The sequence below is a fragment of the Amycolatopsis sp. NBC_01307 genome, from assembly GCF_035975215.1.
In the GTDB taxonomy this organism is placed as follows: domain Bacteria; phylum Actinomycetota; class Actinomycetes; order Mycobacteriales; family Pseudonocardiaceae; genus Amycolatopsis.
Genome location: NZ_CP108403.1, coordinates 10872149 through 10987491, shown reverse-complemented (window position 1 = coordinate 10987491; position 115343 = coordinate 10872149). Strand labels below are relative to the sequence as shown.

General features: G+C 71.8%; 105 protein-coding genes (2 of these 105 running past the window's edge). 39 read left to right on the top strand and 66 right to left on the bottom strand.

Features of this window, described 5'->3' with window-relative positions:
- Positions 1-301: the end of a peroxide stress protein YaaA gene (gene yaaA, locus OG439_RS49665; protein ID WP_326947244.1), read on the top strand. Its footprint begins 446 nt before the window's first position; 301 of the gene's 747 nt are visible here — the last part of the coding sequence; the start codon falls outside the window, past its left edge; the stop codon is at positions 299-301.
- A 453-nt stretch (positions 302-754) separates the two neighbouring features.
- On the opposite strand, the gene OG439_RS49660 is transcribed toward yaaA, so the two are convergent.
- Entirely contained in the window at positions 755-1837 is a 1083-nt protein-coding gene (locus OG439_RS49660; protein ID WP_326947243.1) for an NAD(P)/FAD-dependent oxidoreductase, read from the bottom strand.
- Between the two features lie 84 nt (positions 1838-1921).
- Between OG439_RS49660 and OG439_RS49655 the strand changes: the two genes are divergently transcribed.
- The gene (locus OG439_RS49655; RefSeq protein WP_326947242.1) at positions 1922-2476 is read left to right on the top strand and encodes a suppressor of fused domain protein; all 555 of its coding nucleotides are present in this window, start codon (positions 1922-1924) and stop codon (positions 2474-2476) included.
- Positions 2477-2506: 30 nt separating this feature from the next.
- Here the strand turns inward: OG439_RS49655 and OG439_RS49650 are convergent, their stop codons facing one another.
- Positions 2507-4042: a phytoene desaturase family protein gene (locus OG439_RS49650; RefSeq protein WP_326947241.1), complete on the bottom strand. Its 1536-nt coding sequence runs from the start codon at positions 4040-4042 to the stop codon at positions 2507-2509.
- A gap of 811 nt (positions 4043-4853) precedes the next feature.
- Here OG439_RS49650 and OG439_RS49645 point away from each other — a divergent pair.
- The 3 genes from OG439_RS49645 (at position 4854) to OG439_RS49635 (ending at position 8915) form a co-directional block, all read left to right on the top strand.
- Complete coding sequence (locus OG439_RS49645) at positions 4854-5699, top strand: serine protein kinase RIO (RefSeq protein ID WP_326951819.1); 846 nt, start codon at positions 4854-4856, stop codon at positions 5697-5699.
- Between the two features lie 327 nt (positions 5700-6026).
- Positions 6027-7637, top strand: coding sequence for a DEAD/DEAH box helicase (locus tag OG439_RS49640; RefSeq protein WP_326947240.1), 1611 nt, complete (start codon positions 6027-6029; stop codon positions 7635-7637).
- Between the two features lie 102 nt (positions 7638-7739).
- Positions 7740-8915 carry an 8-amino-7-oxononanoate synthase gene (locus OG439_RS49635; RefSeq protein WP_326947239.1) on the top strand — a complete coding sequence of 392 codons (1176 nt, stop codon included), beginning with the start codon at positions 7740-7742 and terminating at the stop codon, positions 8913-8915.
- A 238-nt stretch (positions 8916-9153) separates the two neighbouring features.
- Here OG439_RS49635 and OG439_RS49630 read toward each other — a convergent pair whose 3' ends face one another.
- Together OG439_RS49630 and OG439_RS49625 are read right to left on the bottom strand one after the other, a co-directional pair.
- Positions 9154-9585, bottom strand: a complete 432-nt coding sequence (locus tag OG439_RS49630; RefSeq protein ID WP_326947238.1) for a GNAT family N-acetyltransferase — start codon at positions 9583-9585, stop codon at positions 9154-9156.
- A gap of 17 nt (positions 9586-9602) precedes the next feature.
- On the bottom strand, positions 9603-10418 hold the full coding sequence (locus tag OG439_RS49625) for a S1 family peptidase (RefSeq protein WP_326947237.1): 816 nt from the start codon (positions 10416-10418) through the stop codon (positions 9603-9605).
- 168 nt (positions 10419-10586) lie between these two features.
- On the opposite strand from OG439_RS49625, the gene OG439_RS49620 reads away from it, so the two are divergent.
- A complete protein-coding gene (locus tag OG439_RS49620) occupies positions 10587-11459 on the top strand; it encodes a M15 family metallopeptidase (RefSeq protein ID WP_326947236.1) in 873 nt (290 codons plus the stop codon).
- Between the two features lie 95 nt (positions 11460-11554).
- Positions 11555-12949: a mycothione reductase gene (locus tag OG439_RS49615; protein WP_326947235.1), complete on the top strand. Its 1395-nt coding sequence runs from the start codon at positions 11555-11557 to the stop codon at positions 12947-12949.
- 45 nt (positions 12950-12994) lie between these two features.
- On the opposite strand, the gene OG439_RS49610 is transcribed toward OG439_RS49615, so the two are convergent.
- From OG439_RS49610 to OG439_RS49600, 3 genes are all read right to left on the bottom strand, one after another.
- Positions 12995-14818, bottom strand: a complete 1824-nt coding sequence (locus OG439_RS49610) for a proprotein convertase P-domain-containing protein (RefSeq protein ID WP_326947234.1) — start codon at positions 14816-14818, stop codon at positions 12995-12997.
- A gap of 83 nt (positions 14819-14901) precedes the next feature.
- Positions 14902-15810 (bottom strand): XRE family transcriptional regulator, encoded by a 909-nt coding sequence (locus tag OG439_RS49605; RefSeq protein ID WP_326947233.1) that lies wholly within the window; start codon positions 15808-15810, stop codon positions 14902-14904.
- Between the two features lie 51 nt (positions 15811-15861).
- On the bottom strand, positions 15862-17091 hold the full coding sequence (locus tag OG439_RS49600; protein WP_326947232.1) for a CynX/NimT family MFS transporter: 1230 nt from the start codon (positions 17089-17091) through the stop codon (positions 15862-15864).
- Between the two features lie 49 nt (positions 17092-17140).
- Between OG439_RS49600 and OG439_RS49595 the strand changes: the two genes are divergently transcribed.
- The 5 genes from OG439_RS49595 to OG439_RS49575 all read left to right on the top strand — a co-directional run bounded on the left by OG439_RS49595 (position 17141) and on the right by OG439_RS49575 (position 21111).
- Positions 17141-17824, top strand: coding sequence for a FadR/GntR family transcriptional regulator (locus tag OG439_RS49595; protein ID WP_326947231.1), 684 nt, complete (start codon positions 17141-17143; stop codon positions 17822-17824).
- A 91-nt stretch (positions 17825-17915) separates the two neighbouring features.
- Entirely contained in the window at positions 17916-18404 is a 489-nt protein-coding gene (locus tag OG439_RS49590; protein ID WP_326947230.1) for a hypothetical protein, read from the top strand.
- Positions 18405-18471: 67 nt separating this feature from the next.
- On the top strand, positions 18472-19314 hold the full coding sequence (locus tag OG439_RS49585; RefSeq protein WP_326947229.1) for a DUF4097 family beta strand repeat-containing protein: 843 nt from the start codon (positions 18472-18474) through the stop codon (positions 19312-19314).
- Between the two features lie 28 nt (positions 19315-19342).
- A complete protein-coding gene (locus tag OG439_RS49580) occupies positions 19343-20308 on the top strand; it encodes an ATP-binding cassette domain-containing protein (protein ID WP_326947228.1) in 966 nt (321 codons plus the stop codon).
- Positions 20308-21111, top strand: coding sequence for an ABC transporter permease (locus tag OG439_RS49575; protein WP_247062480.1), 804 nt, complete (start codon positions 20308-20310; stop codon positions 21109-21111). The genes OG439_RS49580 and OG439_RS49575 overlap by 1 nt, the downstream gene beginning before the upstream one ends.
- A 57-nt stretch (positions 21112-21168) precedes the next feature.
- On the opposite strand, the gene map is transcribed toward OG439_RS49575, so the two are convergent.
- From map to OG439_RS49560, 3 genes are all read right to left on the bottom strand, one after another.
- Complete coding sequence (gene map / locus OG439_RS49570) at positions 21169-22026, bottom strand: type I methionyl aminopeptidase (protein WP_247062477.1); 858 nt, start codon at positions 22024-22026, stop codon at positions 21169-21171.
- Positions 22027-22049: 23 nt separating this feature from the next.
- Positions 22050-23846, bottom strand: a complete 1797-nt coding sequence (locus OG439_RS49565) for a penicillin-binding transpeptidase domain-containing protein (protein WP_326947227.1) — start codon at positions 23844-23846, stop codon at positions 22050-22052.
- 61 nt (positions 23847-23907) lie between these two features.
- Positions 23908-24762, bottom strand: coding sequence for a GNAT family N-acetyltransferase (locus OG439_RS49560; RefSeq protein WP_247062473.1), 855 nt, complete (start codon positions 24760-24762; stop codon positions 23908-23910).
- Positions 24763-24862: 100 nt separating this feature from the next.
- Here OG439_RS49560 and OG439_RS49555 point away from each other — a divergent pair, with 100 nt between their 5' ends.
- Entirely contained in the window at positions 24863-25069 is a 207-nt protein-coding gene (locus OG439_RS49555) for a DUF4177 domain-containing protein (RefSeq protein ID WP_247062471.1), read from the top strand.
- A 528-nt stretch (positions 25070-25597) separates the two neighbouring features.
- Here OG439_RS49555 and OG439_RS49550 read toward each other — a convergent pair.
- Together OG439_RS49550 and OG439_RS49545 are read right to left on the bottom strand one after the other, a co-directional pair.
- On the bottom strand, positions 25598-25990 hold the full coding sequence (locus tag OG439_RS49550) for a VOC family protein (protein WP_326947226.1): 393 nt from the start codon (positions 25988-25990) through the stop codon (positions 25598-25600).
- A gap of 5 nt (positions 25991-25995) precedes the next feature.
- Positions 25996-26793 (bottom strand): helix-turn-helix domain-containing protein, encoded by a 798-nt coding sequence (locus OG439_RS49545; RefSeq protein ID WP_326947225.1) that lies wholly within the window; start codon positions 26791-26793, stop codon positions 25996-25998.
- 83 nt (positions 26794-26876) lie between these two features.
- Between OG439_RS49545 and OG439_RS49540 the strand changes: the two genes are divergently transcribed.
- Positions 26877-27131, top strand: a complete 255-nt coding sequence (locus OG439_RS49540; protein ID WP_247062465.1) for a hypothetical protein — start codon at positions 26877-26879, stop codon at positions 27129-27131.
- A gap of 6 nt (positions 27132-27137) precedes the next feature.
- On the opposite strand, the gene ispG is transcribed toward OG439_RS49540, so the two are convergent.
- The 3 genes from ispG to dxr all read right to left on the bottom strand — a co-directional run bounded on the left by ispG (position 27138) and on the right by dxr (position 30828).
- Positions 27138-28289, bottom strand: a complete 1152-nt coding sequence (gene ispG, locus OG439_RS49535) for a flavodoxin-dependent (E)-4-hydroxy-3-methylbut-2-enyl-diphosphate synthase (RefSeq protein WP_247062463.1) — start codon at positions 28287-28289, stop codon at positions 27138-27140.
- Between the two features lie 118 nt (positions 28290-28407).
- Positions 28408-29622: a M50 family metallopeptidase gene (locus OG439_RS49530; RefSeq protein ID WP_247062460.1), complete on the bottom strand. Its 1215-nt coding sequence runs from the start codon at positions 29620-29622 to the stop codon at positions 28408-28410.
- Between the two features lie 3 nt (positions 29623-29625).
- Entirely contained in the window at positions 29626-30828 is a 1203-nt protein-coding gene (dxr, locus tag OG439_RS49525; protein WP_326947224.1) for a 1-deoxy-D-xylulose-5-phosphate reductoisomerase, read from the bottom strand.
- 174 nt (positions 30829-31002) lie between these two features.
- On the opposite strand from dxr, the gene OG439_RS49520 reads away from it, so the two are divergent.
- Positions 31003-31257 (top strand): DUF2631 domain-containing protein, encoded by a 255-nt coding sequence (locus tag OG439_RS49520; RefSeq protein ID WP_247062457.1) that lies wholly within the window; start codon positions 31003-31005, stop codon positions 31255-31257.
- Positions 31258-31283: 26 nt separating this feature from the next.
- Positions 31284-31946, top strand: a complete 663-nt coding sequence (locus OG439_RS49515) for a peptidylprolyl isomerase (protein WP_326947223.1) — start codon at positions 31284-31286, stop codon at positions 31944-31946.
- A gap of 50 nt (positions 31947-31996) precedes the next feature.
- On the opposite strand, the gene OG439_RS49510 is transcribed toward OG439_RS49515, so the two are convergent.
- From OG439_RS49510 to pdxR, 5 genes are all read right to left on the bottom strand, one after another.
- Positions 31997-32296 (bottom strand): DUF6881 domain-containing protein, encoded by a 300-nt coding sequence (locus OG439_RS49510; protein WP_326947222.1) that lies wholly within the window; start codon positions 32294-32296, stop codon positions 31997-31999.
- Complete coding sequence (locus OG439_RS49505; protein WP_326947221.1) at positions 32278-41382, bottom strand: HYD1 signature containing ADP-ribosyltransferase family protein; 9105 nt, start codon at positions 41380-41382, stop codon at positions 32278-32280. The genes OG439_RS49510 and OG439_RS49505 overlap by 19 nt, the downstream gene beginning before the upstream one ends.
- A gap of 149 nt (positions 41383-41531) precedes the next feature.
- On the bottom strand, positions 41532-43472 hold the full coding sequence (locus OG439_RS49500; RefSeq protein ID WP_326947220.1) for a tachylectin-related carbohydrate-binding protein: 1941 nt from the start codon (positions 43470-43472) through the stop codon (positions 41532-41534).
- A gap of 316 nt (positions 43473-43788) precedes the next feature.
- Entirely contained in the window at positions 43789-45558 is a 1770-nt protein-coding gene (locus tag OG439_RS49495; protein ID WP_326947219.1) for an MFS transporter, read from the bottom strand.
- A gap of 167 nt (positions 45559-45725) precedes the next feature.
- Positions 45726-47186 carry a MocR-like pyridoxine biosynthesis transcription factor PdxR gene (gene pdxR, locus OG439_RS49490; protein ID WP_326947218.1) on the bottom strand — a complete coding sequence of 487 codons (1461 nt, stop codon included), beginning with the start codon at positions 47184-47186 and terminating at the stop codon, positions 45726-45728.
- A gap of 28 nt (positions 47187-47214) precedes the next feature.
- Between pdxR and OG439_RS49485 the strand changes: the two genes are divergently transcribed.
- Both OG439_RS49485 and OG439_RS49480 read left to right on the top strand, forming a co-directional pair.
- A complete protein-coding gene (locus OG439_RS49485; RefSeq protein ID WP_326947217.1) occupies positions 47215-48015 on the top strand; it encodes a methyltransferase in 801 nt (266 codons plus the stop codon).
- Positions 48012-48203 (top strand): hypothetical protein, encoded by a 192-nt coding sequence (locus OG439_RS49480; RefSeq protein ID WP_326947216.1) that lies wholly within the window; start codon positions 48012-48014, stop codon positions 48201-48203. The genes OG439_RS49485 and OG439_RS49480 overlap by 4 nt, the downstream gene beginning before the upstream one ends.
- On the opposite strand, the gene OG439_RS49475 is transcribed toward OG439_RS49480, so the two are convergent.
- Positions 48176-51442: a tetratricopeptide repeat protein gene (locus tag OG439_RS49475; protein ID WP_326947215.1), complete on the bottom strand. Its 3267-nt coding sequence runs from the start codon at positions 51440-51442 to the stop codon at positions 48176-48178. The genes OG439_RS49480 and OG439_RS49475 overlap by 28 nt on opposite strands.
- A 241-nt stretch (positions 51443-51683) precedes the next feature.
- A complete protein-coding gene (locus OG439_RS49470; RefSeq protein WP_326947214.1) occupies positions 51684-52412 on the bottom strand; it encodes an alpha/beta fold hydrolase in 729 nt (242 codons plus the stop codon).
- 46 nt (positions 52413-52458) lie between these two features.
- On the opposite strand from OG439_RS49470, the gene OG439_RS49465 reads away from it, so the two are divergent.
- From OG439_RS49465 to OG439_RS49455, 3 genes are all read left to right on the top strand, one after another.
- The gene (locus OG439_RS49465; RefSeq protein WP_326947213.1) at positions 52459-53721 is read left to right on the top strand and encodes a cytochrome P450; all 1263 of its coding nucleotides are present in this window, start codon (positions 52459-52461) and stop codon (positions 53719-53721) included.
- Positions 53721-54623 carry a LysR family transcriptional regulator gene (locus tag OG439_RS49460; protein WP_326947212.1) on the top strand — a complete coding sequence of 301 codons (903 nt, stop codon included), beginning with the start codon at positions 53721-53723 and terminating at the stop codon, positions 54621-54623. Before OG439_RS49465 ends, OG439_RS49460 begins: the two co-directional genes overlap by 1 nt.
- Before the next feature lie 96 nt (positions 54624-54719).
- Positions 54720-55466, top strand: coding sequence for an SDR family NAD(P)-dependent oxidoreductase (locus OG439_RS49455; RefSeq protein WP_442792273.1), 747 nt, complete (start codon positions 54720-54722; stop codon positions 55464-55466).
- Between the two features lie 16 nt (positions 55467-55482).
- Here the strand turns inward: OG439_RS49455 and OG439_RS49450 are convergent, their stop codons facing one another.
- The 3 genes from OG439_RS49450 to OG439_RS49440 are packed head-to-tail and all read right to left on the bottom strand — an operon-like array spanning position 55483 to position 57088.
- Positions 55483-55737 carry a nitrilase-related carbon-nitrogen hydrolase gene (locus OG439_RS49450; protein WP_326947211.1) on the bottom strand — a complete coding sequence of 85 codons (255 nt, stop codon included), beginning with the start codon at positions 55735-55737 and terminating at the stop codon, positions 55483-55485.
- Positions 55734-56297 carry a nitrilase-related carbon-nitrogen hydrolase gene (locus OG439_RS49445; RefSeq protein ID WP_326947210.1) on the bottom strand — a complete coding sequence of 188 codons (564 nt, stop codon included), beginning with the start codon at positions 56295-56297 and terminating at the stop codon, positions 55734-55736. Before OG439_RS49445 ends, OG439_RS49450 begins: the two co-directional genes overlap by 4 nt.
- Positions 56294-57088, bottom strand: a complete 795-nt coding sequence (locus OG439_RS49440; RefSeq protein WP_326947209.1) for a DUF1295 domain-containing protein — start codon at positions 57086-57088, stop codon at positions 56294-56296. The genes OG439_RS49445 and OG439_RS49440 overlap by 4 nt, the downstream gene beginning before the upstream one ends.
- 30 nt (positions 57089-57118) lie before the next feature.
- On the opposite strand from OG439_RS49440, the gene OG439_RS49435 reads away from it, so the two are divergent.
- Positions 57119-57610, top strand: coding sequence for an EXPERA domain-containing protein (locus OG439_RS49435; RefSeq protein ID WP_326947208.1), 492 nt, complete (start codon positions 57119-57121; stop codon positions 57608-57610).
- A 29-nt stretch (positions 57611-57639) separates the two neighbouring features.
- Positions 57640-58851: a threonine synthase gene (locus tag OG439_RS49430; RefSeq protein ID WP_326947207.1), complete on the top strand. Its 1212-nt coding sequence runs from the start codon at positions 57640-57642 to the stop codon at positions 58849-58851.
- Here OG439_RS49430 and OG439_RS49425 read toward each other — a convergent pair.
- Positions 58848-59201: an arsenate reductase family protein gene (locus OG439_RS49425; RefSeq protein ID WP_326947206.1), complete on the bottom strand. Its 354-nt coding sequence runs from the start codon at positions 59199-59201 to the stop codon at positions 58848-58850. The two genes, OG439_RS49430 and OG439_RS49425, sit on opposite strands and share 4 nt — an antisense overlap.
- 53 nt (positions 59202-59254) lie before the next feature.
- On the opposite strand from OG439_RS49425, the gene OG439_RS49420 reads away from it, so the two are divergent.
- Positions 59255-59854 (top strand): TetR/AcrR family transcriptional regulator, encoded by a 600-nt coding sequence (locus tag OG439_RS49420; RefSeq protein WP_326947205.1) that lies wholly within the window; start codon positions 59255-59257, stop codon positions 59852-59854.
- On the top strand, positions 59851-60480 hold the full coding sequence (locus OG439_RS49415) for an enoyl-CoA hydratase/isomerase family protein (protein WP_326947204.1): 630 nt from the start codon (positions 59851-59853) through the stop codon (positions 60478-60480). Before OG439_RS49420 ends, OG439_RS49415 begins: the two co-directional genes overlap by 4 nt.
- 233 nt (positions 60481-60713) lie before the next feature.
- Here OG439_RS49415 and OG439_RS49410 read toward each other — a convergent pair whose 3' ends face one another.
- The 5 genes from OG439_RS49410 to OG439_RS49390 all read right to left on the bottom strand — a co-directional run bounded on the left by OG439_RS49410 (position 60714) and on the right by OG439_RS49390 (position 65249).
- Positions 60714-61955: an RNA polymerase sigma factor gene (locus tag OG439_RS49410; RefSeq protein ID WP_326947203.1), complete on the bottom strand. Its 1242-nt coding sequence runs from the start codon at positions 61953-61955 to the stop codon at positions 60714-60716.
- Between the two features lie 5 nt (positions 61956-61960).
- Entirely contained in the window at positions 61961-62311 is a 351-nt protein-coding gene (locus OG439_RS49405; protein ID WP_326947202.1) for a YciI family protein, read from the bottom strand.
- A 100-nt stretch (positions 62312-62411) separates the two neighbouring features.
- Positions 62412-63299: a M48 family metalloprotease gene (locus tag OG439_RS49400; protein ID WP_326947201.1), complete on the bottom strand. Its 888-nt coding sequence runs from the start codon at positions 63297-63299 to the stop codon at positions 62412-62414.
- A 109-nt stretch (positions 63300-63408) separates the two neighbouring features.
- A complete protein-coding gene (locus OG439_RS49395) occupies positions 63409-63774 on the bottom strand; it encodes a YciI family protein (protein ID WP_326947200.1) in 366 nt (121 codons plus the stop codon).
- 122 nt (positions 63775-63896) lie between these two features.
- Entirely contained in the window at positions 63897-65249 is a 1353-nt protein-coding gene (locus tag OG439_RS49390; RefSeq protein ID WP_326947199.1) for an MFS transporter, read from the bottom strand.
- A gap of 25 nt (positions 65250-65274) precedes the next feature.
- Between OG439_RS49390 and OG439_RS49385 the strand changes: the two genes are divergently transcribed.
- A complete protein-coding gene (locus OG439_RS49385; protein ID WP_326947198.1) occupies positions 65275-65706 on the top strand; it encodes a MerR family transcriptional regulator in 432 nt (143 codons plus the stop codon).
- On the opposite strand, the gene OG439_RS49380 is transcribed toward OG439_RS49385, so the two are convergent.
- From OG439_RS49380 to OG439_RS49360, 5 genes are read right to left on the bottom strand one after another with little or no spacing between them, the layout of a single operon-like run.
- Complete coding sequence (locus OG439_RS49380; protein WP_326947197.1) at positions 65696-66430, bottom strand: BPL-N domain-containing protein; 735 nt, start codon at positions 66428-66430, stop codon at positions 65696-65698. The genes OG439_RS49385 and OG439_RS49380 overlap by 11 nt on opposite strands.
- On the bottom strand, positions 66427-67614 hold the full coding sequence (locus tag OG439_RS49375) for a heparan-alpha-glucosaminide N-acetyltransferase domain-containing protein (RefSeq protein ID WP_326947196.1): 1188 nt from the start codon (positions 67612-67614) through the stop codon (positions 66427-66429). Before OG439_RS49375 ends, OG439_RS49380 begins: the two co-directional genes overlap by 4 nt.
- Positions 67611-68276 (bottom strand): BPL-N domain-containing protein, encoded by a 666-nt coding sequence (locus tag OG439_RS49370; RefSeq protein WP_326947195.1) that lies wholly within the window; start codon positions 68274-68276, stop codon positions 67611-67613. Before OG439_RS49370 ends, OG439_RS49375 begins: the two co-directional genes overlap by 4 nt.
- The gene (locus OG439_RS49365; RefSeq protein ID WP_326947194.1) at positions 68273-69076 is read right to left on the bottom strand and encodes a dimethylarginine dimethylaminohydrolase family protein; all 804 of its coding nucleotides are present in this window, start codon (positions 69074-69076) and stop codon (positions 68273-68275) included. The genes OG439_RS49370 and OG439_RS49365 overlap by 4 nt, the downstream gene beginning before the upstream one ends.
- On the bottom strand, positions 69073-73065 hold the full coding sequence (locus tag OG439_RS49360) for a Pls/PosA family non-ribosomal peptide synthetase (protein ID WP_326947193.1): 3993 nt from the start codon (positions 73063-73065) through the stop codon (positions 69073-69075). Before OG439_RS49360 ends, OG439_RS49365 begins: the two co-directional genes overlap by 4 nt.
- Positions 73066-73414: 349 nt before the next feature.
- On the opposite strand from OG439_RS49360, the gene OG439_RS49355 reads away from it, so the two are divergent.
- Both OG439_RS49355 and OG439_RS49350 read left to right on the top strand, forming a co-directional pair.
- A complete protein-coding gene (locus tag OG439_RS49355) occupies positions 73415-75583 on the top strand; it encodes a hypothetical protein (protein ID WP_326947192.1) in 2169 nt (722 codons plus the stop codon).
- Positions 75584-75681: 98 nt separating this feature from the next.
- Positions 75682-76896, top strand: a complete 1215-nt coding sequence (locus OG439_RS49350; protein WP_326947191.1) for a GNAT family N-acetyltransferase — start codon at positions 75682-75684, stop codon at positions 76894-76896.
- Positions 76897-77193: 297 nt separating this feature from the next.
- Here OG439_RS49350 and OG439_RS49345 read toward each other — a convergent pair whose 3' ends face one another.
- On the bottom strand, positions 77194-77469 hold the full coding sequence (locus OG439_RS49345; protein WP_247062405.1) for a hypothetical protein: 276 nt from the start codon (positions 77467-77469) through the stop codon (positions 77194-77196).
- Positions 77470-77506: 37 nt separating this feature from the next.
- Positions 77507-78613 carry a 23S rRNA (adenine(2503)-C(2))-methyltransferase RlmN gene (rlmN, locus tag OG439_RS49340; RefSeq protein ID WP_326947190.1) on the bottom strand — a complete coding sequence of 369 codons (1107 nt, stop codon included), beginning with the start codon at positions 78611-78613 and terminating at the stop codon, positions 77507-77509.
- Positions 78614-78734: 121 nt separating this feature from the next.
- Here rlmN and OG439_RS49335 point away from each other — a divergent pair, with 121 nt between their 5' ends.
- Both OG439_RS49335 and OG439_RS49330 read left to right on the top strand, forming a co-directional pair.
- A complete protein-coding gene (locus OG439_RS49335; protein WP_326947189.1) occupies positions 78735-79928 on the top strand; it encodes a glycosyltransferase in 1194 nt (397 codons plus the stop codon).
- A 107-nt stretch (positions 79929-80035) separates the two neighbouring features.
- A complete protein-coding gene (locus OG439_RS49330; RefSeq protein WP_326947188.1) occupies positions 80036-80644 on the top strand; it encodes a hypothetical protein in 609 nt (202 codons plus the stop codon).
- Here the strand turns inward: OG439_RS49330 and OG439_RS49325 are convergent.
- On the bottom strand, positions 80641-82950 hold the full coding sequence (locus OG439_RS49325) for a transketolase-like TK C-terminal-containing protein (protein ID WP_326947187.1): 2310 nt from the start codon (positions 82948-82950) through the stop codon (positions 80641-80643). The two genes, OG439_RS49330 and OG439_RS49325, sit on opposite strands and share 4 nt — an antisense overlap.
- Positions 82951-83055: 105 nt before the next feature.
- Positions 83056-83541: an Lrp/AsnC family transcriptional regulator gene (locus tag OG439_RS49320; RefSeq protein ID WP_326947186.1), complete on the bottom strand. Its 486-nt coding sequence runs from the start codon at positions 83539-83541 to the stop codon at positions 83056-83058.
- Between the two features lie 111 nt (positions 83542-83652).
- Between OG439_RS49320 and OG439_RS49315 the strand changes: the two genes are divergently transcribed.
- Complete coding sequence (locus OG439_RS49315) at positions 83653-84297, top strand: PadR family transcriptional regulator (RefSeq protein ID WP_326947185.1); 645 nt, start codon at positions 83653-83655, stop codon at positions 84295-84297.
- Here the strand turns inward: OG439_RS49315 and OG439_RS49310 are convergent.
- Positions 84234-85046 (bottom strand): class I SAM-dependent methyltransferase, encoded by an 813-nt coding sequence (locus OG439_RS49310; protein ID WP_326947184.1) that lies wholly within the window; start codon positions 85044-85046, stop codon positions 84234-84236. The two genes, OG439_RS49315 and OG439_RS49310, sit on opposite strands and share 64 nt — an antisense overlap.
- Before the next feature lie 110 nt (positions 85047-85156).
- On the opposite strand from OG439_RS49310, the gene OG439_RS49305 reads away from it, so the two are divergent.
- A complete protein-coding gene (locus tag OG439_RS49305; RefSeq protein ID WP_326947183.1) occupies positions 85157-86002 on the top strand; it encodes a VOC family protein in 846 nt (281 codons plus the stop codon).
- Here the strand turns inward: OG439_RS49305 and OG439_RS49300 are convergent.
- Complete coding sequence (locus OG439_RS49300) at positions 85990-87315, bottom strand: MFS transporter (RefSeq protein ID WP_326947182.1); 1326 nt, start codon at positions 87313-87315, stop codon at positions 85990-85992. The two genes, OG439_RS49305 and OG439_RS49300, sit on opposite strands and share 13 nt — an antisense overlap.
- A gap of 94 nt (positions 87316-87409) precedes the next feature.
- On the opposite strand from OG439_RS49300, the gene OG439_RS49295 reads away from it, so the two are divergent.
- A complete protein-coding gene (locus OG439_RS49295) occupies positions 87410-88375 on the top strand; it encodes a LysR family transcriptional regulator (RefSeq protein ID WP_326947181.1) in 966 nt (321 codons plus the stop codon).
- Here the strand turns inward: OG439_RS49295 and OG439_RS49290 are convergent.
- From OG439_RS49290 to rpsB, 5 genes are all read right to left on the bottom strand, one after another.
- Positions 88325-89164 (bottom strand): phosphatidate cytidylyltransferase, encoded by an 840-nt coding sequence (locus OG439_RS49290; RefSeq protein ID WP_326951817.1) that lies wholly within the window; start codon positions 89162-89164, stop codon positions 88325-88327. The genes OG439_RS49295 and OG439_RS49290 overlap by 51 nt on opposite strands.
- Positions 89165-89493: 329 nt before the next feature.
- Positions 89494-90051 carry a ribosome recycling factor gene (gene frr, locus OG439_RS49285; protein WP_247062391.1) on the bottom strand — a complete coding sequence of 186 codons (558 nt, stop codon included), beginning with the start codon at positions 90049-90051 and terminating at the stop codon, positions 89494-89496.
- A 50-nt stretch (positions 90052-90101) separates the two neighbouring features.
- Complete coding sequence (gene pyrH / locus OG439_RS49280) at positions 90102-90845, bottom strand: UMP kinase (protein ID WP_247062389.1); 744 nt, start codon at positions 90843-90845, stop codon at positions 90102-90104.
- Positions 90846-90963: 118 nt separating this feature from the next.
- Entirely contained in the window at positions 90964-91779 is an 816-nt protein-coding gene (gene tsf, locus OG439_RS49275; protein WP_326947180.1) for a translation elongation factor Ts, read from the bottom strand.
- A 100-nt stretch (positions 91780-91879) separates the two neighbouring features.
- Positions 91880-92770, bottom strand: a complete 891-nt coding sequence (gene rpsB, locus OG439_RS49270; protein WP_326947179.1) for a 30S ribosomal protein S2 — start codon at positions 92768-92770, stop codon at positions 91880-91882.
- A gap of 893 nt (positions 92771-93663) precedes the next feature.
- On the opposite strand from rpsB, the gene OG439_RS49265 reads away from it, so the two are divergent.
- Entirely contained in the window at positions 93664-94137 is a 474-nt protein-coding gene (locus OG439_RS49265; protein WP_442792272.1) for a M23 family metallopeptidase, read from the top strand.
- On the opposite strand, the gene OG439_RS49260 is transcribed toward OG439_RS49265, so the two are convergent.
- The 17 genes from OG439_RS49260 to ffh form a co-directional block, all read right to left on the bottom strand.
- Positions 94138-94986 (bottom strand): FliA/WhiG family RNA polymerase sigma factor, encoded by an 849-nt coding sequence (locus tag OG439_RS49260; RefSeq protein ID WP_247062382.1) that lies wholly within the window; start codon positions 94984-94986, stop codon positions 94138-94140.
- 109 nt (positions 94987-95095) lie between these two features.
- Entirely contained in the window at positions 95096-96070 is a 975-nt protein-coding gene (locus OG439_RS49255; protein ID WP_326947177.1) for a tyrosine recombinase XerC, read from the bottom strand.
- A 103-nt stretch (positions 96071-96173) separates the two neighbouring features.
- Entirely contained in the window at positions 96174-97406 is a 1233-nt protein-coding gene (gene dprA / locus OG439_RS49250; RefSeq protein ID WP_326947176.1) for a DNA-processing protein DprA, read from the bottom strand.
- Entirely contained in the window at positions 97403-98914 is a 1512-nt protein-coding gene (locus OG439_RS49245) for a YifB family Mg chelatase-like AAA ATPase (RefSeq protein ID WP_326947175.1), read from the bottom strand. The genes dprA and OG439_RS49245 overlap by 4 nt, the downstream gene beginning before the upstream one ends.
- A complete protein-coding gene (locus OG439_RS49240; RefSeq protein WP_326947174.1) occupies positions 98914-99291 on the bottom strand; it encodes a YraN family protein in 378 nt (125 codons plus the stop codon). The genes OG439_RS49245 and OG439_RS49240 overlap by 1 nt, the downstream gene beginning before the upstream one ends.
- Positions 99292-99577: 286 nt before the next feature.
- Positions 99578-99901 (bottom strand): DUF2469 domain-containing protein, encoded by a 324-nt coding sequence (locus OG439_RS49235; RefSeq protein WP_003096226.1) that lies wholly within the window; start codon positions 99899-99901, stop codon positions 99578-99580.
- Entirely contained in the window at positions 99898-100740 is an 843-nt protein-coding gene (locus OG439_RS49230) for a ribonuclease HII (RefSeq protein ID WP_247064058.1), read from the bottom strand. Before OG439_RS49230 ends, OG439_RS49235 begins: the two co-directional genes overlap by 4 nt.
- Positions 100741-100830: 90 nt before the next feature.
- Positions 100831-101769, bottom strand: a complete 939-nt coding sequence (lepB, locus tag OG439_RS49225) for a signal peptidase I (RefSeq protein WP_326947173.1) — start codon at positions 101767-101769, stop codon at positions 100831-100833.
- 31 nt (positions 101770-101800) lie between these two features.
- Entirely contained in the window at positions 101801-102163 is a 363-nt protein-coding gene (rplS, locus tag OG439_RS49220) for a 50S ribosomal protein L19 (RefSeq protein ID WP_247062376.1), read from the bottom strand.
- Positions 102164-102339: 176 nt separating this feature from the next.
- Positions 102340-103095, bottom strand: a complete 756-nt coding sequence (gene trmD / locus OG439_RS49215; RefSeq protein ID WP_326947172.1) for a tRNA (guanosine(37)-N1)-methyltransferase TrmD — start codon at positions 103093-103095, stop codon at positions 102340-102342.
- A 1-nt stretch (position 103096) separates the two neighbouring features.
- A complete protein-coding gene (rimM, locus tag OG439_RS49210) occupies positions 103097-103609 on the bottom strand; it encodes a ribosome maturation factor RimM (RefSeq protein ID WP_247062374.1) in 513 nt (170 codons plus the stop codon).
- Between the two features lie 22 nt (positions 103610-103631).
- Positions 103632-103871, bottom strand: a complete 240-nt coding sequence (locus OG439_RS49205) for an RNA-binding protein (protein WP_003103110.1) — start codon at positions 103869-103871, stop codon at positions 103632-103634.
- Complete coding sequence (gene rpsP, locus OG439_RS49200; RefSeq protein WP_247062372.1) at positions 103868-104311, bottom strand: 30S ribosomal protein S16; 444 nt, start codon at positions 104309-104311, stop codon at positions 103868-103870. The genes OG439_RS49205 and rpsP overlap by 4 nt, the downstream gene beginning before the upstream one ends.
- 184 nt (positions 104312-104495) lie before the next feature.
- Complete coding sequence (locus OG439_RS49195; RefSeq protein ID WP_326947171.1) at positions 104496-105311, bottom strand: CPBP family intramembrane glutamic endopeptidase; 816 nt, start codon at positions 105309-105311, stop codon at positions 104496-104498.
- Positions 105312-105411: 100 nt separating this feature from the next.
- Entirely contained in the window at positions 105412-106137 is a 726-nt protein-coding gene (locus tag OG439_RS49190; protein ID WP_326947170.1) for a CPBP family intramembrane glutamic endopeptidase, read from the bottom strand.
- Between the two features lie 46 nt (positions 106138-106183).
- Positions 106184-107260 carry an amidohydrolase family protein gene (locus OG439_RS49185; RefSeq protein WP_326947169.1) on the bottom strand — a complete coding sequence of 359 codons (1077 nt, stop codon included), beginning with the start codon at positions 107258-107260 and terminating at the stop codon, positions 106184-106186.
- Positions 107257-108804, bottom strand: coding sequence for a signal recognition particle protein (ffh, locus tag OG439_RS49180; protein WP_326947168.1), 1548 nt, complete (start codon positions 108802-108804; stop codon positions 107257-107259). Before ffh ends, OG439_RS49185 begins: the two co-directional genes overlap by 4 nt.
- Positions 108805-109021: 217 nt before the next feature.
- Between ffh and OG439_RS49175 the strand changes: the two genes are divergently transcribed.
- Both OG439_RS49175 and OG439_RS49170 read left to right on the top strand, forming a co-directional pair.
- Entirely contained in the window at positions 109022-110812 is a 1791-nt protein-coding gene (locus OG439_RS49175) for an ABC transporter ATP-binding protein (RefSeq protein WP_326947167.1), read from the top strand.
- 10 nt (positions 110813-110822) lie between these two features.
- Positions 110823-111287, top strand: coding sequence for a MarR family winged helix-turn-helix transcriptional regulator (locus OG439_RS49170; protein ID WP_326947166.1), 465 nt, complete (start codon positions 110823-110825; stop codon positions 111285-111287).
- Between the two features lie 271 nt (positions 111288-111558).
- On the opposite strand, the gene ku is transcribed toward OG439_RS49170, so the two are convergent.
- The gene (gene ku, locus OG439_RS49165; protein WP_326947165.1) at positions 111559-112437 is read right to left on the bottom strand and encodes a non-homologous end joining protein Ku; all 879 of its coding nucleotides are present in this window, start codon (positions 112435-112437) and stop codon (positions 111559-111561) included.
- A 52-nt stretch (positions 112438-112489) separates the two neighbouring features.
- Positions 112490-112858, bottom strand: coding sequence for a hypothetical protein (locus tag OG439_RS49160; RefSeq protein ID WP_326951816.1), 369 nt, complete (start codon positions 112856-112858; stop codon positions 112490-112492).
- 121 nt (positions 112859-112979) lie between these two features.
- Between OG439_RS49160 and OG439_RS49155 the strand changes: the two genes are divergently transcribed.
- From OG439_RS49155 to OG439_RS49145, 3 genes are all read left to right on the top strand, one after another.
- Positions 112980-113567, top strand: a complete 588-nt coding sequence (locus OG439_RS49155) for a TetR/AcrR family transcriptional regulator (RefSeq protein WP_326947164.1) — start codon at positions 112980-112982, stop codon at positions 113565-113567.
- Between the two features lie 22 nt (positions 113568-113589).
- A complete protein-coding gene (locus tag OG439_RS49150; RefSeq protein ID WP_326947163.1) occupies positions 113590-114342 on the top strand; it encodes a glucose 1-dehydrogenase in 753 nt (250 codons plus the stop codon).
- A gap of 542 nt (positions 114343-114884) precedes the next feature.
- A protein-coding gene (locus OG439_RS49145; RefSeq protein WP_326947162.1) for a GGDEF domain-containing protein crosses the window boundary here: on the top strand, positions 114885-115343 show its 5' end (the start). It continues 846 nt past the right edge of the window; 459 of the gene's 1305 nt are visible here — the first part of the coding sequence; it begins with the start codon at positions 114885-114887; the stop codon falls past the right edge of the window.

Here is a 115343-nt window from a genome sequence, read left to right as displayed (position 1 = left end):
AGAGCCGGTGTTGCAGAACATCGACGACCTGGTGGTCGACCTCAGGTCGGGCACGTACTCGGCGTTCGCCAACCTCCGCCCGGACGCCGTGACGGTCCGCGTGGTCACCGAGAACGCCAACGGCGAGCGCGGAACGGTCAGCCACTTCAACAAGGCGTACAAGGGCCGCCTGGCCAACGTGCTGGCGGTCACCCGTGCCGAACCGTCCACTGTGGACCAGCTGGCCAAGGTGATCCGCAAGGCGGGCCTGGTGGTGGAACGCACCGGCGACCACGCACTGGACCTGATCACCGAAGGCTGACACTCCCCGCCGACACCTGGCCGCGCTCGTCGCCGATCACGGCACAACACGGTCGTGTCTCTGCCACGACGCCCGCTGGCTCATTCCAGACCTGCCCTCGACCCGGCGCCGCCCATCCGACCCACACCGGAACCGGCCGCGACTCGGCGCCGCCGACCCGATCCGCACCAGAACCCGGGCACGACTCAGCGCGGCCGTCCCGACCCACACCAGAACGGGCGCGACTCAGCGCGGCCGTCCCGACCCGCACAGAACCCGCGACTCGGCGCGGCCGATCGCGAGCCGGAACGGATCCGTCGAGAGCCGCCCGGTCGGGCACCGCTGGCCCACGGGCGAAGCGTTCAGGACCGCAAGCGGTCCGCGATCTGGCCGTGCATGGGCTGGGCTGGGGCCAGTCCGCAGACTGAACCAGCCCTTAAGAGAAAGCAGTCCGCAGGCGGACGCAGTCCAGGGCTAGAAGCGGTCCAAGGCGAACGTGCTCAGGTCGAAGCCCGGATCCTCGCCCAGCGCCACCGCCGCCACCAGCTTTCCGGCGTACGGGGCGTTCGTCAGGCCGCCTGCGCCGAAGCCCGTCGCGATCGTCAGGCCCGGGCGGATGCTGCCCAGCACCGGGAGACCGTCCGGGGTGCCCGGGCGGAAGCCCACCCGGGTCTCGGCCAGGGTGGCGTCTGCCAGGCCGGGTGCGATCGTCAGGGCGTGGTCCAGCACCTCACGCTGGCCGGCGGCGGTCACCCGGTAGTCGAAGCCGGACTCCGTCTCGCGTGTCGCGCCCGCGACCACCCGGCCGCCGCCGAAGGCCAGCAGGTAGTGGCTGGTGCGTGGCAGGACCACCGGCCACGCCGACGTGTCGGTACCGGGCAGGTCGAAGTGGCTGATCTGGCCGCGGTGGGGCGTCACCGGCACGTCGACGCCCAGTGGCGCCAGCAGCTCGCGGCTCCACGCGCCGGCCGCCACCACGACGCTGTCCGCTTCGAGCGGGCCCGCCTCACCCGCCACTGTGCCGTCGGCGCGGAAGGCGACCTCACCCTCGACGAACTTCGCGCCCTTCCGCTCGGCGGCGGCCAGCAGGGCCCGGCGCAGCTGGTGCCCGTCGACACGGCCGGCGCCGGACAGGTGCACCGCGCTCAGCCCGGGCGCCAGCGCCGGGAACAGCTCCCGGGCCTGGGCCGGGTCGAGCGAGCGGACCTCGCCGATCTCCGGCGCGTCCGCCGCCCGCGCGGCCAGCCGCTCCCGCGCCTCGGCGAGCTCGGACTCCTCGGCCGAGACGATCATCCCGCCGACGACCTCGAACGACGACTCCTCGCCCAGCTCGGCCAGTTCCGCCGTGAACTCGCGGTAGTACCGGCCCGCGGCCGCCGCGAGCGGGTACACCGCGTCCTCCCAGCGTGACGTCCAGGGACTGACGATCCCGGCGCCGGCCTCGGTGGCCGTGCCGGGACGGGCCGCGTCCGCCACGATCACTTCCGCACCCCGGCCCGCCAGGTGGTAGGCCGTGGCGGCACCGCCGATTCCGCTTCCGATCACGAGCACTCGCATGCTCCCCACCCTGCCCGACCATGCCGCGCCGGGGCGACCCGGATTCCCCCGCGCGGGCACCCGGACCGCCGTATGCTGCGCGCCATGCCGAGCCGTGCCGAGCGGTATGTCGCCCATCTCGACACCCTGACCGGGAGCACCGACCCCCGGCTGCAGCCGATCCCGTCCACCCATGCCGGGCTCGACGACGTCATCTCGCTCGTCTACGTCGGCGAACCCGAGCCGCGCTACCTGACGGGCGCGACCTACGGCCTCTCCCTCGCCGACCACGCCGAGTGGCACGGGGTGAAGCCGGAGCTGTGGATCAGCGTCCGCTCCGACGACCCGGTCTGGGCCCTGGCCATCGGCTACCTGGCCGAACACCTGCGCGGCACCTGCCCGTTCGTCTACGGCGACACCATCGACTTCGGCGAGCCGATCGCGCCGGAGTCCGACATGACCGCGTTCGCCGTCTCGGCGCCCGCAGGCCTCGACGCGGACCAGTACACCCTGCTCGACTGCGGTGGCGCGCCCATCAGCATCGCCGGTTGCTTCCCGGTGCACGACATCGAGCGGGAGTACATCCGCGAGCACGGCATCGACGCGTTCTGGCAGCTGGACTGGGACCTCTACGACGTGCGCCGCCCGCCGGTGGTCTAGCGCGAACCAACCGTCGGTGCGGGTCGCGGGTCAGGAACCCTTTCCCAGCACGGCCATCGCCGCATTGTGGCCGGGGATGCCGCTGACACCACCTCCTCGCACCGCTCCCGCGCCGCACAAGAGCACGCGCTCGTGCGGCGTCTCGACGCCCCAGCGGCCGGCCTGCGCCGAGTCCGCCGCGAACGGCCACGCCAGGTCCCGGTGGAAGATGTGCCCGGCCGGCAGCCCGAGCTCGGCCTCCAGGTCCAGCGGCGTTTTCGCCTCCACGCACGGTTTCCCGTCCGGCCCGGTCAGCAGGCAGTCCTCGATCGGCTCGGCGAGCACGGTGTTCAGCGACGCCATCGTCGCGCGCAACGCCTCTTCGCGCGCTTCGTCGTTGCGTCCCTCGAACAGCCGCGCGGGCATGTGCAGGCCGAACAACGTCAACGTCTGGACGCCGGCCGCCCGCTCGGCCGGACCCAGGATCGACGGGTCGGTCAGCGAGTGGCAGTAGATCTCGCACGGCGGCAGCGTGGGGATCTTCCCCGCCGCCGCCTCGCGATACGCCGTTTCCAGCTGGGTGAAGGTCTCGTTGACGTGGAACGTGCCGCCGAACGCCTCGGCCGGGTCGACGCCCGGGTCCCGCAGCTCCGGCAGCCGGGACAGCACCATGTTCACCTTCAGCTGCGCCCCCTCCGGCCGGTCGGCGCTCTCCTCCCCCAGCAACCGCGCCAGGGTGGGCGGCGCGACGTTCGCCAGGACGTGCCCGCCGCGCACGACGTGCTCGGCGTCGGCGTGCCGGTAGCGCACCTCGCCGCCGGGGTCGATCGCCAGCACCTCGGCACCGGTGACGAGCTTCGCGCCCGCCGCGGAAGCCACCGCGGCCAGCGAGCCGGTGACCGCGCCCATGCCGCCGACCGGCACGTCCCAGTCGCCCGTCCCGTTGCCGATCACGTGGTAGAGCAGGCAGCGGTTCTGCCGGAGGTCCTCGGCATCGGCGGCAGCGAACGTGCCGATCAGCGCGTCGGTCAGCACCACGCCGCGCACCGTGTCGTCACCGAACCACGAGGTGAGCGCCTCGCCGATCGGCCGCTCGAACAGCATCGACCACGCTTCGGCGTCACCGACCCGGGCCCGGAAGTCCACTTCGGACAGAAGTGGCTCGGTCAGCGTGCCGAAGGTGCGTTCGGCAACTTGCCCGGTCAGCTCGTAGAACCGGCGCCACGCCGCGAAGTCCGCGGCGGAGCCGGTGAGCGCCCGGAACGACTCGGCGGTCCGGCCGTCGTCGCCCGTGTCGACAAGGAGACCCGAGTCGCCGGAGGGCGTGTACGACGACATCCGGCGCCGCCGCAGCGCGACGTCCAGGCCGAGGTCCGAGATGATCTTCCTGGGCAGCAGGCTGACCAGGTACGAGTAGCGCGACAACCGGACGTCGACGCCGTCGAACGCGCGGAACGACACCGCGGCGCCACCGGTCTCGCCGCGCCGCTCCAGCACGAGGACCGACCGGCCGGCCCGCGCCAGGTAGGCCGCCGCGACCAGCCCGTTGTGCCCGCCACCGACGACCACGACGTCGTACGCATCCATCCCGCTCCTCCTCGTTCGGCCTGCCTGATCATCGTGACCACCGCGGCGGCCGGAATTCAAGGAAAGGGCACGAACGGACCGTTCGCGCAATTCGGTTGCGCGGCGCCGGGGCGGCCGGGCAAGCTGGGAGACGTCCGGCAGGGAGCCGGGGTGTGAGCGAGCGGGGAGGTGCCTGTGGTGATGACTGTGCGGGCCCGTCTGCGCCCAAGCCCACCCGCCCCCCGAGGCTGATCACGCGCCCGGTGGGGCATCCCTGAACCAGGAGAACCCACCAGTGCGCTTGCACGACTTCGAAGATCACGACCGATTCGACGAACGACCTCCGCGCCGCCGCGAGCGGTTCGGCGACGACGACCACCACCACACCCCGCTCCTCTCGCGGTTCGCCGACGAAGACGACCAACTGCCCTCGCGGCTCGACGAGGAGCCCGACTGGCAATCCTCGGACCGCCACACGCGGTTCGACGACGAAGACGACCGGCGCCGCTCGCTTCGCGGCGAGCACTTCGGCGACGACGAAGACGACCAACGATTGTCTCGCCGCCACGGACAGGTCAGCGACGATGACGACCCACAGCCCTCGGACGGCTACACGCCGTTCGAGGACGAAGACGACCTACGGCCCTCGCACCGTCACACGCCGTTCAGCGACGAGCCCGAGCAGCAGCCCTCGCACCGCCGCAGGCAACTCGACGACGAAGACGACCCACAACCCTCACGCCGCCGAGCGCGGGTCGGGGACGAAACGGACCAGCGGGTCTCCCGGCGTGCTCGGTTCGACGACGAGCCCGAGCCCACCCGGCGCGGGCGGCTGACCGAAGGCGAACGCGTCCGGCTCGCGAAACTGCGGGACGACGCCTACACCGAAAACCAGCTGCCCGACGGCGCCGATCGCTGGTCGACTTGGGACGACGCCGAGCACGGCCCGCTGCCCCGGCCGGACTGGGTCGTCACCGAGCTCGCCGCGGTCGACACCGACCTCGGCGTCCTCAAGACCGGCAAGGAGGCCGACGTCCACCTGCTGCGGCGCGGGCTGCCCGGCACTCCCGGCGGGCTGCTCGCCGCGAAGCGGTACCGCAGTGACGAGCACAAGCTGTTCCACCGTGACGCGGGCTACCTCGAAGGGCGGCGGATGCGCCGCTCCCGCGAGACCCGGGCCATGGCCCAGCGCACCGCGTTCGGCCGCAACCTGATCGCCGAACAGTGGGCCGTCGCGGAGTTCGCCGCGCTGGGTCGCTTGTGGACGATCGGGGCGCCGGTGCCGTATCCCGTCCAGCGCAACGGCACCGAACTGCTGCTCGAGTTCCTGGGCGAGGACGACGGGACCGCGGCTCCCCGACTGGCCCAGGTCCGTCCGGAACCGGACGAACTGAAGGACCTGTGGTTCCAGGCCACCGCGGCACTGGAGCTGCTCGCGTCCGAAGGGCTCGCGCACGGTGACCTCTCGGCGTACAACCTGCTCGTGCACCGGGGGCGGCTGGTGGTGATCGACCTGCCCCAGGTCGTCGACGTCGTCGCCAACCCGGGCGGGGTCGACTTCCTGGCGCGTGACGTGCGCAACCTGGCCGGCTGGTTCCACTCACGGGGCCTCGGCGAGCACGTCACCAGGCCCGATGAGCTGCTGGCGGAACTCGTGTCCGACGCCGGGATCGGGTGATCGCGGGGCGGCGTCGCGGATGTGGTGTGGAACACGTCTGCGACGCCGCCCACAACAGGTGACCTCAACGAGTAGTCCCGACCCCACCTCGGGTACAGTAAGCACAGACCGCAACCGGCGGCGTGGATGAGTTGGTGTCCGTCGCCTCCAGAGCCACCGAATGGCTCGCGGTGATCCGTAATCCCAAAGCGGCTCGCAGTGTCGTAAAGCGACAAGACACAGTGCGCCGGGGTCCGTCCCTGTGAACGCCCACCGCACACCATCTTGCCCTGCCTGCGCGCGGGGAGCCCGGGCCTCCTTGTGACGAACCATGTCCGAGAGGCATTTGTGACAGTCACGTTCAACTCTGGTACCACCTCGACGTCCGCGCACGCGGACCGTCCCGACCGCCGGCCGCGTCAGCGCCCCGCCGGTGGGGACACGCTGCGTGATGACGCAGTCGAGACCGTGGAGACCAGGACTTTCGCCGAGCTGGGCCTGCCGGAGCCGCTGCTCCGCGCGCTGGCCGAGGCCGGCATCAACAGCCCGTTCCCGATCCAGTCCGCGACCATCCCGGACGCCCTGGCCGGCCGCGACGTGCTGGGCCGCGCCCAGACCGGTTCCGGCAAGACCCTCGCCTTCGGCCTGGCCATGCTGGCCCGGCTCGCCGACGGCAAGGCCCGCCCGAAGCGCCCCCGCGCGCTGATCCTGGTGCCGACCCGCGAGCTGGCCATGCAGGTGGCCGACTCGCTGACCCCGCTGGCCAAGTCCCTCGGCCTGTGGTGCCGCACCGCCGTCGGCGGCATGGCCTTCGCCCGTCAGGCCGACGCGCTCGCCCGTGGCGTCGACCTGCTGATCGCCACCCCGGGGCGGCTGTCGGACCACGTCCGGCAGGGCACCGCGCACCTGGGCGACTGCAACTTCATCGCCCTCGACGAGGCCGACCAGATGGCCGACATGGGCTTCATGCCGCAGGTCCGCGAGATCATGGACCTCACCCCGCCGGGTGGGCAGCGGCTGCTGTTCTCGGCGACGCTCGACGGTGACGTCAACCGCCTCGTGCGGCAGTACCTGAGCGACCCGGTCACGCACTCGGTCGCGCCGTCGACCGCGAGCGTCACCACCATGGACCACCACGTGCTGCAGGTCTCGCACCAGGACAAGCAGGACGTCATCACCCACATCGGTGCCCGTGAGGGCCGCACGATCATGTTCGTGCGCACCAAGCACCACGTGGACCGCCTCGCCGAGCGCCTGCGTGAGCAGGGTGTCAACGCGGCGGCGCTGCACGGTGGCAAGACCCAGGGTCAGCGCAACCGGGTGCTCGCGGACTTCAAGGAAGGCCACACCCCGGTGCTGGTCGCCACGGACGTCGCCGCGCGCGGCATCCACGTCGACGACATCTCGCTGGTGCTGCACGTCGACCCGGCGGCCGACCACAAGGACTACCTCCACCGCGCGGGCCGCACGGCGCGCGCCGGGGCGTCCGGGGTCGTCGTCACGGTGGTCACCAACGACCAGCGCCGCATGGTCAAGCGGATGACCGACCGGGCCGGCGTCCGCGCCGAGTCCACGATGGTCCGTCCGGGTGACGACGCGCTGACCCGCATCACCGGTGCCCGCGAGCCCAGCGGCGAGCCGGTCATCGAGCGTCGGCGTGAGAGCCCGCGTCGCGGTGGCGGCGGCGGTGGCTTCCGCGGCGACCGCGGCAGCTTCGGCGGTTCGAGCCGTGGCGGTTACCGCGGCGGCAGTGGCGGCGGCAGCAGCAGCAGCCACGCGGGCAGCGGTGGCGGCTACGCCGGCGACCGTGACCGCGGTGGCGACCGTGGCGGCTACAGCCAGGGCTCGCACGAAGGCCGTTCCGGCGGCTTCAGCGGCCGCGGCCGTCAGCCGCGCTCGGGCGGCGGTGGCGGCTACGGCCGGCCGAGCCGTGGCCCGCGTCGCGGCTACGACAGCTGATTTCTCCCGGAAGCCCCGGGCCGGCACTCGCCGGTCCGGGGCTTCCGGCGTTTCCAGGCCCGCTTCACGGCCGCGCGAGGCCCGGGTGGGAGACTGCGGGATGTGACTACGCCGCCGACACTTCCGCCCGACCAGGTTTTCGACTGGCTCGACGTCGAGGCGGAAAAGCGTGCGGGCGCGGGTCTGGTGCGGCAGTTGCGGCCACGCCCCGCCAAGACCGACGAGCTGGATCTCGCCGGCAACGACTACCTCGGGCTGGCGCACGACAAGCGCGTCGCCGGGGCCGCCGCGGCCGCCGCGCTGCGGTGGGGCGCAGGCTCGACCGGCTCACGGCTGGTGACCGGCTCGACCGAGCTGCACACCGAGCTGGAGATGGAGCTCGCCCGGTTCTGCGGCGTGCAGGCCGCGCTCGTGTTCTCGTCGGGCTTCACGGCCAACCTCGGCGCGGTGACGGCGTTGTCCGGCAGCGAAGCCGCGATCGTCACCGACAAGTACATCCACGCGTCGCTCATCGAGGGCTGCCGGCTGTCGCGGGCGGACATCGCCGCCGTCGCGCACGCGTCGCCGTCCGCGATCAAGAACGCGCTGGCGACCCGGCGCAAGCCGCGGGCGCTGGTGGTGACCGACTCGGTGTTCTCGGTGGACGGTGACCTCGCCCCGCTCGACGAGCTGGCCGGGATCTGCCGCGAACACAGCGCCGGCCTGCTGGTCGACGACGCACACGGCTTCGGCGTCCTGGGTGAAGGCGGGCGCGGCGCGGTCCACGCCGCCGGGCTCGCGGGCGCCCCCGACGTCGTCACGACGTTGACGCTCTCGAAGGCCCTCGGCGCGCAAGGCGGGGCCGTGCTCGGGCCGCGTCGCGTGATCAAGCACCTCATCGACACCGCGCGCAGTTTCATCTTCGACACCGCGCTCGCGCCGGCCAGCGCCGCCGCCGCGCTCGCCGCGTTGCACGCGCTGAAAGAAGAGCCCGGGCTGGCGGAGAAGGTCCAGGAGAACGCCGGTAACCTCGCCATGCAGCTGAAGGCGGCGGGGCTGAAGGCGAGCGTGCCGGACGCCGCCGTGATCTCGGTGCAGGCGCCGTCCGCGGAGACGGCCGTCGCGTGGGCCGCGGCGTGCGCCGAGCAGGGCATCCGCGTCGGGTGCTTCCGGCCGCCTTCGGTACCGGACGGCATCTCACGGCTGCGGCTGACGGTGCGCGCCGACCTCACGGAGTCCGATGTGGACCGTGCCGTGAAGGTGATCACGGCGACCGCGCCGCGCGGTGCGACCGACTGAGCCGTACCGCAGCGGTCGGTTCGCGTACCCAGAGGGTCGGCTCGCGTACCTGGAGGGTCGGTTCGCGTGCTCCGGCGGGCATCACGCGTGATTGGAGAGGCATCACGCGTGATTGAAGGGTCGACTCGCGTGATTGAAGGGTCGACTCGCGTGATTGCGAAGACGGAACTCGCGTGATTCGGGACGTGAGTCGCGTGTCTGGGGACGTGACTCGCGTGATTGGGGGCGGGACTCGCCGTTAGGCGGGGCGGCGCATGCGGATGTGGGGGATTCCGTCGTCGTCTGTGTACTCGGGGCCTTCTGCGGCGAAGCCGTAGCGCGCGTAGAAACCCTGGACGTACGTCTGGGCGTCCAGGACGTACTCGGCGGGGATTGTGAGGGCCGCGTCCATCAGGCTGGCTGCCAGGCCTTGCCCCCGGGACTGGGCCGCGGTGACCACCCGGCCGATGCGGCGGATGCCGCCTGGGTCCAGCAGGACTCGCAGGTAGGACGTAACCCCGTTGTCGTCCGAGAACCAGAGGTGGCGGGTGTCCGGCAGCAGGTCGCGGCCGTCGAGTTCCGGGTACGCGGCCTTCTGCTCCACCACGAAGACGTCCACCCGCAGGCGCAGGATGTCGTGCAGCTGGGCGGCGGTCAGCTCCGGGCCGGTCGCGTCGTGCAGGGTCGGCATACCCCTGCTTACCACGCTCAGCCGAGCAGGCGCGGGTTGGCCTGTTGCTGGATGTCGTTGACGTACGCCGAAACCCGCGTGTAGACGCCCGGCTTGCCGGCCTTGCCGCAGCCGTCGCCGAAGGACACCAGGCCGATCAGGGTGTCGCCGACGACCAGCGGGCCGCCGGAGTCGCCCTGGCACGCGTCGACGCCGCCGTCGGCGTAACCCGCGCACACCATGGTCTTCGGGTCGTAGACGTCGTAGTCGGAGTTGCAGTCCTTGTCGCCGATCACCGGGACCTGGGCGCTGCGCAGGTAATCGGACCGGTCGCCGCCGTCGGCGACGCGGCCCCAGCCGAGCACCGTCGCCTGCGTGCCTTCGCGGTAGGACGCCGAATCGCCGCTGTCGGGCAGCTTGGCGGGCCGGTAGCCGAGCTGGCCGCGCACGGTCAGCACCGCGACGTCGTTGCCCGCGGTCGGGTCGCTGTACCCCTTGCTGATCCAGATCTTCGACACGCTCAGCACCTGGCCGTCACCGGTGCGCTTGTCCTCGCGCCCGGCCACCACGCGGACGTCCTGCTTCGCCACGGCTTTCGCGCAGTGCGCCGCCGTCGCGACCGCTGTGGAGCTGACGATCACCGCGCCGCAGTACTGGTTCCCGCCCGGGTCGGCGAGGTACACCGCGTACGGGTGGTCGTCGAGCGAAGCCTTGTTGCCGCCGACGATCCGGGGCTGGTTTGCGGACGCCGGGTCCGCGGAAGCCGTGTTCACCACGACCGGGACGGCGACCGCCGCGACCGCGAGGAGCGCGCCGCTCACGAGCAGCAGGGATCGGCGGGACTTCACGGACATGGGTCGTTCCCCTCTTCGAACACCAGGCAAAGGTACTGCGCACGGCACTCACGCGACTCCACAGCGTGAACAGGTGGCCCTGAATACCCTAATCGGAGTGAGCCCGAAGCGGTGTCACTGAAACGGGTGGACTCCGCGCTCACCGACCGTTTATGTCAAGCTTGCGGAATGCGACGGACAGCGACGGCGGCGCTCGGGACGGTCATGGCCGTCACGCTGGCCGCCTGCACGTCGGAGGTCCCCTCGGCGCCCCAGCCGGTCGCCGCGACGCCGGTCACGACGACCGTGTCCAAACCCCCCTCCCCGGTGAAACCGGCGCCGCCGAAGACGTCGAGCGCGCCCGTTGTCACCTGGCAGGTGGGTGCCCACCCGCTCCCCCTGCGTTCCGACGGCTTCGGCGAGATCGAACCGACGCCACCCGAACTGGTGAATCGGGCACTTCCGACAAAAGACGTTCTTCCCCCGCCGGCCGGGAGCGTCTACGCCTCGACGATCAGCGTGGTGCCCGCCGCCGTCCTCGCGCGCAGTACCTGGCAGGCCGCCTGCCCGGTCAAGGCCACCGACCTGCGCTACCTCACGATGGCGTTCTGGGGGTTCGACGGCCGCGCGCACACCGGCGAGATGCTCGTGAACGCCTCGGGCGCCGCCGGGATCACGACGGCGTTCGGGAAGCTCTTCGCCGCGCACTTCCCCCTGGAGGAAATGCGCGTGACCAGCCCGGCCGAGCTGACCTTGGCGCCCACCGGCGACGGCAACTCGACCAGCGCGTTCGTCTGCCGCCCGGCGCGCGGCCAGACGACCTGGTCAGCGCACGCCTACGGGCTGGCGGTGGACGTCAACCCGTTCTGCAACCCCTACACCCAGGGCGACCTGGTGCTGCCCGAGCTGGCCTCGGCCTACGTCGACCGCTCGCGGAAACGCCCCGGAATGGTCCTGGCCGGCGACGCCACCGTCCGCGCGTTCGCGGCGATCGGCTGGAGCTGGGGCGGGGCGTGGACCAGCCCGAAGGACCGGATGCACTTCACGGCCAATGGGCACTGAGTACGTAATACGACGTTAAGCACACGCGGGAACACCTGCTCCACGCGGCAGGTTGGCTAGGGTGAACCGACCGGAACGAGCCCGCGGAGGATGAAGTGCCCCACTACGACCTGGTGATCGTCGGGACGGGATCGGGGAACTCGATCCTCGGCCCCGGTTTTGCCGGCAAGAAGACGGCCATCGTGGAGAAGGGCACCTTCGGCGGGACCTGCCTGAACGTCGGTTGCATCCCGACGAAGATGTTCGTCTACGCCGCCGACGTCGCCTACACGCCGGCCGAGAGCGCGAAGTACGGCGTCGACGAAGAGCTGAAGGGCGTGCGCTGGCGCGACATCCGCGACCGCGTCTTCGGCCGCATCGACCCGATCGCCGCCGGCGGCGCGGAGTACCGCCGCAGCCACGAGGACAACAAGAACGTCGACGTCTACGAGGGCACCGGGCGCTTCACCGGGACCAAGGAACTGCGCGTCACGTTCCCCGACGGGCGCCAGGACGAGGTGCTGACCGCCGACCGGTTCGTGCTTGCGGCGGGTGGCCGTCCGGTGATCCCGGACATCCCCGGCATCGAGGACACCGGCTACTACACCTCCGACACGGTGATGCGGCTCGACGAGCTGCCCGAGCGCATCGTCATCCTCGGCGGCGGGTACATCGCGGCCGAGTTCGCGCACGTCTTCGCGTCGTTCGGCGTGCGGGTCACGCTGGTCAACCGGTCCGCACGGCTGCTGCGCTCGGAGGACGAGGACGTCAGCGCCCGCTTCACCGAGCTGGCGTCGGAACGCTTCGACGTCCGGCTGGAGCGCAAGACCGTGCGGGCGCGCAAGACGGCCGACGGCGTCGCGCTGGACCTCGAAGGGCCGCAGGGCGCCGAGACCGTCGAGGCCGACCTGCTGCTCGTCGCGACCGGCCGCAAGCCGAACTCCGACCTGCTCGACGTCGCCGCCACCGGCGTGACCACAATGGACAGTGGGCACGTCGTGGTCGACGACTACCAGGAGACCGCCGTCGAGGGCATCTACGCGCTCGGCGACCTCTCCTCGCCGCACGAGCTGAAGCACGTGGCGAACCACGAAGCCCGGGTGGTGCAGCACAACCTGCTGCACCCGGACGAGCGGATCGAGGCCGACCACCGGTTCGTGCCGCACGCCGTGTTCACCCACCCGCAGATCGCGTCCGTCGGGCTCACCGAGCAGAAGGCGCGCGAGCAGGGCGTGTCCTACGTGGTCTCGAAGCAGGACTACGCGGGGATCGCTTACGGCTGGGCCATGGAGGACACCACCGGCTTCGCGAAGCTGCTCGCCGACCCCGCCACCGGGCAGCTGCTCGGCGCGCACATCATCGGGCCGCAGGCGTCGAGCGTCATCCAGCCGCTGATCCAGGCGATGAGCTTCGGCCTGGACGCGCACGCGATGGCGCGCGGGCAGTACTGGATCCACCCGGCCATGCCGGAGCTGATCGAGAACGCCCTGCTCAACCTGCCCCTGGACTGAGTCACCACGGGCCGGGCGGGGTGACCGCCCGGCCCGCGGGAGCCCCTAGAGCGTGATCGACCAGGCGTCGAGGGTCCCGGTGTCGCCGGGGCCGTAGTCGGTCACGCGTAGCTGCCACTTGCCGGCCGCCGGGGACGACGCCGTCGCCGGGACGGTGAACGTCCGGGCGCCGCTCCACGGCGTGCAGGTGCTGCCGCCGCTGTACTTGAGCGCGTACGCCTTGCCCTTCGGGTCCAGCAGTGTGATGCCGAGGTCTTCGGCGCACGTGTGGCGGATGGTCAGCGAGACGCCGATCGAGGCGGCCGCGCTGCCGGTCAGCGTCGAGCTGATCGGGCTGAGCACCTGCTGGTAGTCACGGATCGCGTAGTCGGTGTCGTTGGTCAGCGTGCGGGAGCCGCCGCCACCCGCTTGGGTCCGCGCGCTGACGGCCGCGCTGGCCGCGGACGCGTTCCCGGCGGCGTCCTTCGCCTTGACCGTGAAGGAGTACGCCGTGTCCGGGTTGAGCCCGGAGACCGTGGCGCTGGTGCCGGCGACGCTCGTGGCGAGCGCGGAACCGTTGTAGACGTCGTAGCCGGTGACGCCGGTGTTGTCCGTCGACGCGTCCCAGGCGAGCGAGACGCTGCTCGACGTCGTGCCGGTGGACCGCGGGTTGCCCGGCGCGCTCGGCGCCGTCGTGTCGCCGGTGCCGCCGCTGGTGACCAGCGAGAGCTGCCACTTGTTCAGCGCCTCGATCACCGGCTGGAACAGCGACATGTCGCCGTCACTCGGGTTCTGGACGCACTGCGACGGGCCGCCGTCGTGCAGGCCGGTGGCCTTGCTGCCGAGCAGCCAGCCGCCGCCGGAGTCGCCGCCGAGCGAACACGCCGTCGTCCAGGTCAGGTCGCCGATGATGAGGCCGTTGCCGTAGTCGGCGGACTTGTGCGTGTACTTCACTTCGCCGCACTGCCAGTGCGAAGTGTTGCCGGAGTGGCAGACGCTGTCGCCGACCATGGCCTCGGCCGCGCCGGAGAGCGTCACCGCCGGCTGGCCCCAGGTGTTGACCGACGCCGAGAGGTTCCAGCCCGCCTCCGTCACCGCGACGAGGCCCATGTCGCCTTCCTGGCCGTTGACGCTGTGCGTGCCGCCGACGTTCGACGTGCCGACCTTGTTCTGCTGGCCCGAAGCGCCGTACGCGGCCTGGTTGCTGTCGTTCGTGCAGTGCCCGGCGGTCAGGAAGTGCTTGGCACCGCTGGAATCCGTGACCGGGAAGCCGACCGAGCAGTTCGATTCGCTGCCCGGCCACCACGGGTTGCCGGTCTGGATCGTGCCCGACTGCTGCTTCGGCGACGTCGTCGTCTCGGTGATCCGGACGCCGATTTCCTTGACGCTGGACAGGAAACTCTCCGTCACGGCCGTCTTCTTCGTGCGGTCGACGGAGACGCCGACCTCGTTGTTCCGGACGTCGACGCCCCAGCCGTAGACGCCGGGCACGCCCTTGCCGACCAGCGCGCGGACGGCCGCGTCGGTGCGGTCCAGTTCGGCCTGGCTGCGGGCCACGACCTGCGCCGCGGCCCCGGTGGCGCGGACCTGGTCCGCGGCGGCCGGCGTCGTGACGGCGACGGTCAGCTTCCCGGCCGCCGCGTCGAACCACTCCCCCGCCGACTGCTGCCGGACGGCGGCCGGCAGCGCGGCGGCCAGGCGGTGGGCGTCGTCCTGGGCGGCGAGGCGGGTCCGGGCCTGGTCCGCGGACAGCCCGAACGCGGCCGCGACGCCGTCGACCTCGGCCTGCGGATGGGCCGGCGGTGCCGGTGGCGCGGCTTGAGCGGGCTGGAAGCCCAGTCCCAATGCGGCGAGCGCGGCGACACCCGCGACGGAAATCAGTCTGCGCATGAGGTTCTCCTCGGATCGGGATTCGGTTCGCCGACGGTAGTTCCCGGAGAACACCGAATTGAAGATCCGCAGGGCCTTAACAGTTAACTGGCGTCCCATTCCCAATCGAAACCGTAACGGCCGGGGCCGAAGTTCAGCGCGACCCCGTGCACCGCACCGGATTCCGGGACGACGTCGGTGTATTCGGCCGGCTGGCCGTCGTGTTCCACGAACCGGCGGCACACCGCGGGTACCGCCGCCGGGTCGAAGCGGATTTCGAGCACGTATTCGCGGACCGGCAGCCGGAACTTGCGTTCGTAGTTCGTCGCCAGTGGATGCGGCGCGCGATTCACGAGCGTGTGCTCGGTGATCACCGTTTCGCCGCGGACGAGCGGCCGGCCGAAGAGCAGTTCGACGACGAGCAGGCCGTCCTCCGGCTTGTGCACGCTGCGCCCGGCCTGGCAGCCGCGCAGGGACCGCACTTCCGGCAGCGGCCGGTCGTGCTCGTCGAGGTGCAGGATGACCACCCAGCGGTCCGGGCCGTCCGCCTCGGCCCGCAGCACCTGCCGCGAATGGAACTCCAGCTCCTCGCGATCCGGGCCGACCGTCACGACGTCGTGCTGGCTGATCCGGGTCAGCCGCTCGTCCCAGCGGGTGTCCACATCGGACACCGCGGCGTCGATGCGCCCGCCGTCCGGCCAGAACCGGCCCATCTCCGCGGCCGTGGACCGGCGTGACCGCGGCGAGCCGAGCAGCGCGACGAGCGACCCCGGCGGCACGTCGAGGACGACTTCGAGCTGCCGCACCCCGCGCACCGAGTCCCGCCGCTGCGGGCGGCTGCGCCCGGACTGCCAGTAGCTCAACGTCGCCGTCGTGACCGAGACGCCGCGGGCGTGCAGGTGTTCACGCAGGCGGTCGAGGCTCAGGCCGCGGGCGCGGATCGCCGCGCGCAGGGCCGCGTCGAACGGGCCGGTGCGCAGCAACGTCCCGAGGGCCGGCGACGGAACCGCCATCGAACGATCTTAAGCCGCCGAACGGCCGAGAACGGTATTAACTGTTAAGAATCAGACGAACCGGTGGCGTCCCGCGAGAGCGCCGAACCCCATCTGCACCACGAGCAGGCCCAGCAGCATCGCCAGCGGCGCGGTCCAGCCGCCCGCGAGGTCGTGCAGCAGGCCGAACAGGAACGGCCCGAGCGCGGCGAACAGGTAGCCGAAGCCCTGGGCCATCCCGGACAGCCGGGCGGTGTCGCCGCCGGTCTTCGCGCGCAACGCGATCACGGTCAGGGCCAGCGAGAAGACGCTCATCCCGAGGCCGATCAGCACGCTCCACAGCAGCGGCGACCACGCCGGGGCGAGCATCAGCCCGGCCGTCCCGGCCAGGCCGAACACGCCGAACGTCACGATCCACGCGCCCTGGCCGCGCTGCCGGGCCGCCATCGGCGCCACGACCAGGCTGATCGGCACGGCGATCAGCGAAACCAGGCCGAACAACAGGCCCGCGTGGTCGCGCGAGACACCGGCGTCCATCAGCACCTGCGGGAACCAGCCCATCGCCGCGTAGGCGTAGAAGGCCTGCAGGCCGAAGAAGGCCGTGACGATCCAGGCCAGCCGGTTGCGCAGCAGCGAGCGGCCGCCCTCGGCGGCGTCGGCGTGACGCGGTGCCCGGCCGGTGCCGCGGGCTGCGAGAATCCACGCGGCGAGCGCGACGACGGCCACCACCGCCCAGCTGCCCAGCGCCGGGCGCCAGCCGCCGAAGGCGTCGCCCAGCTGCGGGGTCACGGCCGACCCGAGCGCGCCGCCGCCCTGCAGAGCGGCGGTGTAGACGCCGGTCATCAGGCCGATCCGAGCCGGGAAGGAGCCCTTGATGACCACCGGGATGAGCACGTTGATCAGGGCGATCCCGGCGGTCGCGACGAGCGTCCCGCCGAGCACGACGTACGGGCCGTCGAGCACGCGCAGCACGAGCCCGGCGGCGATCGCGGTCAGCGCGACCGCGATGGCGGCGCCGATCCCGGCGCGACGGGCCAGCAGCGGCGCGGCGAGCCCGGCGCCGGCGAAGCAGAGGGTCGGCAACGTCGTCAGCACGCCCGCCCAGAGCACGGACGCGCCCAGGCCGGCGCGCATTTCGGCGAGCATCGGGCCGACCCCGGTGATGGCCGGACGCAGGTTGAGCGCCGTGAGCACCACGGCGACCGCGAGCAGCGCGCCGCCGGCGACCACGCCGGGCGTGCGCGTCTCGATCGCGCCGTCCAGCTCGGGTTCGAGTGCTGATTCACGGGATTCGACGGGCATACGAGCTACTATCGCATACGTAGGATGATTGGATGAAGGGATAATTCCTGTGCCTCTGGCCACCACCCGGCGGACAGGCTTGGTCGACCAGGTCATCGAGCAGCTGCGGACCGCTGTCACGCAGGGCGAATGGCCGATCGGCGAGCGCATCCCCACCGAGGTCGAGCTGGGCGACCAGCTCGGCGTCGGCCGCAACACCATCCGCGAGGCCGTGCGCGCCCTCGCGCACACCGGCATCTTCGAGGTCCGCCAAGGCGACGGCACCTACGTGCGCGCGACCAGCGAGGTCTCCGGCGCGATCCGCCGGCTGTGCGGCGACGAGCTGCGCGAGGTGCTGCAGGTCCGGCGCACCCTCGAGGTCGAGGGCGCCCGGCTCGCCGCGGCCGAGCGGACCGACGAGGACGTCGCGGAGCTGCGCGCGCTGCTGGCCCGCCGCGAGGTCGAGCTGAGCGAAGGTCGCTGGCCGGACTTCGTGCGCACCGACGCCGAGTTCCACTGCGCGGTCGTCCGCAGCGGCCACAACCGGCTGCTCACCGAGCTGTACCGCGGGCTGACCGAGGTCATCACGGCGAGCGTCGCGGCGACGGCCGGCATCACGCCGGGCGCCGGACACATGCCCGAGATCGGCCACGAGGGCCTCGCGGACGCCATCGCCGAGCGCGACGCGGACCGTGCTGCCGCCGAAGCCTGCGGCTTCCTGGACGAGCTGCTGGAGCGCATCGAACCGGCCTGAGCTGGACTTTTACACCTTTGGCACCACTTCTGACCCCTAAGGGTGCCAATTCAGGGTTGTCGTGGTGCCACGATGGCGCCATAGTTGTGCCATGGACCTGACGCCCTTCGTAGACGAACTCCGGCGGGAGCTCGCGGTCGCCGCCGAGTCGGCGGGCGAGGAAGCCGTCGCCCTCGCCGAGCGGCTCACCGCGCCGCTCGAGTCGGCGATCCGGCTGACCCTGCTCGACGCCCTGTCGGCCGCGGCCGACGAGATCACCCGCGACCTCGCACCCGGCTCGGTCGAAGTCCGCCTTCGCCGCCGGGACGCCGAATTCGCCGTCTCGCTGCCCACCGCACCCGAGCCGGCGCCCCAGCAGACCCCGCCGCCGCCGTCCGAGCCGGACGACGGCACCGTCTCCCGGATCAACCTGCGCCTGCCCGAGCAGCTCAAGCAGCGCGTCGAGGAGGCGGCGAACCGGGACCGGCTCTCCACCAACGCCTGGCTGGTCCGGGCCGCGAACGCCGCGCTCGGTTCCGGGAGCGCCCAGCCCCGGCAGCGGTCGGTCTACGGCGACAAGTACACCGGCTGGGTTCAGTAACCCTTCTTCTTCCTTCACGGCTCCGACCTGCGGAGACGCCACCCGAACCGCCTAGGAGGGCACAGCCATGCCTGTTTTCGCCACCCCCGAACCGATCACCGCCACGATCGACGTCAGCGTCGCCGACGTCCGGATCGTCGCCGGCGAGCGCACCGAGACCACCGTCGAGGTCGAGCCGGCCGACCCGTCCGACAACGACGACATCAAGGCCGCCGGCCGCACCCGCGTCGAGTTCACCGACGGCGTGCTGCTGGTCAAGGGCCCGAAGTACACCACCAAGCTGTTCGGCAAGGGCGGCGCGCTGCACGTCACGGTCGAGCTGCCGGCCGGCTCCCGGGTCCGGGCGGTCTCCGCCATGGGCGACTACCACGTGTCCGGCCGCGTCGGCGACAGCCGCGTCAAGACGTCCGTGGGCAACATCCACGTCGACGAGGCCTCCCGGATCGAGGCGAACACGGCGACCGGCGACATCTTCGTCGGCCGCGCCACCGGGCACGCCGAGCTCGGCACCGGCACCGGCGAGCTGCGGATCCGCGAGATCGACGGCACCGCCGAGCTGAAGAACTCCAACGGCGAGACCCGCGTCGGCGAGGTCACCGGCGGCCTGCGGGTCTCCACCGCCAACGGCGACATCCTCGTCGACCTCGCCCACGCCGGGGTGCACGCGAAGACCGCGGCCGGCGACGTCCGGATCGGCGAGGTCATCCGCGACGCCGTCGTGCTCGACACCGCGGTCGGCGAGATCGAGGTCGGCATCCGCGAGGGCAGCGCCGCGTGGCTCGAGCTCAGCTCCCTGACCGGGGCCGTGCGCAACTCGCTCGCCGCGTCCGACGGGCCCAGCGGGACCGCCGAGACGGTCCAGATCAAGGCCCGCAGCTACACCGGCGACATCGTCATCCGGCGCGCCTGAACTTTCGCTGACACAGAAGGGGAATCCGATGCCAGACGCCATCGTGGCCGAAGGACTCGTCAAGAAGTACGGCGGCGTGACCGCGCTCGACGGCATGTCGCTGCGGGTGCCGGAAGGCACCGTGCTCGGGGTGCTGGGGCCGAACGGCGCCGGGAAGACCACCACCGTCCAGATCCTCACGACGCTGCAGAAGCCGGACGCCGGCCACGCCACGGTCGCCGGGTTCGACGTCGTGCGGGACGCGCACGCGCTGCGGTCGCACATCGGCGCGTCCGGGCAGTACGCCGCCGTCGACCTGGAGCTGACCGGGGCCGAGAACCTCGAGATGGTCGGGCGGCTCTACCACCTCGGCACCAAGCGCGCGAAGGCCCGCGGCCGGGAGCTGCTGGCCCGGTTCGACCTCGAAGCCGCCGCCGACCGCCCGGTGAAGGGCTACTCGGGCGGCATGCGGCGCCGGCTCGACCTGGCCGGCGCGCTCGTGGCCAACCCGCCGGTGCTGTTCCTCGACGAGCCCACGACCGGGCTCGACCCGCGGGCCCGCACGGACCTGTGGGACGTCATCACCGAGCTGGTCTCTGGCGGCACGACGCTGCTGCTCACCACGCAGTACCTCGAGGAGGCCGACCGGCTCGCCGACAGCATCGCCGTCGTCGACCACGGCCGCGTGATCGCCCGCGGCACCTCCGACGAGCTCAAGGACCTCGTCGGCGGCGAGCGGATCGAGCTGACCGTCGGCACCCACGACGAAGTCGCCCGCGCACGGGCGACGCTGGCCGGGCTGGGCGGCGGCGAGCCGCAGGCCGACGGGTTCCGGCTCACCGTGCCCGTGACCCACGGCGCGAAAGCGCTTACCGAAGCGCTGGCCCTGCTCTCCGCCGACGGCGTCGACGTCCGCGACGTCGGCCTCCGGCGTCCCACCCTCGACGACGTTTTCCTCACCCTCACCGGTCACGACGTGGCCGAGACCGCCGAACCCGCGAAGGAGGCCGTGTGATGAACGCGGTGCAACTGGCCGTGACCGACGGCGTCACCGTCGCCAAGCGGAACTCGATCAAGATCGTCCGGTCGCTGGACCTGCTCGGGTCCATCGTGTTCCTGCCGGTGATGTTCGTGCTGCTCTTCGGTTACGTGTTCGGCAGCGTGATCGACATCCCCGGCCTGTCCTACCGCGAGTTCATGCTGCCGGGGATCTTCACCCTCGCGGTGGCCATGGGCAGCATCGTCACCGGCTACGGCCTGACCGACGACCTGCAGAAGGGCATCATCGACCGGTTCCGCTCGCTGCCGATGTCCCCCGCCGCGGTGCTGATCGGGCGGACCACCGCCGACCTGATCCTCAACGTGACGAGCCTGCTGATCATGGGCCTGGTCGGGCTGCTGGTCGGCTGGCGCATCCACACCGGCGTCTTCGAGGCGCTGGGTGGCGTGCTCCTGCTGCTCGCCTTCGCCTACGCGCTGTCGTGGGTGATGGGGACGATCGGGCTGGCCGTGCGCAAACCCGAGGTGTTCAACAACGTCTCGAGCATCGCGATCTTCCCGCTGACGTTCCTGGCCAACACGTTCGTCGACAGCGGCCGGCTGCCCACCCCGCTGCGGGTGATCGCCGACTGGAACCCGATCTCGGCGATCACGCAGGCGTCGCGGGACCTGTTCGGCAACACGAGCCCGGCCCTGCCCCCGCACGACGTCTGGCCGATGCAGCACGCGGTGCTGGCGTCGGTGCTGTGGATCGTGGTGCTGCTGGCGGTCTTCGTGCCGCTTTCGGTGCGCTGCTACCAGAAGGCCACGAGCCACTGACCCCACGGCTCGTGAGTGGTTAGGGCGGTTCTAACCGCCCTAACCACTCACGAGGGGCTACGGCAGGGTCAGGATCTCGGCGCCGTCGGCCGTCACCACGAGGGTGTGCTCGAACTGGGCCGTCCACTTCCGGTCCTTCGTGGTGACGGTCCAGTCGTCGGCCCAGATGTCGTAGTCGATGGTGCCGAGGGTGATCATCGGCTCGATCGTGAAGGTCATGCCCTCCTCGATCACCGTCTCCACCGTGGGCTCCTCGTAGTGCAGCACGGTCGGCGCGGTGTGGAACGACGGGCCGACGCCGTGACCGGTGAAGTCGCGGACCACGCCGTAGCCGAAGCGCTTGGCGTACGCCTCGATGACCCGGCCGATCACGTTGAGGCGGCGGCCCGGGCGGACGGCCTTGATCGAGCGCAGCGTCGCCTCGCGGGTGCGCTCCACCAGCAGGCGGACCTCCTCGGAGACGTCACCCGCCAGGAACGTCGCGTTCGTGTCGCCGTGCACGCCGCCGATGAAGGCGGTGACGTCGATGTTGCAGATGTCGCCGTCCTCGAGCACCGTCGAGTCCGGGATGCCGTGGCAGATGACCTCGTTGAGCGAGGTGCAGCACGACTTCGGGAAGCCGCGGTAGCCCAGCGTCGAGGGGTAGGCGTGGTGGTCGAGCAGGTACTCGTGCACCACCTTGTCGATGTCGTCGGTGGTCGCGCCCGGCTTGACGGCCTTGCCGCCCTCCTCCAGCGCCTGCGCCGCGATCCGGCTCGCGATCCGCATCGCCTCGATCACCTCGGGCGTGCGCACGCCGTTGCCGGTGTCCCGCTTCGGTGCCGGCTTGTCCACGTATTCGGGACGGGCGATGGAGGCGGGGACGTCACGGCGCGGCGTCTGGACGCCGGGAACCAGGGGGGCACGAACGGACATGCCTCCACCTTACGACGGCCGCGTCAGCCGATCGCCGCCAGGAACCGGTGTGCCGCCTGAACCGCCGGTTTGGAGGACCCCGCCTCGGTCAGCAGCACCGCGAACGCCAGGTCGCCGCGGTAGCCGACGAACCAGCCGTGGGAGCGGGAGCCGTCGCCGAACTGGGCGGTGCCGGTCTTGCCCGCGACGTCGGGGATGTCCCGCAGGCCGGTCGCCGTCCCCGACGTGACGACCTCGCGCATCATCCCGCGCAGCGCGTCGAGGACGTCGTCCGACGGCGCGTCGCCGACGTTCTGGGTGGTCGCCGGGCGCCCCTTCACCAGCGACGGCGTCGGCACCTTCCCGGCCTGCACGGTCGCCGCGACCAGGGCCATGCCGAACGGGCTGGTCACCACGGTCCCCTGGCCGAAGCCGTTCTCCGCGCGCTGGACGGCGGAGTCGGTGGCCGGGACCGCGCCGGTGACCGTGGTCAGGCCCGGGACGACGAAGTCGGCGCCGATGCCGAACGACTTCGCCGTGTCGGTCAGCGCCGACCCCGGGAGCCCGGCCGCGAGCCGGGCGAAGGTGGTGTTGCAGGACTTCGCGAACGCCGTCTTCAACGAGACCCGGCCCAGGTCGAAGCGGCCTTCGTTCGGCACGACGCGGTTCTCGACCGTCGTGGTGCCGGGGCAGTCGACCGGACTGCCGGCCTCGACGTCGCCGTCCGCCAGCGCGGCCGCGGCGGTGATGATCTTGAACGTCGAGCCCGGCGGGTAACGCCCGGACAGCGCCAGCGAGCCTTCGGCGTCGGCCGCCTCGTTCTGCGCCACGGCCAGGATGTCCCCGCTCGACGGCTGGATCGCGACCAGCGCGGCCGGGTACTCGGCCGGCGCGAGGGCCTTCTCGGCGGCGTCCTGGATCCGCGCGCTGAGCGTGCTGGTGATCGCGGGCCCGGGCTTCGGCGGCTCGGCCCGCAGCTCGGACACCTCGCCGCCGGTGACGTCCTGGGTGACGATCCGCCAGCCCGCCGCCCCGGCCAGGTCCTGCTCGACCAGCGCGCGGATGGCCGGCAGCACCTGCGCCCCGGACCCGCGCGTCACCGGCAGCAGCCGTTCCTGGCTGGCGAACCGGACGCCGGGCAGGTCGTAGATCACCGGCTTGACGCGCTGGTAGTCGCCGGCGCGCAGGGTGATCACCGGGAACGTGGCGCCGGGCTTGGTCTTGCCCATCCCGTCCAGCAGCGAGCGACCGGTCACCGACGGCTCGTACCGGTGCAGCGCGGCGGCGAGCGACTTGGCCACCGCACCCGCGTCGCCGGTCTTCGCCGGGTCGACGACCACGCCGATCACGGTCTGCGGGCGCATCAGCGGCACGCCGTCGCGGTCGAGCACCGGCGCCGTCTCCGGCAGCTGCGGCAGCACGCCGAGGGTCTGGCCGACCGCGAGCTGCGGGTGCACGACCGTCGGCTGCCAGTGCACCTGCCAGCCGTTCTCGGCCGCGCGCAGCTGGGCGTCGGCGCGGTAGGTCCAGGTGCGGCCGTGCGGGAGGTGCCAGGTGAGCTGGTAGCCGGCCGTGACGGTGTCGCCGTCCGCCGGCTCCTTCACCTCTTCGTCCTCGACGTCCAGGGACTCCGGGGCGAGGGCCCCGCGGACCTGCGTCAGCACGGTCTTCGCCGCGTCCGGCGAGTCGGTGCCCGCCGCCGCGGCGGCGATGTCCCCGGAAGCGACGGCGTCGAGGAACGCGGAGAGGGCGTCCTCGGGGCCGTCGCCCGAACAGCCGGCCGCGGTCGAGGCGGCGAGCAGCAGCACCGCGAGCACGGCACCGCTTCGACGTGCACTCATGGCCGGATGATGCCCTGGTCAGGGCGGTGCGGCGGGGCTGAAACGCCGCCACGGAAGAGTGCTAGAACAGCACCGTCGCGTACTGGCCGACCTGCTGGAAGCCGACCTTGCGGTAGGCCGCGAGGGCGGGTTTGTTGTAGCCGTTGACGTAGAGGCTCGCGGTGCGGCCGAGACCGCGGACGAGCCGGTTCACCACGGCGGCCGTGCCCGCGGTGCCCAGGCCGTCACCCCGGCGTTCCGGGTGCACCCAGACGCCCTGGATCTGGCCGACGGACGCCGACATCGCGCCGATCTCGGCCTTGAACACGACCTCGCCGTGCTCGAACCGGGCGAACGCGCGCCCGGCGCCGATCAGCTCGGTGACGCGGGCGCGATAGCTGGCGCCGCCGTCGCCGCTGCGCGGGTCGACGCCGACCTCTTCGATGAACATCGCGACGGCCGCGGGCAGGTAACGCTCGATCTCGTCCGGGCGGACCGCGCGGACCCCCGGGTCGGCTTTGATGAGCGGCAGTGTGTCGAGCGCCATCAGCGGCTGGTCGTCACGGACTTCGCGGGCCGGGCCCCACTCGTCGGCCAGCTCGTCCCACAGGCCGAGGACCTGCTCGGCCGGGCCGACCAGCGACGAGCACGTGCGCTGCCGGCGCAGCGCGCGGTCGGCGAAGGAGCGCAACGCGGGCGCGTTGCCGCGCAGGGGGATCAGGTTGGGACCGGAGAAGCACAGCCCTTGGAGCCGCCCGGCGCGCACCGGGCGGTTGTCGGCGGCCCAGAGCTCACCACCGAGCCGCCAGGGATCGAGGCCCGCGGCCTCCACCCTGGCACTGACCATGCAGCTGCCCACCGGGTCGGCGGCGAGCGCCCCACGGACCGCCGGATAGTCCCGATCATCGAGCAGCCGTGCACCTGCAAGCCGCAACACGGAGTCCAGGGTGCCAGATGAACAGCCGAAACGGAACGCGAGCCTCTCGACACGCTCAGATGAACAGCCGGTGTCCGGCGAACCGGGCAGAATCGAAGACATGCAGCGCTACGCGTACAAGGTCGTCGAGGTCCGCGAGAAGCTCCTGGGCGGCAAGATGTCCGGGGACAAGCTCGAGAAGCTGCTCAACGACCACGCCGGCGACGGCTGGCAGCTCAAGGCCATCACGTCGGCCGAGGTCAAGGGCCGCGTCGGCCCGGGCGGGGTTGAAGGCCTACTGGTCACCTTCGAACGCCCGGTCCAGTAGGGCAGCGGGGGTGCGGGCGCGGCCTAGGCGGCCGCGCCCGATCGCCGCGCTGCGGACTCGGGCCCGGTAGGCCGGGTGCGATCGGCCGCCGCGGGCGCGGCCAAAGCGACCCAATCGCCCCGCCGCGGATCGGGCCCGGTGGGCCGGGTTCGATCCGCCGCCGTGGACGCGGCCGGGTTCAGCCAGGCCGCCATAAGCGCGGCCAGGGGATTCAGCCGGCCGTCACGAGCGCGGCCGGGTTCAGCCGGCCGTCACGAATGCGGCCGGGTTCAGCCGACCGCCGCGGGCGCACGGCGGATTGCCGGCGCCGACACTCGGCGGCGAGGGTGGCGAGCCACCGGGCAGGCTGTCGCTTCCGGCAGCGGCCACTTTTGCCGGTGCGAGCCGAGGATTCGACCCGGCCATGGCCTGCCGCGAGCGCGGAACCGGCCGAAGCGAGGCGCCCGGGTCGGCCATCCGCCGTCGACCCGGGCGGCCGCGCCGCCACCGGGCCGGTCACGGCGCGCCCGATCGCCGCCGCCGGGTCGGTCAGGATGCGCCGCGGTAGGTGCCGAACGTCCAGGCGTTGCCCTCCGGGTCGCGCAGGCTGAACGTGTGCGAGCCGTAGTCCGTGTCCGTCAGCTCGGCGGTGATCTCGGCGCCGGCGGCCTGCGCCTTCGCGTGGATGTCGTCCACGTGGTCCGACACGACGTAGACCGCGCCGGTGCCGGGCTTCATGGCGTCGTGGACGCCGTCGGGTTGCCGGACGCTGCCCAGCATCACGGCGCCGCCCTCGGGCCAGCGCAGCTCGGCGTGGGCGACAAGGTCGCCGTCGGGTACCACCAGTGTCTCGGTGAAGCCCAGGACGTCGACGAGGAAACGGACCGCGGCCGGGGCGTCGTCGTAACGCAGGGCCGGCCAGACGTTCGGTGCGGGAGTCATGCCGGTCAGTCTTGCCCGGCGGCGACCTCCCCGTCTTGGAGGAACGGGAGCTCCTCGGCGATCCACCTGCCCGGGGTGCACCCGGCCAGCGCCCGCCACTCGTTGCTCAGGTGCGCCTGGTCGTAGAAGCCGCATTCGACGGCGAGCGCGGCCAGGTCGGAGTGGCCGCCACGCAGCAGCCGCCCGGCCCGCTCGAACCGCAGCACGCGCGCCGCCTGCTTCGGTGCCAGCCCCAGCTCCGCCCGGAAGCGCTCGCCCAGGTGCCGCCGGCTCCAGCCGACCTCCCCGGCGAGGTCCGCGACGCGCACCCGGCCGTCGGCGCCGCGCATCCGGCGCCACGCCGCCCCCAGCTCGGGCGGCGGCCGGCGCGGGTCCACCGCCCGCGCCGCCAGGACGTCGTCGAGCAGCGCGAACCGCTCGGGCCACGTCGGCCGCTCCCGCAGCCGCTCCGGGAGGTCGCCGAGGCCGAACTCGGCCAGGTCCACGACGGCACCGCTCAGCTCCGCCGCTGTCACGCCGAGCAGGGTGCGCACACCCAGCGGGTCGAGCTCGAGCTGGAGGCCCTCCTGCGTGCGGTCCTGCTCGATCAGCACCGCGCTCGTGTGCAGCCCGCCGACCAGGGCCTGCAGCCGGTGCCCGGCCATCCGGACGGGCGCGGCCAGGCTGATGACGAGCGTCACGTACCGGGACGGCAGGCCGCGGTGCACGGCCAGCGTCACGTCGTCCTGCGCGTACCCGATGTAGCGCGTGACCAGGGGCCGCACCACCGGGTGCGGCTCGCCGACGGCCCAGCCCACGCTCACGAACGCCAGCGTAAACGTCACCACCGACAGTTCCGGTTTCTGCTAACACGGAGGTGCGTCCCCCACCGCGGAAGGAACCACCGATGACGATCCAAGAGCAGGCACAGCAGCTGGAACTGCTCGCCGACCAGGTGCCCACCGGCATCGCGCTCGCGACGAAGAGCGACCTCGAAGACCTGCAGGCCCAGGTCATGGGCCTGCTCGGGGAGACGTCGACCGCGACCGCGATCCAGGGCTCGATCCAGCTGGCGTCCCAGCAGATCGACGAGGTCGCGGCGGCGCTGGAGAACGTCCGCCTGCAGATCCGCGACGCCGCCCAGCACCACCTGCAGGGGTGAGCGACCTCAGCCGGCGGTGACGACCGGGGCACCCTCGCCGAGGCCTTCGCCCGCCTCTTCGGCGATGCGCATGGCCTCCTCGATCAGCGTCTCGACGATCGCGTGCTCCGGCACGGTCTTGATGACCTCGCCCTTGACGAAGATCTGGCCCTTGCCGTTGCCCGACGCGACGCCCAGGTCGGCTTCGCGGGCCTCGCCCGGGCCGTTGACGACGCAGCCCATGACGGCCACGCGCAGCGGGATCTCCATGCCCTCGAGCCCGGCCGTGACCTGCTCGGCGAGCGTGTAGACGTCGACCTGCGCGCGCCCGCACGACGGGCACGACACGATCTCCAGCTTGCGCTGCTTGAGGTTCAGCGACTGCAGGATCTGGATGCCGACCTTGACCTCTTCGACCGGCGGCGCGGACAGCGAGACGCGGATCGTGTCGCCGATCCCCTGCCGCAGCAGCGCGCCGAACGCGACGGCCGACTTGATGGTGCCCTGGAACGCCGGGCCGGCCTCGGTGACGCCGAGGTGCAGCGGGTAGTCGCACTGCTCGGCGAGCAGCTCGTAGGCGCGGACCATGACGACCGGGTCGTTGTGCTTGACCGAGATCTTGATGTCGTGGAAGTCGTGCTCGGCGAACAGCGACGCCTCCCACAGCGCCGACTCGGCCAGCGCTTCCGGCGTCGCCTTGCCGTACTTGTCCATGATCCGCTTGTCGAGCGAGCCGGCGTTGACGCCGATCCGGATCGGCGTGCCGTGGTCCTTCGCGGCCTGCGCGATCTCCTTGACCTGGTCGTCGAACTTCCGGATGTTGCCCGGGTTCACGCGCACCGCGGCGCAGCCGGCCTCGATCGCGGCGAAGACGTACTTCGGCTGGAAGTGGATGTCGGCGATGACGGGGATCTGCGACTTGCGCGCGATCGCGGGCAGCGCCTCGGCGTCGTCGGCCGACGGGCAGGCGACGCGGACGATGTCGCAGCCCGCGGCGGTCAGCTCGGCGATCTGCTGCAGGGTCGCGTTGACGTCGGAGGTGAGTGTCGTCGTCATCGACTGGACGGAGATCGGGAAGTCGCTCCCCACACCGACCGAGCCCACCTGGAGCTGGCGGGTCTTGCGGCGCTCGGAGAGGACGGGCGGGGGCAGGGCGGGCATACCGAGTGCGACGGTCACGGTCTTCAGCGTACCTACCCCGAGTGGGCCACCCGCACCATGTCAACCGTCACGGTGAGCAGCATTACGGCGTGTGTGCCACGCCACGGAGGGGCCGCGACCCCTCCGTGGCGTGGCGTTACTGCAAGCGAATCGGATTGACGATGTCGGCCGTCACCGTGAGTAGCGTCACCGCGCCGCCGATGAGGACCAGGACCATCGTGAGCCCGGACAGCTTCGTGTAGTCCACCGGACCGCCCGCGGCCTTGCCCCGCAGGCCGCGGATCCAGTCGCGGATCCGCTCGTACCAGACCACCGCGATGTGCCCGCCGTCCAGCGGGAGCAGCGGCAGCAGGTTGAACACGCCGATGAAGAAGTTGAGGCTGGCCAGCAGGAAGAAGAACAGCACCCAGATGCCCTGCTCGACGGCCTCGCCGCCGATCCGGCTCGCGCCGACGACGCTGACCGGGGTGTTCGGGTCGCGTTCGCCGCCGAAGATCGCGGAGACCACGGCGGGGATGCGCTCGGGGAACTGGACGAGCCGCTGCGCCGTCTCGGCGAACATCGTGCCGGTGAAGCCGAACGTGGCGCCCACCGCGGCGACCGGGCCGTACTGCGTGGTGATCGCGGGCGTCACCGGCGACGCGCCGATCATGCCGACCTCGCGGACGCCCGCGCTGCTCCACCGCTGCACCTTCGGCACGTCGACCACGAGCGCCAGGTTCTGCCCGTTGCGGACGACGTCGAACTCGGTCGGGCCGCTGGTGGCCTGCACGGCCGCGAGCATCTCCGTCCAGCTCGCGACCGGCTTGCCGCCGACCGAGAGGATCTTGTCGCCGGCCAGCAGCCCGGCCGCCTGCGCCGGGCGCAGCGCCCCCGGCGGGCAGGTGGTGTCCTTGGCCTGCTCTTCGGTCGTCGCCGACCGCGCGCAGGACGTCGAGGCCAGCACCGGCGACGGGTCGGCAGCGGTCAGGTTCGGCAGCCCCATCGTGACGGCCATCAGGTAGAGCACCACGAAGCCGAGGATGAAGTGCGTGATCGACCCGGCGCACATCACGACGGTGCGCTTCCAGGTCTTGAACCGCCACATCGCGCGCGGCGCCTCGTCCGGCGTGACCTCGTCGAGCGCCGTCATGCCCGCGATGTCGCAGAACCCGCCGAGCGGGATCCACTTCAGGCCGTATTCGGTCTCCCCGCGGCGCCAGGAGAACACCGTGGGCCCGAAGCCCACGAAGTACCGGCGGACCTTCATGCCGAAGGCCTTCGCGGTGACCATGTGACCGGCTTCGTGCAGTGCGACGGAGATGCAGATCCCCAGCGCGAAGAGCACCACACCGATGATGTAGGCGAGCACCCGCTACTTCCCCTCGATGATCGAACCGGCCCGGGCGCGAGCCCAGCGCTCGGCCGCGAGAACGTCCTCGACGTCGCGAGGTTCGCGACGCCATTCGTCGGCGGCTCCCACCACCTCGGAAACAGTGTCCACTATCGACGTGAAGCGGGTGTTCTGCGCCAGGAAGGCGGCGACGAGCTCCTCGTTCGCGGCGTTGTAGACGGCGGGCAGGCAGCCGCCGACGGTGCCGCAGTGGCGGGCCAGCTCGACGGCCGGGAAGGCCTCGTCGTCCAGCGGCTCGAACGTCCAGGTCGCGGCCGTGTCCCAGGCGCACGCGGCGGCGGCGTCGGGCACCCGGTCGGGCCAGTGCAGCGCGAGCGCGATCGGCAGCCGCATGTCGGGCGGGCTGGCCTGGGCGATCGTCGAGCCGTCGGTGAAGGTCACCATCGAGTGCACGATCGACTGCGGGTGCACGGTGACGTCGATCTTCTCCGGCGGGACGTCGAACAGCAGCGCGGCTTCGATCAGTTCGAGGCCCTTGTTGACCAGGGTGGCCGAGTTGATGGTGATCAGCGGGCCCATCGACCAGGTCGGGTGGGCCATCGCCTGCTCGACGGTGACGTCGGCGAGATCGGCCCGCTTGCGGCCGCGGAACGGCCCCCCGGACGCGGTGAGCACGAGCCGCGCGACCTCGTTCTTGTGTCCCGCGCGCAGCGCCTGCGCGATGGCCGAGTGCTCGGAGTCGACCGGCACGAGCTGCCCGGGCTTGGCCGCCGCGAGCACGAGCGGCCCGCCGGCGATGAGCGACTCCTTGTTGGCCAGCGCGAGGGTGGCGCCGGTGGCGAGCGCTCTGAGGGTCGGTTCGAGGCCGCGGGAGCCGGGGAGCGCGTTGAGGACGGTGTCGACCTTCACGGCGTCGATCAGCTCGGTGACGGCGTCGGAACCGGCGAAGAGCCGCGGGAGCTTGAAGTCGCCCCGGGAGTAGCCGCGCTTCTGCGCTTCGGCGTACAGCGCGAGCTGCAGGTCTTCGGCGGCCGTGGCCTTGGTCACGGCGACGGCCTCGACGCCGTGCGCGAGCGCCTGCGCGGCGAGGGCCGCGGGATCGGCACCGCCCGCGGCGATCCCGGCCACCCGGAACAGGTGCGGGTTGCGCGCCGCGACGTCGAGGGCCTGCACACCGATGGACCCGGTCGAGCCGAGCACGAGGACGCTTCGCGAGGTAGTCATCGCGGGCCATTGTCGCGCGGGGCGTGTCCGCGGCGCACGCGGAGGTTCCCTGGCCGTGCGGACCGCGGGGGACCACGCGGGACTCCGACAATCGCGCGGGGCGTGTCCCCGGCGCACGCGGAGGTGTGGGATCATCGCGGGGTACGTGGTTCATGGGTCTTGAGGGAGTTCATCGTGGCAGGCAAGGCGGTCGAGAAGCGGCCCGAGGTCGACCCCCGCGACGAGCCGTCCGCGGCCTGGGGCTGGCACGGCTCCTTCCCGAAGGGCACCCGGATCGCCGGCTGGGTCAGCGCGGTCATCCTGCTCGTGATGATCAAGGGCAACCACGAGAACAACACCGAGAACGTCTGGCTGGTCGGCCTGGCGGCGTTCCTCGTCCTGCTGCTGGTCCTCGACATCCGCAAGCGCCGCACGGCCTGGCGCAAGTAGTTGGTGACCCGCTAACCTCCCGGCCCATGAAGCTGCGCTGGGGTTTGGCTCTCGTCGGTGTCCTGGGTGCCCTGCTGGTGGCGCCGGCCGTCCCGGCTTCGGCGTCTTCGATCGTGGTCCCGTGCCAGTTCACGCCGACGCCTGCGAACCCGGCGGCCCGTCCGGTGGTCCGGCCGCTGCCGTTCGCGTTGACGCGCGGAACGGTCGACGTCACGTTCCGCTTCAACTACGGCCCGGTGACGGTCCGCCTGGACCGCGCGGGTGCAGCCCCGTGCGCGGTCCACAACATGGCATCCCTGGTCTTGCAGCGGTTCTACGACCACTCCCAGTGCTGGCGCCTGTCGAACTCGGCCCGGCTGGGCGTCCTGCAGTGCGGCGACATCTACGAAGTGGAAAAGGGCGGCCCGGGGTACAAGTTCCCGGACGAGGTGACCGGCGCGGAGACGTACCCGCGCGGCACGATCGCCATGGGGAACCAGGGACCCGGGACGAACGGGTCGGAGTTCTTCATCGTGCATTCGTTCGCGAACATCCCGGCGAATTACTCGGTGCTGGGTCACGTGGTGAGCGGAATGTCGGCGATCGACCACATGGTGGCGGACGGCATCATCCCGACGGATCCGAACGGGCCGCTGGACGGCGCACCGGCGAAACCGGTGAAGATCCAGCGGGCTTCGCTGGGCCGGTAGGTCATCGAGACTGCCCGCGCGACCCAGACATATGCCCGTGTCGGAATCCGTCAAGATCCACGACGGGCACGGAACCATGCAACCTCGAATTCAGCGGCGGTGATGATGTCCGCACGGAACTCATCCTGCCTGTTGATCTCTTCCAGCGCTGGGAACGGAACCTCTCCCAGGCCAATCGTATCGGTCTCCCTGCTCGCATCCACCCAGTCGAACCGTCCGTCCTTATAGACCTCAACCTTGCGTAATTCATAGCCATCGTCGTCAAGTTCACTGAAGGTCTCAATCGGCTCAACATCGAACTCGTGGTCCCAACACACCTTCACAAAACTATTCATTGATTTGTCCCCCATCTGACGATGCGGCCGGTTACGTCGAGAGCATACGCATTGGGTACCACAAACACGTTGGGTCGGCCCTCTTTCACTTCCAGACCAGTCACATCGATCTCCAGGTAGTGGCTGAACCGACCGCCTAGGTAGCCCATACGAACGAAACGGTACGCGAGCTGGCCGTTGCGAAGCGTACCCGGCACGATGTCCGACAGATATTGACCGTCACCGTATCGGGCGTCGCGCGGGTTGTTAGCCAGTAGCGATGGGCGTAACTCGCCGCTGTCAAGAATACCTCTCTGGCCTGCTTCGTTCGTGTAGTGGTAAAGCGTCCGACGCGAGGACTCGGAGTCTGGCCCACCATCGCAGAACGCCCTCGTTGTCGTGGTTCCACCATTGAAGTCATCCCGGACCACGCCGCCGCCGCAGTTATCCCAAGCCGAAGCCTGCGCGGGCAGCAACGGGGACGGGATCGGCGGATCCACGTCGTGGACCACCGGGTTCTTCGGGTCCAGGATCTGGTTGAGGAAGCCCTGGTAGATGTTGACCAGGTCCTGCAGGCCGCCGAGGAGGCCTGCCACCATGCTCGCCGGCAGGTTGGGGTCCGACGAGACTCCGCCCCCGCCGAAGTACGGGTTCTTCGCGCCGTCCGGGATGGGGTCGGCGACGTTGCGGGCCTTCTCGTTCTGGTCGATCCGTGCCTGGATGCCCGGCGGTGGGGGCGGAGGCGGAGGCGGGCACCAGCAGCCCCCGGGAGGTGGTGGCGCACACACCTGGCAAGCGCCGGGCCCGGGCGGGTTGCCGGGTTGCGTTGCAGGACCCGGGCGCCAAGACGGGTTCCAGCCGCGGTCACTCGAGAAATCGGTGTAGTAACCGATCCGGCCCGGCTGGGGCGATCCGCCCCTGGACTGAACCTGGAACAGCCATCCCCACGGGACGTAACCGGCGATCGTGTTGTACGTGTCCCAGCCCACAGATCCGGTGGAGCGCGCCCCACCGAAAACGAGGCCCAGTAGCCCACCGATGCCCTTGCTCACTCCCCGTCCGGAAGTGGTGGTCCCCACGCCAGGAGGTGTCAGAGTGTCCGTCGAATGACCGTCCCGGTCGATCCCGTTGACCGGGCTCGCGTTGCCGTAGGTGAAGCGGTTCGCAGCCGCCGACGGAACGTCTGGGAGCGATACGCCGTCTCGGGCGCCGAACGTCCCCGTACCCGGTGAGTACCAGCGGGCGCCCATGTCTACCGCGCCCGTGGCCGGGTCCGTGTAGTCCGACTGGAAGCCCAACGGTGACGTCGCGCCCGACTGGGTGATCTTCGCGCCGAACGGGTCGAAGCTCGCCGAGCCGGTCAGTGCGCCCGAGGGAGCGAGGCCGCCGACGACGTCGGAGTGCTGGTCGGTGATCGCGACCTGCGACGCCCCGCCGGTGCTCTGGGCCTGCAGGTCACCCTGCGTACCCCGGGCGAAGTTCGACGTGCCGTCCGAGGTCAGGTCCAGGCTGGGACCGTCGTAGGTCAACGTCTGGTCGTTGCGCGACGACGCCCGGTCCAGACCGTCATACGCGTACGTGACCGAGCCCTGCTTCACCGCCCGGTCGAAGGCGTCGAAGCCGGACGTCACCGTTCCCGCCGGGCCGGTGCGCGCGTCCAACGTTCCCCGCGCGCTCCACGTCAACGTGTCGGTGCCGTCGGTCAGCTGGCGGTTGCGCTCGTCGAACGTGGCCGTGCGGCCGCCCGCACTGACTCGGTTGCCCGACGCGTCCCACCCGTACCCGGTCGTCTGGGTGCCGGCGGTCCACGACGTCAGGCGGCCCGCTTGGTCGTAGCCGTAGGCGTTGTCTCCGGCGCCGACGACTCCCGATGTCTTCTTGCCGGTGAGCCGGTCGTCCAGGTCGTAGCTGTAGGCCATGGCGGCGAGCGACACGCCGCCGGCGCCCTTGAGCTCGTCTCCGGTCTGGCGGCCGAAGTCGTCGTAGCCGTAGGTGCGGACGCGGCCGGCGCCGTAGTCGATCGAGCCGACGTTGCCCGCGTCGTCGTAGCCGAGCGTCTGCTTGACCCCGGTCAGGCCGTCCTGCTGGGTCGAGAGCCTGCCCTTGACGTAGCCGAACGTCGCCGTGCCCGCGCCGTCGACGCGCTGGGTGAGCCGGCCCGCACCGTCGTAGGCGTACGTCGAAGTGCCCGACAACGGCCCGCTGCTGGTCAGCAGGTCACCACGGTCGTCGTAGGTGAACGTCTTCTCGCCGTTGGGCGCGTTCACCGCCAGCAAGCGGCCGGCCGAGTCGAACCGCTGGACGCGATCCGGCGTCGGCTGCGCGGCTCCGGTCCCCGTCTCCAGTGTGAGCCGGCCGAGCGCGTCGAAGGTCCGCTGGCGGACCACGCCGCCGGGAGCCTGGACGCGTACCGGCCGGCCGGTGGGGTCGTACGACGTCGTCCAGGTGCGGTCGGCCGCGGCCGGGTGGGCCGCGGTGGCCGGTTCGATCGCCGACTCGGGCAGGCCCAGCACGTTATACGTCTGGATAGTGGCGTTGCCGCGGCCGTCGGTCGACCGGGTCCGGTTCCCGACCGGGTCGTAGCCGAACGAAGTCGTGATCGACGACGTGTCGGTGACCGGCTCCTGCTGCCGGACCAGGAGACCGCGGGAGTCGTAGTCGAAGCGGGTGGTGCGGTTGAGCGCGTCGGTCGCGGACACCTTGTTGCCGTCGGCGTCGTACCCGAGCGCACTCTTGCGCAGGACGTGCTCGTCCGGGGCCAGGCTGTAGAAACCGGTCGCCCGGCCCGCCGGGTCGTAGCTCACGTAGCCGGTCCGGCCGTGGCCGTCGGACTGCCGCACCTGGTGCCCGGCGAAGTCGTAGCCGAAGCGCGAGACCACACCCGCCGGATCCGTGGTGGTGGTCAGCTGCCCGAGCACGTCGTACTCGTTCTTGGTCAGGTCACCGGTCGGCGACGTCGACGAGAGGAGGTTCCCGGCGTCGTCGTACCGAAGCTTCGTGGTGTACGCCGCCGGGGCCGGACGCCGTTCCAGCCGGGTCGCGGTCGCCTGACGACCGAGGTCGTCGTAGGTGGCTTCCACCCGGGAACCGGTCGGGTCCGTGGTCGAAAGCAGCTCGCCTTCGGTCGTGTAGCCGTACTGCCACACCCCGCCGGCCTGGCCGCCCGCCGCCGGATCGGGATCGACGCGCTCCACGGGCCGGTTGAGCTGGTCGTACCGGTAGCGGGTGACGACGCCGTCCGGGCCGGTCACGCTCAGGACGTTGCCGAGCGGGTCGTACTGGTTGACCGTCGCGACCTTCGCCGCGGTGGTCTCGCCCGGCTTCCGGTAGTCCGGTGACGCCGTCTTGACGACCCGGCCGGCCCGGTCGTAGGTCACGGTCCCGACGTTGCCGTTCGGGTCGCGGGTCTCGGTCTGCTCACCGAAGCTGTCGTAGCCGCTGAGGACCTGGGGGCGCACCGCGGCCGCGGCCGCTCCCCCGGACTCGGTGGCGACGAGTGGCTGGGTGGTCCGGGTCAGCTGTCCCAGCTTGTCGTACGTCAGATCCGTCGTGAACGCGACCGGATCGGCGTCGCGGGCGTTGCCGCGCGGTGACGTGACCGAGGTGGCGAGTCCGCGCTCGTCGTACCGGTAGGTCGTGGTCAGCTTCTCGGTCGCGCTCTTGACGACGGACTGGCTGGTCTGGCGGCCGGCGACGTCGTAGCCGTACTCGATCGTCTCGCGGTTGCCCAGATCGAGCCGGGTGCTGTTCGAACTCTGTCCGGTGTGGACGGTCTTGAGGACGTCGCCGCCCGGGCTGTAGGTCCACTCCGTCCGGTTCGCCAGGCCCGCGGGATCGACGGTCTGCGCCGTGCCGCGCCCCGAAGCGTCGTATTCGAACGTCGTGACGCGACCGCCGGGCTCGGTCAGTTTGGTCTTCTGCCCCGCGGCGTCGTAGGCGTACTCCTGGAGCGTGACATCCCGCTTGGGCGCCGCCGGGTTGAAGGGATCGCGCAGGTCGTGGGCGATCACCTTCCAGACCTTCCCGTCACCGAAGTACTGGTAGCGGGTGGTGCGGCCCATCGAGTCGGTCTCGCGGACCCGCCGGCCGGCGAGGTCGTACGCGTAGGAGGCGAGCACCAAGGTCGGGGCCGACGTCGTGTCACCGCCGCCGTCCGTGTCACCGCCGCCGGTCGAGGGATCGGTGGCCTGGCCGTTCCACGCCCGCAGCCGTACTTCGGCCAGTGCGTTGCGCGCCGTGTAGCCGTATTCGTACTTGTTGCCGCCGGCGTCGACCATCCACGTGCGGTTGCCGAAGCCGTCGTAGCCGGACGAGGTCACCCCGCCTTCGGCGTCGACGACCCGGTTCGGCCTGCCGAAGTCGTCGTATTCGGTGGTCGTGACCCGTGCGGTGTCGCCGCCGGTCAGGTCGCGGTTTTCGGTCCGCACGACATCGCCGTCGGCGTCGTAGCCGGTGAGCGTCTGCGCGGTGTGCGTGACGCCGGTGACGGAGTTGACCGCACCGGGACTCGTGGCCACGGTCTGGTGCGACCGGGCGTCGTAGGCGTAGGTCGTCGTCGCGCCGGCCGGATCGGAGGCGCTGCTGCGCGTCTCCGTCTTCTTGCGACCGAAGACGTCGTAGGTGTACGAGGTCGTCAAGCCCGCTGGGTCGACGACCTTCGCCAGATCGCCGTTGCGGTAGTAGGAGTAGCTCGTGACGCCGTTGCGCGGGTCGGTCGTCTGCAGGAGCAAGCCGGCCGGGACGTTGCCGCCGCCCACCGCCGCTTCGGTTCCGTCCGCGTGCTGGTGGCGGGTGACCGCGCCGTCGGGGGTGGTCTCCGTCAGCAGCAGACCGCGGACGCCCACGTCCGTGTAGGTGTACGTCGTCGCGTACGCCGGATCGGCCGCGTTCGCCGAGCGCGCGTCCGAAGAGGACAGCAGCTTGTCGTTGCGGGCGTCGGTGACGTCGGCCGCGTTGAGGTAGTAGCTGTAGTACGCCGTCTGGCAGTCGCCCGGCGCGACGCGGCACGTCTTGCGCGCGACGACGTTGCCCCGCTCGTCGTTGGTCAGGACCACGACGTTGCCGAGCTCGTCGCCGATGGTGGTCTGGAAGCCCTTGTCGTCGTAGTCGTAGGTCCGCACGCCCTGGCCGTTGACCGGCCCGCCGACCCACGTGCCGTCGCCGCCGACCGGCCCGCCGCAGTACGACGGGTCGCCGGGGTTCTGCGGGACCGAGGGGTCACAGGTCGGGTTGTCCGGGGGAAGCGGGTTCCCGTCGCCGTCCCGCCGGTCCTCCGGGCGGATGCCCTGACCCAACGGCGCGACGTAGCGCAGGATCCGGCCGCGCACGGGGTCGTAGTCGTAGAAGTGCGGCCGGTTCCCGGGATCGCTGACCTGAGTCGTGCGGATGAGGTTGGTTTCGGTGCCTGTGACGACCGGACGGCCGAGGCGCCAGTGCCCGCCATTGCGGTCGACGACCTCGGTGAGCCGGTCGGCTGCGGTGTCGTAGCTCAGTTGAGCGGCGATCCGGCCGCTGGGCAGGGTGATCTTCGCGAGCGAACCGGCCGCCGCCCGCGCCTGGAAGTGCGCCGCAGCGGTCGTCGGCCCGACGGCGTACTCGTAGAACGCCGCCTCGGCGATCTGGCCGGAGAAGAAGCGGCGCGGGTCCGTGCCCCAGCCGGGCCAGGCCGACGGCGGGACGGTGTACGCGGCACCGATCTGGTCGTAAACGACGTCGTCGTGCGCGATCTCGCCCTGGGCGCTGCCCACGGCCTGCCCGTCGAGGTACAGCGTCTGGGTGGCGAGCGCGCCGGAGAGCACGACGTGGTGCCAGGCGTTGTCGTTCACCGTGGTGGCCGACGTGATCGGTGCCGCGGTGCCGTTCCAGAACTGCCCGCGCAGCTTGCCGTCCGTGCCGACGTAGAGCACGGGCACGGCGCTCGTGGGCGTGCCGCTGATCGGCGCCTTCTGGTAGCCGAACAGCGGACCGCCCGACGCGGTCTTGAACCACATCTCGACCGCGAGGTCGCGGTTCTTGCGCACCAGGCCGTCAGGCAGGGTCACCACGGACGACGTGCCGTTGAACGTCGCCGCGGTCCCGGTGCCGGCCAGCGGCCCCGGCTGCCCGAGGACGACGTCCTTGTAGGTTCCGGCGTCCTTGCCGAGCTTGAGCCCGTTCTCGCTGCCGGCCGTGGTGCCGGACGTCTCCGCGAACCGCCAGTAGGACGACGGGCGGGCGTCGACGACGGAGCTGCGGTAGTGCGAGGCCGGGGTGTAGTCGTAACCCGTGCACCCGTTGTCGGGGTCGCAGACCTTCGTCAGCCGGTCACCGTCGTAGGAGTAGGTCCAGGTGAGCTGCTTGCCGTCGATCGGGTCGGTGCTGACGGACGTGACGTGGTTCCCGGTCCACTTGAAGTACAGGATCCGGTCGCTCGTCCGGCTGATCGCCCGCCGGAGGTGCTCCGGGGTGCCGTAGTCGAGTTCGACGTGGTGGCCGGCCTGGTCGTAGATGTCGATGAGCCGGCCGTCGGGACGGAACCGGTAGAGGGTGGAGGCCTTGTCGGTCAGCACCCAGCCGCCGCCCGCGGCCTCGACCTCGATCCGGAAGTTCGCCTGACGGCCCGGAGGCGGTGCGAAGGTGCCGTCGCTGTTGCGGCCGAACCGCACCTGCTGGCCGTCCGGGTAGGTCACCACGACGTTGCCCGAGCCGTCGTTGTCGGGCACGACCCGCATGTCGTACCGCGTCGACCAGCCCGCGCCGAACGTCAGGTCGGTGCGCGGGTCGAGACTGTTGTACGTGCGGGCGACGGTCAGCTCCGGCCCGGTCACCTGCAGCGCCGCGTCGACCGCGCTGGAGAAGTAGTTCCCGGTCTGCGGGTCGAAGTCCTGCTGCGCCCCGCTGTAGGGCGCGTTCGCGAGGTGGGACGTGATCTCCGGCTGCGGGACCGCCGTCAGGAGGTGGCTGGGGGTCAGCTTCTCGCTCTCGGCGTTCCCGTCGAAGGCGAAGACCCGCCACTGGTAGTCCTTGCTCCAGCGCAACGCGCCGACCGGGACGGTCCACGTCCGTTTGGTCACGTACCCCGAGTCCACACAGGACACTCCGGACAGGGTGCCGTCCGGCTTGATGACGTAGTTCTCGCAGACCTCGAAGCGGTACTTCAGGTTCGACGAGACCGGCGCGTCGACGTCCACCGCGTCGGCCCAGAGCTGCGGGGTGAGGGTGGGCGCCGAGTAACCGTTCGGCGGGTACTGCGCCTTGACGATCGGGGGAACGTCGAACACCGTCATCGACAGCCGCGTCGGCGGGATCTGCTCGTCGGTGAACCACGCGCCGCCACGGCGCAGCATGCTGAAGTCGAAGAGGTAGTTACCCGGCTCGATGGCCTTGATGGTCGCGTCGAGCGTCACCGAGTCGCCACGCGGGACGTCCCGCGGCAGCGAAGCCGCTTCGAGCGCACCCACCGGCGCACCGGCGGCGGTGAACGCGCGGTAGCCGAGCGCGTAGTCCGCCGCCGTCCAGGTGTCCGCGCCCCGGTTGGTGACGGTGATCTTGACCTTGCCGGCCTGGGTCCGGGTCACGGGCGGCGTGGGAACCCCGTTGTCGACGCGGTATTCGGCGTCGTAGGGCGTGTGCGTGACGAACAGCCGGGGCGGGTTCGCGGTCCGGTTCCCGGTGAACTTCTTCCAGTCGTAGGGATCCGTCTCCGAAGCACGGACGGCGAGGCCGTAGTTGGGCTGCGCGCCGGTCACCCAGCGCTGCACGAGGTCGCGGCCGCCCGTGCCCAGCGGGATCAGCTCGGTCGCCGACGGACAGCTCGAAGCGTGCTGGGAGAGCGCGATGTACCCGTGCGCGAAGGATTCCTGAGCCAGCGCGGGACCGTAGGCGGGGCCGGGGAAACCGGACGCGCTCGTCCACGGGGCGGTGACGCCGTGCACGGTCACCGGCCGCGGCTGGCAGGACCAGGACCAGGTGCTCTTCAGCGTGAGCTGGGCGCCGAGGATCTTGTGGTTGCGGAGCCGGTTCTCCACACCGCCGAAGGACAGGTAGCCGGCGGCTTTCAGCGCGCCGGTCGTCCCGATCTTGAGCTCGGTCGATCCGTCGAGACGGGAGCCGTTCTGGAACACCGCGCCGCCGTCCGACGCGGTCGTCTCCACGCTGGGGTCGACCTCGACCGGGTAGGCCCGGGCCGGATCGGCCAGCCAGTTCGCGTCCAGTTCGACGCGCAGCACGAACCCGCCGTCCCGTTCCAGGAGCCGGTAGACCACCCCCTCGGAACGAGCGGGCTCACCGGTCGCGGGATCACGGCGGGCATCGGTCATGAACCCGGCGGGGATCCGGGCGCGCTCGTGCCCTTCGGCGTCCGAGAGCGCGATCCGCCCGTCCACGAGCGACGGCCGGAGTCCCCTCAACCGCAACGGGAACTCCCACGCGGCCGGCGCCTGGGGCGAGTTCAGGACCAGCGTTTCCTTGACGCCGCCGGGCACCACGTCGAGGCGCAGGTCGGCCCCGGCGCGCACCCCCGGGTAGACGATCCGGCTGCCGGACGCCACACCGGCCGCGGGCGTGGCGCCGGCGACACCGAACCCGAACTGGTGTCCGTCGTCGAGGCCGACTCCGACGACCTGGTCCGAAGCGGCGTCCGGCGCGAAGACGAGCCGCTCGGCGTCGGCCGCGTTGCGCCACCCGGCTCCCCCGTCGTTCGGCACGACGGTCGGATCGATCGGCTGGTAGGCGCCGTCGGCCGCGCGGTAGTTGATCGGCTCCTGGCCGAACTCGGTGGTGAGGGTCCCGTCGGTGTTGGCGAAGGTCCGGTCGGTCGCCGTGCGCCGGTCCGGGAGCTCCTTGCTGGTCTTTTCGTCGAACCCCGTCCCGTGGACGGGTGCGTTCCCGACCCGGACCGCGTTCGCGCGGACGTTCTCCGCGCCGGCGGCGACGGCCGGGTACTTCGACTGCAGCGACTTCGGCGCGGCAGCGTTGGCCTTGCCGCCCGCTTCGTCGCCCTGCTCCCCCGCGGTGCCCGCCGGCTGCTGCGGGGCGAGCGCCATCGCCTGCCGCAGCAGGTCCGCGTCCGCGCCGGTGCCCGGGCCGTCCGGGATCGACGGTCCGACCACTCCCGCCGTCAACGCGACGACGAGGACCAGCAACGCGGCCCGGCTCGCGTGCCCGGACTTGCGTCGGGGAGAAAACATGGGAAACCCGCCCTCGTCGGTCGAACCACAGCACGGCAAAGGAGCAGCACCCGGCCGGGGCGGGTGCCGCGAACCGCGTCACACCCGCCCCGTACGGGGATCCGTCAGAAGGACGGCTTGGGCAGCGGACCGCCGCTGAACGTCGTCGAATCCGGCGCCGTGCGCGCACTGCGCGCGGCCGCTGCCGGGGCACCCGAGCCGTAGGCGTAGGTAACGCCGTCGCTGTCGCGGTAGGTCACCACCACACCGCCGCCGGAGAGAGCGACGAAGGACGGATCCGTCGCGGACTGGTAGGCCGCTCCGGTCCGGGAGTCCACCAGCCGCTGCCAATCCTTGTACCCGGTGCTGCCCGGTGCCTTCTGCTCCGTCACGTAGACGAAGCCGTCCGTCGCCCGGACGGCCACGTGCACGACACCGCCCGTGTCGACCGCGGCGGCGGGTGACCCCTGCGCGGTGACTCCCGCGAGCGGCTTCCAGGTCCCGGTGAAGCCCGCGGCCTGCTCGCGCTGGTTGACGACGACGCCGTCCGGCTGGATGGCGAAGGCCTCGAGGTTCTGATCGGGGTTCGCGGTCGCGGCGAGCTTCCCGGTCCAGCCGGTGCCCGGCACCGGGATCCAGGAGCTCAAGGTCCCGTCGACGTAGGTGGCCTTGGTGTAGGACCCTCCCGTGGTCCTGGCGACGAGGTCGATCCCGTCCGGCTGGACGACCGCGGTCAGGTCCGCGGTCAGCCCGGACGACGGCAGGACGCGCCACGGCAGGTACTGCTTGCTCGCCGGGTCCTGGGGGCGGACCAGCAGCCATCCCGCCCCGTCGACTGCGAACGCGCTGGCGACGCCGGAACGCAGCACCAGCACGGCCGGTCCGGGGGTCCAGCCACCGAACCCGCTCGCGGTCGCCCAGGTGGTGGTGGCCGGGGCCTGGGTGCTGTTCCGCGTCTCGCTGTCCTGCCCGAGCGCCGTCACGGTCAGGCTGTCGTCGGCGAGCCGCAGGGCACTCGGGGTACCGGTGTACTGCTGGTAACCCGGCACAACGGCGAAGTCGACGACGGTGATGTCACCGGACCGCTGCCGGCCGTGGACGAGCCGGCCGAAACCGTCGACGTAGAAGTGCTGCAGCTTTCCGCCGGCCCCTTCGATCACCGCGCTGGGCGCGTCGGCGCCGTTCGGCACGGCCGGGCGGACCGGAAGGCCGGGATCGACCAGCTTGCAGTCGTCGGTCGTGACGCTCAGCTGGTAGTCCGTGCCGATCGTGCCGACCACCTTCGGGCCCGTCCAGCTGCCGGCACCGAGGTAGCGGTACCACTTGATCTGGCCGTTGTTCTTGTCGAGTGCGTAGAGCACGTCGCCGCCCGCGGAGGCGATCTGGGCGAAGTTCTGCCAGCCACCGCTGCCCACCAGCCGCGCGTACTCGAGCCACCGCTGGCTGGCCGGGTCGTACTGGAACCGGTAGAGGTCGCCGGCGGGCGTGCGGGCGTAGAACACCCCGGCGCCCGCGCCGACGATCAGGTCGTACTTGGCGGCCGTCCAGCCGGTGTCGATCAGGCGGTCGGTCCAGGTCTTGGCCGTCTCGTCGTAGCGCATCCAGGCGAGGATGTTGTCGTGCGTCCAGTAGAAGTCGCCCGTCGAGTCGACGGTGATCCGGTTGCGCTGGGAAGCCAGCGAGACGCCGAACCAGCCGGTGGCGATCTTCTGGCTGACCCCGCCGTTCTCCCAGCCGGTGGCCAGCCGGCGCTGCCTGTTGACGTCACCGTTGTCGAGGATGGAGTAGATCCGGCCGTCGGTGCCGGTGAGGGTCTTGCCCGTCCACGTGTTGCCGATCGTCGTCCGACCTGTCCAGGAGGTGGCGCCGGTCTCGGGCTCGTTGTGCCGGTCGAGGTCCAGGTGGGTGTCGGGGAGCGTGTAGAAGACCGCGGCGTTGGCGCGGCAGGTGATCGTGTCGGCGGCGGTGGCCACGTTCGTCCCGGCCACGGCCACCGTCGCACCGAACGCGATGGTGAACGCGGAACACAGGACCACGGGTCTCGGGACGGACCGTCTCTGGCGCATGGACTTCCCTCGTCTGAAGATCGTGAAAGCGTTTGGGCAGCATCGATCGCCCCGCCACCCGAGGGCAGCCGGTGATCGTGAAAGCATGAGCGGCGCCGGTCGGCCGGGACCGGCAGCGTTCCTCCCCTGGGCGCGATTCAACGCGCCGCGCGATGACGAGCTCGCCCTCCCGCGAGCCGTTCGATCTTCACATCGATCTTCTGACGAACCCGTTACTCGTTCTTTTGCAGTTGCGCCGTTCGGCCTACTTCTCACGTCGGGCGCAGCAAAGGGCCGGGTGTCACCGATCGGTGACACCCGGCCCTTCGTGTGTGGCTCAGCGCTCGACGGCCGGTGCCACCAGTTCGCTCGGGCCGGTGCCCGACTCGCCGGCCACCGCGGCCAGTTCCTCGCCCACCGACTGGCCCTTCGGCTTCTTCGTGTCCTTCGTCAGCAACGACGCCACCGCGCCGATCAGGCAGACCACGATGGCGAAACCGAACGCCACCGCCAAACCCGACTGGAACGGGCCCGAGATCAGGTTCGGGAAGAAGCTGCGGCCCGTGAGGAACTGGGCCTGGTCCGGCGGCAAGGACGACAGCTGGCCGCCCAGGAGCTGCTGGATCGGGTTGTAGCCCAGGAATGCCGCGAACAGCACCGCCACCGCCGGGAGGTGCGCCACCTGGGTGGCCGCCGCCTCGGGGACGCCGTGGGCGATCAGGCCGTCGTGCATCGTCGACGGGAGGCTGCTCGACAGGCCCGAGATGATCAGGCTGAAGAAGAAGCCGATCGACAGGACCATCGCCGCGTTCTGGAACGTCGTCATCATCCCGGCGCCCGAACCGCGGGAGTCGGCCGGGAGGCTGTTCATCACCTCGGCGCGGTTGGGCGAGGAGAACATGCCCATGCCGATGCCGTTGATCAGCAGGATCGCGGCGAACGCCCAGTAGTCGAAGTTCACCGGCAGGATGATCAGCAGCAGGAACGTCAGCGCCGTGATCGCCAGGCCGGTGGAGGCCAGCATGCGGCTGCCGATCCGGTCGGCGAGGATGCCCGACGTCGGCGCGGCCAGCAGGAACCCGACCGTCATCGGCAGCATGTAGATGCCCGCCCACAACGGCGTCTGCTCGAACGTGTAGCCGTGCTGCGGGAGCCAGATGCCCTGCAGCCAGATGATCAGGATGAACTGGAGCCCACCGCGGCCGAGCGACGCCGTCAGGTTCGCGATGTTGCCCCAGGTGAACGACCGGATCTTGAACAGCGAGAGCCGGAACAGCGGGTTGTCGACCTTGGTCTCGATGACCACGAAGCCGATCAGCACCGCGACGCCGCCGATCAGGCACGAGAGCACCATCGGGCTGCCCCAGCCGGTCGCGGAGGTGCCGTAGGGCTGGATGCCGTAGGTGATGCCGACCAGCACCGAGATCAGGCCGACGGCGAAGGTGATGTTGCCCCACCAGTCCATCCGCGCGTGCTTGCGGACGCCGGTGTCGTGCAGCTTGAGGTACGCCCAGATCGTGCCGATCACGCCGAAGGGCACCGACACCAGGAAGATCAGGTTCCAGTCGATCGGGGCGAGCACGCCGCCGACGACCAGGCCGAGGAACGAGCCCGCGATGGCCGCGACGCCGTTCATGCCGAGCGCGAGGCCGCGCTGGTTGGCCGGGAAGGCGTCGGTGAGGATCGCCGAGGAGTTCGCCATCAGGAAGGCGCCGCCGACGCCCTGCACGATCCGCCAGCCGATCAGCCACAGCGCGGCCGCGTCACCGTCGAACCAGGTGATGGCCAGCATGACGGAAGAAACCGTGAAGACGGCGAAGCCCAGGTTGTACATCCGGGCGCGGCCGTACATGTCGCCGAGCCGCCCGAAGCTCACCACCAGCACGGCGGTGACCACGAGGAAGCCCATGATCATCCACAGCAGGTAGCTGGTGTTGGCGGGTTCCAGGGGGTTGATCCCGATGCCCTTGAAGATGTCGGGCAGCGCGATGAGCACGATCGACGAGTTGATCGTGGCGATCAGCATGCCCAGCGTCGTGTTGGACAGCGCGATCCACTTGTACCGAGGCCCCAGTTCCTCGATCGAATACGTCCGGCTTTTCGCCACTGTGTGCAAACCTTCCACTCGCAAGTCCCTTAGCTAGGCTAAGCAACTTGCTTGCGTATGGCAACCATCACGGGGGATCGCCTGCGAGAGCATGATCACATCGCCATGAATATCCTTTGTGGACTCTTTAAGGTGGCGCCGCGAAGTGACGTCGCCGTAACCCCGCGCTAACGGAGAAGCCGCCCCAGCACGCCCACGCCGTCGGCGATCTCCCCCGCCGTCCGGGCCGCGTAGCCCATGACCAGGCCCGGCCGCCCCGGCCGCTGCCGGTGCCACGACAACGGCTGGACCTTGACCCCGTCCGCCAGCGCGGCCGCCGCCAGCGCGACGTCGTCGAAGCCCGGCTCGAACGTGATCGTCAGGTGCAGGCCCGCCGCCGCGCCGTGGACCCGCGCGGCCGGGAGCGACGCCGTCGCCGCGCGGATCATCGCGTCGCGGCGACGGCGGTGGCGGGCCCGCACCGAGCGCAGCTGGCGCTCCAGCTCGCCCGTCTCCATCAGCCGGGCCAGCACCAGTTGCGCCAGCACGGCGTTGCCCAGGTCGGCGAACCGCTTGGCCGCGACGAGGTCCTCGCGCAACGCCGGCGGCGGGAGCAGCCAGCCGACGCGCAGGGCCGGTGCCAGCAGCTTCGAGACGCTGCCCGTGTAGCAGACCTCCGGCAGCATCGACCGGACCGCGGGCACCGGCGCGCGGTCGTAGCGGTGCTCGGCGTCGTAGTCGTCCTCGACGACCAGGCCGCCCTCGCCCGCCCAGCGCATCAGCTCGCGGCGGCGCTCGCCGCCCAGGACCACGCCCGTCGGGAACTGGTGGGCCGGGGTCAGCAGCACCGCCCGCGCGCCGCTCGCCCGCAGCTCGTCGACGCGCAGGCCGTCGTCGTCGACCGGGATCGGCGGGGTCGCGAGGCCGTTGTGGTGCAGGTGCTGCCGCGCGCCGAGCGAGCCGGGGTCCTCGACGGCGATCTCGTCGACGCCCCGCTGCCGCAGCACCTCGCCGAGCAGCGTCAGGCCCTGCGCCACCCCCGACACCACGATGATCTCGCCCGGGTCGGCGCGGATCCCGCGACTGCGCGCCAGCCAGCGCGACACCGCCAGCCGCATCGCCGGCGCTCCGCGCGGGTCGCCGTAGCCGAAGTGGGCCGGCTCCAGCTCGTCCAGCACCGCGCGCTCCGCCCGCAGCCACGCCGCGCGCGGGAACGCCGTCAGGTCCGGCACGCCCGGCGTGAGGTCGATCCGGGCCGGGGTGGCGCGGACTTCGTCGAAGACGTCGGCACCCGGCAGCGCCGTGATCACCTTTGCGGGCACCGGCCGCCGCACCGGCGCGGGCGCGACCACCGGCGCCGCCACCACGACCGTGCCGGCCCGGCCGCGGCCCGCCGCGTGGCCGTCGTCGATGAGCCGCTGGTAGGCCTCGGTGACCACGCCGCGCGACACGCGCAGCTCGGCCGCCAGCACCCGGGACGCGGGGAGGCGGCCGCCGACCGGCAGCCGGCCGTCGGCGACCGCGGCACGCAGCTGCCCGGCGAGCCAGTCCGCAAGGCCGCCCGGCGGCGCGGCCCGGACGTCGAGCTGCAGGAAGTCGGAGCCGGCTATTATGGTCCCTTCCGCCGGGTCTGGTTTGGCCCTGTCCATCGGGCCATTGTCGCAGCACGCTGGGTTCATGGACACCAGTTACGTGCACGGATACGCCGAACCCGAGGCCCGCCGCCTCGGCGACCAGGCCGACACCCTGGCCGAGCTGCTGCACGCCGGGACGGCCTACCCCGCGGGCAGCCGCGTCCTGGAGGTCGGCTGCGGCGTCGGCGCCCAGACCGGCCACCTCGTCGCGCGCAGCCCGGGCGCACACCTGACCGCGATCGACGTCTCGGCGGCGTCCCTGGCGCAAGCGAAAGCGAAAGTCGGCGACGACGTCGACTGGCGGCGGGCCGACCTGTTCGACCTCGACGAGACCTTCGACCACATCTTCGTCTGCTTCGTGCTCGAACACCTTCCCGAACCCGGGAAAGCGTTGGCGCACCTGAAAACCCTCCTCCGCCCGGGCGGCACCATCACGGTGATCGAAGGCGACCACGGCTCGGCGTTCTTCCACCCGCACAGTGAGCACGCCCAAGCCGCCATCGACTGCCTCGTCCGGCTGCAGGCCGACGCCGGCGGTGACGCGCTCCTCGGCCGCCGCCTCTACCCGCTGCTCGCCGGCGCCGGGTTCGACGACGTCGCCGTCGAACCCCGGACCGTCTACGTCGACGCGTCCCGGCCCGGCCTGGTCGCCGGGTTCACCCGGGACACGTTCATCGCGATGGTCGAAGGCGTCGAGGAGGACGCCATCGCGCGGGGGCTCACTACGGCATCCGAGTGGAACCGCGGCGTAGCCGATCTTTACCGCACCACAAGGGAATACGGGACGTTCCATTACGCGTTCTACAAGGCAACAGCACATCGAACTCCGGGAGGAGCGTCATGATCATCGCCGTTCTCGTCGCCGCCGGACTCCTCGTCTGGGCACTGGATCACGCTTACCGCCGCCGTCCGTACCCGCGGAACCGGCTGGCCGGCAGCATGGACGTCTACGACCGCGACGCCCAGCGTCTCGAGGGCGACCTGGTCGCCGAAGAGCGTCACTTCTACTCGACGGCGCGCAGCCGCTCCTGAACGACGTCCGCGCCGGGCACGCGTTCCGCTGAGTAACAAACCGAAGCGCGGGCCCAGTGTTCGCGCGCGGCGTCCGGATCACTCAGTCCACAGTGGACGTCGCCGAGCCCGCGGTGGGCCCGGCCCTGCTCCGGCAGGCAGCCCGTTTCCTTCGCCGCCGCAAGGGCTTCGCGGTGATACGTCAGCGCCTGGTCGTCGCGGCCACGCGCGATGGCGACGAAGCCGAGACTGTTCAGCACGCGGGACTGCACGCCGAGATCCCCGCATTCACGAGCGATGCCCAGTGCCTCTTCGAGGTGCTGGGCCGCTTCGTCGTGCCGGTCTTGCCCGAGCCGGACGTCGCCCAGGTGCTTGAGCGCGACACTGCGGTTGGTCGGGCTGCCGGTCTCCTGCGCGAGTTCCAGCGCCCGCTCCAGGTGCGCCTCGGCCTCGGCGTACCGGCCGCGCGCGTGCTCGATGTCGCCGAGGATGCCCAGCGCGTACCCCTCGCTGACGCGCACGCCCATCGCGCGGAAGTGCTCCAGCCCCGCCGAAATCGAGGCGACGGCCTCGTCGTAACGCCCCAGCGCCGACAGCGCGTCGCCGATGTTCACCAGCGCGTAGCCCTCGCTCGTGCGGTCGGCGATCTCCCGCGCGAGGTCCAGGGCTTCGCTCAGGTAGCCGATCGCTTCGCCGTAGCGGCCGATGCCGCGGCAGGTGCAGCCGAGCACCACCAGGACCAGGCCTTCGCTCGTCTGATCGCCGGATTTTCGCGCCAGGGCCAAGGCTTCCGTCGAGTAGCCGATGCCCTCGGCGAACCGGCCCAGCGCACGGCAGGCCAGGCCGAGGGTGTTGAGCACGTGGATCTCCGTCACCCGGTTGCCGGACTCGCGGACGATGACGAGCGCTTCTTCCAGGTACCGCACGGCTTCCCGGGACCGGCCGACGCGCCAGTGGCCCAGCGCGATGAGCGTCAGCGGGTCCGCTTCGGCGGCCCGGTCGCCGGAGTCCTGGGCCAGCACGGACGCGTGCGTGTGCAGCACCAGCGATTCCTCGTGGTACCCGCCGACGTCGAGGTAGTGCCACAGGATTCCGGACAGCAGCCGCAGGTGCTCCGGCCGGCCGTGCCGGGTCGCGTGCGCCGCGACGGCCAGCAGGTTGCGGCGTTCGGCCTCCAGCCACGCCGGCGCGTCGAGCACCTTGACGTCGGGATCCGGCACCTGCGGGCGCAGGTGGCGTTCCAGCGGCAGGACGACGTCCATGGCCTGCGCGGCCGACCGGACGTAGAAGTCGAACAGCCGCTCCTCGGCGTCGTGGCTCTCGCCCGGCTCCTCGGCCGCCAGCTCGGCGGCGTAGACGCGCAGCAGGTCGTGCAGCTGGACGCGGTCGTGGCCGGTCTCCTGCGCGAGGTGGGCCCGCACGAGCGAGCCGGTCAGCCGCTCGGCCTCCGGCAGCGGGAGCCGCGCGAGCGCGGCGATCGCGGCGGGCGTCAGGTCGCGGCCCGGGTGCAGGCCGCAGAGCCGGAACACGCGCGCGGCGTCGGCCGCCAGGTGCCGGTAGGACCACGAGAACACCGCGCGGACGGCCGTCAGCGGGTCACCGCCGCCGTCGAGCAGGTCCAGGCGCCGCCGTTCGTCGGCCAGCTCGGCTTCCAGCGCGGCCAGCCGCTCCCCCGGTCGGCTCAACGCCAGCTCCGCGACCAGCCGCAACGCCAGCGGCAGCCGGGCCGAGTAGCCGATCAGCGCCGAGGTGGCCGCCTGTTCGTCGTCGACGCGCCGGCCGACCAGGGTCCGCAGCAGGTCCCGGGCCTCGGTGTCGGTCAGCAGGTCGACGAGGACGCGGCGGGCGCCGTCGCGGGCGACCAGCCCGGGCAGCGCGTCCCGGCTGGTCACGAGGACCAGGCAGGACGGCGAGCCGGGCAGCAGCGGGCGGACCTGGCCGACCGAGCCGGCGTTGTCCAGCAGCAGCACCATCCGCCGGCCGTCGAGCACCGTGCGGAACTTGGCGGCCCGTTCGTCGGGCTCGGCGGGGATGTCCGCGCCGTCGACGCCGAGCGCGCGCAGGAAGCCGGACAGCGCGTCGCCCGGCTCGACGGGCCGGACCGTGCCGTACCCCCGCAGGTCGACGTACAGCTGGCCGTCGGGGAACTCCGCCCGCGCCCGCTGCGCCCAGCGCACGGCCAGCGCCGTCTTGCCGACGCCCGCCGTCCCGGACAGCACGGCGATGCGCGCGCCGGTGTCGGCCTCGCCGCGGCGCAGGAGCGCGTCCAGCTCGCCGAGCTGGGCCGTGCGCCCGCGGAACCCGTGGACGTCGGCGGGCAGCTGCGCGGGCACCGAGGCCGGCTGCTCCGGGGCGCCGAAGTCCTGCCGCAGCACCTGACGCTGCGCCTCGCGCAGCTCCGGGCCGGGTTCGATGCCCAGCTCGTCGGCGAGGCGCCGCCGGACCTCGTCGAAGACGCCCAGCGCGGCGGCCTGCCGCCCGGACGCGGCCAGCGCCAGCATCAGCCGGGCGTGCGCCGACTCGTTCAGCGGCTCCTCCGCGGTCAGCGCCCGCAGCTGCACGGCCGCGTCCTCGGGGTGGGCCGCCGCGGCTCCGGCGTAGGCCAGCACGGCCTGCGCCCGCCGCATCGCGAGCGCCAGCCGGACCGGGTGCTGGCGGAGCCGTTCGACGTCGGCGAGCGCCGGGCCGCGCCACAGCGCCAGCGCGTCGCGGTAGGCCTCTTCGGCCGCCTCGGGCTCCCGTTCGGCCCGCTCCACCAGCGCGTCGAAGCGCAGGAGGTCGAGCTCGTCCGCGCCGACGGACAGCCGGTAGCCGCCCTTGTCGGTGGTGATCAGGCCGGCCGGGCGCAACGCCCGCCGCAGCCGCGCGACGTAGGTGTGGACCAGCTCCAGGCACGACGGCGGCGGCTCGTCCCAGATGACGTCGACGAGGTCCTCGCGCCGCACGGTCCGGTTCGGCTGCAGGGCCAGCAGCGCGAGCAGCAGGCGCTGCTTCTCCGCGCCGATCTCGACGGGCCGGTCACCGAAGCGGACGGCCAGCGGCCCGAGCACGTCGATCCGCACCGGCTCCGGCGGCGCCTCGGCCAGCGCTTCCCGCAGCCGCCGCTCGGTCTCCGGCCGGGGCCGCCGGACCCTGCCGCGCTCGGCGTTGCGGATCGCGCGCAGGCTCAGCCCGGCGCGTCCGGCGAGCTCCGCCTGGGTCAGCCCGGCGCGCACCCGCTCGTCGCGCAGCCATCCGGCGAACGGCAGGCCATCGTCCACAAGCGTCCTTCCCCGCGTGCCCCTCGCGCCGAACGTACCCCTCCAGCATCGCCAACGTGCCGGTTGCGCTGTACCACCGAACGGCGAAGATCCCTGTTTCCGCAGGTGACAGGGGGTGACCGCGCATCCGGGTCGAGTACAGCCGTTCGTCCACCGAGCCTTTCTAGGCTGTGCGGGTCCGGTGGTGGCGAGGGGTTCGCGGTTCAGCCGTCGCGTGGGGTACGACGGCTGCACCCGGGCCTCAGACGCCGAGGCGCTCCAGCAGGGCGCGCACGGCGGCCGGGTCCTCGACGTGGGCGTTGTGCCCCAGGCCGGCGAGGGTGACCGAGTCCGGGTCCAGGGCGCGCAGCTGCTCCGGGCGGCTCATCGGGTCGTGCTCGCCCGCCGCCAGCACGACCGGGCACCGCGCCGCGGCGAGCAGGGCAGGCATGTCCGGAGCGCCCACGCCGAACGCGGCCGGGTCCATCGCGAGACGCCAACCTCCCTCCGTCTCGCGGAGCCCGGCCGGGTCGGCGGGCGCGATCCCGAGCAGCCCGGAGACCTTCAGGTACGCCTGGTCGGCGTCGGCCTGGGTCTCGAACACCCGCGGCGGCCGCACGGCGAACGACGCCGCCCGCCCCAGGTCGTCCTGGCTCCACTCGACCTTCACGCCCAGCGCCAGCACCCCGGTGACCTCGACGTCGTACTTCCCGGAGGCGAGCTCGAGCGCGAGCACCCCGCCGAGCGAGTGCCCGGCGACGACCAGCGGCAACTTGTCGGGCAACGCCCGCGCGACGGCGGCCGTGAGCGTCTCGAAGCTGTAGTGCGGCAGGGGCGCCGAGAGGCCGTGGCCGGGCAGGTCGGGCACCAGCACGCGCCGCGGGACCGCTTCGGTCAGGTGGGCCCACACGGCGCCGGTCGCGCCGAGCCCGTGCAGGAAGAGGATGGCCGGTTCGCCCTCGCCGCCGGTGCGCATGTTCAGCGTGTCCATCGCAGCAGCCTCCCCTACGTCGTGGCGCCGGGCTAGGGTCGGGCGCGTGGGGATCACCGATCCGGACGGCTACGTGCGGGGCGTCCCGTACGACGAGCTGGCGCGGCTGCGGCGCGAGACGCCGGTGGTGCGCGTCGACGACTTCTGGGCCGTGCTGGGCCACGCCGACGTCCGCACGGTGCTGCGCGACCCGGCGCTGTTCTCCTCGCAGCTCGGCGGGACGCAGATCCGGGACCCGGCGACCGAGGCCGACCTCGCGTACGTGCGCCGGATGATGCTCAACATGGACCCGCCGGAGCACGGCCGGCTGCGCGGGCTGCTGACCAGGGCGTTCACCCCGCGTGCGATCGCGAAGCTGACCGAGCAGATCGAGACGTCGGCGCGCGAGCTCGTCGCCGACGTCGCCGATCAGGGCGAGTGCGACTTCGCGAAGGTCGCGGCGGACCTGCCGCTGCGCACGCTGGCCGCGGTGTTCGGCGTGCCGGAGCGCGACCGGCGGCTGATGTACGACTGGAGCAACCGCGTGATCGGCTACCAGGACGCCGAGTACGCGGCCAGCGCGACGGTCGACCCGGCGGCGGTGACCGACCTGGCGCGGGCCGCGCTGGCCGTCCGGCCGACACCGGGCCCGGACGGCGTGATGCCGGACCCGCGCACGCGCGCCGGGATGCCGGACCTCTACGCGTACGCGAACGCCCTCGGCGAGTACAAGCGCGAGCACCCGGGCGACGACGTCATGAGCACCCTGATGCGGCACGTCGGCGACGACGGCGGCCGCGTCTCGCTGCCCGAGTTCGAGAACCTGTTCTGGCTGTTTTCCGTGGCGGGCAACGAAACCCTGCGCAACGGCCTGCCGGGCGGGATGTCCGCGCTGCTGTCGCACCCGGTGCAGTACCGGCGGCTGCTGGCCGACCGGTCGCTGCTGCCGTCCGCGGTGGAGGAGATGCTGCGGTGGTGGACGCCGGTGATGAACTTCAGGCGCACGGCCACTTCCGACGTCCGTCTGTCCGGTGTGGACATCCGGGCCGGGGACAAGGTCGTGGTGTGGTTCTCCTCGGCCAACCGTGATCCTTCGGTGTTCGACGATCCGGACGCGTTCGACATCGCGCGGACGCCCAACGACCACCTGACCTTCGGCCACGGCCCGCACTTCTGCCTCGGAGCGCAGCTGGCCCGGGTGCAGCTGCGGGCGATGTTCACGGCGGTCCTGGATCTGCTGGGCGAAGTCTCCTTGGCCGGCGAGCCGGTGCGGCTGCGCTCCAACTTCCAGAACGGGCTGAAGTCACTGCCGATCGCCTGGACGCGCTGATGGAGCTGCGCGAGATGCGGGCGTTCGTCGCCGTCGCCGAGGCGGGCACGCTGTCGAAGGCGGCACGCGAGCTGCACGTCAGCCAGCCCGCGCTGTCCCAGACGATCACCGCGCTCGAGCGGCGGCTCGGGGTGCAGCTGCTGGTGCGGGCCAGCACCGGCGTGCGGGCCACCGAAGCCGGGACGACGTTGCTGACCGAGGCCCGCGCGGTGCTGGCGCGGCACGACCAGGCCCTGGCCGCGCTCGCCCGCCACACCACGGCCGGCGGCGGCGTGCTGCGGGTGGGCGTCCCGCTGGAGCTGCCGTCGGAGCTACTGCCGACGGCGCTCGCGGCGTTGGCGGACGCCTGCCCGGACACGCGGGTGCGGGCCCGGCACCTGTCGACCGCGGCGCAGGTGGCCGCGCTGCGGGCGGGCGAGCTGGACGTCGGGCTGGTGCGCGAGCGCCCGCCCGGCCCGGACCTCGACGCGGTGCCGGTCGTCTCGGAGAACCTGGGCGTGCTGCTGGCCGCGGACCTGGCGGAGAAGCTGGGTGAGCCGGTCCGGCTGGAGGCACTGGCCGGGCTGGACTGGTTCGGCTTCGCGCGGTCGGGCAGCCCGGCGTGGTTCGACGAGCTGACCGCGATCCTGCGCAGCCACGGCCTCGACCTCGGGCCGGACGTCCCGGCGGAGCGGACCCTGATCGTCGAGCTGAAGCTGCCGGCGGTCGCGGCCGGCGGCGCGTTCGCGCTGGCGCCGCCGGAGTGGCCGTACCCGCTGCCGGAGACGGTGACGTGGGTGCCGCTGGCTGGGCACCCGATCGTCCGGCGCACCTGGGCGGTCTGGCCCGCCGCGTCGCACCGGCGCGACCTCGGGAAGTTCGTGGCGGCCCTGGAAGACGCCGGGCATCGAACCGGCCGATAGCCGCCATAAGCAGTGCCGAACGCCGATCCGGAAGGCCGCGCGGCCGCTCCCGCTTGAACCCGGGGAATCACCCGAACGAGAGCAGGAGACGAGACCATGACTGCACAACTGTCCGGCACCACGGCGCTGGTGACCGGCGGAACCAGCGGGATCGGCCGGGCGACGGCGGTCGCGCTGGCCGGGCTCGGCGCCCACGTCGTGCTGTCGGGCCGGGACGCCACGCGCGGCGCCGAGGTCGTCGAGCGCATCCGCGCGGCGGGCGGCAAGGCCGACTTCGTCGCGGCCGATCTGACGGACGCCGCGTCGGCGCGGGCCTTGGCGGCGCGGGCGCGGGAGGTGGGCGGGCAGGTGGACGTGCTGGTGAACAACGCCGGCGTCTTTCCCTTCGGCCCCACCGGATCCGCGACGGAGGAGGAGTTCGACGGCGTCTTCGCGACCAACGTGAAGGCGGCGTTCTTCCTGGTGGCCGAGCTGGCCCCGGAGATGGCCGAGCGCGGGCACGGCTCGATCGTCAACGTGACCACGATGGTCGCGAAGATCGGCCTGGCGGGCATGGCGCTCTACGGCGCGTCGAAGGCTTCGCTGGAGCTGCTGACGAAGGCGTGGGCGGCGGAGTTCGGCCCGTCCGGGGTCCGCGTGAACGCGGTCAGCCCCGGCCCGACCCGCACCGAGGGCACGGCCGCGATGGGCGACGCCCTGGACCAGCTGGCGTCGGCGGCGCCGGCGGGCCGGGCGGCGTCCCCGGAGGAGATCGCGTCGGCGATCGCCTTCCTGGCGGCGGAGGGCTCGAGCTTCGTCCACGGCGCGGTGCTCCCGGTGGACGGCGGCCGGGTGGCGGTGTGAGCCCGGCGGGACGGCGTCACCGCAGGAAGGTGACGCCGTCCCGCGGCCGCTCGTCCACCGACAGCGCGAAGACGTCCGGCCGCGCGTAGTGGCCCGAGACGTCGAGGCTGTGGCGGGCCGTCACGACGTCCTCGAGGTCGATCTCCGCCGTGATCAGGCCTTCTCCGGTCCTCAGTGGACCGGCCAGGACGTCGCCCGTCGGGCCGACGATCACGCTGCCGCCGCGGAACGGGTCGTCGCCCGAATCCTCGTACAGGCACGCCGAAATCACGAAACAGCGGCCCTCATCGGCGATGTGGCGCATCGAGGCCTGCCAGACGTCGCGGTCGTCGGGGCGCACCACAGCTCGACGCCCTTCGCGTACATCGCCGCGCGCAGCAGCGGCATGTGGTTCTCCCAGCAGATCGCCGCGCCCGCGAGACCCGCCGCCGTCGGGATCGCCGGCAGGGTCGAGCCGTCGCCGCGGCCCCAGACCAGGCGCTCGCGCGCGGTCGGGACCAGCTTGCGGTGCTTGCCCACCAGCCCGAGCGACGGGTCGAGGAACACGACCGTGCTGTACAGCGTCGAGCCGTCCCGCTCGATCACGCCGACGGCCAGGCTCGCGCCGGTCCGCGCCGACAGTCCCGCCAGCGCCCTGGTCTCCGGCCCGGGCACGGTCACCGACGCGCGGAAGTAGTCCGCGAACGGCTCCCCGCGCGGGTAGCCGCCGAGGACGGCTTCCGGCAGCACCACCAGCGCCGCGCCCGACGCGCGGATCTCGTCCTCCCGGCTCAGCAGCCCCTCGAGGCCCACGGCTCCGGTCTGGAGCGCGGCGACGACCGACGTCGTCACCCGCGGACCCGCTCGCGCCGGGGCGGCCACGGCACCACCGCGGACGTGCGGCGCTGGTAGTCCGCGTACTCCGGGTAGCGCCCCAGCGTGATGCTCTCGGTGAACTTCGTCGACCCCACGAACAGCAGCGTCAGCAGGATCGCGCCCAGCACCGTCCACGTGAGACCCGCCGCGACCACGCCGAACGCCGCGATCACCCACCACTGGGCCTGCTCGAAGAAGAAGTTCGGGTGCCGCGAGTAGCGGAACAGGCCGTCCTGGCGGAAGCGCGTCGACGCCCGGCCCGCGTGCTTCTCGCGGTGGAACGTCCACTGCTGCTGGTCGGCGACCGTCTCCCCGACCAGGAACGCCGCGAAGATCACCGCGACGACGACGTCCCACACCCCGAACGAGCCCTGGTGGTCCAGCGCCGTCATCGCCGGCAGCGTGATCAGCAGCAGGATCGCGTTCTGGTAGAGCGAGATGAAGAAGAAGTTGAACACCTGGAACTGCCAGGGCGCGAGCTTCTCGCGCAGCACCGCCCACCGGTAGTCCTCGCCGCCGCGGGCGTAACCACCCTTCCGGGCGAAGTTGAACGTCAGCCGGACGCCCCACGCCAGGACCAGCGCGAACATCACGTCCAGGCGGGCGTCGGCGAACCCGGCGGTGCCGGCGAAGATCCCCAGGTAGGCCACCGGCACGATCGACCAGATCCGGTCGACCCAGGAGTACTCCCTGGTCAGCACCGACAGCAGCCACGTGCCGAGCGTCACTCCGGCGAAGACGTACAGGCAGACCCGCAGCGCGTCCATGTCCTCACCATAAGACCTAGGATCGATCACATGAACCTGCCGCTGCGGGACCGGAAGATCGACATCTTCTTCGCGGTGCTGTTCTCGGCCTTCACGATCACCTCGCTGATCAGTGATCTGCTGCCGACCGTGGGCGTCGACTTCTCACAGCCGTCGGACAACTTCTTCGTCAACTCGAACTGGTGGTACGCCCACGACGCGGACCCGCTGTTCATGCACCCGCCGGACTGGATGCGGATCGTCACCGGGCTCTCGGCGTTCGTCTACATGCCGTTCTACGTCGTGCTCGTGTTCGCGCTGCTCGGCGGCAAGAACTGGATCCAGCTGCCCGCGGTGGTCTACGCGACGATGATCGTCACGCTCACCGGGGTCGTCGTGTTCGGCGTCGAGTTCTTCGGTGACCCGGCCACGCGCACCGGCAACCCGGTGAAGTTCCTCGCGTTCAACCTGCCCTACGTCCTGGTGCCGCTCCTGCTGCTGATCCGGATGCGCGCGCCGAAGCCGTTCACCCGCCGCTTCTGACGCTTCAGACGCTTCTGACCGGAGGCACCGTGCCGTACTCGTTCCTCAGCCACCTCGAATGCTCCCGGACCGGCGAGCGCCTCGACGCCGACGCCGTCCAGGGCGTGTCCCCGGCCGGCGCGCCGCTGCTCGCGCGCTACGACCTCGACGGCGTCCGCGAAGCCGTGACGCCGAAGGAGATCTCCGGGCGCGAGCCGACGCTGTGGCGCTACCACGAGGTGCTGCCGGTGCGCTCGGCCGAGCACGTCGTGAGCCTCGGTGAGGGCATGACGCCGCTGCTGCGCCTGCCGCGTTACGGCCGCGAGCTGGGCCTGTCCCGGCTGTGGATGAAGGACGAAGGCCTGGTGCCGACCGGCTCGTTCAAGGCGCGGGGCGCCGCGGTCGGCGTCTCGCGGGCGGCCGAGCTGGGGGTGCGCGGGATCGCGATGCCGACGAACGGCAACGCGGGCGCGGCGTGGGCGTTGTACGCGGCCCGCGCCGGGCTGACGAGCTTGATCGCGATGCCGGACGACGCGCCGTCGATCACCATGCGCGAGTGCGTCGCGGCCGGCGCCGAGCTGTACCGGGTGGACGGGCTCATCGGCGACGCGGGGAAGCTCGTCGCCGCGGCGGTCCGGCGGCGTCCGGGCGTGCAGGAGGTCTCGACGCTGAAGGAGCCGTACCGCATCGAGGGCAAGAAGACGATGGGCTACGAGATCGCGGAGCAGTTCGGCTGGCGGCTGCCCGACGTGATCCTGTACCCGACCGGCGGCGGCGTCGGGATCATCGGGATCTACAAGGCGCTGCTGGAAATGCGGGAAATGGGCTGGGTCACCGGCCCGCTGCCGCGCCTCGTCGCCGTCCAGGCCACCGGCTGCGCCCCGATCGTCGAAGCGTTCTCACGCGGTGACCGGGAGAGCGTGCCGTTCCCGGACGCGCGGACCGTCGCGTTCGGCATCACCGTACCCAAGGCCCTCGGTGACTTCCTCGTGCTCGACGCCGTCTACGCGACCGGCGGCACCGCGGTGGCCGTCACCGACGAGGAACTGCTTGCGGCGCAACGGGAACTCTCCGAGTGCGAAGGCACCTTCGTCTGCCCTGAGGGCGGAGCGTGCTTCGCCGCGTTGCGGCACCTTCGCGAGTCCGGCTGGCTCGAAGGCGACGAAGACGTCGTCGTGCTCAACACCGGCGCCGGGATCAAGTACCCGGAGACGGTGCCGCTCGACGTGCCGCTGCTGGCGAAGACCGACTCGATCCCCTAGAGGACCGACTGCACCGCTTCGGGCGTGCGGGCGACGACAGTCGTGCCGTCGTCCGCGGTGATGATCGGGCGCTGGATCAGCTTCGGGTGCGCGGCCAGGGCGTCGATCCAGCGCCTGCGGTCGGCCGGGGTTCGGCCCCACGTCTTGAGGCCGAGTTCCTTCGCGATCGGCTCGGCGGTGCGCGTGATGTCCCACGGCTCCAGGCCGAGCCGCTTCAGGACGGCCTTCAGCTCCTTCGCGGTCGGCGGGTCGTCGAGGTAGCGGCGCACGGTGTACTCCGCGCCGGCTTCGTCGAGCATCGACACCGCTGACCGGCACTTCGCGCACGCCGGATTGACCCAGATCTCCACTGCCGCAGCCTACCGCGATGGTTTTGGAGCACGTGTTCTGTTACCGTCGCGGCATGCCCCGCCCCCGCGTCCACGACCTCGACGCGCTGCTCGACGTCGCCGAGCGGCTCGTCGCTTCGTCGGGATACCAGAACGTGACGGTGCGCGGCCTCGCCGCGGCCGCGGGCGTGCCGAACGGGACGATCTACCACGCGTTCGGCTCGCTCAGCGCGTTGCTGGCCCGGGTCTGGCTGCGCGCCGCGACCGCGTTCCTCGACCTCCAGACCGCGCGCGTGGACCAGGCTTCCTCTCCGGTGGAAGCGGTCGTCGCGGCGGCCGACACGCCCGCGGTGTTCGTTTCCGTGCGGCCCGACGGGGCCCGGATGCTGCTGCGGGTCAAGGCGGACCGGCTGTTCGGTCCCGAGCTGCCCGACGAGCTGGCGGACGCCCTGCACGCGCTGGACAAGCGGCTGATCGCGCTGCTGGTCCGGCTCGCGCGGCTGGTGTGGAACCGCGGTGACGGCCTGGCCGTCGAGGTGATCACCACCTGCGTCGTCGACCTGCCGACCGCGTTCTTCCGCCGTGACATCACCGATCCCCTGGTGCGGGAGCGGCTCGCCGCCGCCGTGCGGGCCGTGCTGACCGTACCCCCTCGAGAAAAGGCTCAACCGTGACCGATCCCGTTTCCGTGCTGGACCTCGGCGACGACGAAAACCGCTTCTCGCCGGACTGGCTGCAGCGCGTGCACTCCTTTGTGGACGGTGTCGAGGGTCCGCTGGTGACCACCGGCAGCGGCAAGTTCTACTCGAACGGCCTCGACCTCGACTGGCTGATGGCGAACGGCGACCAGGCCGCGAAGTACGTCGCCGAAGTGCAGGAGCTGCTCGCCCGGATCCTGACGCTGCCGGTGCCGACGGTCGCCGCGGTCAACGGCCACGCGTTCGGCGCCGGCGCGATGTTCGCCATGGCGCACGACTTCCGCGTGATGCGCGCCGACCGGGGCTACTTCTGCTTCCCGGAGGCCGACATCAACATCCCGTTCACGCCGGGGATGGCGGCGTTGATCCAGGGCAAGCTGACCCCGGCCGCGGCGATCGCGTCGATGACCACGGGCCGCCGATTCGGCGGCCCGGACGCGCTTGCTGTGGGCTTGGTGGACGAAACCGCACCGGAGGCCGACTTGGTGACGGTGGCTTCTTCGCGCGTCGCCGCCTTGGCGGGCAAGGACCGCGGCACGCTGGGCGCGATCAAGGCGACGATGTTCGCGCCGGCCGTCACCGCGCTGCGCACCCCGGCTTAGGGCGCCGCCCCCCGGTATCCAGCTTACCGGGGACCACCGACAGTTCGGCCGGCTTGAATGCCGTGAAGGCCTCCTTCCCGGCTCTTATGGCCGGTAAGGGGGCCTTCACGGCTTTGCGACCCCGGCGAGACGGCGGCGCAGGTCAGCGCGCGTCCCGGCCGTCGTCGCCCTGCGCGCCCCGGCTGATGTCCTGAAGGGCACCCTCAGGGACTTAAGAGCCCTGAGGGTGCCCTTCACGGCTTGGCGACCTCGGCGAGACGGCGGCGCAGGTGGGCGCGTTCCGGTTCCGTGCCCGCCAGGGCGAGCGCGTCGCGGTAGGCCGACGCCGCCTCCGGCAGGCGGCCCAGGCGGCTGAGCAGCTCGGCCCGCGCCGCAGGGAACGGGGCGTAGGACTGCAGGCGGGGTTCCCCGGCGAGGGCGTCGAGGAGGGCCAGGCCCGCGGCCGGGCCGTCGCGCATCGCCACCGCCACCGCGCGGTTCAGCTCGACCACCGGGGACGGCGCCAGGCCGCGCAGGACGTCGTAGAGCGCGACGATCTGCGGCCAGTCCGTGCCCGCCACGTCCGGCGCCTCGTCGTGCAGGGCCGCGATCGCCGCCTGGACGCCGTAGAGCCCGGGCGGGCCGCCGGTCAACGCCACCTCCACCAGCGAGGTGCCTTCCGAGATCAGTGCGTGGTCCCAGCGGCCGCGGTCCTGGTCGTCGAGCAGGACGACGTCGCCGTCGCCGCCGGTCCGGGCGTCGCGTCGTGCGTGGACCAGCAGCATCAGCGCGAGCAGGCCGGCGACCTCGCGCTCCGCCGGCAGCAGCCGGCGCAGGATCCGGCCCAGCCGGATCGCCTCCTCGGCCAGGTCGAGCCGCTGCAGGTCCGGGCCCGAGCTGGCCGCGTACCCCTCGGTGAAGATCGAGTAGACGACCTGGAGCACACCCGGCAGCCGGCCGGGCAGCTCGGCGGTGTCCGGGACCCGGAACGGGATCCGGGCCGTGCGGATCTTGTTCTTGGCCCGCACGATCCGCTTGCCCATCGTCGCGCTGGGCACCAGGAACGCGCGCGCCACCTCCGGCGTCGTCAGCCCGGCGAGGCAGCGCAGCGTCAGCGCCGTGCGGTCCTCCGCCGGCAACGCCGGGTGGGCGCAGGTGAAGAACAGCTGGAGCCGCTCGTCCGGCAGCTCGCCGTCGGACGACGGGGCGGGCGCGGCGCGGTCGGCCTCGACCTGCAGCACCGCGAGCCGGGCCGCGTAGGCCTGGTCGCGGCGCAGCCGGTCGACGGCCTTGCGCCGCGCCGTCGTCATCAGCCACGCGCCCGGCTTCGGCGGCACGCCGTCGACGGGCCAGCGCACCAGCGCCGCCTCGATCGCCTCCGACGTCACCTCCTCGGCCAGGTCGAGGTCGCCGAACCGGCGGACGAGCGCGGCCAGCAGCAGCCCGCGCTCCTCCCGGAACACCGCTTCGACCGACGCGTCCGCCTGCTCCGGCACCTTCGTCAGTCCCCGTACGAGGCGAGCGGCCGGACGACGATGTTTCCGCCGCCGAGGGCGCCCGGGCAGCGCGCCGCCCAGTCGAGCGCGACGTCGAGGTCCGGCACGTCGACGACGAAGTAGCCGCCCAGCACCTCGCGGGACTCGGCGAACGGCCCGTCGGTGACGATCCGCTCGCCGCGGTCGTCGACGCGGATCGCGGTGGCCGTGGTGAAATCGGCGAGCGAGTTCCCGTGGACGTAGACCCCGGCCTCCTTCAGGGACTTGTCGTAGAGCATCCAGTCCTCGGGCGTGCAGTCACCCTTGGCCTGGCCGTCGGCGTCGAGCGAGGCGTTGATCAGCATCAGGTACTTCATGGTGTTCCTCCGTCGTGTCGTGGCCCGGTTGCCGTACGCCACCACTACGAACGGCCCGCGGCGCCTTGGACACCCTCGCCGGAGATTCTGCCTCTCGTGCTCAAAATCCGCCGCGGTGCTCCTTCAGCCGCTTGATCCGGTCGATGTGGGCCGGGTGCCCGGCCAGCAGCCGGGCCCACAGCCGCCGCTCGTCGCCGCGGTGCAGGACGATCCACTCCTTGAGCAGCCCGATCAGCTCCGGGCCGTAGCCCAGCCGCGCCGCCACCCGGTCGGCCCGGTACTCGCCGAGCCGTTTCGACCAGGCGAGCACCGGGCCGAGCAGCGGCGCCAGCAGCAGCCACGGGTCGAGGAACGCGAGCGCGGTGAGGATCCCCAGGCTCAGCAGCACGGTGACGAGCACGGCGACCGCCCGCCCGAAGGCCGCGAACGCGCGCCCGACGTACGGCACGACCAGGGCGAGCAGCCGGACCAGCCGGGTCAGGATCCGGGCCGGGAGCTCCAGCCACCAGATCAGCAGCGAGATCCGCGTGTGCCCGGCGAGGTGGTGGCCGAGTTCGTGCGCGAGGATCGCTTCGAGGCCGGCCGGGGGCAGGTCGAGGGCGGTCCGCGTCACCGCGACGGTCCGGCCGCCGGCGGCGAAGGCGTTCAGTTCGCGGGAGCGTTCGACCCACAACCGGTACCGGCCGCCGTCGACGCCCGCGGCCGCGCAGACCGCCTGCCAGCAGGGCGTCAGCCGGGCCAGTTCGCGGGCAGTGGGCGAGCGCATCCCGAACATCAGCGGCAGCAGGAAGTGCTCGAACGCGGGCACGAACGTGATCCCGCCGGCGACCACCCACCCGGCGGGTACGACCCAGAAGTACGCGGGCCAGACGAGCTTCCCGAGCAGGACCAGCACGAGCCCGCTGCTGGCGACGACGGGCACGGAAAGCACAACGCTCACGACGGCGGACAGGTCCGGCCGTGTCCTGGGTCGCGCACCTTCGCCCACGTCCGCTCCCCCGTCCCGGCTGACCGCGCACCCACCTTGGCGTGCTGCCGGGCGAAGCACAACGGCCGTCCGGCGGCGGGTGGAGCGGGCCCGCCGCCGGGCACAGGCGTCAGCCGGGGATCTCGTCGAACTCGACGACCTGGCGCACCTCGACCTCGATCTCGGCTTCGAACAGCTCGGCGTACGACTTCGCGAACTCGACGGCGTCCGCCCGGTCCTCGGCGTTGATCAGCGCGAACCCGCCGATGACCTCCTTGGCCTCGGCGAACGGGCCGTCGGTGACGCGGACCGCGGCGCCGCGCGGCTTGCGGACGAGCGCGCCCGTGTCCGACCGGTGGACGCCCTCCGCCGTGATCAGGCGGCCGTTGCCCATCGACTCCTGGATGAACGCACCCATCTTCTCCATGAACTCCGGGCTGGGGTTCCACGCCTCGGGGGCGCTCTCGTCGAGACGGTGCATCATGAGGAAACGCATGGCTGACTCCCTGGTTCTCTCGGCCGGGGTCCGGTTCTCTCGGACGCGATGACCGGCCTTCACCCCCGCGTCGATCGGGCGCTCGCGGCGTTCGACATTTCCCCGGGAAGATCTTCCGCAGACTACTGTGTGACCTGCGTCACTCCGGCCCGTGCGCGCTTCACGTCCGTGCTGACCAGGGCCAACACGACGAGACCGGCCCCGAGCCCGGCCTCCACCCAGCCCACGCCGGGCACCGCGCCGGCGATCGCGACGCCCAGCGTGGTGCCGGTCTGCCACCCGGTCGAGGCCAGGCCGGCCGCCACCCCGGCCATCGAGCCCGGCATCCCGGCCATCGCCGTGGTCGTGATCGGCGGGTTGACCGTGCCGAGGAAGACGCCGAAGAGCAGCGAGACCGCGAGCACGGCGACCAGCGGCGTGGCCGGCCCGAGCCAGGCCGACGCGACACCGCCCAGCGTGAGCGCGCTCCCGGCCACGACCAGCGGCAACCGCGGCCCGCGCGTGCCGACCAGCCGGCCGGTGACCGGCGACAGCACCAGGACCAGCGCCCCGACCGGGAGCAGGCACAACCCGGCGTCGAGAGCCGACAGCCCGCGGACGTCCTGCAGGTACTGCGTCGTCACGAACAGGAACGCACCGAAGCCGCACAGCGCGAAGACCGCCATCACGATCGCCGCGCTGAACGGGACGCTGCGGAACAGCCGCAGTTCGAGCAGCGGATCCGCGCGTCGCGGCTCGTAGACGACGATCCCCGCGACGCCGAGCGCGGCCACGACGAGCAGGCCGAGGACCACCGGCGACGACCAGCCGAGCCCCCGGGACCCGATGATCGCGGCGACGACGCTGCCGAGCACGAGGACCACCAGGACCTGCCCGACCGGGTCGAACCGGCGGGCACGGGCGGCGCGGGACTCGGGCACGAACCGCGCGGTGGCCACGATCGCGGCGACGACGATCGGGACGTTGACCCAGAAGACCGCGCGCCAGCCGAAGCCGTCGACGAGGAGGCCGCCGAGGATTGGCCCGAGCACCAGTGCCAGGCCGGACATGGCGCCGAAGACGCCGATGGCGCGGGCCCGCTCGGCCGGGACGGGGTAGGCGGTGGCGACGATGGCCATCGCGACCGGGTTGAGCATGGTGCCGCCGGCGGCCTGCAACGCGCGTGCGGCGATCAGCCACCCGATGCCCGGCGCGAGCCCGCACAGCAGCGACCCGGCACCGAAGACGGCGAGCCCGGTCAGGAAGACCCGCTTGCGGCCGACGCGGTCGGCGGTGGACCCGGCGAGCACGAGGAACCCGGCCAGCACGAGCGTGTAGGCGTCGATCGTCCACTGCTGCCCGGCCAGGGAGGCGTGCAGGTCGCGGCGGATCGACGGGAGGGCGACGTTGACGACGGAGATGTCCATCACCACGACGACGATGCTGACGCAGCAGATCGCCAGCACGAGTCCCCGGTTGACTGTCGGAGCGTTCATGGGTTCCGACGCTAGGATTTAGAGCGTGCTCGAAGTCAAATCACCGCCCATCCCGGCGGCGGGGCTGACGATCGCCGACGCCGCCCGCCGCACCGGGGTCAGCGCGCACACGCTGCGCTACTACGAACGCGCCGGCCTGGTGGTCACCCGCGTCGACCGCACCGCCGGCGGCCGGCGCCGCTACCGGAAGCTGGACCTGGACTGGATCACGGTCTGCACCCGCCTGCGCGCCACCGGCATGCCCATCAAGACGATCCGGGAGTACGCCGAACTGGTGGCGGCCGGGCGCGGCAACGAGCAGGACCGGCTGGCGCTGATGGAAGCCCACCGCGCCGAGGTGCTGGCGAAGCTGGCCGAGCTGCAGGAGAACCTGCAGCTGATCGACCACAAGATCGACGTCTACCGGGGCCGCTTGGAAGCCGGGGACGCGGACCGGTTGTGGGCGCCTAGGGGGTGAGCGTCCGGTCCACCAGCTCGAGCCCGAGGTCCGGCGTCACGCCGTCCGGGTTCGTCAGGCGCAGGTCGCGGTACCAGGACTCCGGCGCCTCCGGGTGCGGGCCGACCACGCCGACGCGGCCTTTTCCGTACGGCGTAACCAAAGCGGCGATCTTGTCGTTCGTGTACCGCGCGAGCACGGTCGCCTGCGCACCGGACCGCAGGACGAAGTCCGGGCCGTCCTGGAAGTACATCCGACGGCGCTTTCCCTGCCAGTCCACCGGGATCACCGTGTCCCGGGTCGAGCGCACCTCGGCCCCCGACGTGCCGATGTACTGCTCGGTGTCGCCGGGCAGCAGGGTGAACCCCGGCGTCGCGCCCGCCAGGTAACCGCCCAGGCAGAACCCGAGGTAACGCCCGCCGCCGCGGACGTAGCCGGTGATCACGTCGGCGTAGCGGCGCATCGCGCGCCAGCCGTCGTCGAGGGAACCACCGCCCGGCTGGGCGTACACCGCCGCCGTCGCGAGCGCCGCGGCCGTCAGCGGGGTCTTCTCGTCCGGTCCGCAGAACTCGACGCGCATGCGGGTGCGCAGCAGGTCCGCGACGGCGTCCGAGCAGGCGCCGGTCGACGCCTTCCCGCGGTAGACCAGCGCCAGCGGCCGGGTGTCCGGCGCGGGCGCGCCGCACGCCGCGAGCAGCCCGGCCGCGACGGCGCCCGTCAGGACCAGCCGGCGGGAGACCGTCACGTCGCGACCCGCAGCCGGGGCGCGGCCGCCACCCGCCGTTTCGCGCGTGTGGCCAGCGCCGTGACCAGGGCTTCGAGCGGGCCCTTCCCGGCCGTCGCCCGCCAGGCCAGGCCCACCACGAGGACGCCGGCGACCTGCAGCGCGTAGCCGACGCCGGAGGTGTAGACGTCGTAGTCGGAGTTCAGGAACATGATGTGTGCCGTGTAGAAGGTGAGCGTCATGCTCCCGGCCGCGGCGAGCGGCGCGAAGACGACCTTCGCCACCCGCAGGCGGCCGAGCAGGAGCAGCAGCCCGAGCAGGCCCATCGCCGCGCCCGTGGTGCCGATCAGGTCGGGCGCGGTGCCGGTGTGCGGCCCGTCGACCGCGAGCCACCAGGCAGTCGACGTCGGCGTGGTGCCGTCGCCGCCCAGGTTGAGCAGCTCGGTGGTCTCCGGCGCGGTCAGGACGCTGCCCGGCTGCGCGGCCCAGATCGCCGCCAGCCCACCGAAGCGGTTCAGCAGCACCCACGACACCGCGGCGGCGCCGACGGCCATCGTGACCCCGGTGACCAGCAGCGTGACCGCTACTTTGACGCGGCTGAGCGTCAGCCGGCCGATCACGATCCCCGCGCACAGGTAGGCCGTCCACGAAAGCGCCGGGTACTCCCCCGTCAGCGACAGCTCGGTCAGCAGCCGCACGGGATGCTCCGCGGCGTAAGCGAAACCGTTGTTCAGCAGGGTCGGCTCGGCCAGGTGCGGCTGCAGCAGGTGGGTCAGCGGCGGGACGCCGGCCACCACCGCCACGCCCACCCCGGCGACCGCCCAGCTCGGCAGGAGCACCAGCGGGATCGCGAGCAGGAACAGGATCGCGTAGTACGGCAGGATGACGACGGCGAGCTCGGCGTCGGTGTACCCGAGCGCGAGGCCGATCGCGCCGATCGTCAGCCCGCGCACGGCCAGCATCGCCGCGGTGGGCCCGAAATCCGCCCGCGACACCCGGCGGCGGCCGGTCATGAACGCGATCCCGAGCCCGGCCAGCACGGCGAACGTCGCCGCCGCGCGGCCGCCGAAGATCGCGAACGCCGTCGACGGGTGGCCAGGCGAGCTCTCCTCGACCAGCGAGTGCACGGCCATCATGCCGAGCAGCGCGATCCCGCGGGTGGCGTCGACCGCCGTCAACCGGACCTTGGGCGCCGGGGCGGTCATCGGGCCATCACCGAGTCGACGAGGTCGAGCCCGAGGTCGTGGCCGTACCGCAGCAGCGGCGGCCGGAGACCGCCGTCGGCGTACCAGTCGCGGGTGGCCTCCGGGTGCGGTCCGACGACGCCGACCCGCCCGGCGCCGAACGGCGCGACGAGCGCGGCGACCGTGCCGTTCGGGTAGGTGGCCAGCACGTCGGCGGCGTCCGGCTTCTCGAGCAGGAACACCGGGCCGTCCTGGAAGTAGAGCTTCCGCGTGCGGCCGCGCCAGCGGACCTTCACGACGGCGTCCTCGTCGTGGTCGACGGTCGCGTCCTCGGTGTCGATGTACCGGTCGGTGTCGCCGGGCAGCAGGCCGAACCCCGGCGTCGCGCCGGCGAGGTAACCGCCCAGGCAGAACCCGAGGTACCGCCCGCCGCCCTCGACGAACGCGCGGACGTCGTCGCGGTGGCGGCGCAGTTTCCGGTACGCGCTCCCGAGGGTGCCGCCGCCGGGCTGGGCGTACAGCGCCGCTCCGGCCAGGGCCGCTTCGCCGAGCTTGAACTTCTCGTCGGGACCGGTGAACCGGACGTCGAAGCCGTGCTTGCTCGACTTCAGCAGGTCGGCGACGGCTTCCGGGCAGCCCGGCAGCGAAGCGGGACCGCGGTAGACGAGGGCGAGCGGCCTCACGCCGTCCGCTCCGGGTTGTCGAGCGTCAACGCGGTGCACCGCACGCCGCCCCCGCCCTTGCGCAGCTGCGTCGTCTCGAGTTCGACGACGGTCAGCCCGCGCTCGCGCAGGGTCGCGGCCAGCTCCGGGACGCCGCTGGTCATCGTGACGGTGGTGCCGTCGCTGACGAGGTTCAGCGCGAACCGCTCGGCCTCGGCCTCGGTGACCTCGATGAGCGTGCCGCCCAGCTCGCGCAGCCGGGCCTGGCTCGGCTCGTCGAGCGCGGCCGGGCAGTACGCGAGCACGTCCGGCGTGACGACGGCGACCGCGAGGTCCAGGTCGTACCAGCGCGGCCCGGTCGTGCGCAGCGGCACGATGTCGTAGCCGAGCGCGTCGGCGACGACGTCGTGCGCGCGGCGGTCGGTGCGCTGCCCGTGGCCGGCCAGCAGCAGGTCGCCGTACGCCAGCGCGTCACCCTGCCCGCTGAACGCGTACGGGCTCTCGACGACCTCGAAACCCTTGGCGCGGAACCACTCCCGGTGGTACGGCGTCTCGTCGCGACGCTCCGGCGGCAGGTTCGCCAGCACGACGCGGCCGCCGCGCACGACGGCGGCGTTGGCCGTGTAGACCATGTCCGGGCACTCCGGCGCCGGGTCGAGGAACTCGACCTTGCGCCCGGCGGCCAGGTGCGCGGCCACGAGCGCGTCGTGCTCGGCGACGGCGGCCGCGACGTCCGGCTGGACCGCCGTGTCCATGTACGGGTTGATCTCGTAGTCGACGCGGAAGTGGTGGGCGCCCGACATCAGCAATGCGGTGTTCATGCCGGTAGTCCTTTCAGCGTAAGGAGTTGCGCGGGAATGCCGCGCCAGGAGGTGCGCGAGCCGAGGTGCTCGCCCTTCATCAGCAGCGACAGCGACCCGAGGGAGACGCCGTCGCCGACGACCGCGTCGTAGAGCACGATCGCGCGGGTGCCCACGGTCGCGCCGTCGCCGACGGTCACGACGGACATCTTCATCACCCGGTCCTCGAACAGGTGAGTCTGCAACGAAACCTCGGTGCCGATCGTGGCGTCGTCGCCGACGCGGACCAGGTCGAACTCGGTCAGGTAGGTCGTGCCGAGCCACGTCCGCCGCCCGATCCGGGCGCCGAACCAGCGCAGCAGCGGCGGCAGCATCGGCGTCCCGACCAGCATGCCGAGCCCGGCCGGGACGGCGGCCGACTCGTACAGGCCGGTGACGAACTCGCTGCGCCGCACGAACGGGCTCCACAGCGGCTCGACGCGTGCGGTGTACTCGCCGATGACGTTGCGCTTCGTCGCCGCGCAGAACCCGATCACGCCGAGCCCCGACGCCATCGCGACCAGCGGCGACACCAGGGCCGGCACCGGCAGGTCCCGGCCGAACGCAAGCCCCGACAGCGTCAGCAGGAACAGGTAGAAGCTCAAGGCCAGCAGCGACGCGGGCAGCGTGGCGCGCGCGAACTCGATGGCGAGCCGCTGCCGGACCACGCGACGCGGCGGGCGGAACGTCTGCTCCTCCGGGAAGTCGCCGCTGTCCTGCCGCCGCGGCAGGTGCATCGCGGGCGAGCCGAGCCACGACGAGTCACCCGGCACGTGCTGCCCCGGCGGCACCGTGCCGACGCCGACCAGGGAGCCGTCGCCCAGCTCCGTCCCGGCCGGGACGACCGACGCGTTGCCGACGAACGCGCGCCGGCCGACGTCGGTGGTGAGGAACGCGACCCGGCCGCGGGCGAAGGTCGCCGCGCCGACGGTCGCCATGTCCGCGACGAAGCTTTCGCTGCCCAGCGTGAGCAGGTCCGGGTCGAGGTGCCCGGCGGTCGACACTTCGGCGCCGCGGCCGACCCGGGCGCCCAGCAGCCGCAGCCACGGGACGGTGTAGAGCGTGGCGTACAGCGAGTTCGTGAAGGTCAGGCTGAACTCGAGGAGCTTGTCCGCGACCCACTTGCGCACGCCGAGCCCGGACCGGACCAGGTGGACCCCGACCGGCGTCGACGGCAGCACGAGCCGGCGTCCGACGGCGACGACCACGCAGACCGTCAGCACGAAGACCGGGCCGGCCAGCAGCGTGGCCACCACGCCGGCGAGCACGCCCCAGCCGAGCAGCGCCCACCACACCAGCGCCACGCTCGGCAGGATCAGGCAGATCGCGCCGACCTCGAGCGCGCCGAGCCCCAGCAGCGTCAGCAGGATCTGGTGGACGCGCCAGCCGCGCGCCACCGGCGTCTCGCCCAGCATGTCCTCGACGGCGGGGGAAAGCGCGTCGACGCGTTCCGGCGGCGAACCCGACCAGCGCTGGCCGTCGGGCACGGACTCGCCGCGCCCGAGCATCGACTGCTCGGCCAGCGCGGCGTCCGCCCCGACCGAGGAACCGGGCTCCAGCACGGCGTTCGCCCCGACGAACGCGCGGGCGCCGACGGTGATCTCGCCGACGGTGACCCAGCCGTCCTCGACCCGCCACGGCCGCAGCACGGCGCCGTAGCCGATCGCCGCGTCGTCGCCGATGTGCACGAGGGAAGGCAGCGAGACCGAGCTGGTGGCGATCACCGCGCGCTTGCCGACGCGCGCGCCGAGCAGCCGCAGGTACAGCGGCATCAGCCCGGACCCGCTCACCACCGGCAGCGGCCCGACGCTCAGCAGCAGGTCGAGCGTCCACAGCCGCAGGTACGTCGGGCCCCACAGCCGGTAACGGCCGGGCCGGATGCCCGCGGCCAGCGGCCGGACCACCAGCAGCGGCACCAGCCAGCGGACGCCGAGGTAGCTGACCAGGATCGCGACCAGCAGCTGGGCGAGGACCGGGACCGAGACGTCACCGTTGTTCCAGGTGTAGACGTAGGCGACCGGCAGCGTGATCACCAGCAGCAGCAGGTAGATCACCGCGGTCTGCGCCGCACCGGCGGCCGCGATCCGGCGCGCGCCGTGCCGCAGCGGCTCGTAGCGCGGCTCGCCGGCCGGCGCCGCCGCGGGTTTTCCGATGTGCGCGGCCAGATCCCGGACCCGCGGGTGGGCGTACAGGTCACGGACGGCGATACCGGCGCCCGCGTCGTGCTCGCGCAGCCGGGACACGACCGTCGCGGCGAGCAGCGAGTGGCCGCCCAGGTCGGTGAAGAAGTCCGCGGTGACCGAAAGGTCCTCCGGCGCCATGGCGAACGCTTCGGCCCACACCCGCGCGAGCAGCTCCTCGGCGTCACCCTCCGGCGCGACGACCGGGCCGTCCGTCGTCCGCTTGCGCCCCTCGGGCACGGGCAGCTCGCGGCGGTCGACCTTGCCGCTCGGCATCATCGGCAGCTGCGGCAGCGTCACGAAGAAACCCGGCACCATGTAGGCGGGCACCTGCTCGCGCAGGGTTTCCCGCAGCCGCCGGAACAGCTCGGTCTCGTCTCCGGCCGAAGCTTCGTCCGAAGCTTCGTCCGAAGTGGACACGACGTAGCCGACCAGCTCGGGCGCGCCGGGCGTCACCTCGACCATCGCCGCGGCGGCCGCGGACACGTCCGCGTCGGCGAGCAGCACGCTCTCGATCTCGCCGAGGTCGACGCGGTGGCCGCGGATCTTGACCTCGGCGTCGGCGCGGCCCAGGTACTCGATTTCCCCGTTGTCCCAGCGCTTTCCGAGGTCACCCGTGCGGTAGACGCGTTCGCCGTCGTGCTGGAAGAACTTGTCCGCGGTGAGTTCCGGGCGCCCGACGTACCCCTTCGCGACGCCGGGGCCGCCGATGCAGATCTCGCCGACCTCGCCGTCCGGGACCGGGCGGCGGTCGTCGTCGAGCAGGACCACGGTGTAGGTCGGCACGGGCACGCCGATGGTGACCGGCCGGCCCGGGAGCAGCTCGCACCAGGTGGCGGTGACGGTGGCTTCGGTGGGGCCGTAGGTGTTGAGGATGCGACGGCCGGGTCTCGCCCAGCGGTCGACCAGCTGCCGGGGGCAGGCTTCCCCGCCGACGAGCAGGTTGCGCAGCAGGGGAAGCTCGTGCGGGATGGTCGCCAGCAGCGTCGGCACGCAGTAGAGGACGGTGATCCGCCGCTCGGTGAGGAACTCGGCCAGCTCGGCGCCGAGCCGCCGGGAGTCCTCGGGCCCGGCCACGAGCGTCGCCCCGACCGCCCAGGTCGGCCAGATCTCCTCGATCGAGAAGTCGAAGGAGATCGTCATGCCCTGGTAGACGCGGTCGTCCGGGCGCACGTCGTAGAGCTCCGGCACGACGTCGAGGAAGTTGCGGATGCTGCGCTGCGCGACCTCGACGCCCTTCGGCCGGCCGCTGGAGCCGGAGGTGTAGATGATGTACGCGCTCGGGTCCGGGTCGAGCAGGTCGTCTTCACGCAGGTCCGGCCGGTCGTCGCGGCCGCCGCCGGGCACGTCGGCGAGGTCGAGCACCGGGCAGGCGGCGTCCCCGGTGCGCCCGGCGAGCGTGGCCGTCGTCAGGAGCAGGTCGGCCCGGGAGTCCTCGGTGATGTAGGCGATCCGGTCCGCGGGCGAGGCCGGGTCGATCGGCACGAAGACCCCGCCGGCCTTGCCGATGCCGAGCAGGCAGACGTAGGTGTGCGCGCTGCGTTCCACGAGGATCGCGACCCGGGACCCGCGCCGGACGCCGGAAGCACGCAGGTGGTGCGCGAGCCGGTTGGCCCGCCGGTCCAATTCCGCGTAACTCAGCGACTGGTCGCCGGCTTCGACGGCGATCGCGTCCGGAACGACGTCGGCGGTCCGTTCGAAAACGTGGTGCATCCGCCGGATCGGTTTCCGCACCCGCGTGGGCGTCTTGGTCCCGACCGCGAAATCGGACGTGAAGTCCGTGAACACCACCGAAGATCCTCCAAGTCCTGGTCTCACCCGAAAGGTGCCGACCACCTGCGACATTGGCGACGGACTGCGACATACGGCGCAGCTCGTTCACCCATTGGCATGGCACCTATGTTTCACAGAGATCAACGGAGTTGGCAACTCACCAACAGTGACATATCCCACAGCGCTTCGACCAATCCGCGGCGAAGGGTGTTCATTTCGGCCGGAGTGCGCTATTCGTCCTCGCGGAATTCGCCGCCGACCACCGGCCGTTCGCCCGCCATTCACCTGACGCCTCCCGTTGGCGAAATAGCCGGGGACGTCCCGAAAACCCTTTTCACCCGCGCGGGGAATAGCCGAAGATGGGCCCATGGACGTGTCGACGATCATCCGGAAGACGCTGCGTGTGCCGCGGAGCGCCGCACCGGCCGGGGACGGTGCCGTCGTGGCCCGGCAGATGGACGCCGTCCTGGCCACCGCCGGGTACAAGGCCACGCGCGAGCTCCTGGAGCACGTCGCCGGCCTGGAGCCGGGGGCGGCGACGGACCTGGCCGTCGACGTCGTCGGCGCCGCCCGCGCGCTGGTCGGCGACCACGTGCGGCACAACGCGTACTTCATCGACTTCCCGCGCGGTGTGCCGGACACCGTCGAGTTCTGGGTGAGCTGCCTGCGCTCGGCCTTCGTCCCGGACAAGAGGCGCAAGGCCACCGACAAGGAGCTGCTCGCGCTCCTCGGCGACGGCCTGGTCGGGCTGCTCGACCTGCCGCGCTACGGCCGCTACCAGCACACCTACGCCGAACTGCTGGCCGCCCACGACGAGCTGATCGCGTCGGTCAAGGACCGCGTCACCCTCCTGCGGCTCGGCGGCAGCCTCGAAGAGGAGACCCACGCGCTGTACCGGACGCTCGCCGAGTCGGCCACGCCCCTGGGCGAGGCGGACCTGCAGCTGCTCGCCGAACTGGCCGACGGCTGCGCCGACGTCGAACTCACGGCCGTGCCGGTGCGGGAGAACCGGGCCGTGCTCAACGCCGCCCGGCTGACCGCGGGCCGGCCGCTGGTCGCCGTCGACACCGTGCTCGACGTGCTGCGCACCGCGTGCCAGGCCAGCGGCGGCGACGTCACGCTGGCCGAACCGACGCGGTTCCGCAGCTTCTCCCGCCGTGAACGCCGGGTCCTGCTCGCCGCGCTGGACCACGTCGTCGCCGGCAACGAGGGCAAGCTCGGTGACGTCAACCGCTTCTCGCGCCGGTTCAAGCGCCTCGGCGAGTACCTGCACCCGCACGAGTACCCGCGGTTCCCGAACGCGCGTGACGTGTTCGCGGTCGCCCGCGGCGAGAAGACGGCGCAGTCGACGGCGGGCCGCGCGGAGGCGGCCTTCGCGGCCGACGACGTCGCCGGGGCGGCGGCGATCCTCACGGCCGCGCCGGGCATGCTGCTGCGCTCGCTGGATCGGTTGCTGCGCAACGCTTCCGAGGCCGAGCAGGACGACGTCCTCGACGCGGCGGCGAAGGTCCTCGGCTCGGTGTCCGGGCGTGTGCTGTGCTCGGTGCGCGAGCACCTCGGCAACCGCGCCGAGCCGGACGCCGCCCGGGTGTTCACCACCCGCGGCCGCCGCGCGTGGGTCACCGAGGACACGCGGCCGCCGCTGCCCGGCGACGTCGTCACCCGCGCCTGCGCGCTGATCGACGCCGAGCTGACCAGCCGGCTCCCCCGCTACGAGCACTTGGTCGTCGACCCGGCCGTGCTGGACGTCGCGCTGCCGCTGTCGGGAAAGGCGAGCGAAGACGGCTTCGCCGTGCTGCCGCGCGGGTCCCGCAGTCACGTCGACGGGGAGGTGCTGCGGTTCTTCACGCACTGGCGCCAGACCAGCCGCAGCACGGACTTCGACCTGTCCGCGCTGCTGCTGGACGCCGACTTCCACTACGCCGGGCACGTTTCGTGGACGAACCTCCGCGACGGCAGCGCGGTGTACTCGGGCGACGTGACCGACGCGCGGGACGGGGCGAGCGAGTTCATCGACATCCCGCGGGACTCGGTCGCCGCCGCGTACGTCGTACCGCAGGTCAACGTCTACTCCGGCGAAGGCTTCGACGAAGTCGCGGAGTCGATGTTCGGCTGGATGACGCGCGACCGAGAGCAGGCCGGGGCGCCGTTCGAGGCCCGCACCGTGCGGACCCGCTCGGACATGCGCGGCGGCGGCCGCGTCGCGCTCCCGATCGTCTTCGCCCGCTGCCACGACGGATCGTGGACCGCGACGTGGCTGCACCTGTACCTGACCGGCTCGCCGAACTTCAACCGCGTCGAGGCCAACCAGGCCGGCACCGCCGGGCTGGTGCGCGGCATGCTGCGGCGCCGGTACCTGACCGTCGCGCACTTGGTCGGCCTGATGCGCGCGGCGGGCACGAAGGTCACCGAGTGGGAGCCCGGCGTCGAACTCGACAGCCCGGTCACGTTCCTCGGCGTGCACCAGCCCGACGGCCTGCCGGACGCGGCCGAGGTGATCACCCTCGACCGGCTAAACCGGTTGGTCCCGAACTGAACTGACCGCTAGCCTGGTCGTGCGAGGCCATGAGAGGACTTCCTTCTACTCCTTGTAATGGTTCTTAGTCCCCTCCCTCTCCTCGTAAAGGCAGTTCGATGGCCGAGATCCGTTCCACGACCGACGAAGATCTCGACGTCTTCCTCGAGACGCTGCACGCCGCGTTCGCGCGTTTCCGCGAGACCCCGGCCGAAGGCACCGGGTTCTGGTGGTCGGCGCTCGAAATGGACCGCGGCCTGCTCGCCGTCACGGCGGACGGGCGGCCGGTCGGCACCGCCGCCGCGCACTCCTTCGAACTCACGCTGCCCGGCGGCACCCTCACCCCGGTCGCGGGCGTGACCGCCGTCGGCGTCGTCCCCACGCACCGGCGTCAGGGCGTGCTCACCGCGATGATGCGGCACCAGCTCGCCGAGGTGCGGGCCCGCGGGGAGTTCCTCTCGGTGCTGCTGTCCTCCGAAGCCGTGATCTACCGCCGGTTCGGTTACGGCCCGGCGACCTACACGGGCCGGCTGACGGTGCCGCGCCACCGGGCCGTCTTCGCCGTCCCCCGGGCGGGCGAACCGGCCGCGACCGGCTCGATCGAGCTGCGGCAGCGTGCCGAGTGCGGCGATCTCCTGGAGGAGATCTACGACCGCTACCGCCGCACCCAGCCGGGCGCGCTGTCCCGGCCGCACCACTGGTGGACGTCCGGCGCAGGGCAACCCCCGGTTTCCCTGGCACAGCGCCACATCGCCGTCCACCGCGACGCGGACGGCGTCCCGGACGGGTACGCCGCCTACTCACTCAGCGAACCCACGACGTTGACGGCGGACGAGATCATCACATCCGACGACGCAGTGTTCACAACCCTGGCCCGGTTCCTGCTCAGCCACGACCTGGTCACCAAGGTGGTGCTGAAGCAGGTCCCGCCAGGACACCCGCTGCGCTGGCAGCTGACGGACTTCCGCGCCGCCGAGGCAAGCGACGAGGGCGACTGGCTCTGGGTGCGGCTACTGGACATCCCGCGCGCGCTGACCGCCCGAGGCTGGTCCACGGACGGCGAACTGGTCCTCGACGTCACCGACCCGTTCCTCACCGAGCAGGGCCGCTACCTGCTGAGCGTCAGGGCGGGAAAGGCAACGTGCACCCGGACGGACCGGGAGCCGGACCTGTCCCTGGACGTGAGCGACCTGGGCTCGATCTACCTGGGCGGCACGGCCCCGAGCACGCTGGTACGAGCCGGCCACATCCGAGCACACAACCCAGCCGCGGTCGCCACCGCCGACAACCTCTTCCGAGCCGAACGCGACCCGCACTGCCTGCAGTGGTTCTGACCGTCCACTCTGGACAAATCTGGCTGGTCGCGAACCGGGCTTCGGCACGAAACGCGCGCACTTCGTCCATGGTGGTCCGCCACTCCGAAAGCCCTATCGAGTAGCTGGGCCAGCAAACCGGAAGCTGACTGCTTCCGGTTTCGTCACCGACGACACCAGGCACGTTCAACGCGCCCAGCCGCCTCGACGAGTGAGCTGAAGTCCATCGGGAACGTCTCGGAGAAGTCGCCCACCACGATGCGGCCGATGCCTTCCCGGCCATCGGACAGAATGCTCAGCACCCCAGCCGCGCCGGGATCAGCGTGCGGGCAGCCAAGGCGCCAGCAACGCCTCGAGGTCCGCGTCCGACAGGGCGCGCGGGCCGCCGTGGAACTCGTGCCAGCGCGACGCGTCCCGTGCCGCGTGGAACTCGACCTCGAACGCGCGCATCAGCACGTACATGAAGCTCATCGAACTGAACTGCTCGCCCAGCAGGGTCCGGGCCGTGCGGGCGACCTCGGTCGCGCTGCGACCGGTGACGTCGGTGAGCATGAGCTCCTCGGCGGCCGGGTCGAACAGGCTCGGGGCAGACATCACAACAAACTCTCCATCACAGAAACAGAACCGGAACTCAGCCTTCGGCCGCGAGCTGCCCGCAAGCAGCCGCGATCTCCTGACCGCGCGTGTCACGCACCGTGCAGGCTACGCCGCCGGCATTCACCAGCCGCACGAACTCACGCTCCACCGGCTTCGGCGACGCGTCCCACTTGGACCCCGGGGTCGGGTTCAGCGGGATCACGTTGACGTGGACCAGCTGGCCCAGGTGCTTGCGCAGCCGCTTGGCCAGCAGCTCCGCCCGCCACGGCTGGTCGTTGATGTCCCGGATCAACGCGTACTCGATCGACACCCGACGACCCGACGTGTCCGCGTAGTACCGAGCCGCGGTGAGAACCTCGTCCACCGACCACCGCTCGTTCACCGGCACCAGCGTGTCCCGCAACTCGTCGTCCGGCGTGTGCAGCGAAACGGCCAGCCGCACCTGCATCTTCTCGTCCGCCAGCTTCCGGATCGCCGGCGCCAGACCCACCGTCGACACCGTCACCGAACGCTGACCGATCCCGAAGCCACCCGGCGCGGGGTCCGTGATCCGCCGGACCGCGGCCACCACTCGCTTGTAGTTGGCGAGGGGCTCGCCCATCCCCATGAAGACGATGTTCGACAGCCGGCCGGGCCCACCGGGCATCGCCCCGTCGCGCATGACTGCTGCCGCCGAGCGGACCTGGTCCACGATCTCCGCCGTCGACAGGTTCCGGTCGAGGCCGCCCTGGCCGGTCGCGCAGAAGGGGCACGCCATGCCGCAGCCGGCCTGGCTCGAGATGCACAGCGTCGCGCGGTCCGGGTAGCGCATCAGGACGCTCTCCAGCAACGTGCCGTCGTGCGCGCGCCACAGCGTCTTGCGCGTCGCGCCGTCGTCGGCCGACAGCGCGCGGACCTCCGTCAGCAGCGTCGGCATCAGCTCCTCGACCAAACGAGAGCGCGACGCCGCCGGAATGTCCGTCATCTCCGCCGGGTCGACCGTCAGGCGCGAGAAGTAGTGGTTCGACAGCTGCTTCGCGCGGAACGGCTTCTCCCCCAGCTCGGCCACCGCGGCGGCGCGGTCGGCCACCGAAAGGTCGGCGAGGTGGCGCGGCGGCAGGCCGCGCTTGGGGGCGTCGAAGACGAGCGGAAGGGCAGTCATAACTCCCCCAGTGTCCCACGCGGCATCCAGCACCACCCAAGCCACCCGGACGGCTGTTCCCCAGGTCACGGCGGAGCGGAAACCGGCTGCGGTGACCGGCGGGTTCTGCCAGGCTCGCCGGGTGAAGATCCTGTTCGCGACCGCCCCAGGCTACGGGCTGACGCTGCCGCTCATCCCCCTGGTCTGGGCCGCGCGGGCCGCCGGGCACGAGGTCCTGCTCGCGACGTCCGCCGAGATGGTCGACGCCGGTGCGCGGGCCGGGCTGCCCGCCTTCGACGTCTTCCCGCAGCGGGACGTCTGGGACGACTTGATGGGCACGGTCGCGGGAAAGTCCGAGGACGAATTCCCCGAGGAGTACCGGCTGGCGAGGCGGGCGGGCAACCCCTTCGGGCTGTTCACCGTGACCATGACCGAAGGCACGATCGAGGCCGGCCGGCTGTTCGGCGCCGACCTCGTCGTCCACACCTCCGACCACGCCGCCGGGATGCTCGCGGCCGTGGCCCTCGGCGTGCCCGCGCTCGAGGTCGGCAACCGGATCTCTTGGTCGGTGCGTGACGCGGACTGGCGGGCGGAGCACCACGTCTTCGGCGAGGACGAGGTCAGCGACCTGATGCGGGCCAAGCTCGGGATCGGCGACGCGAAACCGGCCGTGCTCGCCAGGGTCGACCCGCGCGCGCCCAGCATGGGCGGGCTGGCCGCCGGCGCGGAGCACCCCGACGGGCGCGACGGCGTCCCGTGGTGGGCGATGCGGTTCGTGCCCTTCAACGGCGGCGCCGTCGTCCCGGACTGGGCGTTGCGCCGCCCGGACCGCCCGCGGATCGCCGTCACGCTCGGCACGGTGGTGCCGGTGATGTCCGGCGTCAGCAGCCTGGCCGTCGTCCTGGAGGGTCTCAGCACCTTGGACGTCGAGGTCGTGCTCGCCGCCGGGACCGCGGACCTGACGGAGCTGGGCGAGCTGCCGCCGAACGTCCGCTCGGTCGGCTACCTCGCGCTGTCGGCGTTCCTGCCGTCCTGCTCGGCGATCGTGCACCACGGCGGGTCGGGCACCACGGCCGCGCCGTTGTCCTACGGCGTCCCGCAGCTCGTGCTGCCGTCCTTCGCGGACAACCCGCTCTCGGCGCAGCGCGTCGCCGACCGCGGCGTCGGCCTCAGCCACGACCCGGCCACCGTGGACGCCGCCACCGTGCGGGCGCTGGTCGAGCGGTTGCTCACCGAAAACGGGTTCCGGACGGCGGCCCGGGAGGTCGCCGCGGAGATGGCGACGCAGCCCAGCCCGGCCGACGTCCTCGCCAGGGCGGTCGCCGCACTGGACTGACCCGGGTGGGTGAACACACCTGAACGCACCGCCCTAATCTGACCGGGATTCACAGCGAACCGGACGGGCCGTTCGTGAGTCCAAGGGCGGACGAAAGAGGTGAGCCCGTGCGGAGCCGTTCCTTCCGGCGCAGCGTCCTGGCCGTTTCGGTGGTGCTGAGCGCCGCCGCCTGCACGACGTCGACGGACGGCCGGCCCCAGCCGGTGCCGACCGTGACCGCGGCCCCCACAGGTGACCGAATCGACGTCGGGACCATGCACGTCACGCTGCCGGCGGGCGCGAAGTACACCGCGCACAGCCAGGACGGCCTGCTCGACGGCTGCATCACCGAAGGCACCGTCGTCTGCGAAGCGCGGCTCCTGGACCTGCGCGAAGCCACGTCGGACCCCAACGCGCCCATCAACCTGCCGAGCGCGAAGCGGCCCTTCGGCTGGTACACCGGCACCGACGTGCCGACGTGCATCACCGCCGCGTCGCCGCCCGGGGAGGCCGCGACGGCCACCGGCAGCACCCTCGTCGAGTCCGGGTTCAAGCCGGTCGGGACCAAGAACGCCGAGTACGGCCGCTGGCAGGTCAGCTGCGAGGACGCCACGCAGAACAACGAGGTCCGCATGTGGTGGCTGCCGACGAGCAAGATCCTCGTCGTCGAGTACGGCGCCTTCGCCGGCTGGGACGCCAAGATGGACACCCTGCTGACGGGCGCCACTTTCTCTTAGCCCACGACGTCCAGCGCCGCGCGGATGATCGCGTCGGTGTCGATGCCGTGGTAGCGGTAGACCTCCTCCAGCGACCCGGACTGGCCGAAGCCGGTGACGCCCAGCGTCGCCGCCGGCACGCGGTTGATCCCGGCGAGGAACGCCAGCGTGTGCGGGTGCCCGTCGAGGACCGTGACCAGCGGGCACGCCCGGGACGCCGGGAAGACCTGGTCGAGGATCCAGCTCTCGCCGCTCCCCTGCCCGGCCCGCGCGCGTGTCGCCTCGAACAGCAGGCCCGGGCTCGTCACGCAGACGACGTCCGCCTCGACGCCGACCTGCGCGAGCCGCTCGGCCGCCGCCAGGGTGTCGGGCACCAGCGCGCCCATCGCCGCGAGCGTGACCACCGGCGCTTCGGCACGGCGCAGCAGGTACGCGCCCGCCACGACCTGGCGGCGACGGCGTTCGCGCGCGGCCGGGTCGGCCGGGACGCCGGCCAGGGTCTGGTCGACCGGCCGGGTCGAGAGCCGGAAGTAGGACGACGTGCCGCCCGGCTTGCCCAGCCGGCCCAGCGCGGCCAGCAGCGTCCACTCGGTGTCGATCGCGAACGCCGGTTCGTAGCTGACGCAGCCGGGCTGCTCGATGCCGATCGACGGCGTGGTGATCGACTGGTGCGCGCCGCCTTCGGGAGCGAGCGTGACGCCCGACGGTGTGCCGATGAGGATCGACTGGCCGCCCGCGTAGATGCCGAACGACCACGGCTCCAGCGCGCGTTCGACGAACGGGTCGTACATCACGCCGATCGGCAGCAGCGGCTCGCCCCAACGGCTCCAGGTGGCGCCCAGCTCGCCGAGCAGGCCGACCAGGTTCGTCTCGGCGATGCCCAGCTCGACGTGCTGGCCGGTGGGCTTCTCGCGCCAGTGCATGATCGTCTCGGGGTCGTCGTCGAACCAGTCGCGGCGCTCGATCGCCGACCAGACGCCGACCTTGTTGACCCAGCCGCCGAGGTTGGTCGTCGAGCTGACGTCCGGGCTGACCGTCACCACGCGCTTCGCCGCTTCGGGCGCTTCGCGCGTCAGGTCGAGCAGGACGCGGCCCAGCGCCGCCTGCGTCGTCGCGGTCCCGGACGGCGTGCGCCCGATGTCGACCGGCAGGTCCACCGAAGGCACGGCAGGGACGTCCGGCCGGCGAAGGCGCGAAGCGACGTCGGCGCACAACGCGGCTTCGGACGTCCCGTCCGCGAAGCCCTGCCACGGCGTTGAAAGATCCGTGCCCAGCGAAGCGGCGAGCTCTTCCATCTGCCCGACGGTCAGCAGCGACGAGTGGTTCTGCGGGTGCCCCTGCGTCGGCAGGCCGCGGCCCTTGACGGTGTAGGCGAAGATCACCGTCGGCCGGCTGTCCGAAATGGACGTGAAGACCTCGTCGAGCGAGCCGAGGTCGTGCCCGCCCAGGTTGCGGATCGCGGCCAGCAGCGTCTCGTCGTCGAGCGAGGCCACCAGCGCGGCCAGCGCGTCGTTGCCCGCGGGCAGCCGGTCGCGCAGCTGAGCGGCGTCGCAACGCAGCAGCCGCTGGTACTCCGGGTTCGGCATCGCGTCGATCCGCGCGCGCAGCTCGGCACCGCCGGGCCGGGTGAACAGCTCTTCCAGCAGCCGGCCGTACTTGAGCGTCAGGACCTGCCAGCCGGCCGCGTCGAACATGCCCTGCAGCCGCCCGGCCGCGATGTTCGGCACCACGCGGTCCAGCGACTGGCGGTTGAGGTCGACGATCCAGACGATCTCGCCCAGCTCGGCCACCGCCGGGTCGAGGATCGCCTCCCAGATCGCGCCCTCGTCCAGCTCGGCGTCGCCGACCAGCGAGTACTGCCGGCCGGTGCCCGCGTCACGCCCGCGCGTCGTCAGGTAGCGGCGGGCCAGCGCGCCCCAGATCGGCGCGGTGGCGCCGATGCCGACCGAGCCGGTCGAGTAGTCCACCGGGTCGGGGTCCTTGGCGCGGCTCGGGTAGCTCTGCAGCCCGCCGAACTCGCGCAACGTCGGCAGCCAGGCCTCGTCCAGCTCGCCGAGCAGGTAGTTGATCGCGTGGAGCACGGGTGACGCGTGCGGCTTCACCGAGACGCGGTCTTCGGGACGCAGGTGCCGGAACCACAGCGACGTCATGATCGAGACCAGCGACGCGCAGGACGCCTGGTGCCCGCCGACCTTCAGCCCGGACGGGTTGGGCCGCACCCGGTTGGCCTGGTGCACGATCGCGGTGGCGAGCCACAGCACCCGCCGTTCGATCGCGGCGAGCTCGTCGGAGCCGGTCGCCGGAGCGGTCGGGGAGGTCTGGGTCATCGTCGACACCTTTCGTGCAGGAAGCGTCACCAGGACAGCACTGGTGGACGCATCGCACAACCGATGCCGCGCGAGCTGCGCAGAATGCACTCCCCCGAGGGGGACTCACGCCTCCGGCTGGGCAGAATGCACGCGCTCCAGCAGTGGCTTCAGCCGGTACGGGACGAGCTCCCGCATGACGAGTGAGATGTTCGTCCGCTCGACACCCGGCGAGGCCAGGATGTGCCCGGCGATGCGGTAGAGGTCGTCCGCGTCGACGGCGACGACCTGCACCATCAGGTCGCTCGCCCCGGTCAGCCCGCAGACCTCGGTCACCTCGGGGATGCCGGAGAGGGCGTCGGCGATCTCCGCGAGGCGCCGCTGGTCGACCTGCGCGTTGACGAACGCGCGCAGCGGGTAGCCCAGCCGCGCCGGGTCGATGCGGCGCTCGAACGACTCGAGCACGCCGCGCTGCTCCAGCCGGGCGAGCCGGGCCTGCACCGTGTTGCGGGACAAGCCGAGGCGCTCGGCCAGCGCGACCGCCGTCGAGCGCGGGTCCGCGCCCAGGGCCAGCAGAAGCCGCGCGTCGATGTCGTCGATGGTGTCGGGCACGCCGCCGATCTTCGCAGGCCGTCGTGAGCGGTGTCACGACGAGGCGGTTGCCATCCGACTGTTTCCGATATATCGTGAACGTGTCGCAACAGTTCGAGAAAGGAACACGACATGCGTAGGCAACGACACCCCTTCACCCAGGAACACCCCTTCGCCCGTGAACGCGGGCGCACTCCCTTCGGCGGTCTTGGTGGCTTCGGCGACTTCCCCCCGGGCTTCGGTCCCGGTGGCGGACGCGGCCGGGGTCACGGTCCGGGCCGGCGAGGCCACGGCGGCCGTCGCAGCCGGCGCGGTGACGTCCGCGCCGCGATCCTGGCGCTGCTCGCCGAGCAGCCCCGGCACGGCTACGAGATCATCCGCGAAATCGGCGAACGCTCCGGCGGCTTCTGGCGGCCGAGCCCCGGCTCGGTCTACCCGACGCTGCAGCTGCTGGCCGACGAAGGCCTGGTCGTCAGCAAGGACGAGCACGGCAAGAAGCTGTTCGAGCTGACCGACGACGGCCGGACCGCCGCGGAGCAGCAGGACAGCACCCCGCCGTGGGAGCAGATCGCGCAGGACGTCGACCCGTCCGAGATCGGGCTGGCCAAGGCGGGCAAGAACCTGGCCGCCGCCGTCGTGCAGATCATGCGCGCGGGTTCCGAGAGCCAGCAGGCCCGCGCGGCCGAGGTGCTCAACGACGCCCGGCGCTCGCTCTACGGCATCCTCGGCGAGGACGAGGACGAGTCCTCGGCTCCCTCCGAAGAGACCGCGGAGTGACCAGGCAGGACGAGGCCGGTGGGCTTGACCCGCGTGTGAACGCGGTAGCCCACCGGCAGCGTCAGGTCGGTCTCGCGATTCCCGTTACGCTGCAAGGACTTCGCGATCGCCTGTTCGGCGATCGGTTTGCTGAACTCGATCTTCAGCACGGCTTCGAGGTCCGCGGCGGTCGCGAAACGCCACTCGGTGGCGACCCGGCGGCACGCGAACCCGGCGCGGGCGAAGAACCGTTCGACCGCGACCGGGTCGTAACGCGGTAGGTCGGCACGCATCCAGCCGCCGTAGGGCTCGCTGGTCGCGTCGAGGTCGACGATCAGCAGCACCCCACCCGGCCGCAGCACCCGCTCGGCCTCCGCCAGCCCGGGCTCGCACCCCGGCCCGAAGAAGTACGCGGTGCGCGCGTGCACGACGTCGACGCTCGCGCTGCGGACCGGCAGCCGCTGGGCCCGGCCCAGCCGGACATCCACGTTCGCCAGCTCCCGCACGCGCCCCAGCGCGTCCCGCACCAGCGGCTCGTGCGGCTCGATCCCCAGCACCGACCGCGCGTCGCGCGCGAACCGCGGCAGGTGATAGCCGTCACCGCAGCCGACGTCCAGCACGTCCCGGCCGGCCCAGTCGTACTCCTCCCGCAGCACGCGCCAGATCTCGCCGCCGCTGTCCTGCGCCCGGTTCTCCAGCTCGTAATCGGCCTGGTAGTACCAGATGTTCGGACTCGGCACGACCTCCGCGCGCCGGGACGACCACCGCACCGCTGCTCCTTCCGGGGCCCGCTCCGCCGGCAGTGATTCTTCCGGCGCGGATTCTTGCCGGAAACCTTACGGATCACGCTTAGAATTCGGTGGTCTCGGGAGGAGCACTCATGACGATCGGCCCGCCCAGTACCCCGTCCCCGGTTCCGGCCGGAATTCCGTGCTGGATCGAGCTCGCCTGCCGGGAGCAGGCCGTCGTGGAGAGATTCTACGGCGACCTCTTCGGCTGGATGTACGCCACTCAACGCGATCCCGCGACGTCCGACGGACGTTATGCGATCGCGACGCTGAACGAGCTCCCGGTCGGCGGGCTCTACCGCGCCGCCCAGGGCGCGCCGCTGGGCTGGATGCCGCACATCTCCGTGCCGCACACGGCGAGTGCGGCCGAATGGGTGGAGCACCTCGGCGGGCGGCTGACGCTCGGCCCGATGCCGATCCCGCAGCGGGGAACGATCCTGCACGCCTACGACGCTTGTGGCGCGCCGGTGGTGTTCTGGGAGGTCCCGCCGGACTGGGAGTTCGTCACCGGGATCCCCAACACCTTCAGCGGCGCCGACCTCAACACCCACGACGGCGTCGCGGCGGATCACTTCTACACCAAGCTGTTCAACTACTCGAGCCACCAGATCGGCGACGGCGAATCGCTCGACTACGCCGAATGGCTCATCGAGCACCAGCCGGTGCTGTACCGCTACGTGATGGGCTCGGAGTACAGCCTCGACACCCCGCCGCACTGGCTCGTGTACTTCGACATCGACCCGGCGCGCGGCGTGGACGCCGTCGCGGGCGAGTCGCTCATGCACGGCGGCACCGTCGTGATCCAGCCGTACGACACCCCGTTCGGCCGGATGGCGATCCTCGCCGACCCGGAGGGCGCGGTGTTCGCCGTGATCGACCACTCGCGCATCGCCGAAGGCTGGGGCCGCGCCGAGGTCGACGACCCCTACGACGACTGACGCCCGAGCAGCGCCAGCACCACCACCAGCGCGTAGCCGCCCGCCACCAGCCACATCCCGGTGGCGGGCAGCAACGCGCCGACGAGCGCGACCCCGATCGCGCCCCCGGTCTGACGGGACGCGTTGAGCACCCCGGCGGCCAGCCCGGCCTTGTCCGGCAAGGAGTTCATCGCCAGCGACGTCATCGCGGGCATCGCCAGCGAGCAGCAGCCGAAGACCACCGAGATCAGCACGAACGCCACGAGCGACCGGTCCGCGGGCAGCAGCGCGAAGCCGGCCGAACCGGCGAACCCGGCCACCGCGCCCGCGATCATCGGGACGCGCGCGCCGAAGCGTCCGGTGAGGCGGCCGCTGAAGAACGCGTTGAGTCCCACCGCCATCGTCAGCGGCACCAGTGCGAGACCGGCGGCGAGCGCACCCAGTGACCAGGCGCGTTGCAGGTACAGCGCGAGCGAGAACAGGGTGCCGTAGAGGCAGAAGTTGAACAGCCCGCCGATGCCGGTCGCCACCGCGAAGTTCCGGATCCGCAGGACACCCAGCGGCAGCACGGGATCCGGCACCCGCCGTTCGACGGTCACGAACACCACACCGGCCACCACGCCCCCGGCCAGCAACGTGAGCGTCAGCGGCGCGAGCCAGCCCGCGTGACCCGACTCGATGAAGCCCGCGACGAGGCAGGCGAGTGACGCCGTGCCGGTCAGCTGCCCGGCCAGGTCCAGGCGCGTCGACGCGTGCCGCGGCGGTTCGGCGACCGCGCGGCGCGTCAGGACGATCGCGACGATCCCGACCGGCACGTTCACCGCGAACACCAGCCGCCAGTCGGCCAGGCCCACGGCCAGCCCGCCGAGCACCGGCCCGGCGGCGAGGCCGGCCCCGCTCATCCCGCCCCACACGCCGAGCGCGCGGGCCCGCTCCCGCGGGTCCGGGAACTGGTGCACGATCAGCGCCAGCGACGACGGCAGCAGCGCGGCGGCGCCCGCGCCCTGCACCGCCCGCGCGGCGATGAGCCAGGCGGCCGAGCCCGCGAGCGCGCAGGCGATGCTCGCGAGCACGAACACCGCGACGCCGACCTCGAAGACGCGTCGCGAACCCCACCGGTCACCGGCGGCGCCCCAGGTGAGCAGGAACGCGGCGAGCGTGACGGTGTAGGCGTCGACCACCCACTGCAGCGCAGCGGTCGACGGCTCGCCGAAGTCGGCGCCGATCGCCGGGAGCGCGAGGTTCACGATGGTCGCGTCGAGGGTGATCATCAGGAAGCCCAGGCAGACGGCGGTGAGCGCGAGCTTGGCCGGGGCGCGGGTTTCGGCGGGCATGCCCCGAGTCAAACCCCTGGACGCTTCGGTGGTCCACGAACCATCGCCTACGTCTGGTAGGCGGAACCTCCCACCGCAGGTCTACCGTGCCGTCATGGAACTACGGCAGCTCCGGTACTTCCTGGCGGTCGCGGAAGAACTGCACTTCGGACGGGCGGCCGAGCGGCTGCACATCGCGAGCCCGTCGCTGTCACAGCAGATCAAGAAGCTCGAACGGGACCTGGGCGCGGCGCTGTTCGTCCGCGACCGGCGGCACGTCGAGCTGACCCGGGCCGGGGCCGCGCTGGTCGGCGACGCGCGGCAGATCCTGGAGCTGGCCGACGCGGCCGCGCGCCGGGTCCGCGGCACCGCGCGGACGAAGCTGCGCCTCGGGCACGTGAGCTGGCTGCCGGCCGAGCTGACGCGGCTGCTCGGCGACGTCGTCCGGCTCGACGAGTGGGTGCTGCCGTCGCACACCCAGGTCGTCCGGGTCGCCGAAGGCACCTTGGATCTCGCGCTGGCCTGGGTGGACACCGGGCGTCTTTCTTCCCTCGGCCTCGTGGCGCACCTGGTGCGGATCGAGACGCTGCCGGCGATCGTGCCCGGTGATCAGCCTGCGGCCCGGTTGGCCACGGTGCCCGCGCCGTCGGTGTCGGTGCTGGTCGACTCGGACCAGTCGTCGTGGCCGGCGTGGAACGAGTTCGCGCTGGACTACGCGGCGGCGAGCGGCGCCCGGGTCGTCCACATCGACGACGGCGGCGTCACCGGGCAGGCGTTCTTCGACCACGTGACGCGGCTGCGGGTACCGGTGCTGCAGTCACCGAAGCGGCACACGGCGCCGTTCCCGCCGAGCCTGGTGCGGCGCCCGATAGGCGCTCCGGGCCCGGGCTGGACGTGGTCATTGGTGCACCGGCAAGACGACGACCGGCCGGAAGTCGCGCAGGTCGTCGAGCGGGTACTGGGTCTGCGGGCGACGATGCGCTGGGACGAGCCGGGCGCCTGGTTACCGGCGACCGACCCGCACCGCGCGTCAGCCCAGCGGCACGAACGCCGAGAGCAGCAGCCAGGACACCACGGCTGAGGGCAGCAGCGAGTCGAGGCGGTCCATGATCCCGCCGTGCCCGGGCAGCAGCGTGCCCATGTCCTTGACGCCCAGGTCGCGCTTGATCAGCGACTCGACGAGGTCGCCGAGGGTAGCGGTGAGCACGATCGCGACGCCGAAGATCACGCCCTGCCAGACGTGGCCGTCGAGCAGCAGGCTGAGCGTCAGCGCTCCGGCCACGACGCCACCGACCACCGAACCCGCGAAGCCTTCCCAGGTCTTCTTCGGGCTGATGCTGGGCGCCATCGGGTGCTTCCCGCCGAGAACGCCGGCGATGTACCCACCGGTGTCCGAGGCGACAACGCCGATCAGGAAGGTGAGAACGCGCCCGACGCCGTCCGAAGGTGGCACGAGCATCGCCGCGAACGCGCCGAACAACGGCAGGTAGGCCGCGGCGAACGCCGACGCGCTGATGTCGCGCAGGTAGCCCTTCGCGCCGCCGGGCAGCCGCCAGAGCAGGCAGGCGAGCACGGTGAGGACGAACGCCGTCAGCGCGCCTTCCCGGCCGAGCGGCCAGGCCAGCCAGATCATCGCCTGCCCGCCGACCAGCACCGGAATAACGGCGATCCGGGTGTCGGCCACGCGGCGCAGCACGCCGGCGAACTCGAAGGTGCCGACCGCGATGGCGACCGCGATGATCCCGATGAAGATGAAGCGCACGGTGAGCAGGGAAACGATGATCGCGGCCCCGAGCAGCAACCCGACGCCAATGGCCGCGGGCAGGTTACGCCCGGCCTTGGAGCCCTTCTTGGCTTCAGGCGCCACCACCGGCGGAGTCTCGGCTGCCCCAGCCTCGGCAGCACCGCCCGGCTGCGCCACTGTCGACGCAGTCGCTTCAGCCGATGCGGCGGTCTCGACAGCGCCAACCTCGGCAGCGCCGCCCGGCTGCGTCGAAGCCGGCGCAGCAGCGCCGTTCGTCCGAGCGGAACCCGGCGCGCCGGCCTCTGTCGGCTGAGCCGAAGCCTCCCCAGCAGCGCCGTTCGGCCGGGCCGAGGCCGGCTCGCCGGATGTGGCCGGTTCCGGTGTCCCGGGACCGGCCGCCGGTTCTTCACCGGTGGCGTCCACCCGGTCTTCGCGTTCCTCGCTCACCTGTGCCATCAGACCTCGAGCAGCTCGGCTTCCTTGTGCTTGACCAGCTCGTCGACCTTGTGCGAGTACGTGTCGGTGAGGTTCTGCAGTTCCTTCTCCGCGCGCACGACCTCGTCTTCGCCCGCTTCGCCGTCCTTGCCGATGCGGTCGAGCTCTTCTTTGGCCTTGCGGCGGATGCTGCGGATGGTCACCCGCGCGTCCTCGCCCTTGCCCTTGGCGACCTTCACCATCTCCTTGCGCCGCTCTTCGGTGAGCTGCGGGATGACGATGCGGATGACCTGGCCGTCGTTGCTCGGGTTGACCCCGAGGTCGGACTCGCGGATGGCCTTCTCGATGGCGTTGAGCTGGGTCTGGTCGTAGGGCTTGATCAGCGCCATCCGGGCTTCCGGCACGTTCACGCTGGCCAGCTGGTTCAGCGGGGTCGGCGCACCGTAGTACTCGACCACGATGCGCGAGAACATCGACGAGGTGGCCCGGCCGGTGCGCACCGACGTCAGGTCGTCCTTCGCGACGGACACCGCTTTTTCCATCTTCTCCTCGGCATCGAGGAGGGTCTCGTCGATCACGGCTACTCCCGTTGTTGTGATGGTGTGGCGCCTGGCTGATCCCAGCAGGTCTAGGCAGGTACCCCGTCGGCGGGGGTACAGACCAGGGTCCCGATTCTTTCACCACTCACCGCGCGGGCGATGTTCCCCTCGGTGAGCAGGTTGAACACGATGATCGGCATGTTGTTGTCCATGCAGAGGCTGAACGCCGTCGCGTCGGCGACCTTGAGGTCCCGCTCCAGCACCTCACGGTGGGTGATCTCGCGGAACATCTCGGCGGTCGGGTCGCTCTTCGGGTCCGCGGTGTAGACGCCGTCGACGGCCTTCGCCATCAGCACGGCCTCGCAGCCCAGCTCGAGCGCCCGCTGCGCGGCCGCGGTGTCCGTGGAGAAGTACGGCATGCCGACCCCGGCGCCGAAGATCACGACGCGGCCCTTCTCCAGGTGCCGCTCGGCGCGACGCGGGATGTACGGCTCGGCGACCTGACCCATCGTGATCGCGGTCTGCACCCGCGTGGGCAGGCCCTCCTTCTCCAGGAAGTCCTGCAGCGCCAGGCAGTTCATCACGGTGCCCAGCATCGCCATGTAGTCGGCGCGGTCGCGGTCCATGCCACGCTGCGACAGCTCGGCGCCGCGGAAGTAGTTGCCACCGCCGATCACGACGGCGACCTGGACGCCGGTGCGGGCGACGTCGGCGATCTGCTGCGCGACCGAGTGGACGACATCCGGATCGACGCCGATCGAACCACCGCCGAACATCTCGCCGCCCAGTTTCAGCAGCACCCGCCGGTAGCCACCCTCGACCCGGTCACCCATCTATGTCGCCTCCTAGGCGCTTCGACCCTCGAAAAATCTTCTTCTGGACCCGGCAGTGCCCCGTCCCCGATGGACGGAGACGGGGCACTGGGGGTGAAACCTACGCCCGGACCTGGCCTCAGGCCTGGCCGACCTCGAAACGGGCGAACTTCGTGATCGTCACGCCCGCCGCGTCGAGCAGGGCCTTGACGGTCTTCTTGTTGTCCTTGACCGACGGCTGCTCGAGCAGCACGTTGTCCTTGTAGTACGCGTTGACCTTGCCTTCGACGATCTTCGTCATCGCCTGCTCCGGCTTGCCCTCTTCACGGGCGGTCTTCTCCGCGATGGAGCGCTCGTTCTCGACGATCTCGGCGGGCACCTCGTCGCGGGTCAGGTACTTCGCGCGCAGCGCGGCGACCTGCATGGCGGCGGCGCGGGCGGCCTCGGTGTCGTCACCGGTGAACTCGACGAGCACGCCGACGGCCGGCGGCAGGTCCGAGCCGCGGCGGTGCAGGTAGCTCGTGGTCTGGCCCTCGAAGGACACGACGCGGCGCAGCTCGAGCTTCTCGCCGATGCGGGCGGACAGCTCCTGCACGACCTCGTTGACCGTCTTGCCGTCCAGCTCGGCGCCCTTGAGGGCGTCCACGTCGCTGGTCTTGACGGTCTTCGCGACCTCGACGATCTTCGCGGCGAGCGCCTGGAACTCGGCGTTCTTCGCGACGAAGTCGGTCTCGGAGTCGAGCTCGATCAGGACGCCGCCGGCACCGGCGACGAGGCCTTCGGCGGTGGCGCGCTCGGCGCGCTTGCCGACGTCCTTGGCGCCCTTGATGCGGAGGAACTCGACGGCCTTGTCGAAGTCGCCGTCGTTCTCCTCCATCGCCTTCTTGCAGTCCATGAAGCCGGCGCCGGTCATCTCGCGCAGGCGCTTCACGTCAGCGGCGGTGTAGTTCGCCATTCTGCTAAATCCGTCCTTTTCAGGTACGTGAAATCCTTGGGGGGAGCGACATCCGTGCGGCCGGGCCGGGATCCGGCCCGGCCGCACGGACAGCGGTGGATCAGGAGGAGGCGGTCGCCTGCTCGGCCTCGGCGGGGGCCTCGGCCGGCGTCTCGACCGGAGCGTCGACGGCCGCGGCCGCCTCGGTCGCGTCGGCGGCGGCGGTCTCGGAGCCGGCGAGCAGCTCCTTCTCCCACTCGGCCAGCGGCTCGTCGGTGGCGACACCCGGCTCCGGCTTGGAGTCGGCCGAGGCACCGTTGCGGCTGGAGCGCTGCATGAGACCGGCGGCCGCGGCCTCGGCGACGACCTTGGTCAGCAGCGCGGCCGACCGGATGGCGTCGTCGTTGCCCGGGATCGGGTAGTCGACCTCGTCCGGGTCGCAGTTGGTGTCCAGGATCGCGACGACCGGGATGTTCAGCTTGCGAGCCTCGCCGACGGCGATGTGCTCCTTCTTGGTGTCGACGATCCACACGATGCTCGGCACCTTGGCCATGTCGCGGATACCGCCGAGGGTCTTCTCGAGCTTGTCCTTCTCGCGGGTCAGCGTCAGGATCTCGCGCTTGGTGAGACCCTCGAAGCCGCCGGTCTGCTCCCGCGACTCGAGCTCCTTCAGGCGGAGGAGACGCTTGTGCACGGTCTGGAAGTTGGTCAGCATGCCGCCGAGCCAGCGCTGGTTCACGTAGGGCATGCCCACGCGCGAGGCTTCGGCCGCGATGGCTTCCTGAGCCTGCTTCTTCGTGCCGACGAACATGATCGTGCCGCCGTGCGCGACGGTTTCCTTGATGAACTCGTACGCACGGTCGATGTAGGTCAGCGTCTGCTGCAGGTCGATGATGTAGATGCCGTTGCGCTCGGTGAAGATGTAGCGCTTCATCTTCGGGTTCCACCGACGGGTCTGGTGCCCGAAGTGGACGCCGCTGTCGAGCAGCTGCTTCATGGTGACGACGGCCATTGCCGGAATCGACCTCTTCTGTGTCGTGCGCGCCGGAGCCCTTGAGGACCCTGCCGCGCTACTCGGTTTTGTCGCTCGCGGCCGGGAGGCCGCTCGCCCTGGTGCCCGTGCCGGTGTCCGGACCCTGAGGCGAAGGACCACAGGGACCGCCGAACACCGTGCGACTCGCCCCGGCAGGTGATCCAATGCCGGGGGAACGCGCACGTGCACGCGAAGTCAGTCCGCTCACACGGACCGCGGAAAAGATTCTACCCCCTGCCACCAGCCCCTCCCCCACCGGCGGCCACCGCCGGGCCGGGTTGTCCACAACGGGGTGAGTTGTCCACAGATCCGGGCATCGGACCCCAAGTGGTTCGAAGGTGCCGCAGGCTGGACGGGTGGAGTCGATCAAGGGGTTCAGAGGTGGGGTACCGGGTCGTGGCACGGGGCTGATTGCCCTGGTCACGGCCGCTTTCGTGGGCGCTGCGGTGCTGGCGGCTTGGGCGTCGGGCCCGCCGCTCGCCGGGCCAGTGGCGGCCAGGGCACCTTCGGCAAACGCCGCGGAGTTCACCAGGGTGACCAGCGCCAGCTCAGCGAACGTTGCAGAGCTTGCGGAGCTGACCGGCCCTGGCTCAGCCGACGCAGGGGAACTTGCGGAGGCGGCCAGACCCGATCTCACAGACTCTGCGACAACGGCGCAGAGGTCGACCAGCCTGGACCTCGCGGATGCTGCAGCCAACGCACCGAAAACGACTTACTCAGCCCTCGCGAATGCAGTAGTGCTCGCGGTGGGCGCGCCGAGCCCCAGCCTCCCGGTCGCTGTGGCAACCCCGCCGAGAACGATCAGCCCGCCTGCGACCGAACCTTGGACAGCAGAGTGGGAATCACCCGACCCGGTCAACTCGCCGTGGCCCATGTCCGGCCCGGCTCTTCCCGCGGCAGCCGATCCGTGGGCTGTGCCTCAGCCGCGGCTTTCCTGGCCTCTCTCACCCGATCCGGTGGTTGCCAAGTACTTCGATGCGCCGGAAACGCCCTACGGGCCCGGGCACCGTGGGGTCGATCTGGCCGCCGTGCCCGGGCAGGACGTTCTGGCGGCCGATGCGGGCGTGGTTGTTTTCGCCGGGCTTGTGGCCGGGCGGCCGGTGATCTCCGTGGACCACGATGGCGGGCTGCGCACCACCTATGAGCCCGTCGCGCCGAAGGTGGCTGCCGGTGAGCAGGTGTTTCGCGGTCAGGTGCTCGGCACCGTCCTCGCCGGGCACCCCCGCTGCGCGGTCGCCGCTTGTCTGCACTGGGGTGTACGCCGGGGTGAGGAGTACGTCGATCCGCTGTCCCTGACCGGTGAGGTCGGCGCGTACCGGCTCAAGCCGTGGGGCGGTGGTCCGTGATCAGCTGCCGGTCTGCTCGACCAGCTTGGCGCGCAGCCGCATGACGGCGCGGGTGTGCAGCTGGCTGACCCGCGACTCGGTGACGCCGAGGACCTTGCCGATCTCGGCGAGGGTCAGGCTCTCGAAGTAGTAGAGGCTGACCACGATCTTGTCGCGCTCGGACAGCTGCCCGATCGCCTGCGCGAGCTGGCGGCGGTTGTCCTGGTCGACCAGGACCGCGACCGGGTCCACCGCGTCGTCGTCGGGGATCGTGTCGACCAGGGAGCCGCTGTCCTTGCCCGCGGCCACCAGGTCCTCCAGCGCGACGACGCTGGTGAGCTGCAGCTGGCCGTAGAAGTCGCGCAGGTCGTCGAGGCCGATGCCGAGCTCGACGGCCAGCTCCGCGTCGGTCGGGGTGCGGTGCAGGCGGGCGCCCAGGCGCTCCATCGCGCGCTCGGCTTCCTTCGCCTTGCTCCGGACCGCGCGCGGGACCCAGTCCTGCGAGCGGAGGTCGTCGAGGATCGCGCCGCGGATGCGCTGCATCGCGTACGTCTCGAAGCGCAGGCCACGTTCGGGGTCGAACTTCTCGATCGCGTCGACGAGCCCGAAGATGCCGGACTGCACGAGGTCACCGACGTCGACGTGGGTGGGCAAACCGGTGCCGACCCGGCCGGCGACGTACTTGACCAGCGGGGCGTAGTGCAGCACGAGCCGATCGCGCGACGCCTGGTCCGGGCTGTCGGCGAACTGCTGCCACAGCGCCGCGATACCGGCGTCGACGTCGTAGGCGGCCCGAGATTCCGCGGGCACGGCGGCGGCACCGCGAGTGTTCACTCCGGTGGCGTCGGTGACGTGCGGTCCTGCGGTCATTGCACCGTCGTTCTCGGCATGCGGCTCAGTGTCGTCTCCGTGCTCGTGCGGATGCGCGTGCGCCGCCAGGCCCGCTGGTGACGACCCCGGCGAGGCTCCCCGGGGCACTTCACGCCCTGGGATGCGCTCGGTCATGGATCGCTTTCAACCGGTCGACGGTCACATGAGTGTAGAGCTGCGTCGTGGCAAGCGTAGCGTGACCAAGCAGTTCCTGAACGCTCCTGAGATCGGCGCCCCCTTCCAGCAGATGTGTCGCCGCCGAATGGCGCAGGCCGTGCGGGCCCATGTCCTGTGCTCCGGGCACCGCCGTGACGGCGTCGTGGACCACGCGGCGCACCGCCCGCGGGTCGAGGCGTTTCCCCCGGACACCGAGGAAGAGCGCGGGCTCGACGCTCCCACCGGCACTTTCGCCGACGATCTTCGGACGGCCCTCCTCGATCCAGTCGCCCAGCGCCCCGGCCGCGGGGACGCCGAACGGGACCACCCGCTCCTTGCTGCCCTTGCCGAGCACGGTCACGACACGCCGGGAGAAGTCCGCGCCGCCGAGGTCCAAGCCGCACAACTCGGACACCCGGATGCCCGTGGCGTAGAGCAGCTCGACGATCGCGCGATCACGCAGGGCGATCGGATCACGTTCCGCCGCGCCGGCCGCCGAGGCCCGCATGACCTCCCCCGCCTGAGCGGCCCGCAGCACCCCCGGCAGGGTGCGGTGCGCCCGCGGGGCGGCCAGCCGGCCCCCGGGGTCGGTGGCGAGCACCTCGGTGCGGTGCGCCCAGGCGGTGAACGTCCGGGCCGAGGCCGCCCGCCGGGCGAGCGTCGTGCGGCTGGCTCCGCCGGTCTGCTGCGCCGCGAGCCACGCCCGCAGCCGGGCGAGGTCCACGTCCGCGAGCCCGCCCCCGGCCTCGGCGACGAAGCCCAGGAGCGACACCGCGTCACCGACGTACGCGCGGACGGTATGCGCGGAAAGGCCCCGTTCGAGCCCGAGGTGCCGCTCGTAACCGGTGATCACGGCCCGGACCGGCTCGGGCAGGGTGTCCCGGAGCCCGCGCAGGTCCGGCCGGCGGGATCGAGGTGGCGGCGGCATGGATGTCACGCTGCGCGAACATCCGCCGCCGGTCAAGGATCGCCACGCGGGCCCACCGGTCCGGCCGAACATATTCGACGATTTCGCCGGGAATCCGTGGTGTTCACGCGCTTTCCTTCCGCCGTCGCCAGCCCGCCTCGCCGCGGACGGCGAATCCGTCGATCTCCAGCTCCGGCAGCAGGGCCCGCACGGTCCGCAGCGGAACGCCGGACTCGGCCGCGATCTCGGCGTCGGACCGGTCCGCGCGCACGGCCAGCGCCTCGTACGCCCGCAGCGCGTCGGGGCCCAGCCGGTCGGTGCGCCGTTTCGGCCGGGCCGCGGTGCCGGCTTCCACGACGCCGAAGAGCCCCACGGTCTCGAGGACCTCGTCAACCGTCGAGACCAGCGTGGCCCGGGCGTCCCGGATCAGCTCGTGGCAGCCGACCGACATGGCCGACGTGATCGGCCCGGGCACGGCCATCACCACCTTGCCCAGCGCGCCGGCGGTGCTCGCGGTGTTGCGCGCGCCGCTGCGCCTCCCGGCCTCGACCACCAGGGTGCCCTCGGTGAGGGCGGCGATGAGCCGGTTGCGGACCAGGAACCGGTGCCGCGCCGGCGGGGTGCCGGGCGGGTACTCGCTGACCACCGCGCCACCGCTGCGGGCGATGCGAGTGAGCAGCGCGACGTGCCCCGCCGGATAGCCCGCGTCGATGGCGCAGCCCAGCACCGCGACGGTGACCCCCGCCGCGGCGAGCGCGGCGCGGTGGGCCACGCCGTCGATGCCGTACGCCGCCCCGGAAAAGACCGGCACGCCTCGGGTGGCGAGCCCGTGGGCAATATCGGTGGCGTGCTGGTTGCCGTAGTCGGTCGAAGCCCGGGCGCCGACCACCGCCACGGCGCGATCGGCCGCGGTGCCGAGCGGGATGTCGCCGGCGACCCAGAGCGCCAGTGGCGGCACGGCTTCCGTGACCCCGCGCTGGGCGGCGAGGTCGAGGGAGAGGAGTGGCCAGGCCGGCCATTCGTCGTCCTCGGGCACGACCAGCCGGGCCCCGACCGCCGCGGCCCGTTCGAAGTCCTGGCCGACGAGGTTGTACGCCCGCCGGGCCTCGGTCGCCTTCAGCACATCGGGCGGGCAGTCACCACGCCACACCCGAGCGGCGGCCTCCACGGGCCCGTGCCGGGCCACGAAGGCGACGAGTGCGGGGGCCGGTGGCTCGGCGACCCGAAGCAGGTAGGCGCGGGCCCGGTGCAGTTCGTCGGCGCGCTCCTCGACGGTGGGTGCGGAGCCGGCCGGTTCGGAGCCGGGCTCGGACTCACCGGGCAGGCATCCGGCGGGCGGACATTCGGGAGTGCTCATGCCGCGACCCGCTCTCGGAAGGCCAGCGCCGAGCCGACCTGTTCGGGACCGGGGCGGGGCTCGGCGTCCAGATCGGCCAGGGTCCAGGCGATGCGGAGGCAGCGGTCCGCTCCCCGGCCGCTCAGGATTCCCCGGTCCATGGCCCGGTCCAGGAGGACCGTCGACGACGGCGGGAGGGCGAACTCGCGCCGCAGGGCCGGGCCGGGGACCTCCGAGTTCGCGCGCCAGCCGTGGTCCTGCCAGCGGTGGGCCGCGCGGGCGCGGGCTTCCAGCACCCGGGCGCGGACCGTCTCCGAGGACTCCGCCGTGTCCGTGTCGTGGACGCTGATCGCGCTCAGCGGACGCAGGCGGACCCGGAGGTCCACCCGATCCAGCAACGGGCCCGACAAGCGGCCGAGGTAACGGCGGCGGGCCATCGGGGAACAGACGCAGTCCACGTCCTTCGGCGGGGCGCACGCGCACGGGTTCGACGCCAGCACGAGCTGGAACCGCGCCGGGTAGGTGATCGAGCCCTTGACGCGGGCGATGCGGACTTCGCCCTCCTCCAGGATCGTCCGCAGGGATTCCAGGCGCTGGCTGCCGAACTCGCAGACCTCGTCGAGGAACAGGACTCCGCGGTGGGCGCGGCTGATCGCGCCGGGGGACGCGAGGCCGCTGCCGCCGCCGATCAGGGCCGGCACCGAGATCGAGTGGTGCGGGGCGACGAACGGCGGGACCGTGACCAGTGGCGACGACTTCGACAGCGAACCGTCGACCGAGTGCACCGCCGTGACCTCCAGGGACTCCTCGGACGACAACGGCGGGAGCAGGCCGGGCAGCCGCTTCGCGAGCATCGTCTTGCCCACGCCCGGCGGCCCGGTGAGCAGCAGGTGGTGCCCACCCGCCGCGGCCACCTCCAGGGCCCAGCGCGCCTCCGGCTGGCCGACGACGTCGGCGAGGTCCGGGACCTGCGGTGGCACGACCGGGGCGGGCGGTTCCGGGGCGACCAGGCCGGCTTCGCCCTTCAGCCAGCCCACCAGGTCACGCAGGTGGGTCGCGCCCGCTACCTCGATGCCGTCGACCAGCGCCGCCTCGACGAGGGAATCGGCCGGGACGACGGCTCGTTCGTAGCCGGCCGCGCGCGCCGCGAGCAGGCCCGGGAGGACGCCGCGGACCGCGCGGACCCGGCCGTCCAAGGCGAGTTCGCCGAGCAGGACCGTGCCGAGCAAGCGCGTCGCCGGGACGGCGCCCGTCGCCGCGAGCACGGCCACCGCGATGCCGAGGTCGTAGGCCGAGCCGACCTTCGGCAGGTTCGCCGGGGACAGGCCGAGCGTCACCTTGCCGTCGGGCCAGGGCTGCCCGGAGTTGCGCACGGCGGAGCGGACGCGGTCCTTCGCCTCACGCAGACCGGCGTCCGGCAGCCCGACGAGGGTGACGCGGCTCAGGCCGCCGCCGAGGTCGGCTTCGATCTCGATGACGCGGCCGTCGATGCCCAGCAGGGCGACCGACCAGGACTTGGCGATCGGCATCAGAACGCCGCCTCGATGTGCTGCAGCCGCGGGCGGGCGCCGGCTTCGGCGAGGATCGTGACGACGTCGTAGCGGATGGGGCACCAGCCGATGCGGAACTCGCGCAGCCAGCGTTGCGCCGCGCGGCGGACCCGGCCGGCCTTCTCCTCGGTGACGGTCTCCGACGGCAGACCGAACTCGGTTCCGGACCGGGTTTTGACCTCGCAGAAGACGACCCGGGTGCGGTCGGTGAGGACGAGGTCGAGCTCGCCCTCGCGGCAGCGCCAGTTGCGGGCGAGCAGGACCAGGCCGCGGTCCTGCAGGTGCCGCGCGGCCACGTCCTCGCCCCAGGTGCCGAAGTCGCGGCGGTGTCTCGCGAGCTGATCGGTGCCCGTCATCGTGTTTCGTCCCCTCGCCGCGCCGCGGCGGTCACCGGGGCGGTCCCGGTGATCACGGTGCGTGCGTGAACGACGTTGCCAGGGCGCGTGGCGGGGAGACCAGACCCGGATCGCCGGGTTGTGGACAACCGGGGGGATGTGGACAACTGCCCCGCCCGGAGCCGGCGTGGGACCGGAAATGTCGGTGCGGCGTGCTAAGGGCACGGACCCCGGCAAGAGACCCGGAGACGACAAAACCGGCGAAACCGCGCCTGATAGCGCGGTTTCGCCGGTGTGACGGGGAAGCTCAGCCCGAGAACGGGCCGTCTTCGGGAAGCCGGAGGTCCGGCTTGTCCAGCTCCTCGACGTTGACGTCCTTGAAGGTGATCACCCGCACGTGCTTGACGAACCGGGCGGGGCGGTACATGTCCCAGACCCACGCGTCGGACATGCGGACCTCGAAGTACACCTCGCCACCGCCGTCGCGGACCTGGACGTCCACCGCGTTGGCCAGGTAGAACCGCCGCTCGGTCTCCACCACGTACGAGAACTGGCCGACGATGTCGCGGTACTCGCGGTACAGCGAGAGCTCCATCTCGGTCTCGTACTTCTCGAGATCCTCTGCGCTCATGAAATCCGCGCCCCTCCTCGGGATCGTGCTCCTGCTCCGCCGGCGGAGCGTTCATTGTGACCTACGCCGGCGCTCGGGGCATGCAACGGCAGGCTGAGTTGTGGGTCCAAAGCTTCGTCGAGGACGGCGGCCAGGCTCGCACCGGCGTCCTTCTCCATGGCTTTCTCCAGTGCCGCGTAGGTCAGGACGACCGGACGCTCGGGGCGCATGCCGTGCGCGATCGCCGCCGTGGCGACGTTCGTGTACGACCAGCGGTGGACGTCGCTGGGCCCGTGTTCGCGCAGCGCCGACAGGTGGTCCGCCGTGCTGTATCCCTTGTGCACATCGAAACCGTAGTGCGGCAGGTCGTCGTGGTGACCGGCCATGATGCGGTCCCGGGTCACCTTCGCCAGCACCGACGCGGCCGCGATGGCGGCCACCGTCCGGTCGCCCTTGATCACCGCGGCGTTCGGGGCGGTGAGGCCCGGGACGCGGAACCCGTCGGTGAGGATGTAGCCCGGGGCCACGCGCAATGCCGCAGCGGCGCGGCGCATGCCTTCGAGGTTCATCACCCGGATGCCGTAGAGATCGACCTCGGCGGTCGGGACGACGATCACCGAGTAGTCGACGGCCCGGGCGAGGACCAGGTCGTAGACCCGGTCACGCGCCTTGGCCGTCATCAGCTTGGAGTCCGTCAGCTCGGTGAGCCTCGCCGCATCGCCTTGTTTGAGCACGCAGGCCGCGATCACGAGCGGGCCCGCGCACGCGCCGGCGCCGGCTTCGTCCACACCGGCGACCGGGCCGAGGCCGCGGCGGTCGAGTGCGCCCTGCAGACCCCAGAAGAGGTCGCCGCGCACCACGGCTCGCGGCGGCCGGATCGGCTCGGCCGCGGTGAGGGGAACGGGAAGTGTCAAGGCTGCATCACCCGTCTGCCGGCACGGTCCGGGTGGCTAGCTTTTCCGCCCGGCCGTCCGGCGCAGTCCGGACTTGAGCTTGCGCCCGAGGAACAGCGCCGGCCAGGCCGCCGCGATCCCGGCTCCGAGCGGGAGCCCGCTCTGCCACTCCGGCGCGCCGAGCGCCACCGGCTGAGCCGATTCCTGCGGGTTGTGGTCGGTGATCCCGCCCCACCGGCCCGGCGGCAGGACGATGATCCGCGCCTTGCCGATGATGTTGTCCACCGGGACCGCACCGTTCACGCCGCCGCCGCCCTGGAACCGCGAGTCGTCGGAGTTGTTGCGGTTGTCGCCCATCACCCAGACCATCCCCGCGGGAACCTTGACCGGTTCGAAGGGCTTCTCGTTCGGGTTGGACGGGTCTTCCCAGTAGACGTACGGCTCGTCGAGCGCCTTGCCGTCCACGATCACGCGGCCCTGCGGGTCGCAGCACTGGACGGTCTGGCCGCCGACCGCGATCACCCGCTTGACGAAGTCGCGCTCGTCCGGCGGGGCGAACCCGACCAGCGAGCCGAGGCCGCGAAGCCCGCGGACCACGATGTTGCTCGACTCCTGCGGCGGGATCTCGTTGTTGATCCACGCTTGCGGGCCCTTGAACACGACCACGTCGCCCGGACCGGGCTCGGTGAAGTCGTAAGTGACCCGGTCGACGAGGATCCGGTCACCGGTGCATCCGGGGCACCCGTGGAGGGTGGCCTCCATCGATCCCGAGGGGATCATGAAGACCTTCGCCAGGAATGTCTGGATCAGGATCGTGAGCACCAGGGCGATCACGAGCAGGATCGGCAGTTCCTTCCAGAACGACCGTTTCTTGGCGGGCTTGGCTCGCCTGCGGCGGGCGCCCCCGCGCTCTTCGGAGCGAGACAGCCGGGGCTGGTTCTCCTCGGAGCGATCGGGGTCATCCTCAGGAGCGTTCTGGGACACGGGTTCGGCCACGTCGTCAGGCTACCGGTAACCGGGTTGTGACTCAGTTAGCCGTCTCGCGGTTCTCGCGACGCTCCTTGATCTTGGCCTTCTTGCCGCGGAGGTCGCGCAGGTAGTACAGCTTCGCGCGCCGCACGTCGCCGCGCTTGTGGACCTCGACCTCGGCCACGTTCGGCGAGTGCACCGGGAAGGTGCGCTCCACGCCGACACCGAAGGAGACCTTGCGAACGGTGAAGGTCTCCCGGATGCCGCCGCCCTGACGGCGGATCACGACGCCCTGGAAGACCTGGTTGCGCTCGCGGTTGCCCTCGATGACGCGGACGTGCACCTTGAGCGTGTCGCCCGGGCGGAAGGCCGGGATGTCGGAACGCAGTGACTGCTTGTCCAGCGCGTCCAGGGTGTTCATCGGTGGTCCGTCCTCGTCTTCGTATGGCTTGCGTACACATCCCGAAAGGCGCACCGCGCGCAACGATGCTGCTGCGGGTGACCCAAGGGGGCTGATGGCGGGCTCGTGAACGAGGAAGTCCACTCACGCCAACCTGTCAAGTATTACAGACCGGGGTTCCGGCGGGAGAACCGCCCCTAAGCCCGCTCGGGGTCGGCGGCGCTCAAGCCCTCCAGGACCCTGCGATCGTGCTTGTCCAGACTGCCTTCCGGCAGCGCGGCCAGTAGGTCGGGGCGACGGCGGGCGGTGCGGTCCAGGGCCTGGTCACGGCGCCAGCGGTCGATCAGTGCGTGGTTCCCGGACCGCAGCACCTCGGGCACGGGCAGCTCCCGCCACACCTCGGGCCGCGTGTAGCTGGGCCCTTCGAGCAGGCCGTCGGAGAAGGAGTCCTCGGCGGCCGAGCGGGCGTTGCCGAGCACGCCGGGCAGCAGCCGGACGACGGCCTCGACCATGACGAGCACCGCCGCCTCGCCGCCGACCAGGACGTAGTCGCCGATCGACACCTCGTCGACCGGCATCCGGCGGGCGGCGTCGTCGACGACGCGCTGGTCGATGCCCTCGTAGCGGCCGCACGCGAAGACCAGGTGCTTCTCCTCGGCGTACGCGTGCGCGAGCTCCTGCGTGAAGGGGCGCCCGGCCGGCGTCGGCACGACCAGCCGGGTCTCCGGACGGCAGACGTCGTCCAGCGCCGGGCCCCAGATCTGCGGCTTCATGACCATGCCGGGGCCGCCGCCGTACGGCGCGTCGTCGACCGCGCGGTGGACGTCGTGGGTCCATTCGCGCAGGTCGTGCACGCCGACTTCGATGAGCCCGCGGTCGATGGCCCGGCCCAGCAGCGCGGCGCGCAGCGGGTCGAGGTATTCGGGGAAGATGGTGACGACGTCGATCCGCATCTCAGGCGTCCAGCAGCCCTTCCGGCGGGTCGAGCACGACCCGGCCGCCGGCGACGTCCACGGTGGGGACGATCGCCCGCACGAAGGGCACCAGCACCTCGCGGCCCTCGACGTCGAGCTCCAGCAGCTCGCCCGCGGGCGAGTGGACGACCTCGACGACCTTGCCGAGGACGGTGCCGTCGAGCAGCTCGGCCCGCAGGCCGGCCAGCTCGTGGTCGTAGAACTCGTCGGGGTCGGTGGTCGGCGGCAGCGCGTCGGTGTCGACGAGCAGCAGCGCGCCCCGCAGCGTCTCGGCGACGTCGCGGGTCAGGACCTCCTCGAAACGCACCAGCAGCCGCCCGCTGTGTTCGCGGGCGGCTGCGATGGTGAGTTCCCTTTTGCTGCCGTCACGCAGCTTCGTCGTGACGGCCGCACCGACCTTGAACCGCTCTTCCGGCGAATCCGTGCGCACGTCGACCGCGAGTTCCCCGCGGATTCCGTGCGCCTTGGCGATGCGGCCTGCTACGACGTCCATCTGACCGTTCTCTGTGCCTGGATCAGCGGTCGGTGTCGACGACGTCCACGCGGACGCCGCGGCCACCGATGCCGCCCATGACGGTGCGCAAGGCGGTCGCGGTGCGTCCGCCCCGGCCGATCACCTTGCCGAGGTCGTCGGGGTGCACGTGCACCTCGAGCGTGCGGCCACGTCGCGTGGTCAGCAGCTCGACCCGGACCTCGTCCGGGTTGTCGACGATCCCGCGCACCAGGTGCTCGAGGGAATCAGCCAGAAAGCTCACTCGGCCTTCTCACCCTCGGTGGCTTCGGCCTTCTCGGCCTCGGCCTTCTTGGGGGCCGACTTCTTCTTCGGCGTGGTGGCCTCGGTGGTGGGCTCCTCGCCCGCCGCGGCCAGGGCCGCGTTGAACAGGTCCTGCTTGGACGGCTTCGGCTCGGCCACCTTCAGGGTGCCCTCGGCGCCCGGCAGGCCCTTGAACTTCTGCCAGTCACCGGTGATCTCGAGGAGACGCTGGACCGGCTCGGTCGGCAGCGCGCCGACACCCAGCCAGTACTGGGCGCGCTCGGAGACGACCTCGATGAGGCTCGGCTCCTCCTTCGGGTGGTACTTGCCGATCGTCTCGATGGCCTTGCCATCCCGGCGGGTGCGCGCGTCGGCGACGATGATGCGGTAGTACGGCGCACGGATCTTGCCGAGGCGCTGCAGCTTGATCTTGACGGCCACGGGTGTGGGTACTCCTCAAATCTCTCTGGTGCTGGGGTGGGCGCACGCGGTCCGAGTGGGGACACGGACGCGGGCACCCGAAGGTCACAGCTTTCGCGCGGTGAGAGGGTCCGGCGGAAGCAGGCAGTGCACCATTCTGCCAGATGGGGTCGGAGGCCCCTGAAAGCGGCCTGGGAAAACGGCCTCAGAAAGAGGCCACGCCGAGCGCGCCGAGCAGGATGGTGAGCGCCGGGAGGAAGTTGTTCACCTGGTGCGCGACGATGCTCGCGGGCAGCCGTCCGGTGACGAGCCGCGCCAGTCCGATCGGCACCGCGATGACCAGCAGCAACGTGGTCCGCAACGGCTCCAGGTGACTGGCCGCGAACACCGCCGTGCACAGCAGGAACGCGGCGAAGCGGCCCCAGCGTTCACTGCGCCACTGCAGCCGCTCGGCGGCGCCCCAGAGCAGGCCGCGGTAGATGATCTCCTCGCAGATCGGGCCGAGCAGCCAGAGGTAGACGAACATCACGACGGCCGCCGACACGGACATCCGCCGGTCCTCGACCAGCGAGCTGATCGCGGACGTCGCGTTGGCGTCGCCGACCAGCTGCGTCCAGAGGTACGCGGCGACGGTCGTGAAGACGAGGCCGATGCAGCCGTACTTGAACCCGACCCGCACGTCGGACCAGCGCCACTGCAACCGCAGGTCGGTGAAGGGCCCGTTGCCGCGCACGTAGGTGACCAGCACCGCGACGCCGGCCGCGATCATCGTCGGCAGCATGGTGCCCAGCAGCACGACGCGGATCGGCAGCGGACCGGGCCCGGTGTCGCCGACCAGCACGGACACGAACGCGGCCGAGGCGAGCAGGACGACCTCGACGAGCAGGAACGCCCCGAACCCCCAGCGGTGCGCGGGCGCGGGCTCCAGGAACGCCGAGGCGGCGGGCTCCGGGGGTACCGGCGGGTCTTCGGGGGGCGGCAGCGCGTCCGGAAGGGGTTCCCGAGGCTGGGAAGTGGTCACGCCTGCCCTCCGCGGTCGCTCGGCTCCTCCCCCGAGCCTAGCGGCCGGAAAGTGATCGCACAGTATCCGTCCAGCTACTGTCCACGATCTTCGCAAGCGCTCAGTGCGCGACGAACAGCAGCACGGCGGGCGGCAGGTTGTTGGCGGCGTGCGCGATCACGCCGGCGCTCACCCGGCCGGACAGGTGCCGGGCCAGCCCGATCGCGATGCCCTGCCCGAAGAGCGCGATCGTGCGGGTGGGCTCCCCGTGCAGCTGAGCGAACACGAGCGCGGTGAGCACGAGCACCGCCCACGCCGGGATCCGGTGGAACGACAGCGCCTTCCAGAGCGTGCCGCGGACCAGCAGCTCCTCCGTGAGCGGGGCGCCGATGATGACGATCACCGCGGCCAGCACGAGCCAGACCGTGTCGCCGTCGAAGGTGTCGGCGAGGTCGGTGAGCGGGCTGTCGGAGACGTCGTCGGCACCGTAGACCGCGATCAGCACCAGGTTGAGCAGGTAGCCGACGACCAGCGCGAGCGCGCCGCAGGCGAGGCCGATCCGGACGTCGCGCCAGGTCGGCGTGAGCCCGAAGTCGGCACGCAGCCCCTGGCCCCAGAGCCAGGAGCCGACGGCCGGGCCGAGGCCGAGCAGCAGGTTGGGCACGAACGCCAGCAGCAGGAGCGGGCCGATGTCACGCAGCTCGAGCGGGTCGAACCCGCCGACGTTGCGGTTGACCCCGGCGGCGATGGCGAGGTTGATCAGGTAGTAGCCGGCGATCCCGGCGAAGAACGCCACGAAACACCAGTGCGCCCCCAGTACGCGCCGTGCGCCGTCGTCGTCCGTCACGCGCCCAACGCTAAAGTGCCGGTCCCGCAAGGAAAACAGCGGGGGTCTACCTGTAGACGACGCCGCCGAGCACGATCTGCGCCGGATGCCGCAGGACGCCGAGGTCGTCACGCGGGTCGCTCGCGTAGACGAGCAGGTCGGCGGGCGCGCCGTCGGTGATGCCGGGGTGGCCGAGCCAGTCGCGGGCGGCCCAGGACGCGCTCGCGAGGGCCTGCTCGCGGGTCATGCCCGCGCGGTGGAGGGCCTCGATCTCGTCGACGAGCCTGCCGTGCTCGACCAGGCCGCCGGCGTCGCTCCCGGCGAAGACGCGTACGCCCGCTTCGATCGCCGTGGCGACCATCTCGCCGACACCCGCGTGCAGCGCCCGCATGTGAGCCGCGTACGCCGGGTACCGGCCCGCCTTGTCCGCGATGCCCGGGAAGTTCTCGATGTTGATCAGGGTCGGCACCAGCGCGACGTCATTGCGAGCCAGCTCGACCAGCTGGTCGGCGCTCAGGCCGGTGCCGTGTTCGAGGCAGTCGATGCCGGCCGCGATCAGGCCGGGCAACGCGGCTTCGCCGAACACGTGCGCGGTGACGCGGGCGCCGTGGTCGTGCGCGACCCGCACGGCGTCGGCCAGGACGTCGTCCGGCCACAGCGGCGCGAGGTCGCCGACGCCGCGGTCGATCCAGTCCCCCACCAGCTTGACCCAGCCGTCGCCGTCCTTCGCCTGCTCGGCGACGGCGGCGGGCAGCTGGGCCGGGTCGTCCAGCTCGATGCCGAGACCCGGGATGTAGCGCTTGGTCAGGGCGAGGTGCTGCCCGGCGCGGATGATCGTCGGCAGGTCGGCCCGGCGCTGCAGCGGCCGGACGTCGATCGGTAGGCCGCAGTCGCGGATCAGCAGCGTGCCCGCGTCGCGGTCGGTGCGGGCCTGCTCGGCCGCTTCGTCGAGCGAGACGGGCCCGCCGATGCCGATGCCGGGGTGGCAGTGCGCGTCGACCAGCCCGGGCACCAGGAAGACGTCACGGCCCAGGGTCTCGGCGCCGGGGACCGGCTCGAGCGAGATCCGGCCGCCGGTGATCCAGAGCTCCCCGGACTCGCCGCCGGGCAGGATCACCCCGGCGGCGTGGAGCGCGGTGCTCACTTGTCCTTGGGGTTCTTCGGCAGCTTGAACTTCGTCGGGTCGAAGCCGGGGGCGTCGTTCAGGCCGCCGAGCTTGGACAGGTCGGGCATGCCACCCGGCATGCCGCCACCGCCACCCGGAGGCAGCATCGGCATGCCGCCACCGGGGAAGCCGCCGCGGACCTTGGGCTGCGTCGGGCCGCGGCCCTTCTTGCCCTTCTTGCCCTTGCGCGTCTTGGAGCCGCCGCCCCCGCCGCCGAAGCCGAACCGGCCGGCCATCTGGGCCATCATCTTGCGGGCCTCGAAGAACCGGTTGACCAGGTCGTTGACCTCGCGCACGGTGACGCCGGAGCCGTTGGCGATGCGCAGCCGGCGCGAGCCGTTGATCATCTTCGGGTCGTCGCGCTCGGCCGGGGTCATGCCGCGGATGATCGCCTGCAGCTTGTCCAGGTGCTTGTCGTCGACCTGGGCCAGCTGGTCCTTCATCTGACCGGCACCGGGCAGCATGCCCAGCAGGTTGCCGATCGGGCCCATCTTGCGGACGGCGAGCATCTGCTCGAGGAAGTCCTCCAGCGTCAGCTGACCACTGGACAGCTTCGCGGCGGCCTTCTCGGCCTGGTCCTGGTCGAAGGCCTGCTCGGCGTGCTCGATCAGGGTCAGCACGTCGCCCATGCCGAGGATCCGCGACGCCATCCGGTCCGGGTGGAAGGTGTCGAAGTCCTCGAGCTTCTCGCCGTTGGAGGCGAAGAGGATCGGCTGACCGGTGACCTCGCGGACCGACAGCGCGGCACCACCGCGGGCGTCACCGTCGAGCTTGGTGAGCACGACACCGGAGAAGCCGACGCCGTCGCGGAACGCCTCGGCCGTGGTCACGGCGTCCTGGCCGATCATCGCGTCGACGACGAACAGGGTCTCGTCCGGCTTGACGGCGTCGCGGATGTCCGCGGCCTGCTTCATCAGCTCTTCGTCGACACCGAGGCGGCCCGCGGTGTCGACGACGACGACGTCGTACTGCGCGTGCTTCGCCTCGGCGATGGCGCGGCGGGCGACGTCGACCGGGTCGCCGACGCCGTTGCCGGGCTCGGGCGCGAAGGTCGTGACGCCGGCGCGCTCGCCGACCACCTGCAGCTGCGTGACGGCGTTGGGGCGCTGGAGGTCGCAGGCGACCAGCAGCGGCGCGTGGCCCTGCTTCTTCAGCCACAGCGCGAGCTTGCCGGCCAGCGTCGTCTTGCCGGCGCCTTGGAGGCCGGCGAGCATGATCACCGTCGGCGGGGTCTTCGCCAGGTTGAGCCGGCGGGTCTCGCCGCCGAGGATCCCGACGAGCTCCTCGTTGACGATCTTGACGACCTGCTGCGCGGGGTTGAGCGCCTGGGAGACCTCGGCGCCCTTCGCCCGTTCCTTGATCCGCGCGATGAAGGTCTTGACCACGCCGAGGGCGACGTCGGCCTCCAGCAGCGCGATGCGGATCTCGCGCGCGGTGGCGTCGATGTCGGCGTCGGACAGCCGGCCCTTGCGCGTGAGCGTCTGAAGGGCGGCGGTGAGCCGATCGGACAGGGTGTCGAACACGGGTGTGCACGCTCCAGCTGGGTCGAGAGTGGCGCGCCGGACCAGGCCGGCCACTCCAGAGTAGTCGCTGCGGCTTCCCGGCCTCACGGGTACGCGAAAGTCGCCCACGTGATTAGTACACCTAGGTGTACTACTGTGCGCGCGAGCTCTACCCTGATTTGGCTTTAAATTGCGAAATTCACTGGTGAGCCGAGCAGAATTCGGTAAACATGTGCGTATGACTTCTGCGACCAGAGCCCGGCCGTCGCTCGCCGAACCGACGTCCGACACCGACGAACCGGTCCCGCTCCGGCGGATCGCCGGCCTGTTCCGCCTGCACCGCGGGCCCCTCGCCGCGCTGTTCGCGCTGATCGTCCTGCAGGCCGGGCTCGGCGTCGTCTCGCCGTTCCTGCTGCGCGAGATCCTCGACGACGCGCTCCCCCACCGCGACACGCTGCTGATCAGCGTCCTGGCGGCCGGGATGATCGCCTGCGCGGTCGGCAGCGCGTCGCTCGGCGTCGCGACCACCGGGCTGTCCAACACCATCGGCCAGCACGTGATGAACGAGCTGCGCGTGTCGGTCTACGGCCACCTGCAGCGGATGTCGCTCGGCTTCTTCACCCGGACGAAGAGCGGCGAAGTACTCTCGCGGGTCTTCAACGACATCGGCGGCGTCGACAACGTCATCACCACGACCGCCGGGTCGATGGTGCAGAACGCCACCACGACGATCGCCATCACGGTGGCGCTGATCCTGCTCGACTGGCAGCTCGCGCTGCTGTCGCTGATCGTCGTCCCGCTGTTCCTCCTGTTCACGCTGCGGCTGGGCAAGAAGCGGCGGACGCTGGCCCGCGGCCGGACCCGGCGGATGGCGCGGCTGACGACGATGGTCGAGGAGTCCCTGTCGGTCACCGGCGTGCTGCTCGCCAAGACGATGGGCAACGAGCGGGCGATGCGGGAGCGCTTCGGCGCGGAGTCACGGGAGATCGCGTCGCTGGAGCGCGCCGCCGCGCTGGCCGGGCGCTGGCAGATCGCGTCGCGGGCGATGAGCCTGACGGTGATCCCGGCCCTGGTCTACTGGATCGCCGGGCTGGCGCTCGCGAACGGCGCGTCGCCGATCTCGCTCGGCACCGTCGTGGCGTTCACCAGCATGCTCAACCGGCTGGTCGCGCCGGCCAGCGCGATGCAGACGATCGGGCAGAACGTGGCGACGTCGAAGGCGCTGTTCGGCCGGATCTTCGAGGTGCTCGACCTGCGCGTGGAGATCAGCGACAAGCCCGGCGCCGGCACCTTGGACGTACGGCGCGGCGACGTCTCGATGCGCGGTGTCGCGTTCCGGTACGACGAAGATGGCCCGCTCACGCTGGCGGACATCGACCTCGACGTCCCGGCGGGGACGACCACGGCGCTCGTCGGGTCGACCGGCTCGGGCAAGACGACGCTCGCCTACCTGGTCGCGCGGCTGTACGAGGTGAGCGCCGGGTCCGTGGAGATCGACGGCACCGACGTCCGCGACGTCACCCTGGCCTCGCTCGCCGCGGGCGTCGGGATGGTGTCGCAGGAGACCTACCTCTTCCACGACACCGTGCGGGAGAACCTGCGCTTCGCCAAGCCGGGCGCGACCGACGAGGAGATCGAGGCGGCCGCGAAGGCCGCGCACATCCACGACACGCTCGCCGGGCTGCCCGAGGGCTACGACACGGTCGTCGGCCAGCGCGGCTACCGCTTCTCCGGCGGCGAGAAGCAGCGGATGGCGATCGCGCGGATCCTGCTGCGCAACCCGCCGGTGCTCGTCCTCGACGAGGCGACCAGCGCCCTCGACACCCGCACCGAACGCTCGGTGCAGGCCGAGCTGGACCGCCTGGCCGCGGGCCGCACGACGCTGACGATCGCGCACCGGCTGTCCACTGTGGAGCACGCGGACCAGATCGTGGTGCTCCACGAAGGGCGGATCGTGGAACGCGGGACGCACGAAGAGCTGCTGGCGCTCGACGGGCGTTATGCCCGGCTGGTGCGCGGAACCGCCTAATGTGAGGCCCATGCACCCCGATTCCGACGTCACCTCGCGGGTCAGCGCGGATCCCGAGCTGGCCGACCTGGCGGGGCGGGTGCGCGAGGGCGTCGGGCGGCTGAACTGGCGGATGCGCTCCGAGCGCGACCCGAACGGCCCGGGCCCGGCGGTGCTGGCGGTGCTGAGCCGGCTCTACCGGGCGGGCACGCACACGGCGTCGGAGCTGGCCGCGGCGGAACGGCTGCAGCCGCAGTCGCTGACCCGCATCCTGGCCGGGCTGACCGAGCGCGAGCTGGTGACGCGCACGCCGGACCCCGACGACGGCCGCCGGTCGCTGATCCGCATCACCCCGGACGGGCTGGCGGTGCTGCGGGAGTACAGCGTCCAGCGGGAACGCTGGCTGGCCACGGCTTTGGAGTCGACGTTGTCGCCGACCGAGCGGCAGCTTCTGAAGCTCGCGTCGGAGCTGCTGATGCGGGTGGCGGACGCCTGAAGGCTGCCGCGGAGACCCTCGCTCCTCCGCGGCAGCCTTCAGAACTCCCCCTCGTGCGCACCGCCTCCCCGCGATGCGCCGCGGGTTCCGGGAACGGACCGCTCCTCCGTCGGCCCGCCCCGGAACCCTGGTGTCTGGACGGCACACCTCCCCAGGGGCCGTCCCGACCCCCTCACCAGCGGTTCCGGCATCCGCTGGCAGGACGAAGTCTGCCGCGCCCCGGCGGCCACCAGCAGTGGGAGAACCCTCAATTACCCGTGGGTAGTACTACTCAGGACGTCTTCGCGCGTCCCGGGCTGCGCGACGCGGCCCGCTTCGCCGTCGTACGCGCCTTCGCCGCTCTCGCCGCGGCGGCCTTGGCCTTCGTGACGGCCGCGTTGCGCGCGTCCTCGGCTTCGGCCGCGCTCTCCTGCAGCGCCGCCAGCAGCCGCGTGACGCCCTCGGACTGCTCGGCCGCCGTCGGCTGGACGACTTCGGCGCCTTCGATCTTCGCCCGGATCAACGCTTCGAGGGCCTCGCGGTAACGGTCGGGATAGCGGCCGGGGTCGAACTCGCCGGTCAGCTCCTCGACGAGGGTCACCGCGCGGCGCAGCTCGCCGGGCCGGATGTCGACGTCGGCGTGCCGGAACGGGAAGTCCGGGGCCCTGAGCTCATTGGGCCACAGCATCGTCTCCAGGAGGAGCACCTGGTCGCGCACCCGCAGTGCGCCGAGCACTTCGCGCCGGCGCAGCGCGACGGTGACCAGCGCGATCCGGCCGGACTGCTGCAGCGCCTCGCTGAACAGCACGTACGGCTTCGTCCCGGCCGGCTCGGGCTCGAGGAAATAGGTCTTCGCGAACCAGATCGGGTCGACGTCGGCCAGCGGCGCGAAGCCGCGGATGTCGATCGTGCGGCCGGGCATCGGGAGCGACGCGAGCTCGTGGTCCGACAACAGGACGACGTCGCCGCCGGGGACCGGGTAGCCGCGGACCATCTCCTCGGGCGGCACCTCTTCGCCATCGACCTCGCAGACCCGCTTCACCCGGACACGGCCGCCGTCGGCGCCGTGCACCTGGTGCAGCGGGATCTCGTGCTCCTCGGTCGCGCTGTACGCCTTCACCGGAATGGCGTAACTGCCGAACCCGATCGTGCCCGTCCACACAGCGCGCATACGAGTCACCTCCGCAGCTCCAGGCTAGGCGGGCGGGCTTGCGCGACGACAGCTACAAACGGGTGTCGGGCGCGACGGATTCGCTCACGCATTCGAACGACGGCGTGACCTCGTCGAGCGCCTCGGCCGCGCAGCGGGCCGCGATGGCCGCCTCGCGCAGCACCTCGGTGACCACCTCGACGTCCAGCGGCGGAGCGGCAGCGAGGGCGTCCGTGCCGGCCTCGACGCGGCGAGCGAGCCCGGCGAGTGCGTGGGAGATGGCCTCCTGGCCGGCGACCAGCTGGGCGACGACGTCGATGAGCTCGGTCGTGGTGGCGCCCGGGCCGCCGCCGCGCAGGCCCGCGGCGAGCTCCTCGGCGCACGAGCGCAGGTGGGTGGCGACGACCGTCGGCGGCAGCGTCAGCCGCGGCGAGTCCTGCATCACGCACCCCCTCAGGCCGGTCAGAGCAGCCATAGTGCCACCGCACCCGGCGTCACCGGACACGACACACCGCCGCTCGCATATTTGACCGATCGTTCTCGATGCGGCTAGAGTTTTGATCATGTCCCGGGTCAAGGAGTTCGACGTCGACGAGGCGTGTGACGCCGCGCTCGCGCTCTTCCGGCGTCAAGGCTACGAAGCGACGTCGGTCAGCGACCTCGTCGCACACCTCGGCGTCGCGAAGGCGAGCTTGTATGCGACCTTCGGCACGAAGCACGACCTGTACGTCGCCACGCTGAAGCGCTACGCGGAGCGGACGGACGCCCAGGTCGTGGCGAGCTTGTCTCGGCCCGGCTCCGGAGTGGCCGCGGTGCGCGGACTGCTGGAGAGCTACGTCGCCGACATCGCCGGTGACGCCGGGCCCATCGGCTGTTTCGTGGTCAACGCGGCCATCGAGCTGCTCCCCCGCGATCCGGCGGTCGCGCGGCTGGTGGAACGCAGCTGGGACACCCTCGAAGTCGCGCTCACCATGACGCTGGAACGCGCGAAGGCGCAGGACGAGCTGCCCGAGGGCAGCGACCCGGCGACTCTCGCCCGGTTCCTGCTCACCGTCCTCCAGGGCCTGCGGGTCCTGGGCAAGGGCGCGGACGCGGCGGGCCGGCTGGACGCGGCCGTCTCGCAGGCGATGCGCGTCCTCATTCGAGACTGATCAGACCAGAAAGAAGGCAAGCATGGGGGCACGGTTCGCGGGCAAGATCGTCCTGGTGACGGGCGGCAGCTCGGGCATCGGCCGGGCGACGGCGAAGGCGTTCGCCGCGGAAGGCGCGACGGTGGTCGTCGCCGGACGCGACGAGCGGCGGCTCGCCTCGGCGGTGCAGGAGATCGGCGGCTCGGCGAGCGCCGTCGTCGCGGACGTCACCGACTCCGCGGACGTCGCGCGCATGGTCGAGACGGTCGTGGAGCGGCACGGCGGCCTGGACGTCGCGTTCAACAACGCGGGCATCCTCGGCGAGCCGGCGCCCGCCGGGGACCTGCGCGAGGACGTCTTCGACGCCGTGATCGGCACCAACCTCACCGGCACCTGGCTGTGCATGAAGCACGAGATCGCGCACATGCGGGCGCACGGCGGCGGCGCCATCGTCAACATGGCGTCGAACATCGGCGCGCACGGCCGGATCCCGGGCATGGCCGCCTACGCGGCGTCGAAGGCCGCGGTGAGCGTGCTGACCCGCACAGCGGCGCGCGATCACGTCCGCGACGGCGTGCGCATCAACGCCGTCAGCCCGGGTCCGACCGACACCGAGATGTCGTTGCGGCCCGGCGAGACGGACGCCGACCGCGCCGCGCGGCTCGAGACCGCGATTCCGCTGGGCCGGGTGGGTGCCACCGCCGAAGTGGCCGCAGCGGTGCTGTGGCTGGCTTCGGCCGAGGCGGGGTTCACGGTCGGCCACGACCTGGTGGTCGACGGCGGCGCGACCGCCTGAGCGGCCCCACCCGGGCCCGCGTCGCTTCAGGATTCACGGTTGCGCATGGTGACGATCCCCTTTCGTGCCAAGACGGACGGTGGACGGACGGGTTCAGGACTCGCGGTTGCGCACAGCGGCTCTCCTCTCGCGCGGGGCGGACGACTGGCTCGGCTTCAGGACTCGCGGTTACGCACAGCAGCTCTCCCTTCGAGCGCGGTGACGGACGAAAGCGGGGGTTCAGGACTCGCGGTTACGCACGACGGCTCTCCTCTCGCGCGGGGCGGACGGCGGACCCGGCATCAGGACTCGCGGTTACGCACAGCGGCACTCCTTCCTGCGCGATGACGGACGGGAGCGGGGTTCAGGACTCGCGATTGCGCACGACGGCTCTCCTCTCGCGCGGCACGGACTGCGGGCGGAGGGTCAGGATTCGCGGTTGCGCATGACGGCGGCCTCCCTTCACTGGTCCGATCGTGTGGCACCCATCGATCGCGGCCGCCCGGTGTGATGGGGTGGACGCTGATCGTCGGATCACCCACGGGAGTTGCACCGCCTTGAGTATGGACGGCGCCCATCCGGCCCAGCCCCGCGCGGGCCGTGATCGTGGCGTGCTCCATCCGGGTCAATGGACCCTCTGGCGGCAACGCGGGTCGCTGATCCGCTACGTCTTCCTGGTCGAGTCGGTGGCCCTCGTCGCCACCGTCTGGACCGCCGTGAGCGTGCCCGTGCGGCTCTGGGACCTGATCGTCTTCGCGGTCCTGGGCGTCCTCGGCGTGCTGCAGGCGGAGCTGGGCCGGCAGATCGAGCGCGTCCGGCGGCTGGTGTCGGACACCCCGCACATCAACCTGACGTCGGTCTGGACGTTCGCCGGGGTCCTGCTCCTGCCGCCCGCGCTCGTCGCCGCCCTGGTCGTCGTCCTCTACGTGCACCTGGCGACGCGCAGCCTCACGCGGATGAAGCGCGTCCCGCCGTTCCGGACCGCGCTGAACGCGACGCTGGTCGTCATCACCTGCTACTCG

What these genes read in the sequence shown, in the direction of transcription:
- OG439_RS49660 (WP_326947243.1), bottom strand. Translation starts at nt 1,837, where the DNA reads ATGCGAGTGCTCGTGATCGGAAGCGGAATCGGCGGTGCCGCCACGGCC.
- OG439_RS49655 (WP_326947242.1), top strand. Translation starts at nt 1,922, where the DNA reads ATGCCGAGCCGTGCCGAGCGGTATGTCGCCCATCTCGACACCCTGACC.
- OG439_RS49650 (WP_326947241.1), bottom strand. Translation starts at nt 4,042, where the DNA reads ATGGATGCGTACGACGTCGTGGTCGTCGGTGGCGGGCACAACGGGCTG.
- OG439_RS49630 (WP_326947238.1), bottom strand. Translation starts at nt 9,585, where the DNA reads ATGCCGACCCTGCACGACGCGACCGGCCCGGAGCTGACCGCCGCCCAG.
- OG439_RS49625 (WP_326947237.1), bottom strand. Translation starts at nt 10,418, where the DNA reads ATGTCCGTGAAGTCCCGCCGATCCCTGCTGCTCGTGAGCGGCGCGCTC.
- OG439_RS49620 (WP_326947236.1), top strand. Translation starts at nt 10,587, where the DNA reads ATGCGACGGACAGCGACGGCGGCGCTCGGGACGGTCATGGCCGTCACG.
- OG439_RS49610 (WP_326947234.1), bottom strand. Translation starts at nt 14,818, where the DNA reads ATGCGCAGACTGATTTCCGTCGCGGGTGTCGCCGCGCTCGCCGCATTG.
- OG439_RS49605 (WP_326947233.1), bottom strand. Translation starts at nt 15,810, where the DNA reads ATGGCGGTTCCGTCGCCGGCCCTCGGGACGTTGCTGCGCACCGGCCCG.
- OG439_RS49600 (WP_326947232.1), bottom strand. Translation starts at nt 17,091, where the DNA reads ATGCCCGTCGAATCCCGTGAATCAGCACTCGAACCCGAGCTGGACGGC.
- OG439_RS49590 (WP_326947230.1), top strand. Translation starts at nt 17,916, where the DNA reads ATGGACCTGACGCCCTTCGTAGACGAACTCCGGCGGGAGCTCGCGGTC.
- OG439_RS49585 (WP_326947229.1), top strand. Translation starts at nt 18,472, where the DNA reads ATGCCTGTTTTCGCCACCCCCGAACCGATCACCGCCACGATCGACGTC.
- OG439_RS49580 (WP_326947228.1), top strand. Translation starts at nt 19,343, where the DNA reads ATGCCAGACGCCATCGTGGCCGAAGGACTCGTCAAGAAGTACGGCGGC.
- OG439_RS49575 (WP_247062480.1), top strand. Translation starts at nt 20,308, where the DNA reads ATGAACGCGGTGCAACTGGCCGTGACCGACGGCGTCACCGTCGCCAAG.
- map (WP_247062477.1), bottom strand. Translation starts at nt 22,026, where the DNA reads ATGTCCGTTCGTGCCCCCCTGGTTCCCGGCGTCCAGACGCCGCGCCGT.
- OG439_RS49565 (WP_326947227.1), bottom strand. Translation starts at nt 23,846, where the DNA reads ATGAGTGCACGTCGAAGCGGTGCCGTGCTCGCGGTGCTGCTGCTCGCC.
- OG439_RS49555 (WP_247062471.1), top strand. Translation starts at nt 24,863, where the DNA reads ATGCAGCGCTACGCGTACAAGGTCGTCGAGGTCCGCGAGAAGCTCCTG.
- OG439_RS49550 (WP_326947226.1), bottom strand. Translation starts at nt 25,990, where the DNA reads ATGACTCCCGCACCGAACGTCTGGCCGGCCCTGCGTTACGACGACGCC.
- OG439_RS49540 (WP_247062465.1), top strand. Translation starts at nt 26,877, where the DNA reads ATGACGATCCAAGAGCAGGCACAGCAGCTGGAACTGCTCGCCGACCAG.
- dxr (WP_326947224.1), bottom strand. Translation starts at nt 30,828, where the DNA reads ATGACTACCTCGCGAAGCGTCCTCGTGCTCGGCTCGACCGGGTCCATC.
- OG439_RS49515 (WP_326947223.1), top strand. Translation starts at nt 31,284, where the DNA reads ATGAAGCTGCGCTGGGGTTTGGCTCTCGTCGGTGTCCTGGGTGCCCTG.
- OG439_RS49510 (WP_326947222.1), bottom strand. Translation starts at nt 32,296, where the DNA reads ATGGGGGACAAATCAATGAATAGTTTTGTGAAGGTGTGTTGGGACCAC.
- OG439_RS49500 (WP_326947220.1), bottom strand. Translation starts at nt 43,472, where the DNA reads ATGCGCCAGAGACGGTCCGTCCCGAGACCCGTGGTCCTGTGTTCCGCG.
- pdxR (WP_326947218.1), bottom strand. Translation starts at nt 47,186, where the DNA reads ATGGACAGGGCCAAACCAGACCCGGCGGAAGGGACCATAATAGCCGGC.
- OG439_RS49485 (WP_326947217.1), top strand. Translation starts at nt 47,215, where the DNA reads ATGGACACCAGTTACGTGCACGGATACGCCGAACCCGAGGCCCGCCGC.
- OG439_RS49480 (WP_326947216.1), top strand. Translation starts at nt 48,012, where the DNA reads ATGATCATCGCCGTTCTCGTCGCCGCCGGACTCCTCGTCTGGGCACTG.
- OG439_RS49470 (WP_326947214.1), bottom strand. Translation starts at nt 52,412, where the DNA reads ATGGACACGCTGAACATGCGCACCGGCGGCGAGGGCGAACCGGCCATC.
- OG439_RS49460 (WP_326947212.1), top strand. Translation starts at nt 53,721, where the DNA reads ATGGAGCTGCGCGAGATGCGGGCGTTCGTCGCCGTCGCCGAGGCGGGC.
- OG439_RS49455 (WP_442792273.1), top strand. Translation starts at nt 54,720, where the DNA reads ATGACTGCACAACTGTCCGGCACCACGGCGCTGGTGACCGGCGGAACC.
- OG439_RS49440 (WP_326947209.1), bottom strand. Translation starts at nt 57,088, where the DNA reads ATGGACGCGCTGCGGGTCTGCCTGTACGTCTTCGCCGGAGTGACGCTC.
- OG439_RS49435 (WP_326947208.1), top strand. Translation starts at nt 57,119, where the DNA reads ATGAACCTGCCGCTGCGGGACCGGAAGATCGACATCTTCTTCGCGGTG.
- OG439_RS49420 (WP_326947205.1), top strand. Translation starts at nt 59,255, where the DNA reads ATGCCCCGCCCCCGCGTCCACGACCTCGACGCGCTGCTCGACGTCGCC.
- OG439_RS49405 (WP_326947202.1), bottom strand. Translation starts at nt 62,311, where the DNA reads ATGAAGTACCTGATGCTGATCAACGCCTCGCTCGACGCCGACGGCCAG.
- OG439_RS49395 (WP_326947200.1), bottom strand. Translation starts at nt 63,774, where the DNA reads ATGCGTTTCCTCATGATGCACCGTCTCGACGAGAGCGCCCCCGAGGCG.
- OG439_RS49390 (WP_326947199.1), bottom strand. Translation starts at nt 65,249, where the DNA reads ATGAACGCTCCGACAGTCAACCGGGGACTCGTGCTGGCGATCTGCTGC.
- OG439_RS49375 (WP_326947196.1), bottom strand. Translation starts at nt 67,614, where the DNA reads ATGACCGCCCCGGCGCCCAAGGTCCGGTTGACGGCGGTCGACGCCACC.
- OG439_RS49365 (WP_326947194.1), bottom strand. Translation starts at nt 69,076, where the DNA reads ATGAACACCGCATTGCTGATGTCGGGCGCCCACCACTTCCGCGTCGAC.
- OG439_RS49355 (WP_326947192.1), top strand. Translation starts at nt 73,415, where the DNA reads ATGGACGTGTCGACGATCATCCGGAAGACGCTGCGTGTGCCGCGGAGC.
- OG439_RS49350 (WP_326947191.1), top strand. Translation starts at nt 75,682, where the DNA reads ATGGCCGAGATCCGTTCCACGACCGACGAAGATCTCGACGTCTTCCTC.
- OG439_RS49345 (WP_247062405.1), bottom strand. Translation starts at nt 77,469, where the DNA reads ATGTCTGCCCCGAGCCTGTTCGACCCGGCCGCCGAGGAGCTCATGCTC.
- rlmN (WP_326947190.1), bottom strand. Translation starts at nt 78,613, where the DNA reads ATGACTGCCCTTCCGCTCGTCTTCGACGCCCCCAAGCGCGGCCTGCCG.
- OG439_RS49325 (WP_326947187.1), bottom strand. Translation starts at nt 82,950, where the DNA reads ATGACCCAGACCTCCCCGACCGCTCCGGCGACCGGCTCCGACGAGCTC.
- OG439_RS49315 (WP_326947185.1), top strand. Translation starts at nt 83,653, where the DNA reads ATGCGTAGGCAACGACACCCCTTCACCCAGGAACACCCCTTCGCCCGT.
- OG439_RS49305 (WP_326947183.1), top strand. Translation starts at nt 85,157, where the DNA reads ATGACGATCGGCCCGCCCAGTACCCCGTCCCCGGTTCCGGCCGGAATT.
- OG439_RS49300 (WP_326947182.1), bottom strand. Translation starts at nt 87,315, where the DNA reads ATGCCCGCCGAAACCCGCGCCCCGGCCAAGCTCGCGCTCACCGCCGTC.
- OG439_RS49295 (WP_326947181.1), top strand. Translation starts at nt 87,410, where the DNA reads ATGGAACTACGGCAGCTCCGGTACTTCCTGGCGGTCGCGGAAGAACTG.
- pyrH (WP_247062389.1), bottom strand. Translation starts at nt 90,845, where the DNA reads ATGGGTGACCGGGTCGAGGGTGGCTACCGGCGGGTGCTGCTGAAACTG.
- tsf (WP_326947180.1), bottom strand. Translation starts at nt 91,779, where the DNA reads ATGGCGAACTACACCGCCGCTGACGTGAAGCGCCTGCGCGAGATGACC.
- rpsB (WP_326947179.1), bottom strand. Translation starts at nt 92,770, where the DNA reads ATGGCCGTCGTCACCATGAAGCAGCTGCTCGACAGCGGCGTCCACTTC.
- OG439_RS49265 (WP_442792272.1), top strand. Translation starts at nt 93,664, where the DNA reads ATGTCCGGCCCGGCTCTTCCCGCGGCAGCCGATCCGTGGGCTGTGCCT.
- OG439_RS49260 (WP_247062382.1), bottom strand. Translation starts at nt 94,986, where the DNA reads ATGACCGCAGGACCGCACGTCACCGACGCCACCGGAGTGAACACTCGC.
- OG439_RS49255 (WP_326947177.1), bottom strand. Translation starts at nt 96,070, where the DNA reads ATGCCGCCGCCACCTCGATCCCGCCGGCCGGACCTGCGCGGGCTCCGG.
- dprA (WP_326947176.1), bottom strand. Translation starts at nt 97,406, where the DNA reads ATGAGCACTCCCGAATGTCCGCCCGCCGGATGCCTGCCCGGTGAGTCC.
- OG439_RS49245 (WP_326947175.1), bottom strand. Translation starts at nt 98,914, where the DNA reads ATGCCGATCGCCAAGTCCTGGTCGGTCGCCCTGCTGGGCATCGACGGC.
- OG439_RS49240 (WP_326947174.1), bottom strand. Translation starts at nt 99,291, where the DNA reads ATGACGGGCACCGATCAGCTCGCGAGACACCGCCGCGACTTCGGCACC.
- OG439_RS49235 (WP_003096226.1), bottom strand. Translation starts at nt 99,901, where the DNA reads ATGAGCGCAGAGGATCTCGAGAAGTACGAGACCGAGATGGAGCTCTCG.
- rplS (WP_247062376.1), bottom strand. Translation starts at nt 102,163, where the DNA reads ATGAACACCCTGGACGCGCTGGACAAGCAGTCACTGCGTTCCGACATC.
- trmD (WP_326947172.1), bottom strand. Translation starts at nt 103,095, where the DNA reads ATGCGGATCGACGTCGTCACCATCTTCCCCGAATACCTCGACCCGCTG.
- rimM (WP_247062374.1), bottom strand. Translation starts at nt 103,609, where the DNA reads ATGGACGTCGTAGCAGGCCGCATCGCCAAGGCGCACGGAATCCGCGGG.
- OG439_RS49175 (WP_326947167.1), top strand. Translation starts at nt 109,022, where the DNA reads ATGACTTCTGCGACCAGAGCCCGGCCGTCGCTCGCCGAACCGACGTCC.
- OG439_RS49170 (WP_326947166.1), top strand. Translation starts at nt 110,823, where the DNA reads ATGCACCCCGATTCCGACGTCACCTCGCGGGTCAGCGCGGATCCCGAG.
- ku (WP_326947165.1), bottom strand. Translation starts at nt 112,437, where the DNA reads ATGCGCGCTGTGTGGACGGGCACGATCGGGTTCGGCAGTTACGCCATT.
- OG439_RS49160 (WP_326951816.1), bottom strand. Translation starts at nt 112,858, where the DNA reads ATGCAGGACTCGCCGCGGCTGACGCTGCCGCCGACGGTCGTCGCCACC.
- OG439_RS49155 (WP_326947164.1), top strand. Translation starts at nt 112,980, where the DNA reads ATGTCCCGGGTCAAGGAGTTCGACGTCGACGAGGCGTGTGACGCCGCG.
- OG439_RS49150 (WP_326947163.1), top strand. Translation starts at nt 113,590, where the DNA reads ATGGGGGCACGGTTCGCGGGCAAGATCGTCCTGGTGACGGGCGGCAGC.